General features: G+C 65.9%; 103 protein-coding genes, 3 tRNA genes, 1 other RNA gene and 1 riboswitch (2 of these 108 only partly in view). Of the genes, 56 read left to right on the top strand and 51 right to left on the bottom strand.

Annotation, left to right across the window (positions count from 1 at the left end; genetic code table 11):
* Positions 1-229, bottom strand: partial view of a YigZ family protein gene (locus ASC94_RS17665; protein WP_056397534.1) — the 5' portion only. It extends 377 nt beyond the left edge of the window; 229 of the gene's 606 nt are visible here — the first part of the coding sequence; its start codon is at positions 227-229; the stop codon falls past the left edge of the window.
* A 67-nt stretch (positions 230-296) separates the two neighbouring features.
* On the opposite strand from ASC94_RS17665, the gene ASC94_RS17660 reads away from it, so the two are divergent.
* Complete coding sequence (locus ASC94_RS17660) at positions 297-2255, top strand: helicase-related protein (protein ID WP_056397531.1); 1959 nt, start codon at positions 297-299, stop codon at positions 2253-2255.
* Between the two features lie 4 nt (positions 2256-2259).
* Here ASC94_RS17660 and ASC94_RS17655 read toward each other — a convergent pair whose 3' ends face one another.
* Entirely contained in the window at positions 2260-5691 is a 3432-nt protein-coding gene (locus tag ASC94_RS17655; RefSeq protein WP_056397528.1) for a DUF4450 domain-containing protein, read from the bottom strand.
* A gap of 279 nt (positions 5692-5970) precedes the next feature.
* Between ASC94_RS17655 and ASC94_RS17650 the strand changes: the two genes are divergently transcribed.
* Positions 5971-6408 carry a hypothetical protein gene (locus ASC94_RS17650; protein WP_056397524.1) on the top strand — a complete coding sequence of 146 codons (438 nt, stop codon included), beginning with the start codon at positions 5971-5973 and terminating at the stop codon, positions 6406-6408.
* 150 nt (positions 6409-6558) lie between these two features.
* Positions 6559-7731, top strand: a complete 1173-nt coding sequence (locus ASC94_RS17645; RefSeq protein WP_056397521.1) for a glycerophosphodiester phosphodiesterase — start codon at positions 6559-6561, stop codon at positions 7729-7731.
* Between the two features lie 16 nt (positions 7732-7747).
* Here the strand turns inward: ASC94_RS17645 and ASC94_RS17640 are convergent, their stop codons facing one another.
* A complete protein-coding gene (locus tag ASC94_RS17640) occupies positions 7748-8506 on the bottom strand; it encodes an ABC transporter substrate-binding protein (RefSeq protein ID WP_056397518.1) in 759 nt (252 codons plus the stop codon).
* Positions 8507-8643: 137 nt separating this feature from the next.
* Here ASC94_RS17640 and ASC94_RS17635 point away from each other — a divergent pair, with 137 nt between their 5' ends.
* Entirely contained in the window at positions 8644-11580 is a 2937-nt protein-coding gene (locus ASC94_RS17635; RefSeq protein ID WP_056397515.1) for a ligand-binding sensor domain-containing diguanylate cyclase, read from the top strand.
* A gap of 3 nt (positions 11581-11583) precedes the next feature.
* Here ASC94_RS17635 and ASC94_RS17630 read toward each other — a convergent pair whose 3' ends face one another.
* Positions 11584-12189, bottom strand: coding sequence for a hypothetical protein (locus ASC94_RS17630; RefSeq protein ID WP_056397511.1), 606 nt, complete (start codon positions 12187-12189; stop codon positions 11584-11586).
* Between the two features lie 128 nt (positions 12190-12317).
* Here ASC94_RS17630 and ASC94_RS17625 point away from each other — a divergent pair, with 128 nt between their 5' ends.
* The 3 genes from ASC94_RS17625 to ASC94_RS17615 all read left to right on the top strand — a co-directional run bounded on the left by ASC94_RS17625 (position 12318) and on the right by ASC94_RS17615 (position 16972).
* Complete coding sequence (locus ASC94_RS17625; RefSeq protein WP_056397508.1) at positions 12318-13853, top strand: helicase HerA-like C-terminal domain-containing protein; 1536 nt, start codon at positions 12318-12320, stop codon at positions 13851-13853.
* A gap of 162 nt (positions 13854-14015) precedes the next feature.
* Positions 14016-16172 carry a TonB-dependent siderophore receptor gene (locus ASC94_RS17620; RefSeq protein ID WP_229417310.1) on the top strand — a complete coding sequence of 719 codons (2157 nt, stop codon included), beginning with the start codon at positions 14016-14018 and terminating at the stop codon, positions 16170-16172.
* Between the two features lie 68 nt (positions 16173-16240).
* Positions 16241-16972: a pentapeptide repeat-containing protein gene (locus ASC94_RS17615; RefSeq protein WP_229417309.1), complete on the top strand. Its 732-nt coding sequence runs from the start codon at positions 16241-16243 to the stop codon at positions 16970-16972.
* Here ASC94_RS17615 and ASC94_RS17610 read toward each other — a convergent pair whose 3' ends face one another.
* On the bottom strand, positions 16973-17287 hold the full coding sequence (locus tag ASC94_RS17610) for a helix-turn-helix domain-containing protein (protein ID WP_056398147.1): 315 nt from the start codon (positions 17285-17287) through the stop codon (positions 16973-16975).
* Positions 17288-17404: 117 nt separating this feature from the next.
* On the opposite strand from ASC94_RS17610, the gene gstA reads away from it, so the two are divergent.
* Positions 17405-18034, top strand: coding sequence for a glutathione transferase GstA (gene gstA, locus ASC94_RS17605; RefSeq protein ID WP_056397499.1), 630 nt, complete (start codon positions 17405-17407; stop codon positions 18032-18034).
* A gap of 18 nt (positions 18035-18052) precedes the next feature.
* Here the strand turns inward: gstA and ASC94_RS17600 are convergent, their stop codons facing one another.
* Positions 18053-18517: a DUF6130 family protein gene (locus ASC94_RS17600; protein WP_307718842.1), complete on the bottom strand. Its 465-nt coding sequence runs from the start codon at positions 18515-18517 to the stop codon at positions 18053-18055.
* 129 nt (positions 18518-18646) lie between these two features.
* On the bottom strand, positions 18647-19543 hold the full coding sequence (locus tag ASC94_RS17595) for a LysR family transcriptional regulator (protein ID WP_056397496.1): 897 nt from the start codon (positions 19541-19543) through the stop codon (positions 18647-18649).
* Between the two features lie 97 nt (positions 19544-19640).
* On the opposite strand from ASC94_RS17595, the gene ASC94_RS17590 reads away from it, so the two are divergent.
* On the top strand, positions 19641-20507 hold the full coding sequence (locus ASC94_RS17590; protein ID WP_056397493.1) for an aldo/keto reductase family oxidoreductase: 867 nt from the start codon (positions 19641-19643) through the stop codon (positions 20505-20507).
* A gap of 30 nt (positions 20508-20537) precedes the next feature.
* On the opposite strand, the gene ASC94_RS17585 is transcribed toward ASC94_RS17590, so the two are convergent.
* Positions 20538-21866 carry a polysaccharide lyase family 1 protein gene (locus ASC94_RS17585; RefSeq protein ID WP_157201484.1) on the bottom strand — a complete coding sequence of 443 codons (1329 nt, stop codon included), beginning with the start codon at positions 21864-21866 and terminating at the stop codon, positions 20538-20540.
* A gap of 14 nt (positions 21867-21880) precedes the next feature.
* Positions 21881-23497 carry a family 43 glycosylhydrolase gene (locus tag ASC94_RS17580; protein WP_082616607.1) on the bottom strand — a complete coding sequence of 539 codons (1617 nt, stop codon included), beginning with the start codon at positions 23495-23497 and terminating at the stop codon, positions 21881-21883.
* 243 nt (positions 23498-23740) lie between these two features.
* Between ASC94_RS17580 and ASC94_RS17575 the strand changes: the two genes are divergently transcribed.
* The 3 genes from ASC94_RS17575 (at position 23741) to ASC94_RS17565 (ending at position 26505) form a co-directional block, all read left to right on the top strand.
* Entirely contained in the window at positions 23741-25048 is a 1308-nt protein-coding gene (locus ASC94_RS17575; protein WP_056397485.1) for a family 1 glycosylhydrolase, read from the top strand.
* Positions 25049-25240: 192 nt separating this feature from the next.
* Entirely contained in the window at positions 25241-25825 is a 585-nt protein-coding gene (locus tag ASC94_RS17570; RefSeq protein ID WP_056397482.1) for a TetR/AcrR family transcriptional regulator, read from the top strand.
* A gap of 80 nt (positions 25826-25905) precedes the next feature.
* On the top strand, positions 25906-26505 hold the full coding sequence (locus ASC94_RS17565; protein ID WP_056397480.1) for a hypothetical protein: 600 nt from the start codon (positions 25906-25908) through the stop codon (positions 26503-26505).
* 68 nt (positions 26506-26573) lie between these two features.
* Here ASC94_RS17565 and ASC94_RS17560 read toward each other — a convergent pair.
* The 10 genes from ASC94_RS17560 to ASC94_RS17515 all read right to left on the bottom strand — a co-directional run bounded on the left by ASC94_RS17560 (position 26574) and on the right by ASC94_RS17515 (position 32961).
* A tRNA-Lys gene (locus tag ASC94_RS17560) sits at positions 26574-26649 on the bottom strand.
* A gap of 28 nt (positions 26650-26677) precedes the next feature.
* A tRNA-Lys gene (locus ASC94_RS17555) sits at positions 26678-26753 on the bottom strand.
* Between the two features lie 109 nt (positions 26754-26862).
* Positions 26863-27630 carry a tol-pal system protein YbgF gene (gene ybgF / locus ASC94_RS17550; RefSeq protein ID WP_056397477.1) on the bottom strand — a complete coding sequence of 256 codons (768 nt, stop codon included), beginning with the start codon at positions 27628-27630 and terminating at the stop codon, positions 26863-26865.
* A gap of 86 nt (positions 27631-27716) precedes the next feature.
* On the bottom strand, positions 27717-28244 hold the full coding sequence (pal, locus tag ASC94_RS17545; RefSeq protein ID WP_056397475.1) for a peptidoglycan-associated lipoprotein Pal: 528 nt from the start codon (positions 28242-28244) through the stop codon (positions 27717-27719).
* Between the two features lie 37 nt (positions 28245-28281).
* Positions 28282-29556, bottom strand: coding sequence for a Tol-Pal system beta propeller repeat protein TolB (tolB, locus tag ASC94_RS17540; RefSeq protein ID WP_056397472.1), 1275 nt, complete (start codon positions 29554-29556; stop codon positions 28282-28284).
* 8 nt (positions 29557-29564) lie between these two features.
* Positions 29565-30530: a cell envelope integrity protein TolA gene (tolA, locus tag ASC94_RS17535; RefSeq protein ID WP_307718841.1), complete on the bottom strand. Its 966-nt coding sequence runs from the start codon at positions 30528-30530 to the stop codon at positions 29565-29567.
* Positions 30531-30534: 4 nt separating this feature from the next.
* Positions 30535-30975, bottom strand: coding sequence for an ExbD/TolR family protein (locus ASC94_RS17530; protein WP_056397465.1), 441 nt, complete (start codon positions 30973-30975; stop codon positions 30535-30537).
* A 15-nt stretch (positions 30976-30990) separates the two neighbouring features.
* Positions 30991-31680, bottom strand: a complete 690-nt coding sequence (tolQ, locus tag ASC94_RS17525; protein ID WP_056397462.1) for a protein TolQ — start codon at positions 31678-31680, stop codon at positions 30991-30993.
* Between the two features lie 4 nt (positions 31681-31684).
* A complete protein-coding gene (gene ybgC, locus ASC94_RS17520) occupies positions 31685-32140 on the bottom strand; it encodes a tol-pal system-associated acyl-CoA thioesterase (RefSeq protein WP_229417308.1) in 456 nt (151 codons plus the stop codon).
* Between the two features lie 74 nt (positions 32141-32214).
* On the bottom strand, positions 32215-32961 hold the full coding sequence (locus tag ASC94_RS17515) for an SDR family oxidoreductase (RefSeq protein WP_056397456.1): 747 nt from the start codon (positions 32959-32961) through the stop codon (positions 32215-32217).
* A gap of 84 nt (positions 32962-33045) precedes the next feature.
* Positions 33046-33166, top strand: a riboswitch (ZMP/ZTP riboswitch).
* Positions 33167-33256: 90 nt separating this feature from the next.
* On the opposite strand from ASC94_RS17515, the gene glyA reads away from it, so the two are divergent.
* Positions 33257-34501, top strand: coding sequence for a serine hydroxymethyltransferase (gene glyA, locus ASC94_RS17510; RefSeq protein ID WP_056397454.1), 1245 nt, complete (start codon positions 33257-33259; stop codon positions 34499-34501).
* Positions 34502-34592: 91 nt separating this feature from the next.
* Positions 34593-35054: a transcriptional regulator NrdR gene (gene nrdR / locus ASC94_RS17505; protein WP_056397451.1), complete on the top strand. Its 462-nt coding sequence runs from the start codon at positions 34593-34595 to the stop codon at positions 35052-35054.
* An 18-nt stretch (positions 35055-35072) separates the two neighbouring features.
* Here nrdR and ASC94_RS34050 read toward each other — a convergent pair whose 3' ends face one another.
* Positions 35073-36197 (bottom strand): DUF4351 domain-containing protein, encoded by a 1125-nt coding sequence (locus tag ASC94_RS34050; protein ID WP_267875110.1) that lies wholly within the window; start codon positions 36195-36197, stop codon positions 35073-35075.
* 223 nt (positions 36198-36420) lie between these two features.
* Here ASC94_RS34050 and pilV point away from each other — a divergent pair, with 223 nt between their 5' ends.
* From pilV to ASC94_RS17460, 8 genes are all read left to right on the top strand, one after another.
* Complete coding sequence (pilV, locus tag ASC94_RS17495; RefSeq protein WP_056397448.1) at positions 36421-36975, top strand: type IV pilus modification protein PilV; 555 nt, start codon at positions 36421-36423, stop codon at positions 36973-36975.
* A gap of 47 nt (positions 36976-37022) precedes the next feature.
* Positions 37023-37961 carry a PilW family protein gene (locus ASC94_RS17490; protein WP_056397445.1) on the top strand — a complete coding sequence of 313 codons (939 nt, stop codon included), beginning with the start codon at positions 37023-37025 and terminating at the stop codon, positions 37959-37961.
* Entirely contained in the window at positions 37961-38593 is a 633-nt protein-coding gene (locus ASC94_RS17485; protein ID WP_229417307.1) for a pilus assembly protein, read from the top strand. Before ASC94_RS17490 ends, ASC94_RS17485 begins: the two co-directional genes overlap by 1 nt.
* Positions 38594-38781: 188 nt before the next feature.
* On the top strand, positions 38782-40836 hold the full coding sequence (locus ASC94_RS17480; protein ID WP_056397438.1) for a pilus assembly protein: 2055 nt from the start codon (positions 38782-38784) through the stop codon (positions 40834-40836).
* Positions 40833-41288: a type IV pilin protein gene (locus ASC94_RS17475; protein WP_056397435.1), complete on the top strand. Its 456-nt coding sequence runs from the start codon at positions 40833-40835 to the stop codon at positions 41286-41288. Before ASC94_RS17480 ends, ASC94_RS17475 begins: the two co-directional genes overlap by 4 nt.
* Positions 41216-41836, top strand: a complete 621-nt coding sequence (locus ASC94_RS17470) for a GspH/FimT family pseudopilin (RefSeq protein ID WP_082616606.1) — start codon at positions 41216-41218, stop codon at positions 41834-41836. The genes ASC94_RS17475 and ASC94_RS17470 overlap by 73 nt, the downstream gene beginning before the upstream one ends.
* 12 nt (positions 41837-41848) lie before the next feature.
* Complete coding sequence (gene ribD, locus ASC94_RS17465; protein WP_056397432.1) at positions 41849-42946, top strand: bifunctional diaminohydroxyphosphoribosylaminopyrimidine deaminase/5-amino-6-(5-phosphoribosylamino)uracil reductase RibD; 1098 nt, start codon at positions 41849-41851, stop codon at positions 42944-42946.
* A gap of 9 nt (positions 42947-42955) precedes the next feature.
* Positions 42956-43582, top strand: a complete 627-nt coding sequence (locus ASC94_RS17460; protein ID WP_056397429.1) for a riboflavin synthase — start codon at positions 42956-42958, stop codon at positions 43580-43582.
* 9 nt (positions 43583-43591) lie between these two features.
* On the opposite strand, the gene ASC94_RS17455 is transcribed toward ASC94_RS17460, so the two are convergent.
* The 10 genes from ASC94_RS17455 to ASC94_RS17410 all read right to left on the bottom strand — a co-directional run bounded on the left by ASC94_RS17455 (position 43592) and on the right by ASC94_RS17410 (position 52538).
* Positions 43592-44014 (bottom strand): OsmC family protein, encoded by a 423-nt coding sequence (locus tag ASC94_RS17455; RefSeq protein WP_056397427.1) that lies wholly within the window; start codon positions 44012-44014, stop codon positions 43592-43594.
* A 68-nt stretch (positions 44015-44082) separates the two neighbouring features.
* Entirely contained in the window at positions 44083-44391 is a 309-nt protein-coding gene (locus tag ASC94_RS17450) for a DUF971 domain-containing protein (protein ID WP_056397424.1), read from the bottom strand.
* Entirely contained in the window at positions 44388-45419 is a 1032-nt protein-coding gene (locus ASC94_RS17445) for a HEAT repeat domain-containing protein (protein ID WP_056397421.1), read from the bottom strand. The genes ASC94_RS17450 and ASC94_RS17445 overlap by 4 nt, the downstream gene beginning before the upstream one ends.
* On the bottom strand, positions 45416-46270 hold the full coding sequence (locus tag ASC94_RS17440) for an ABC transporter ATP-binding protein (RefSeq protein ID WP_056397418.1): 855 nt from the start codon (positions 46268-46270) through the stop codon (positions 45416-45418). The genes ASC94_RS17445 and ASC94_RS17440 overlap by 4 nt, the downstream gene beginning before the upstream one ends.
* Positions 46267-47166 (bottom strand): ABC transporter permease, encoded by a 900-nt coding sequence (locus ASC94_RS17435; RefSeq protein ID WP_082616605.1) that lies wholly within the window; start codon positions 47164-47166, stop codon positions 46267-46269. Before ASC94_RS17435 ends, ASC94_RS17440 begins: the two co-directional genes overlap by 4 nt.
* 12 nt (positions 47167-47178) lie before the next feature.
* A complete protein-coding gene (locus ASC94_RS17430; RefSeq protein WP_056397415.1) occupies positions 47179-48570 on the bottom strand; it encodes an ABC transporter substrate-binding protein in 1392 nt (463 codons plus the stop codon).
* Between the two features lie 9 nt (positions 48571-48579).
* The gene (locus ASC94_RS17425) at positions 48580-48813 is read right to left on the bottom strand and encodes a ferredoxin family protein (protein WP_056397410.1); all 234 of its coding nucleotides are present in this window, start codon (positions 48811-48813) and stop codon (positions 48580-48582) included.
* A gap of 8 nt (positions 48814-48821) precedes the next feature.
* On the bottom strand, positions 48822-50564 hold the full coding sequence (locus tag ASC94_RS17420; protein ID WP_056397408.1) for a fumarate reductase/succinate dehydrogenase flavoprotein subunit: 1743 nt from the start codon (positions 50562-50564) through the stop codon (positions 48822-48824).
* Positions 50565-50584: 20 nt separating this feature from the next.
* A complete protein-coding gene (locus ASC94_RS17415) occupies positions 50585-51346 on the bottom strand; it encodes a GntR family transcriptional regulator (protein WP_056397405.1) in 762 nt (253 codons plus the stop codon).
* 298 nt (positions 51347-51644) lie between these two features.
* Positions 51645-52538 (bottom strand): SMP-30/gluconolactonase/LRE family protein, encoded by an 894-nt coding sequence (locus tag ASC94_RS17410; protein WP_056397403.1) that lies wholly within the window; start codon positions 52536-52538, stop codon positions 51645-51647.
* A gap of 175 nt (positions 52539-52713) precedes the next feature.
* Here ASC94_RS17410 and ribBA point away from each other — a divergent pair, with 175 nt between their 5' ends.
* Genes ribBA through nusB form a run of 3 tightly spaced genes read left to right on the top strand, consistent with a single transcriptional unit; the run spans position 52714 to position 54862 of the window.
* Positions 52714-53823: a bifunctional 3,4-dihydroxy-2-butanone-4-phosphate synthase/GTP cyclohydrolase II gene (gene ribBA, locus ASC94_RS17405; RefSeq protein WP_056397399.1), complete on the top strand. Its 1110-nt coding sequence runs from the start codon at positions 52714-52716 to the stop codon at positions 53821-53823.
* A 43-nt stretch (positions 53824-53866) separates the two neighbouring features.
* Positions 53867-54361 carry a 6,7-dimethyl-8-ribityllumazine synthase gene (ribH, locus tag ASC94_RS17400; RefSeq protein WP_056397396.1) on the top strand — a complete coding sequence of 165 codons (495 nt, stop codon included), beginning with the start codon at positions 53867-53869 and terminating at the stop codon, positions 54359-54361.
* A gap of 30 nt (positions 54362-54391) precedes the next feature.
* The gene (gene nusB, locus ASC94_RS17395; RefSeq protein WP_056397394.1) at positions 54392-54862 is read left to right on the top strand and encodes a transcription antitermination factor NusB; all 471 of its coding nucleotides are present in this window, start codon (positions 54392-54394) and stop codon (positions 54860-54862) included.
* Positions 54863-54928: 66 nt separating this feature from the next.
* On the opposite strand, the gene ASC94_RS17390 is transcribed toward nusB, so the two are convergent.
* Positions 54929-55846, bottom strand: a complete 918-nt coding sequence (locus ASC94_RS17390) for a transglycosylase SLT domain-containing protein (protein ID WP_082616604.1) — start codon at positions 55844-55846, stop codon at positions 54929-54931.
* A 514-nt stretch (positions 55847-56360) separates the two neighbouring features.
* On the opposite strand from ASC94_RS17390, the gene ubiD reads away from it, so the two are divergent.
* Together ubiD and ffs are read left to right on the top strand one after the other, a co-directional pair.
* Positions 56361-57845 carry a 4-hydroxy-3-polyprenylbenzoate decarboxylase gene (gene ubiD / locus ASC94_RS17385; RefSeq protein ID WP_082616603.1) on the top strand — a complete coding sequence of 495 codons (1485 nt, stop codon included), beginning with the start codon at positions 56361-56363 and terminating at the stop codon, positions 57843-57845.
* A gap of 147 nt (positions 57846-57992) precedes the next feature.
* An RNA gene (gene ffs, locus ASC94_RS31985) (signal recognition particle sRNA small type) lies at positions 57993-58091 on the top strand.
* A gap of 69 nt (positions 58092-58160) precedes the next feature.
* Here the strand turns inward: ffs and ASC94_RS17380 are convergent.
* Entirely contained in the window at positions 58161-58823 is a 663-nt protein-coding gene (locus ASC94_RS17380; protein ID WP_056397387.1) for a hypothetical protein, read from the bottom strand.
* A gap of 99 nt (positions 58824-58922) precedes the next feature.
* Here ASC94_RS17380 and dnaX point away from each other — a divergent pair, with 99 nt between their 5' ends.
* Genes dnaX through ASC94_RS17355 form a run of 5 tightly spaced genes read left to right on the top strand, consistent with a single transcriptional unit; the run spans position 58923 to position 64057 of the window.
* Entirely contained in the window at positions 58923-61592 is a 2670-nt protein-coding gene (gene dnaX / locus ASC94_RS17375; protein ID WP_056398125.1) for a DNA polymerase III subunit gamma/tau, read from the top strand.
* Positions 61593-61628: 36 nt separating this feature from the next.
* A complete protein-coding gene (locus ASC94_RS17370) occupies positions 61629-61955 on the top strand; it encodes a YbaB/EbfC family nucleoid-associated protein (RefSeq protein WP_056397384.1) in 327 nt (108 codons plus the stop codon).
* Between the two features lie 15 nt (positions 61956-61970).
* Positions 61971-62261, top strand: a complete 291-nt coding sequence (locus ASC94_RS17365; RefSeq protein WP_056397381.1) for a YciI family protein — start codon at positions 61971-61973, stop codon at positions 62259-62261.
* A 3-nt stretch (positions 62262-62264) separates the two neighbouring features.
* Positions 62265-62855 (top strand): recombination mediator RecR, encoded by a 591-nt coding sequence (recR, locus tag ASC94_RS17360; protein ID WP_056397379.1) that lies wholly within the window; start codon positions 62265-62267, stop codon positions 62853-62855.
* Positions 62852-64057, top strand: coding sequence for a CaiB/BaiF CoA-transferase family protein (locus ASC94_RS17355; RefSeq protein ID WP_056397375.1), 1206 nt, complete (start codon positions 62852-62854; stop codon positions 64055-64057). The genes recR and ASC94_RS17355 overlap by 4 nt, the downstream gene beginning before the upstream one ends.
* A gap of 7 nt (positions 64058-64064) precedes the next feature.
* On the opposite strand, the gene ASC94_RS17350 is transcribed toward ASC94_RS17355, so the two are convergent.
* From ASC94_RS17350 to ASC94_RS17320, 7 genes are all read right to left on the bottom strand, one after another.
* Positions 64065-64823 (bottom strand): hypothetical protein, encoded by a 759-nt coding sequence (locus ASC94_RS17350; RefSeq protein ID WP_157201483.1) that lies wholly within the window; start codon positions 64821-64823, stop codon positions 64065-64067.
* A gap of 126 nt (positions 64824-64949) precedes the next feature.
* Positions 64950-67142, bottom strand: a complete 2193-nt coding sequence (locus tag ASC94_RS17345) for a bifunctional diguanylate cyclase/phosphodiesterase (protein ID WP_056397369.1) — start codon at positions 67140-67142, stop codon at positions 64950-64952.
* Position 67143: 1 nt separating this feature from the next.
* The gene (locus ASC94_RS17340) at positions 67144-70380 is read right to left on the bottom strand and encodes a response regulator (protein WP_056397366.1); all 3237 of its coding nucleotides are present in this window, start codon (positions 70378-70380) and stop codon (positions 67144-67146) included.
* Positions 70381-70507: 127 nt separating this feature from the next.
* Positions 70508-71842, bottom strand: coding sequence for a sigma-54 dependent transcriptional regulator (locus tag ASC94_RS17335; RefSeq protein ID WP_056397362.1), 1335 nt, complete (start codon positions 71840-71842; stop codon positions 70508-70510).
* Entirely contained in the window at positions 71842-73716 is a 1875-nt protein-coding gene (locus ASC94_RS17330; protein WP_200955734.1) for an ATP-binding protein, read from the bottom strand. Before ASC94_RS17330 ends, ASC94_RS17335 begins: the two co-directional genes overlap by 1 nt.
* A gap of 60 nt (positions 73717-73776) precedes the next feature.
* Complete coding sequence (locus ASC94_RS17325; RefSeq protein ID WP_056397358.1) at positions 73777-74874, bottom strand: porin; 1098 nt, start codon at positions 74872-74874, stop codon at positions 73777-73779.
* A gap of 26 nt (positions 74875-74900) precedes the next feature.
* Positions 74901-76172, bottom strand: coding sequence for a dicarboxylate/amino acid:cation symporter (locus tag ASC94_RS17320; RefSeq protein ID WP_056397354.1), 1272 nt, complete (start codon positions 76170-76172; stop codon positions 74901-74903).
* A gap of 270 nt (positions 76173-76442) precedes the next feature.
* On the opposite strand from ASC94_RS17320, the gene ASC94_RS17315 reads away from it, so the two are divergent.
* Positions 76443-76805, top strand: coding sequence for a cytochrome c family protein (locus ASC94_RS17315; RefSeq protein WP_056398119.1), 363 nt, complete (start codon positions 76443-76445; stop codon positions 76803-76805).
* Between the two features lie 6 nt (positions 76806-76811).
* Here the strand turns inward: ASC94_RS17315 and ASC94_RS17310 are convergent, their stop codons facing one another.
* From ASC94_RS17310 to ASC94_RS17280, 7 genes are all read right to left on the bottom strand, one after another.
* Positions 76812-78254: a c-type cytochrome gene (locus ASC94_RS17310; protein WP_056397351.1), complete on the bottom strand. Its 1443-nt coding sequence runs from the start codon at positions 78252-78254 to the stop codon at positions 76812-76814.
* Between the two features lie 165 nt (positions 78255-78419).
* Positions 78420-80075: an Ig-like domain-containing protein gene (locus tag ASC94_RS17305; RefSeq protein ID WP_056397348.1), complete on the bottom strand. Its 1656-nt coding sequence runs from the start codon at positions 80073-80075 to the stop codon at positions 78420-78422.
* Between the two features lie 217 nt (positions 80076-80292).
* Complete coding sequence (locus tag ASC94_RS17300; protein WP_056397345.1) at positions 80293-81432, bottom strand: ABC transporter ATP-binding protein; 1140 nt, start codon at positions 81430-81432, stop codon at positions 80293-80295.
* Between the two features lie 10 nt (positions 81433-81442).
* Entirely contained in the window at positions 81443-82321 is an 879-nt protein-coding gene (locus tag ASC94_RS17295) for a carbohydrate ABC transporter permease (protein WP_056397342.1), read from the bottom strand.
* Complete coding sequence (locus tag ASC94_RS17290) at positions 82311-83300, bottom strand: carbohydrate ABC transporter permease (RefSeq protein ID WP_082616601.1); 990 nt, start codon at positions 83298-83300, stop codon at positions 82311-82313. The genes ASC94_RS17295 and ASC94_RS17290 overlap by 11 nt, the downstream gene beginning before the upstream one ends.
* A gap of 161 nt (positions 83301-83461) precedes the next feature.
* A complete protein-coding gene (locus ASC94_RS17285) occupies positions 83462-84718 on the bottom strand; it encodes an ABC transporter substrate-binding protein (protein WP_157201482.1) in 1257 nt (418 codons plus the stop codon).
* Between the two features lie 29 nt (positions 84719-84747).
* Entirely contained in the window at positions 84748-86016 is a 1269-nt protein-coding gene (locus ASC94_RS17280) for a carbohydrate porin (protein WP_307718840.1), read from the bottom strand.
* A 327-nt stretch (positions 86017-86343) separates the two neighbouring features.
* Between ASC94_RS17280 and ASC94_RS17275 the strand changes: the two genes are divergently transcribed.
* The 7 genes from ASC94_RS17275 to ASC94_RS17245 all read left to right on the top strand — a co-directional run bounded on the left by ASC94_RS17275 (position 86344) and on the right by ASC94_RS17245 (position 92978).
* Positions 86344-87618, top strand: coding sequence for an ABC transporter substrate-binding protein (locus ASC94_RS17275; protein ID WP_082616600.1), 1275 nt, complete (start codon positions 86344-86346; stop codon positions 87616-87618).
* A 4-nt stretch (positions 87619-87622) separates the two neighbouring features.
* Positions 87623-88336: a response regulator gene (locus ASC94_RS17270; protein ID WP_307718846.1), complete on the top strand. Its 714-nt coding sequence runs from the start codon at positions 87623-87625 to the stop codon at positions 88334-88336.
* The gene (locus tag ASC94_RS17265) at positions 88329-89810 is read left to right on the top strand and encodes an ATP-binding protein (RefSeq protein ID WP_056397337.1); all 1482 of its coding nucleotides are present in this window, start codon (positions 88329-88331) and stop codon (positions 89808-89810) included. Before ASC94_RS17270 ends, ASC94_RS17265 begins: the two co-directional genes overlap by 8 nt.
* 21 nt (positions 89811-89831) lie before the next feature.
* Entirely contained in the window at positions 89832-90893 is a 1062-nt protein-coding gene (locus ASC94_RS17260; RefSeq protein ID WP_056397334.1) for a serine endopeptidase, read from the top strand.
* 346 nt (positions 90894-91239) lie between these two features.
* Positions 91240-91401 (top strand): hypothetical protein, encoded by a 162-nt coding sequence (locus ASC94_RS32705; RefSeq protein WP_157201481.1) that lies wholly within the window; start codon positions 91240-91242, stop codon positions 91399-91401.
* 125 nt (positions 91402-91526) lie between these two features.
* On the top strand, positions 91527-92303 hold the full coding sequence (locus ASC94_RS17250; RefSeq protein ID WP_056397328.1) for a GIN domain-containing protein: 777 nt from the start codon (positions 91527-91529) through the stop codon (positions 92301-92303).
* Between the two features lie 57 nt (positions 92304-92360).
* The gene (locus ASC94_RS17245) at positions 92361-92978 is read left to right on the top strand and encodes a tetratricopeptide repeat protein (protein WP_056397325.1); all 618 of its coding nucleotides are present in this window, start codon (positions 92361-92363) and stop codon (positions 92976-92978) included.
* A gap of 5 nt (positions 92979-92983) precedes the next feature.
* Here ASC94_RS17245 and ASC94_RS17240 read toward each other — a convergent pair whose 3' ends face one another.
* The 5 genes from ASC94_RS17240 to ASC94_RS17220 all read right to left on the bottom strand — a co-directional run bounded on the left by ASC94_RS17240 (position 92984) and on the right by ASC94_RS17220 (position 98108).
* Positions 92984-93508: a cytochrome b/b6 domain-containing protein gene (locus ASC94_RS17240; RefSeq protein ID WP_056397322.1), complete on the bottom strand. Its 525-nt coding sequence runs from the start codon at positions 93506-93508 to the stop codon at positions 92984-92986.
* Complete coding sequence (locus ASC94_RS17235) at positions 93495-93767, bottom strand: PepSY domain-containing protein (protein ID WP_056398102.1); 273 nt, start codon at positions 93765-93767, stop codon at positions 93495-93497. The genes ASC94_RS17240 and ASC94_RS17235 overlap by 14 nt, the downstream gene beginning before the upstream one ends.
* Positions 93768-93793: 26 nt before the next feature.
* Complete coding sequence (locus ASC94_RS17230; RefSeq protein WP_056397319.1) at positions 93794-94477, bottom strand: Fe2+-dependent dioxygenase; 684 nt, start codon at positions 94475-94477, stop codon at positions 93794-93796.
* The gene (locus ASC94_RS17225) at positions 94471-95658 is read right to left on the bottom strand and encodes an alpha-hydroxy acid oxidase (RefSeq protein ID WP_056397316.1); all 1188 of its coding nucleotides are present in this window, start codon (positions 95656-95658) and stop codon (positions 94471-94473) included. The genes ASC94_RS17230 and ASC94_RS17225 overlap by 7 nt, the downstream gene beginning before the upstream one ends.
* A 62-nt stretch (positions 95659-95720) precedes the next feature.
* Positions 95721-98108, bottom strand: coding sequence for a TonB-dependent siderophore receptor (locus ASC94_RS17220; RefSeq protein WP_229417306.1), 2388 nt, complete (start codon positions 98106-98108; stop codon positions 95721-95723).
* A 197-nt stretch (positions 98109-98305) separates the two neighbouring features.
* Here ASC94_RS17220 and ASC94_RS17215 point away from each other — a divergent pair, with 197 nt between their 5' ends.
* From ASC94_RS17215 to nuoL, 16 genes are all read left to right on the top strand, one after another.
* The gene (locus tag ASC94_RS17215) at positions 98306-99283 is read left to right on the top strand and encodes an NAD(P)H-quinone oxidoreductase (RefSeq protein ID WP_056397313.1); all 978 of its coding nucleotides are present in this window, start codon (positions 98306-98308) and stop codon (positions 99281-99283) included.
* Between the two features lie 97 nt (positions 99284-99380).
* Entirely contained in the window at positions 99381-100142 is a 762-nt protein-coding gene (gene tpiA, locus ASC94_RS17210) for a triose-phosphate isomerase (protein WP_082616599.1), read from the top strand.
* Between the two features lie 49 nt (positions 100143-100191).
* On the top strand, positions 100192-100644 hold the full coding sequence (gene secG / locus ASC94_RS17205) for a preprotein translocase subunit SecG (protein ID WP_056397307.1): 453 nt from the start codon (positions 100192-100194) through the stop codon (positions 100642-100644).
* A gap of 132 nt (positions 100645-100776) precedes the next feature.
* Positions 100777-100861, top strand: a tRNA-Leu gene (locus ASC94_RS17200).
* A gap of 184 nt (positions 100862-101045) precedes the next feature.
* Positions 101046-101405, top strand: a complete 360-nt coding sequence (gene ndhC / locus ASC94_RS17195; protein ID WP_056397304.1) for an NADH-quinone oxidoreductase subunit A — start codon at positions 101046-101048, stop codon at positions 101403-101405.
* A gap of 3 nt (positions 101406-101408) precedes the next feature.
* Complete coding sequence (locus tag ASC94_RS17190) at positions 101409-101885, top strand: NADH-quinone oxidoreductase subunit B family protein (protein WP_056397301.1); 477 nt, start codon at positions 101409-101411, stop codon at positions 101883-101885.
* 18 nt (positions 101886-101903) lie between these two features.
* Positions 101904-102497, top strand: coding sequence for an NADH-quinone oxidoreductase subunit C (locus ASC94_RS17185; RefSeq protein WP_056397298.1), 594 nt, complete (start codon positions 101904-101906; stop codon positions 102495-102497).
* Positions 102497-103750: an NADH-quinone oxidoreductase subunit D gene (locus ASC94_RS17180; RefSeq protein ID WP_056397292.1), complete on the top strand. Its 1254-nt coding sequence runs from the start codon at positions 102497-102499 to the stop codon at positions 103748-103750. The genes ASC94_RS17185 and ASC94_RS17180 overlap by 1 nt, the downstream gene beginning before the upstream one ends.
* A gap of 18 nt (positions 103751-103768) precedes the next feature.
* Complete coding sequence (nuoE, locus tag ASC94_RS17175; protein WP_056397280.1) at positions 103769-104257, top strand: NADH-quinone oxidoreductase subunit NuoE; 489 nt, start codon at positions 103769-103771, stop codon at positions 104255-104257.
* A complete protein-coding gene (gene nuoF / locus ASC94_RS17170; RefSeq protein ID WP_056397278.1) occupies positions 104254-105549 on the top strand; it encodes an NADH-quinone oxidoreductase subunit NuoF in 1296 nt (431 codons plus the stop codon). The genes nuoE and nuoF overlap by 4 nt, the downstream gene beginning before the upstream one ends.
* Positions 105550-105566: 17 nt before the next feature.
* Positions 105567-107909, top strand: a complete 2343-nt coding sequence (gene nuoG, locus ASC94_RS17165) for an NADH-quinone oxidoreductase subunit NuoG (protein ID WP_056397275.1) — start codon at positions 105567-105569, stop codon at positions 107907-107909.
* Positions 107909-108991 carry an NADH-quinone oxidoreductase subunit NuoH gene (nuoH, locus tag ASC94_RS17160; protein WP_056397266.1) on the top strand — a complete coding sequence of 361 codons (1083 nt, stop codon included), beginning with the start codon at positions 107909-107911 and terminating at the stop codon, positions 108989-108991. Before nuoG ends, nuoH begins: the two co-directional genes overlap by 1 nt.
* A gap of 10 nt (positions 108992-109001) precedes the next feature.
* Positions 109002-109490, top strand: a complete 489-nt coding sequence (nuoI, locus tag ASC94_RS17155) for an NADH-quinone oxidoreductase subunit NuoI (RefSeq protein ID WP_056397264.1) — start codon at positions 109002-109004, stop codon at positions 109488-109490.
* Positions 109491-109518: 28 nt separating this feature from the next.
* The gene (locus ASC94_RS17150) at positions 109519-110157 is read left to right on the top strand and encodes an NADH-quinone oxidoreductase subunit J (RefSeq protein ID WP_056397258.1); all 639 of its coding nucleotides are present in this window, start codon (positions 109519-109521) and stop codon (positions 110155-110157) included.
* A complete protein-coding gene (gene nuoK / locus ASC94_RS17145; protein ID WP_008450334.1) occupies positions 110154-110462 on the top strand; it encodes an NADH-quinone oxidoreductase subunit NuoK in 309 nt (102 codons plus the stop codon). The genes ASC94_RS17150 and nuoK overlap by 4 nt, the downstream gene beginning before the upstream one ends.
* 48 nt (positions 110463-110510) lie before the next feature.
* Positions 110511-111233: the 5' portion of an NADH-quinone oxidoreductase subunit L gene (gene nuoL, locus ASC94_RS17140; RefSeq protein ID WP_056397256.1), read on the top strand. It continues 1383 nt past the right edge of the window; 723 of the gene's 2106 nt are visible here — the first part of the coding sequence; it begins with the start codon at positions 110511-110513; its stop codon lies off the right edge, out of view.

The following is a 111233-nucleotide window of genomic DNA, read 5'->3' as shown; positions in this document are numbered from 1 at the left end:
GCATGGGCCGGCCGGCGGTGCCGCTCGGTTCGCCGTCGTCGACGGCGGCGGATTGGCCGCCCGCCAGCAGCGACCAGCAAACGTGCGCCGCGCCCGGATGCCGGGCCCATAATTCAGCCACCACCTTCTGTGCCGAAGCGCGGTCCGCCATCGGCTGCACGCACGCGATGAAGCGGCTTTTCTTGATGATCAACTCGTGATGGACGGCGGTGGTGATGGTCTGCGGCATGGCGGGATTGTACAGCCTTGTTATACTCGCCCCCAACTCAACCCAGCGACACGACGCAGCGATAAACATGACCAGCATCACCGAAGAACACGATCCGGGCGACGACGAACTCCTGTGCCAGCAACTGGGCTTGCCCGCCAGGGGCGTGAGCCTGGTGAAGATGGAAGGGCGCGTGTTCCTGCGCATCGCCGGCGAAGTGCGCGCCGAGGGCCTGGCCGTGCCTTACCAGCTGGTGCCTGCGCAGGGCGTGCTGGCCAAGCCGTCCAAGTGGCGCAAGATGGACGACGAGGCGCGCAGCGCGCTGCTGCGCGAGCGCGCCAGCGACAAGGCCATCCACGAGCTGCATGAACACGTGACCGCCTTCGTGCACGAGATGGCCGCCGCCGCCGAGGACTACGACCTGGATGCGATGAGCTTCCTGCACACGCTGGCCGACATGCAGACGTCCCTGATGGCGGCCGAAGTGTTCGACCGAATCCGCCAGCGCCTGGACCACGCCATCGAGCGCCAGACCGAGGAGCGCTACGCGGAGCGCACCAAGCAAAGCATCAACCTGGCCGAGTATCCGGACTCCTTCGAGGTGGCGCGCCGCCTGCCGCGCCGCTTCATCGCGCTGCTGGGCCCCACCAATTCCGGCAAGACGCACCGCGCCATCGAGGCGCTGTCGAAAGCGCCCAGCGGTATCTACCTGGCGCCGCTGCGCCTGCTGGCGCTGGAGAACTACGAGCGCCTGCAGGCCTTCAAGCAGCACGGCAAGCCCTTGGCGGTGAGCCTGGTGACGGGCGAGGAACGCCGCCTGGCGGAAGGCGCCACGCACGTGGCCAGCACGGTGGAGATGCTGGACACGCGCACGCCGGTGGACGTGGCCGTGATCGACGAGATCCAGATGCTGGCCGACCGCGACCGCGGCGCTGCCTGGACCGCCGCCGTGTGCGGTGCGCCGGCGCGCACGGTGTACCTGGTGGGGGCGCCGGAAGCGCGCCGCGCCATCGAGGCATTGGCCGAGCGCCTGGAGTGTCCGCTGGAAGTGCACGTGCTGAAGCGCAAGGCGCCGCTGTCGATGGAGCACACCTCGGTGCGCAAGGTGCGCAACCTGCGCAAGGGCGACGCGGTGATCGCCTTCTCGCGCCGCGAAGTGCTGATGTGGCGCGACATGGTGACCGAGGCCGGCTTGTCCGTAGCCACCGTGTACGGCAACCTGTCGCCCGAAGTGCGGCGCGCGCAGGCGCAGCGCTTCCGCGAAGGCCAGGCCGACGTGGTGGTGGGCACCGATGCGATTGCGATGGGTTTGAACATGCCGATCTCGCGCATCGTGATGACCACCAGCGTGAAGTACAACGGCTACGAGGAGGAGGAAATCTCGGCTGCACTGGCGCGCCAGATCGCAGGCCGGGCGGGCCGCTACGGCATCCACGAGGAAGGCCTGGTGGCGGGCTTCGACGACGATACGCACCAGGTGATGCGCGCACTGCTCAAGGAGAAGCTGGCGCCGCTGAACACCAGCGGCTTCTCGGTGGCGCCCACGCTTGAGCATCTGCACCGCATCGCGTCGGTGACCAGCGAAACTTCGCTGGCCAAGCTGCTCAAGCGCTTCGTGCACAACATCGACGTGCCGGACGGTTTCTTCTATCCGCGCATTACGGAAGACCAGTCCACCCGCGCCGAATGGCTGGACACCTTGCCGCTGTCGGTGGCGGACAAGTTCACGTTGTCGCTGGTGCCCGTGTCGAGCAAGGTCATGTCGCTGCAGCGCGCCTGGGAGCACTGGGCCATGTCGCTCTCGCGCGGCAAGGCCACCCGCCTGAAGACGGACGACTACGCGTTGTCCTACCTGTCGCTGCAGGAGGTGGAAGACACCTGCCGCCTGTACTCGGCGTACGCCTGGCTGGGCTACCGGCTGCCGGAATTCTTCCCCGATATCGAGCTGGCGCAGGAACTGTCGCGCCATGCCTCCGAGCGCGTGGACTCCATCCTGCAGGAGCAGAACGCGGTCAACCGCAAGCGCAATCCGAAGCGCTTCCGCTAGCCGTTCAGGGGCGCTCCAGCGTGACGCTCATCAGGCCGATCACGCTGTCGTTGCTGAGCGTGCGCACGGTCAGGCTGCGCAGCGCCTTGCGCGGGTCGAGCGCGATGGCCAGCGCGGTTGCCGCGCCGCCCGGGACCATGCCGCCGCTGCTTTGCAGCCGCACGGCGCCGGTCTTCAGGTCCACGCGCGGCGGGGTCGGCTGCGGACGACTGAACTGGTAGTCGTCGATGAAGTAGTCCTGCTCGATGGGCCACCAGTTGACCGGATTGTGCAGGGCCAGCCGCGTGGTACTGCCGTCCGCATAGCGCACCACCACTTCGCCGTTGTCGATGCGGCTTTGCATGAAGTTGGTGGAACCGGCCATCAGCAGCCAGGCCCGGCGCGCCTTGCCCGTAAGCGCGATCTCGGCCGACCTGGGGTAGTTGTCCCATTGCGAGGTGAAGACGATGTTGGGCGACTGATGGTCGCCCGGCGTGGCGAACGTGACGCCGTTGGGCATGGCCAGCTTGCCGCCGTTGGCAGCTGCGGCTGCGCGCAGGCCGCTGTCGTCGATGTCCGCCGTGGCGTTGACGTGCCCGGCCCACGCGCCTATGCCTTGCGCGGGCAGCGACAGCGACACGTGGGGCGAACGCGGCGACTGGTACTTTCCGGGTTTGAAGATCTCCGTGACCTTGTCATTGAAGTAGGGCGCCAGGTTGACGCTTTCCAGGATGGCGCCGCGCCTGTCGCTGCCCCAGTCCGCCGCAGCGGGCGGCGTTGGCCCTGCTGCGCGTGCAGGCCCCGGGACCTTTACACTTTCTTCCGGCTGCACGGACAGCGCCGGCGCGCCCGCCCATTCAATAACGACCGCCGTTTCGCGTGCCATGGGCGCCTTGACCAGCAAGCCGCGCCGGCCGATGGCGGCGCGGTCCGTTTCAAATTGCGCCGGCACGCCATTGACCGTGACGCTGCGCACGCGCTGGTAGACAGCCGGGATGCGCAGTGCGAGTTTGCCGAAGCGTAGCTGCGCCTGCGCCGGGGATGCGGCTTGCGAAATGGTCCAGCGTTCCGTCCTGCCGCTGCGCACGAAGTCCACGCCCAGGTCGGGATGCGACAGGCGCGCGCGGTCCCACGCCGCCGGGAAGCCTGGGCGCACGGTCAGCGTGCCTGCCAGCGCGTCCGGCGCAAGCCCGAACAGTCCTTCCACGATGGCGCGCGACATGACGCCGGCGCCGTCGGCGAAGTCACGCTGCGATTCGCGCCGGTAAGCGTCCAGGTAATTCATGCTGCCCACGTTGCCGGGCGAGATACCCATGTACATGCTGGCCAGCAGGGCGCTTTTCGCCAGCAGGAAGGCGTCGGCGGCGCGGCCGGCCTGCCAAAGCGCCAGCGCCGTGTGCAGGTTCTCACCCATCACCACGTTATTGATGGACCAGGAGTAGGGCATCCAGTTGGTGGTCGGCAGCACCTGGTAGGAAGCATCGGCCGGCACGCCCGGTCCGGTGACGGGGATGGGCTTGAGGTGCGCCTTGAGCGAGGACGCCATGCGCCACGCCTCCTGCGGCGTGGGCACGCCGGAGTCAATGGTGTGATAGAAGCTCCATAGCCCGTAGCTGGGATGCAGCAGCTGCCCGCCCAGCAAATCCTTGTATTCGGCGAATGCGCCTGTCTCAGGCATCCACAGGTAGGCGCGCATGGCCTGCGCGATCAACTCCGCTTCGCGCTCGTAAGGCTGCGCGTCCTTGCCGAGCAGGCGGGCGATGCGCGCCGCGCTGCGGTTGGCGTAGACGTTGTAGGCGGAGGCGTGGCTGGCGCCGCCGCCGTTGTAGTACAGGTCGTCGCTGGCCCAGATATTGGCATAGGCTTCGTACAGCGGCAGCTTGCGTGGACCGAACTCGCGCCGGAACAGGCGCCGCTCCCACGCCAGGTGGCGCTCGATGACAGGCCAGGCGCTGCGCGCGTATTCCAGGTCGCCGGTCCACAGCAGGTGGCGGAACAGCGCGTCCATGAAGACCATGTTCATGTCGTAGTGCGAGTTGGACAGGTCGCCGTTGGAGTGCAGGCCCGCTTCGCTGCGCGCCAGGTTGGAGGCCGCGTCGGCAGGCGGCAGGGTGACGGGGATGGGCTGGGTGTTCTGGCGCGGCGTCCAGGCGTCCAGGTTGCTGCGCGCGCGGGCGTGCCAGCCCAGCGCGTCCAGCGCGTAGGGGCCGCGCCAGCCCAGCAGCTTGGTGCGCCAGGCGATGGCGCCGTGCATGATGGCCTGGTCGGCTTCGTCCCATAGCGCGTCGGCGGCCACGCCGAGCGCGCCCACGGCGGCGTTCAGGTAGGGATCGGGTGTGTCGATGCTGACGCGACGGCGCAGCGCGTCGAAGTGCTGCCGGGTTTCCGCGAACAGCGCGGGCAGCTGCTCACGCGCATACAGCGGGGCGAGGGGGACGGTCTTTTTCGGGGCGGCGGGCTTGCCGGCGGTGACGGCAGTGTACTGGTCGAGATCCTTCGCCGGCGCGCCGCCGGGAAGGCGCTGCAGGGACAGCAGCAGCGGCACGCCGTTCGGCAGCGCCACGCGGCCGACGACGATGGGCGCCGCAGCCGCAGCCGCCGCCGCAGCCGAAGCCGAAGCCGAAGCCTCCGCCGAAGCCGAAGCCGAAGCCGAAGAGCCATCTTTCGCGCCCGGTTCCGGGGCGGCGCCGGGTGGTGCCGCAGCTGTCTCCAGCAGCGCAGGCAGTGCGTTCCACTGCGCACCGTCGCCGATGCGCAGGACGCTCCCCTGCGGCACCACGCCGGCGATGGCGGCTACGCGGCTGTTCACTGTGTAGCCTTCGCCGCCGAGCACGATCCTGTTGCCAGCGGCAAGCGAGGGCTTGAACTGGAAGTATTCGCTGATGGCTACCTTTTCGGTGCCGATATCGCCATCGCGCACGCCGCGCGCGCCGTTCACGCCGCCGTATGCCCAAACCAGCTCGGCGCCCGGCGCCAGCCCCCTGGCCTCGGCCTGCACGATCAGCCCTTCGGTACGCGCGTACGCCAGCGCCGCGACGCTGACCACCGCGTCCGCGCCCAGGACCGGATCGCGGATTTCATAGCGCAACTCGCCGGGGCGGTAGCGCGCGGTGATGGCGGCCGCATCGTGCAGCCACACCACGCCCGCCGCCGTGCGCACGGCCAGGCGCAGGTTGCCGCCCCGGCCGGGCAGGTAGAGCAGGAACTCGGGCTTGTCGCCGCCGTCGGCGCGGAAGGCGGTGTTGCCGCCGTAGAGCGAACGGTTGAAGAATTCGGTGCCGTTATCGATGACGAAGTCCGGCCCGTCGGGCCGGTAACGCAAGGGCTGCTGCACGCGCCCTTCCAGGTTGGGCCGCAGTCCGGCGGTGGCGGATGGCGCGGCGCCTGCGGCAGCACCCATGGCGGCGCACTGCGCCAGCATGGCGGCAGCCAGCGCGCGGCGGGTAAGGCTGTTCATTGCATCCCCAGCAGTGGATATGCCGGAGATGATAGCGGCAGCCCGTGCGGCTGTGCCGGCCCGTCGGATCATCTTGATGATTGTTCGCGCCGAAGACGGCCCGCGCCGCCAGCCAGGCCCGGATTCGTGCAGTTCATCCCCGCGAAAATGCCGTCCGTCCCAATCCGCGTTGTGCGCTCCGCCCCGATTGCCTACAGTGCTAGCAACCGGCCACACAAGACTGATGGCTGGCCCTGGCAGTTTTCCCGAATCGAACAAACACTATGGATGGGGCTAATCATGAAAAAGATCATTTTGGCGGTAATGCTGGGCGTGGCGTCGCTGGCTGCTGTTGCACAAACCACGCCGGCCGACGAGTCGGTGCCGGTGCCGGGCCGCGTGCTCAAGATCGAGTTGCCGGCGATGCCGCTGCACCTGGACCGCGACCAGACCAGCGTGTTCCGTGGCAGCTACACCCTGTCCAACGGCCAGACGCTGCATATGCGCCAGTACGGTTCCGGTCCCGCGCTGTATGCTGAAATCGACCAGGAAGGTCCGCGCAAGCTGATCGCCGCCTCGCCGCGCAGCTTCGTGGCGAATGACCGTTCGCTGAAGATTACGCTGGACATGGCGCCGGACGGCGAGGCCACCGGTGAAGTCTTGCTGAAAGTGCCGGCGCAGCGCATGGCCGACGGTACGCTGAGCCAGGTCAAGGTGGTGTCGGCAACGCTGCGCTAGTAGTGTCAACGCTGCGCTAGTAGCGGCGGCAAGCGCTGGCGCGGTCCGCACGATCGTGCGGGACGCCGCGCACGATTGCGCATGGATTCATGCGCCTGTCATTTTACTTCCCTAGAATCCGGCCCATTGTTAATTTCTCAAGGGGCGGATATGAAGTATGGACAAGGCTTGATGGTTGTTTGCGCCGCCGGCGCGCTGAGCGCTTGCGGCAGCAGCGACTGGGTTGCGCTGCCTACGCTGGATGGCAAGCCGGCGCTGGTGGTGGCGCACCGCGGCGCGGGCGGCACGCTGCCGGAGGAAACCGTGGAGGCCTACGCGCGCGCGATCGAGCAGGGCGCCGACGCCATCGAGCCGGACGTGGTCTCCACCAAGGACGGCGTGCTGATCGCGCGCCATGATCCCAACCTGGTGTTCAGCACCGACGTGGCGCAGCATCCCGAGTTCGCCTCGCGCAAACGCAAGCTGAGCGTGGACGGCGAAATGCAGGAGGGCTGGTTCGCCAGCGACTTCACGCTGGCCGAGATCAAGACCCTGGGCGGCATTTCCACCGACGCCGAACGCCCGCAGGAATTCAATGGCAAGTACAAGATCGCGACCATCCAGGAAGTGATCGACATGATCAAGAAGAGCGGCCGCAGCATCTCGCTGTACGCCGAAACCAAGAACCCCACCTTCCACCGCCAGCAGGGCGTGCCGCTGGAAGACAAGCTGTTGGCGATGCTGACCGCGGCCGGCTGGAACGACCGCGCCGCACCGGTGTTCCTGCAGAGTTTTGAACCGGGCAGCCTGAAATACATGCGCAGCAAAGGCTCCACCGTGAAGATGGTGCAGCTGATCGACGCCGACGACGTGGACCTGAAGACTGGCGCGCTCACCTTCGCCGCGCCATACGACCGTCCGTACGACTGGGCGCAGGCGGGCGACAAGCGCCTGTTCAGCGCCATGGTCACGCCGGCCGGCCTGGCCGAGATCAAGACTTATGCGGACGGCATCGGCCCATGGAAGCGCTACATCGTCAGCGTGAAGGGCACCGTGGGCGCGGACGGCAAGGTGGCCGACGTGAACGGCGACGGCAAGGTGAACGAAGCCGACACCACCACGCAGCCGGCCACCACGCTGGTGGACGACGCGCACAAGGCCGGGCTGTTCGTTCATCCCTACACCTTCCGCAACGAGCAGCGCCGCCTGGCCGCCGACTACAAGGGCGACCCGAAGGCCGAGTTCAAGCAGTTCTACGCACTGGGCGTGGACGGCGTGTTCGCGGACTTCGCCGATACCGCACTGGCCGCACGCGCGGAATACCTGAAACAAGTGGGCTACTGAGGCTTGCTCCGCGCGCTCAGGGCGCCGGCGGCGGCAGCCCGTAGCTGCGGTAGATGCGCGCCAGCGAGCCGTCCCTGAGCATGGCGTCGTAGGCCTGGCGCCACGCCGCCTGTTCGGTTTCGCTGAAGCCGGCGCCGCCGGCCAGCCACATGTCGGCCGATTCCACCAGCATGCCGATCTGGAAGCTGGCCGGGTTGCGGCCGCTGGCGCGGATCTTTTCCATGTTGATGACGTTGCCGCCGTAGACCGCGTCGACCATGCCGCGTTCCAGCAGGCGCACCATGTCTTCCACCTTGGTGGCCTGCACGATCTGCGACTCGGAAAACTGGCGGTTCAGCAGCTGGTCCAGGTTGGGCGAGCCGCGCAGCACGGCGATGCGCAGCTTGCGCGCCTGCTCCAGCGAGGCGACCGGCGTATCGGCCTGGCGGTTGATGAAGACGAAGTGCTGGGTGTCGAGCTTCATCAGCCAGGTGAAGTGCGGCTCGCGTTCCGGCGTGCGGGTGAGTGGCAGAATGGCCGTGTGCGGCGTGTGCTTGGTGAGCGCGATGGCGCGCGCCCAGGGATAAAAGCCGACCTTGGCCGGGTGGCCGGCGCGCCGCAGCACCTGCTCGACCACTTCCACGTGCAGGCCGGGGCGCTGCGGCTGGCCTTCGATGGCGTAGGGCGGCAGGTCGCCGGTGACGATCTGCAGCGGCGCGGCTACCTGCGCGCGCGCAAGCGGCGCGCACAGCAGCATCATGGCCAGCATGGCCTGGCGGCGGGTTGGCCAGCGCATCTCGATTCCCCTTGTCGTCTCCCCGCTTGCCATTCTACCTGCAGCGCAGTGTGGCGGCCTGGCAAATGCGGCGGGCATCTTCTTTGTCCGGCAGCCTGGGTACGGTATCATGTTGCTCAGTCAACAAAGGAGTGGTTTTGCGTTTCCTGGCCTTATTTGCCCTGCTGCCATGGCTGTGGTTGCCCGCGCGCGCGCTGGCAGGCGCGCCCCTCCTGCTGCCTGCCGCCCAGGAAAAGTCGCTCAGCCAGTACCGGCTGGATGGCTGGCAGATCGAGCAGGGCTTGCCGCAGAACGCGGTGGCGGCGCTGCTGCACACCAGCGACGGCTACCTGTGGGTGGGCACGCTGGGCGGACTGGCCCGCTTCGACGGCGCCCGCTTTACCACCTTCGACGCTTCCGAATTCGCCGATATCGCATCCCAGCCTGTGCTGGGGCTGATGCAGGACGCCCAGCAGAACCTGTGGATAGGCCATAACAAGGGCGCCGCCATTTACCGCGACGGCAAGTTCCGCACCGTGTTTTCCGCCGGCCCGCTGGGCGACCAGCGCGTGTGGGCCTTCGCCCAGGCGCCGGACGGCGCGGTCTGGGCCGCCACCAACAGCGGCCTGCTGCGCTGGGACAAGGGCGCCACCCGGCACTACCGCCAGGCCGACGGCCTGCCCACGGACCGCCTGCGCGCGCTGGCCTTCGACCGCGACGGCGTGCTGTGGATCGCCAGTTCGGGCGGCGGCCTGGTGGCGTTTTCTGCCGGCCGCTTCACCGTGCTCAATCCGGACAACGGCTTCCCCCACCTGCAGGTGCGCTCGGTACTGGCCGACCCTGGCGGCGGCGTGTGGGCCGCCACGGCGGGCGGCGGCCTGGCCCGCGTGCTTGGCCTGGGCGGCAAGGTGAAGGTCTACACCACGGCGGACGGCCTGCCCACCGACCAGCTGACCGGGCTTACGCGCGGCCGCGACGGCACCTTGTGGATCGGCACCTGGGGCAACGGCGTGGTGCGCATGGTGGGCGAGCGCTTCAGCGCCATCGGCACCGGCGGCGGGCTGGCGGGCGACCATATCTGGTCCATCCATACCGACCACGAGGGCAGCGTGTGGGCCGGCACCTGGGTGAGCGGCCTGGTGCGGCTGCGCGACCGCGCCTTCGGCGTGCTGGGTGTGCCGGAGGGGCTGTCGCACGACAATGTGCGCTCGGTGCTGCATACCCGCGGCGGCGTGACCTGGGTGGCCACCGCCGGGGGCGGCCTGAACCGCATCGACGCCAATGGCATTGCCGTGCTGGGCAAGAAGGACGGCCTGCCCAGCGACGAGATTTCCAGCCTGATGGAGGACCGCGACGGCGCGCTGTGGATAGGCAGCTACACCGGCGGCGCCGCGCGCCTGCAGCACGGCAAGGTCACCGTGTTCGGCACCGCCGAGGGCTTGCCCAGCTCGGAAGTGCGGGTGCTGTACCAGGACCGCCAGGGCACGGTCTGGGCCGGCACCCAGTCCGGCATCGCGCGGCTGGATGGCCATGCTTTCACGCCGGTGCGCGCGCCGGGCGCGCCGTCCGGCGGCGTGTCCTCCATCCTGCAGGACAGGAGCGGCACGCTGTGGTTCGGCACCACCGGCGAAGGCCTGGCGCGCTACCGCGACGGCGCTTTCAAGGCCATGACGGCGGCCGATGGCTTGCTGTCGAACTGGATCATGTCGCTGTACGAGGACGCCGACGGCACGCTCTGGATCGGCAGCAATGGCGACGGCCTGAACCGCATGCGCAACCGGCGACTGAGCAGCATCCGGCCGGCCGACGGGCTGTGGGACGGCACTTGCCTGAGCCTGCAGGAAGACCGCGCCGGCTACCTGTGGGTGACCGGCAACCGCGGCTTCTACCGCGTCAAGCGCAGCGAACTGGACGCGTTTGCCGAGGGCCGCCAGGCCCGCGTGGTCTCCAGCGGCTTCGGCCCGGGCGAATCGATGCGCAGCACCACGTTCGCGGGCGGGCTGCAGCCCACCGGCGCCATGGACGGCGGCGGCAACCTGCTGCTGCCGTCGGCCAAGGGCCTGGTGCTGGTGGATCCGCGCCGCCTGCCCGATACCGACGTGCCGCCCACCGTGCGCCTGGAGCGCGTGGCGGTGAACGGCAGCATCCGGGCCGCGCCGGTGCTGGCGCCGCTGTCGCTGCCGCCGGGGCCGGTCACGCTGGCCATCCAGTACAGCGCCAAGACGCTGCTCAACGCCGAGCGCGCGCGCTTCCGCTACCAGATGGAAGGGCTGGCGCCGGGCTGGATCGATGCCGGCAGCAACCGCGAAGTGTCGTTCCCGGCGCTGGCGCACGGCAGCTACCGCTTCCGCGTGACGGCCTCGGTGGACGGCAAGCGCTGGAGCGAGGCCGGGCCGGCGCTGGACGTTACCGTGCAGCCGTTCTTCTACGAGACATACTGGTTCGCCGGGCTGATGCTCACCGGCATGGCGGCCGGCATCTATGCGCTGTTCCGGCTGCGGGTGCGCCACCTGCGCATCCGGCACGTGGAAATGGAGCGCCTGGTGGCGCAGAAGACCGAGGCGCTGAAGCAGGCCAACGAGCACTTGTCGCGGCTGTCCTTCGTGGACGCGCTGACCGGGCTGGCCAACCGCCGCCGCTTCGACGACGTGCTGCGCGAGGAGTGGAACCGCGCCTGCCGCAGCCGCGCGCCGCTGGCGCTGGTGATCGCCGACATCGACGCCTTCAAACCGTATAACGACACGCTCGGCCACCAGGAGGGCGACCGCTGCCTGGCCGCAGTGGCGCGCGTGTTCCTGCGCCACGCGCGGCGCGCGGGCGACCTGGCGGCGCGCTACGGCGGGGAGGAATTCGTGTTCGTGGTGGCCGATACGGGGCGCGAGGCGGCGCTGCAGATCGCCGAGGAGTTGCGCAGCGCCTGCGAAGCGCTGGCGATTCCCCATCCGGCCTCGCACACCGCGCCGGTGGTCACGCTCAGCCTGGGCGTGGCGGCCTGCCACCCGTGCGAAGGCGCCTCGGTGGAGGCGCTGATCCTGCAGGCCGACGAAGCCCTGTACCGCGCCAAGCGCGAGGGCCGCAACCGGGTGTGCTGCTGAGCGCTAGAAGCCGCTGCCGCCCGCGTTGCTGACCGCGTCGGTGGCGAACAGGCCGATCAGCGCCAGGATCCAGATGATGGCGCCCACCACGCACCAGGCGAGGTTGGCGCCGGTGAGCTTGTCGTTGCTGCTGCCGGCGGGGTCGCCGCAGCGGGCATTGATCTGGTTTTGCACCGGCAGGAAGCACAGGGCCAGGGGAATCAGGGTCAGCAGCGAGAGCCAGTCGGTATAGGGCGAGCCGACGGCCCGGCTCGACAGGCGGCTGAGGGTATTGCTCACCACGATCAGCCCCACCATGGCCCAGGCGCTGGCATTGTTGTTCCATTCGCCCGGGGCGTCTTCCTGCTTGTGCGCCTTCACGTGGCGGAACAGGGAGTGCAGGAAGAACACGCTGAAGATGGCGCGCGGTACCGGCCACAGGCTTTCGCCGCTGGCCTGCCGGTACAGCGCCCAGTTCTTGTACAGCCAGTACACCTGGTAGATGCTCAGCGTGGCGATGAACAGGATCAGGAATTTGCGCGGCGACACCACGTAGAACGGCACGCCGGCCATGCTGCGGGAGTCCGGGCCCAGTTCGGCCTTGGGTGGTGCGTAGACGTTGTCGTTCATGGGGCTGTCCATAAAATGGGTGATTGTGCGCCGATAGTAGCGTCTTCACAAAACGCCAATACTATTCAATTGTCACGCTGGCTGCTGAGGTATGATAGTTTGCATCCCCATTCGCCGAGAGCACCATCATGCCAACCTCCCTTTTGCTTGCGAAAAATGACCAGATGGCGCTGGAGATGCTGTCCAGCCTGGTGAACCGCCATGGCTGCATCACCGGCGCCACCGGCACTGGCAAGACGGTGACGCTGCAAAAGATCGCGCAGTCGCTGTCCGACATCGGCGTGCCGGTGTTCATGGCCGACGTGAAGGGCGACCTGTCCGGCATCGCCAAGCCAGGCGCGCTGAGCGAGAAAATGGGCAAGCGGCTGGCAGCGCTGAAGGTGGCGCCGCCGCAATGGGCCGGCTGCCCGGTGACGTTCTGGGACGTGTTCGGCCAGCAGGGCCACCCGGTGCGCGCCACCGTGTCCGACCTGGGGCCGCTGCTGCTGGCGCGCATGCTGAACCTGAACGACACGCAGGAGGGCGTGCTGCAGCTGGTGTTCCGCATCGCGGACGATAACGGCCTGCTGCTGCTCGACACCAAGGACTTGCGCGCCATGCTGCAGCACGTGGGCGACAACGCGGCCGACTACAAGACCAGCTACGGCAATATCAGCGCGGCCAGCATCGGCGCCATCCAGCGCGGGCTGATCGCCATCGAGGAGCAGGGCGGCGACCAGTTTTTCGGCGAGCCCATGCTCAATATCGACGACCTGCTGCAGACCGACGCGCGCGGCAAGGGCGTGGTCAACATCCTGTGCGCGGACAAGCTGATGAACGCGCCGCGCCTGTACGCCGTGTTCCTGCTGTGGATGCTGTCCGAACTGTTTGAAAACCTGCCCGAAGTGGGCGACCTGGACCAGCCCAAGCTGGTGTTCTTCTTCGACGAGGCGCACCTGCTGTTTGCGGAGGCGCCCAAGGCCCTGCTGCAGAAGATCGAGCAGGTGGTGCGCCTGATCCGCTCCAAGGGCGTGGGCGTGTTCTTCATCACGCAGAACCCGCTCGACATCCCGGACACGGTGCTGGGCCAGCTCGGCAACCGGGTGCAGCACGCGCTGCGCGCCTACACGCCGCGCGACCAGAAGGCCGTGAAGGCGGCGGCGGAAACCTTCCGCCCCAATCCGGCGCTGGACGTGGCGCAGGTGATCACGGAGCTGGGCGTGGGCGAGGCGCTGGTGTCCTTCCTGGACGAGAAAGGCACGCCGCAGGTGGTGCAGCGCGCGTTCATCCTGCCGCCGGCGAGCCAGCTCGGCCCCATCGACGCGGGCGAGCGCAAGGCCGCCATGGACAATTCCGTGGTGGCGGGGGTGTACGACAAAACCGTGGACCGGGAGTCCGCCTACGAAAAACTGAACAGCCGCCTGGCCGGCAGCGCGCGCGCGGCGGAACAGCGTCCGGCGCCCGGCGGCCGTGCCGCGCCGCCGCAGGAGACGCACCGCCAGCCCGAGGCCCCGGCCGAAGAGGGCTCGGTGTTCGGCGACGTGCTGGGCGGGTTGTTCGGCAAACCAGGCAAGCGCGACACCGCCGTGCAGGCCATGGTCAAATCCGCCGCCCGCAGCATCGGCTCCCAGGTGGGCCGCGAGATCATCCGGGGCGTGCTCGGCTCCATCCTCAAGAAGCGCTGACCGGGCGCGTGCTGCGCCCGTGCGCGCAGCTGCCCCGGCCAGGCTTGTAAAATTGAATGCGAATCGTTATCATTCTCGTTTCTTATAAAAGTTACGGGATTATCGATGGAAAAGCGCGCGCACGCCCCCGGGCGTCTTAAGTTGAATCGTTTGGCGGTATGTGTGGGGCTGGCCTTTCCCGTGGCCGGCCCCGCGCTGGCAGCGGATCCGGCAGCGGAGGTGGCAGTCATGCCGCAGGTCCAGGTGGTGGGCGACAAGTTCGGCGACACCACCGAAGGCACAGGTTCCTACACCACCGGCCGCGCCAGGACCGCCACGCCGCTGAGCATGTCCCTGCGCGACACGCCGCAGTCGGTGTCGGTGGTGACCCAGCAGCGCATCGAAGACCAGGGCCTGATGTCGGTGACCGACGTGGTCAACAACGTCACCGGCGTGTCCGTGAACCAGTACGAAACGCACCGCGCCGGCTTTACCGCGCGCGGCTTCGACATCACCAACCTGCAAATCGACGGCATCCCCACCACCTGGGAGCAGGCCTGGAGTTCCGGCGAAGTGCTGAGCAGCCTGGCCATCTACGACCGCGTGGAAGTGGTGCGCGGGGCCACTGGCCTGATGACCGGCGCCGGTAATCCTTCCGCAGCGATCAACCTGGTGCACAAACGCGCCACTGCCAGGGACTTCACCGGTTCGGCCGAGGTGGGCGTGGGCCGCTGGGACGAGCGCCGCGCCATGGTGGACCTGTCCACTGCGGTGAACGCGGCCGGCACGGTGCGCGCGCGCGTGGTCGGCGAGTACCGGCAGGCCGACAGCTGGGTGGACCTGATGAAGAGCAAGGACAAGACGGTCTACGCCACCATGGAGGCGGACCTGGCGCTGAAGACGCTGCTCTCCGCAGGCTTCAGCCGCCAGGAAACCGACCCGCAGGGGCCGATGTGGGGCGGCCTGCCGTACTGGTACACCGACGGCAGCAAGACCAACTGGGCCCGTTCGAAAACCTCCGCCGCCGGCTGGACGGGCTGGGGCACGGTCTACGAAAACTTCTTCGCCAACCTGGAACACGGTTTCGACAATGGCTGGAAAGTGCGTGCCAGCTTCAGCAACGGCGAGCGCAAGGGCGACTCGCACCTGCTTTACCTGTCCGGCGTGCCGGACCGCGTGAGCGGCCTGGGCATGTATTCCTTCGCCGGCTCCTACCTGACCCATAGCAGCCAGGACGACTTCGGCCTGCATGCCAGCGGCCCGTTCGCGCTGGGCGGCCGCAAGCATGAAGCCGCCTTCGGCTATATGCACTCGCGGCAGAAGTTCAACTCCGACAGCCGCGCTGCCGATTTCGGCAGTGCCAGTTCCGAGGTGGGCGATTTCAACAACTGGAACGGCGCCGCCTTCCCGGAACCGAAATGGGGCGCGCCGGCCTTCTACGAAAGCAGTGTGACCAAGCAGGAAGCCTTGTACGGCATGGCGCGCTTCTCGCTGAGCGATCCGCTCAAGCTGATCGTCGGCGCCCGCCTGACCGACTACGACAAGACCGGCCACGGCCAGTGGACGCCGGCGTATGCGCTGAAACACGACCGCGAGGTGACGCCGTATGCCGGCATCGTCTACGACATCGGCAGGGACTACTCGGCCTACGCCAGCTACACCGACATCTTCCAGCCGCAGAACTTCAAGGACATCAACGGCGGCATGCTCGATCCGGTGCTGGGCAAGAGCACCGAGGCGGGCGTGAAGGGCGAGTTCTTCGGCGGCCGGCTGAACGCATCCGCCGCCGTGTTCCGGATCAAGCAGGACAACCTGGGCCAGGAAGCCGGCCTGGTTGACCGCGACGGCGCCGGCCCGCTGGCGCCGGAAACCTACTACCGCGCCGCCAAGGGCGCCAGGAGCACGGGCTTGGAGTTCGAACTGTCCGGTGAACTGGCGAAGGGCTGGAATGCCACCGCCGGCTACACCCAGTTCAAGGCCGAAGATGCTGCCGGTGCGGACGTGAACACGGTCTATCCGCGCAAGCTGCTGCGTGTGTTCACCACCTACCACCTGCCGGGCGAGTGGAACAAGCTTACAGTGGGCGGCGGCGTGAACTGGGAAGGCCGCACCTACACGGCCGACCCGGCGGCGCCAGTGTCCACCAACGGCCTGATCGAGCAGGAAGCGCACGCGCTGGTGAACCTGATGGCGCGCTACGACATCACCCGGCAGCTGTCGGCGCAGCTGAACATCAGCAACGCGTTCGACAAGCAGCATTTCGGCATGTTCTCGGCCTATGGCGCCATCACCTACGCCGCGCCGCGCACCGCCACGCTGACGCTGAAGTACCGCTTCTAAGGCTGCGCGGCCCCGGATTTGCTCAGAAATCCGGGGTTCTGGCTAGACTGGTTATTTTTTCGGGAGGCGTGCATACTCGGCGCCTCCAAGCCGCCAGCCAGACCACATCCGCCATGCCGCACGATCCCGCCACCACCATTTCCGACGCCAGCCCCAGCCGCGAGCAGCTGGAGCAGTACCTGGCGCAAGCCGTCCGCCATTTCTCCAATTGCGATTTCAGCGGTGCCGACCTGTCGCGCCTGGACCTGCAGTCGTGCACTTTCGAGCGCTGCGTGTTCAGCGAAGCGGTGCTGTACGCCTGCAAGCTGTCCCACTCCAAGTGGCTGCGCTGCCGCGCCGGCGAAGCCGACTTCGAGGCGGCCGACTTGGTGGACGCGCAATTCCAGGGCTGCGACCTGAATAACACCAAGTGGCGGCGCGCCAAGCTGGCCTCGGCCAGCTTCCGCGGCTGCAAGCTCACCGGCGCGTCGTTTGAAGAAGTGTCGCACCTGGGCGCCGCGTTCGAGGATTGCCTGCTGGTGGGGGCCGACCTGCGCGGCTTCTCCTTCCGCAAGGCGGAGCTGAAGAACCTGGACTTCTCGGACGCCGACCTGTCCGGCTGCGATTTCCGCGATGCGGTGTTTGAAGGCGGCAGCTTGCGCGACGCCATCCTGAAGCTGGCCAAGTTCGACAACGCCGACCTGCGCAGCGCGGAGATCGGCGGCATGAAACTCAACGACACCAGGATGTTCCGTGGCGCCGTGATCTCCCACGCGCAGGCAGCCAGCGTGCTCAGGGAGATGGGGCTGGTGGTGATGTAGTCAGCGTGCCTTCAGCCACAGGCCGAATTCTTTTACCGCTGCGATCACGGGCTTCATGCGCATGCCGTCCGCCGTCAGCTCATACTCCACTTTCGGCGGCACGGTAGGATAGACGGTGCGCTTGACCAGGCCTGCTTCCTCCAGCGCGCGCAAGTCCAGCGTCAGCATGCGCTGCGAGATGCCCGGTACGTCGCGCCGCAATTCGTTGAAGCGCCTGGGACCATCGATCAGATAAGAGGCGAGCAGCAGCCGCCAGCGGCCGCCCAGCAGGTGCATCGCTTCCTCCACAGAACATCCGCTCACGTTTTTCTTCATGGCGGCCATGGTAGCACGTCGGTATACTTTTTGTACCTACACCACAAATTGGTGCCTTCTTACTTTTTTATACCGGATCTCCCATAATCGGCCCTCCAATGAACCGGGAGATCCGCCATGAAGCTGTACTACATTCCGGCCAGCTGCTCGCTGGCCCCGCACATCGTCGCCCATGAGCTGGCGCTGGACGTCACGCTGGTCAAGGTCGACCACCGCCAGCACCGCACGGAAGACGGTGGCGACTACCGCGCCGTCAATCCGCTCGGCTACGTGCCTGCGCTGGAGCTGGACGATGGCCAGGTGTTCCGCGAAGGCGCGGTCATCCTGCAATACCTGGCCGACTTGAAACCGGAAGCGGGCTTGGCGCCGCCGCACGGCAGCATCGCGCGCTACCGCTTGCAGGAATGGCTCAACTTCCTGTCGTCCGAGATACACAAGGGCTTCATACCGCTGCTGTACGCCGGCCTGGCAGGCAAGTACGTGGAAACGGCCGGGCCCAAGCTGGCGCAGCGCTACGCCTGGATCGACGCGCAGCTGGCTGGCCGCGCCTACCTCGCGGGCGAGCACTTCACGGTTGCCGATGCCTACCTGTTCGCCCTCACGGGCTGGGGGCAGGCGGCCTGGCTCACGTCCTATTACAAGGCCGGCATCCACTTCGACGGTTTGCCGCACCTGGCCGCGTGGTATGGGCGCGTCCGCGCGCGCCCGTCCGTACGGCTGGCGCTGGAGCGCGAAGGCCTGGCGTAGCTTGCCGCCGGCCGCCGTTTAATGCGCGTGTTCGCCGGCGCCTTTTTTCGGCGGCACCGTGAAGGAGACCGTCTGGCTGCCGAGGATTTTGTGGCTGGGGTCTGCGATCTCCAGCAGCACCTTGTGCGGACCGGGCGTGAGCCCGACCAGGATGAGGGGATCGGCGCTGGTATGCGCCCAGGTGCCTTTCCAGTCATCCACCGTCACGTGGATGTGGCCCAGGTGCGGCGACACGGCCACCGCTTCCTTGCCGAATACCGGCAGCACGCGCAGGTTCTCGGTGCGGTGCTGGATGATGACCACGCCCCTGGCCAGCGCGTCCGGCAGCGGGGCGTAGGCGATCAGTCTGGGCGCGGGCTCGGCTTCCAGCGGTATCACGGCGGCCGGGCGGCCGGCTTCGGGGCTTGATTGCGCGCCGGCTGCAGCGCAGAGCAGGGTGGCGGCAGCGGCAGCGGCCAGGTGTTTGATCAAGGTGGGCATCATGCTTCCTTTCGCGTGGGGACAGGAGCATTGGACGCTTCCCGTGTATCGCAATGATGTGCCACTTGCGGCGCTGTTGGGGAAGTTTGTGTCCGGCCCGGGAAAGGATACAAAGCGATACGCGCGGGAGGCTCAGGCCCCCTTGATGTAGTCGATGAAGGCCCGCAGCGGCGCCGGGACGAGGCGGCGTCCCGGGTAGTAAAGAAAGGGGCCGGAGAATGATGGCCACCACGGCTCCAGCACCGGCTCCAGCGCGCCGCTGTCCATGTGGGGCCGCAGCCAGTCCTCGAACAGCAACACCACGCCGCTGCCGGCCACCGCGGCGTTCACGATCAGGTCTGCCGCGCCGGACCGCTCCACCACCAGCGGACCGTGGACTTCGACCTTCACCGTTTCGCCGTCGCGCTCGAATTCCCAGGGCTGCACGGCGCGCCCGCCGAAACGCATGCGCAGGCAGTCGTGCTGCAGCAGCTGGCCGGGGTGTTCGGGCCGTCCGCGCCGCGCCAGGTAGGAGGGCGCTGCCGCCGCCGCGAAGCGCTGCACGCGCGGGCCGATGGGGACGGCGATCATGTCCTGCTCCAGCCGCTCGTCGTAGCGGATGCCCGCATCGCAGCCGGCGGCCAGCACGTCGACCAGGCTTTCCTCGGCAATGACTTCCAGTTCAATGTCCGGGTAGGCGGCCAGGAAGCCCGGTACGATGGACGGCAGCACCAGCCGCGTAGCGCTGACGGGAACATTCAGCTTGAGCTTGCCCGCCGGGCGGCCGCGGCAGTCATTCACCTCGTCGAGCGCGGCCGCCACCTCGCTGAGCGCAGGACTGAGCCGCTCCAGCAGCCGTTGTCCGGCCTCGGTGGGCGCGACGCTGCGCGTGGTACGGTTCAGGAGCCGCACGCCCAGTTGCGCTTCCAGCCGGCGCACCGCCTCGCTCAGGCCGGACGCGCTCACGCCGCTGCTGCGCGCGCCGTCGCGAAAGCCCTTGGCGCGCGCCACGGCGAGGAAAGCACCCAGGTCGGCCAGGTCGATTTTCATTGTGCGGAATTTTGTACAGGTTGTGCTGATTATATAGGCTTATCGAACGGCGGCGCGGTGCTTACACTGGAGGCCTCAACTACAAAGGAGGTGCAGCATGTCCCAGCCATACACTACTTTTCAGCTCGGCAGCCTGACGGTCAACCGCGTCGGCTACGGAGCGATGCAACTGGCCGGTCCCGGCGTGTTCGGCCCGCCGGCGGACCGGGCGGGTGCGCTGGCGGTGTTGCACGCTGCCGTGGAATCCGGCGTGAACCACATCGACACCAGCGACTTCTACGGTCCCCATGTGACCAACCAGCTGATCCGCGAAGCTTTGCATCCCTACCGCGACGGCCTGGTCATCACCACCAAGATCGGCGCCCGGCGCGGTGCGGACGGCGCCTGGCTGCCGGCCTCGTCGCCCGCCGAGCTGGAGCAGGCAGTGCATGACAATCTGCGTAACCTGGGGCTGGACGTGCTGGACGTGGTGAACCTGCGCGTAATGATCGATCCCATGCAGCCGGCCGAGGGGCCGATCGGCGAACAGCTGGCCGCGCTGGCGCGCTTGCAGCAACAGGGCCTGGTGCGGCACATCGGCCTGAGCAACGTAACGGCGGCACAGGTGGCCGAAGGGCGGCGTATGTGCGACATCGTCTGCGTGCAGAACCACTACAACCTGGCGCACCGTGCGGACGACGCCCTGATCGGCGAGCTGGCACGCGACGGTATTGCCTACGTGCCGTTCTTCCCGCTGGGCGGCTTCTCGCCGCTGCAGTCGGTTACCTTGTCGGGCGTCGCCGCGCGGCTTGACGCCTCGCCCAACCAGGCGGCACTGGCATGGCTGCTGCGTCGTTCGCCCAATATCCTGCTGATTCCAGGGACCAAGTCCGTTACCCACCTGCGGGAAAACCTGGCTGCAGGCGCGCTGGTTCTGCCGCCCGACGCCGCCGCTGAACTGGACCGCATGGACGCGGGGCAGTAGCGCCGGCGTGGCATCACGCGGCGACGGGCGCTATGGCCGCTTGGCGGCCAGCGACTGCCAGCCGGCCTTGGGCGACATGTCGGCCAGGTTCCAGTCGGCCGCAACGAAGGGCTTGCGCGTGGGCGCGTAGGCCGGATAGCCAGACGACTGCGCTTCGCTGTCGACGATATGGCCGCGCCCTTCGGCCACGTCCGACAGGATCTTGAAGTCGACCGCGTCGCGCTGCCAAGGCCGCATGCCGGCGCTGGCGTAGATCGCGCTCTCCAGCCCTTCGGCCGGCAGCGGCGACAGGCCGGCAGGCAGGTAGGGCTGCTCGGCTTTCAACATCCGCGCCGTGTCGGCGGTGTAGCGGCCCGTCATCGGCAGCGCTTCGCCGTTGGCGTCGATGGCGATGTTGTCCTGCATGTACAGGCTGACGTCGCCCGAGCCCCCGAGGCTGAACAGCGGCGTATTGCGCCTGGTGTCCGGCCCGCCGCGCAGCACGTTGCCGATCACCGTCACCGCGCCGGTGCGCGGCGCGCGCTCGCCCCATTCGTGCGCGATCAGGTTGTAGTGCACCGCGCGCTTGCCTGGATTGTGGATCAGGTTGTTGATGACCGCTACCTTGGCGCCGCCTTTCACAAGGGGATTGCGCTCTACGTTGGACGAGTACAGGTTGCCGTACAAAAGTATCTGTTCAGCGTTGTCGTGGATCAGCGTGCCCTTTGAATGCTCGCCCTTGCCGTGCGTGGAGTCGCGCAAGCCCTCGGCGATGATGTTGTGACTGTAGGTGATGCGGCGCGAGGTGCCGTTGGGCCAGTCGTCCGGCGTTTTGCCGTTGAAGCGGGCGCCGGATGCGGACAGGTTTTCGTCGGTGGCCCAGCTGAAGCTGCAATGGTCTACGATGAGATTGCTGGCCCCGCTGGACGACAAGCCATCGGCCTCCCAGCCGCTCTTTTTCGGCTTGCCGTTTTCGCCGGGCCGCACGGCGATGTGCTGCACGACCACGTCGTTGGTGGAGACCGACAGGCCGCCGCGTATCAGCGTGATGCCGGGGTGGGGAGCGGTCTGCCCGGCCACAGTCACGAAGGGCTTGCTGATGCGCAGGCTTGCGCCCTGCAGGTCGATCACGCCGCCTACTTCGAACACGACGATGCGCGCGCCGTCAGTGGCCAGCGCTGCGGCCAGCGAGCCCTCGCCGCTGGCGTTCAGGTTGGTGACGCGCACGATGGCGCCGCCGGCACCGCCCTTGGTCTCGGCGGCCCAGCCGCGCACGTCGATGGCGGCGCGGTCCATCACCGGCGCGGCGGCGGCGGGCAGGGCGTGCAGCAGGCAGGCGCCGGCGAAGGCGGCGAGGAGGCGGAGGCGAAGTGCTTGCATGGTTCTCCAGTGCTTCATGGCAGGGCGCGGTAGACGAGGTTGCTGAAACGGACCTTGCCTTTGCCGGACGCGTAGATGGCCGGGCGCAGGCTCATGAAGCCGTAGGCCACGTTGTGGTTGTAGCCGGACACTTCCATCTGCACGCCGTACTTGTGCCAGGTCTTGCCCTGGTCGATGCTGGTGTGGACGGTGAGGATGTGGCGGTCGTTGGTGACGCGCATGCGCAGCTTGTTGGCCATGCCGGCCGGCTTGTCGCCGCGCGGCTGGTCCATGCCGTAGCGGTGCAGGATGAGGGCGTTCTTGTTTACGCCCACGCCGGCGTACAGCTTGTCGTTGTAGAACAGCAGGGCGCCGGCCTGCGCGCCTTCATCGAAATCGATGTCCACTTCAAACTGGTAGGCCTGGTCGCCGGCCAGGAAGGTGAGCGGCGAGCTGTTGGCGGGCGAACTGCCTTTGGCTTCCAGTTCCAGCACGCCGTCGCGGTAGCGCACGCGCTGGTTCTCGTCCACGCCGCCACGGAAGAAGCTCCATTGCAGGCCGAATTTGTTGGTCGAGAAATCATCGGACAGGGCCATGCCGTGTGGGACCGCGCTGCCGCCGGCCGGTTTGGGGATGGGCTTGCCGGCGTCGTAGCCGGCGTCCTTGAACCAGCCGTCCTCGGTCCACACGATGGGCGCGAGCAGGGCCTGGCGGCCGAGGGCGTGGAAGCCGTTTTCATAGCCGTGGTACATCATGTACCAGCCCGATTTGCCCGGGCCTTCCACCAGCGTGGCATGGCCCTTGGACCACCATTTCTCCGCCGCCGATACGGTGCGGATGATGGGATTGTAGGGCGAGTTCTCCCAGGGACCATGGATCGATTTCGAGCGTGCCGACACCACCATGTGGCCGGTGGGCGGGCCGGCCGTGCCGCCCAGGGCGAGCGTCATGTAATAGTAGTCGCCGTGGCGCGTCATCTTCGGGCCTTCCTGGGCGTAGCCTTCCACGTCCCATTGTTCCGGGTATTTCCAGCCGTCGTAGACGTGCTGCATGGGGCCGGCGATTTGCAGGCCGTCGTCCGATAGCTGGACGCGGTCGCCGTGCGACAGGAACAGGTAGCGCTTGCCGTCCTCGCCGACGATGTGGCCGGGGTCGATGCGGGCATTGCCCAGCGCGACAGGCTCGGACCAGGGGCCGCGGATATTGTCGGCGTGGATCACGTAGATGTTGTTATTGCCGGGCAGCTTGGCCGGAATGTAGAGGTAGTAGCGGCCCTTATGCTTGGTGAGCTCGGGCGCCCACACGCTGCCGATGTACTTTTTCAGCGCGCTGCCGATCGGCTCCCAGTTCACCAGGTCGCGCGAGTGCCAGATGGTCAGGCCGGGATAGGCTTCGAAGGACGAGAAGGTCATGTAGTAATCGTCGCCGTCCTTGAGAATGCTGGGATCGGGATGGTCGCCGGCCATGATGGGGTTCAGGTAGCTGCCATTGCCCAGGTCGGCCTTACGCTGCTGCTCCACGCCCCTGGCCCAGTCCTGGCAATGCCGCAGGAAGGGATTGCCCAGTTCCTTGGTGCAGGGAGCGCTGCCCTGGGCGGCGGCAAGCGGTGTGGCAAAGGCCGTCAAGGCCAGGAGGACAGCTGCTGACTGCATGGGTGCGATTCCATATGGATGAAGGTAAATTGGTATGGCCAATATGCTGGTAATTAAAATTGGTCAGGCCGGAGTGATGATCGCATAAAACTGGAGCAGGGCCAACGGGATTGCGACGCCGGAAACAAAAAAGCCAGGACTTCGGGTCCGGGCCCGGCTATGTTATCCAGTGCACAGTCCGGACGGCTGGCCGTTCCTATAGTTTTGCTTGTCACGGCTAGCATTCACGGAAAGGGGCTGAGCATGGCATCCACTCCCCCGGGCTTCATCTTCGCAACCGGTATCGAAAACAGCATTCCCACCATCGCTGGCGGCAAGGTTCGTATGGACGAGATGGAAAAATGCGGACATTATCGGCACTGGCAACGCGACTTCGACCTGGTGCAGGATCTCGGCATTCGCTTCCTGCGATACGGCCCGCCGCTGCACACGACGCTCATCGGCGCGCAGCGCTACGACTGGTCCTTCGCGGACGAGACCTTGCGCGAGTTGCGCAGCCGCGGCATCGTGGCGATTCTCGACCTGTGCCATTTCGGCCTGCCGGATTTCCTCGGCAACTTCCAGAATCCGGATTTCCCCGCCCTGTTTGCAGACTACGCTGGCGCATTCGCCGAGCGCTACCCATGGCTGCAGCTGTATACCCCGGTGAACGAAATGTCGATCTGCGCACTGTTTTCCGCCCTCTATGGCTGGTGGAACGAGCAGCAGCGCAGCGACCGGGCCTTCGTCACGGCGCTCAAGCATTTGGTGAAAGCCAACCTGCTGGCCATGCGCGCAATCCTGGCCGTGCGCCGGGACGCGCTATTTATCCAGAGCGAATCGTCCGAATACTTCCATGCGCAGACACCGGCCGCGATCGGCCCGGCCGAGACCATGAACGCCCGCCGCTTCCTGTCGCTGGACCTGAACTACGGCCGCCGGGTGGACTCCACCATGTACGAATACCTGCTCGACAACGGAATGACGCGCGACGAGTACCACTTCTTCCTGAACAACAATCTCAAGCATCACTGCATCATGGGGAATGATTACTACCAGACCAACGAGCACCACGTGGCCGCCGACGGCACGACGGGGCCGTCCGGCGAAGTGTTCGGCTACGCTGTCATTACGCACCAGTACTACAACCGCTACCGCCTGCCGGTGATGCATACGGAAACCAATCTCTGCCAGGGGCCGGAAGGGGACGAAGCGGTGCGTTGGCTACGCAAGGAATGGGCCAACGTACTGCGGGTGCGCAACAACGGCGTGCCGCTGGTGGGCTTCACCTGGTATTCGCTCACGGACCAGGTGGACTGGGACACCGGCCTGCGCGAGAACAACGGCCGCGTGAACGCGCTTGGCCTGGCGGATCTCGACCGCAACCTGCGTCCCGTCGGTCATGCCTACCGCGACTTGATCCATGACTGGACCGAGGTCTTGCCGACGCAGAGTGTCTGCCTGCAAGTGCCTATGTCGCTCAGCGAGGACTATCCCTGCTTCGACGCGCCATCCCGGCGCGCGAAGCCGGAGCCGGGCGATGCGACGGGCGCTCCGAAGAACACGGATTAGTGCACAGCGCTGCGGCACGCCCGCCGTTTGCGCCAGCGATCCACCGTCCAGTCTGGTTGCGTGGACGCGGCTCATGAGGACATGGTCGGCCGTGGTGGCATGGGCAAACTGCTGATAACGTGAAGGGAGCTGGTCTTCAGCACCACCCGGCCACGCTTGACGCCAAACCTACTAGAAGGTAGGCTTGCGCACATGAACAAAATTTCGACTACCGCCGATGATATTTTGGCGTGCACGCGCATGCTGATAGTCGCGCGCGGCTATAACGGATTCAGCTATGCGGACATCGCTGACGTGGTGGGCATACGCAAGGCCAGCATCCACCACCATTTTCCGAGCAAGGTCGACTTGGTGACAACGTTGCTAAGCCGCTATCGCGAGGAGACGGCAGCCGGGGTTCTGAGCCTTGAAAACAGCATACCGCACGCGCTCGACCAGTTGCGCGCCTATATCGAATACTGGAAAACTTGCATCAGCGATGCGAGCGCGCCGTTCTGTGTGTGTGCTTTGCTGGCGAGTGAACTACCTGTCCTGCCGGATGAAGTGGCGCTGGAAATTCGTGCCCATTTTCGTTTCCTGTCGGGATGGCTGGCAGCGCTGTTTGCGCGCGGCCTGCAGCAGGGCGCCATGGCATTGAGCCACGCACCGCAGGTCGAGGCGGAAATATTGATGGCGACGGTGCATGGGGCGATGCTGTCCGCACGCGCGTACGGCGATGCCGGCATTTTTGGCGCCATTATGGATACGCAGTTGGAGCGCATTTCGGCCGTCAGCTGACAGTCCAAAGCTGTGCTCATTTTTTTAATCGTCATCCCTACCAACTAGTAGGATGGCACATCTTTTAAAGGGAATATCTCGTGGAAAATTCACATGCAGTGCCGGATCGGGCCGCTGACGAAAGCTGGCTGAGGACCTATTACTTCGCCCGGGCTGCAGCTTCCGTGGCCTGGATCCTTGCAGCCGTCGGCCTGGCGACGCATACGCCCACCATCGCCGCCGGTCTGCTGGTTATCTATCCGCTTTGGGACGCACTGGCCAATCTGGTTGACGGAGCGTTTAGCGGCGGCCTCGGCAGAAATCGGACTCAGCTCGCCAACGCCGGGGTGAGCCTCGTGGTAGCTGCCGCGGTCTGGGTGGCGTTGCCGGATATGCGTCATGTTCTTGCTGTATTCGGCGTCTGGGCCATCCTGTCCGGATTGCTGCAACTCGGCACGGCGCTGCGGCGCCGGAGACTCTACGGTGCGCAGTGGGCGATGGTGCTCAGCGGCGCCCAATCGGCGCTGGCAGGCGCTGTGTTCGTTGTCCAGGCACAAGCTCCCGCAGTGCCGTCCATCGCCACCGTCATCGGGTACGCAGGGTTCGGTGCGTTCTACTTTTTGATTTCAGCACTGTCGCTGACGTTCGCCGCCCGGCGGCGGATAACCAGTGAAGCGGCGTGGCAGCAGAAGAAGGGATGAAGACGCCTGAATAGACCGGAAACAAAAAAGCCCACGAACAGAAATTCGTGGGCTTTCTTGATGAATCTTGGTAGGCCGTGCGGGATTCGAACCTGCGACCAACGGATTAAAAGTCCGCTGCTCTACCAGCTGAGCTAACGACCCAAAGGTACAAACCTTGGCTTCTTTCGAGTGGTAGGCCGTGCGGGATTCGAACCTGCGACCAACGGATTAAAAGTCCGCTGCTCTACCAGCTGAGCTAACGACCCCCGAAAGAAGCAAGATTATAGGGGTGTCCCGCCGTCCTGTCAAATGCTCATGAGCATCATGCGACCATCAAACGACCATCAAACGGCCATCAGACAGCCCGGCTACGGCTTACTTGCCCTTCAGGCGCTCGCGCGCGGTGCCGGCCGCCTCGCTGTCCGGGTATTTGCTGACCAGCTCGGTCAGCGTCTTCTTGGCGTTGGCGGCCGCTTTCAGCTCGGTCTGGCAGCCGGCGATGATCAGCATGGCTTCCGGTGCGCGCGGGCTGTCCGGATAGGCTTTCACCACCACTTGCTCGGCCAGGATGGCTGCCTTGCAGTCCTTCTGCGCGTAGTGGGTGGTGCCCAGGTAGTACTGGGCGTTGGCGGCATAGCCGGATTCAGGGTACTGGCGCACAAACTCGGCCAGCGCCACGGCGGCGGTCTTGAAGTCGCCCGACTTGAACAGCAGCATGGCCGCGTCGTAGGCTTTTTGCTCGGCCGGGTCCACGGCCGCGGTCTTGCCGTCGATGGTTACCTGGCGCGGCTCCAGCTTGCGCAGGCGGGCGTCGAGGTCGACGTAGAAGTCTTTTTGGCGTTTTTGCGTGTTGGCCAGTTCGTTGGCCAGCACTTCCAGCGAGCCGCGCAGCTTGGCGATTTCGCTCATGGTCTGCTCGTGCTGGTTGTTCATGTCCAGCGCGACGGACTTGTCCGCCTTGGTCTCGATGCGGCCGTTCAGCTCCGCGCGCATGGCTTCCACCTTGGCGCGCAGGTCGAGGATGGCCTTGCGGGCTTCGTCGTCGTCGAACAGGGCGGCGCCGGCGTGCAGCGGCAGGAGGGCGGTGGCGGCCAGCAGGGCGGCCGCAGCGGAACGCAGGCGGGATTTGGTCAGTGTCATCATGTGCTATGCGCTTTCAAATAGAAACGGGGCAGGGCGCAGTATAAACTGCGCGCCGCCCCGTGTGTTGCCATACTGCGACTGCGAAATTACTTGTAGACGATGTCGGCACGGCGGTTTTGCGCCCATGCTTCTTCGTTGTGGCCTTCGGCCTTTGGCTTTTCCTTGCCCAGCGATACGGCTTCGACTTGGCTCTCTGGCACGCCCAGGGCGGTCATGGCCTTGCGAACGGCTTCAGCGCGCTTCTGGCCCAGGGCCAGGTTGTATTCTGCGCCGCCGCGTTCGTCGGTGTTACCTTGGATCAGAATCGAACGCTTAGGGTTTTTGGTCAGGTAGCCGGAGTGGTTCTGCACCACTGGCTTGCCGTCTTCGCGCACGACGTAGCTGTCGAAGTCGAAGTACACGGAGCGGTTGGCCAGCACGCCTTTTGGATCGTCCAGCGGATCGATCGCGGCGGTTTGTACTGGTGCCACTGGGCGGGTTGGCTCAGGGGCTGGCTGGGCAGCTACTGGCTTCTCTACCACTGGTGCTGGTTCTGCCACTTTTACTGGGGTCGAGCAAGCCGACAGCAGCGCTGCGGTGCTGAGGACGAAGGCTACGCTTTTAACGTTACGCATTTTTAGTTCTCCTGGTCGTTGATGAAAGGACTGCTTTTTACTTCATGAAAGGACCCCAGGTGGGCTCCTTGATATTACCCGCTTGAATCGTCAAGCGTTGCTTTACGCGGCCGTCGACCGACACCACTGCCAGCGATTTGCGGCCGCCCGACACGGTCGCGTACAGCAAGTACTTGCCGTTCGGAGCGAAGCTGGGCGACTCGTCGCTGGTGGTGTCGGACAGGCGTTGTTCCTGGCCGGAGGCGAGATCCAGTACATAGAGCTGGAAGTTGCCGCCGTCGCGCCGGGAGATGTAGGCCAGCGTATTTCCGTCGGAGGAAATGCGCGGGCTGATGTTGTAGCTGCCGCTGAAGGTGACGCGCTTGGCTTCGCCGCCGTTGACGCTCATGCGGTAGATCTGCGGGCCGCCGCTGCGGTCGCTGGTGAAGTAGATGTACTGGCCGTCGGCCGAGAATTGCGGCTCGGTGTCGATGCCGGAGCTGTTGGTCAGGCGGCGGATACCGCTACCGTCGGCGTTCGCAATGTAGACCTGGGTATTGCCGCTCTTGGACAGGGCCACGGCCACCTTGCTGCCGTCCGGCGACCAGGACGGCGCCGAGTTGCTGCCTTTTTCGTTGGCGATGACGGTGCGCGCGCGCGTCACCAGGTTCTGCACGTACACCACCGGCTTCTTCTGCTCGAACGATACATAGGCCACCTTGTTGCCGTCCGGCGACCAGGATGGCGAAATGATGGGCTCGTTCGAGATCAGCGCCGGCTGTTCGTTCTCGCCGTCCGAGTCAGCCACCACCAGGCGGTACTGGCGGCCTTGCTGGGTGACGTAGGCCACGCGCGTGGCGAAGGCGCCGCGCACGCCGGTCAGCTTTTCAAACACGTCGTCGGCGATCTTGTGGGCCGCCAGGCGCGTTTCGTTGGGGTGCGCGGACTGGTCCAGCTGCGACAGCTTGGCGGCCTTGATGGTGTCGAACAGCTTGTAGCGCACGTCGAAGGCACCGTTGGCCAGCTTGCTCACGCTGCCGACCACGATGGCGTTGGCGCCGCGCGATTTCCACTGGCTGTAGTCGACGTCGTTGACGTTGCTGACCGTGCCGGCGTCGATGATCTTGAACATGCCGCTGCGTTCCAGGTCGGCCTTGATGATGGCCGAGGCCTGGCTCGGGGCCAGGTTTTCGTCGGCGAAGGCGGCTACCGCAACCGGGATCTGGTTGCTGCCGACGCCGGAGATTTCCACGCGCAGTTGCGCGTAGGCGTTCAGGCTGGCCAGCAGGCTGGCGGCGACAAGTGCATGGGTCACGCTAGTCAGTTTTTTCATATTGGTTCTCAAGGCAAATCTTTCATGTTGAATCCTGCGGTAATCTCGCGTTCCACCGAGCCGTCCTTCTTCTTCGGCAAAGGCGACGACTTGGCGATGGCTGCTTCGACCGCCATGTCGTAGGCGGGAATACCGCTACTCTTGATCTTCCGGACCGAAATAATTTCCCCAGTTGGCAGTTGCTCGATCTTGAACTCGGCGCGCGGATTGCCGGCGGCGTCGCCGCCGCCATACGCGATGTTGCTCTTGATCTTGGCGGTAATGGCGGCCACGTAGCCGCTGTCGAGGCGCGGCGCGGTCGCTTTCGCGGCCGTGCCGGTGGTGCCTGCGCCAGCTGTGCCCATGATGCGCGCCAAATCGGCCGCGCGCCGCTGATCCGCCTTCTTCTGTTCTGCTTCCGCTTTGGCCTTGGCCGCTTTTTCCGCGGCCTTTTTCTCTTCCTTGGCCTTGTCTTCCTTGGCTTTTTCTTCAGCCTCTTTCTTTTCTTCGAGCTTCTTCTCTTCAAGTTTTTTCTTCTCGTCGAGCTTCCTCTGGTCTTCGAGCTTTTTCTGCTCAAGGACTTTTTTCGCCTTCTCTTCTTCGATGCGTTCCTTCTCGGCCTTTTCCTTGGCCTTGCGCTTTTGCAGCGCAATGTCCGGATCGATGGCCGGCGGCGGCGCTTCCACCGGCGGCGGCGTCACCGCTTTCGGCGGCGGCGCCGGCTTGGGTTCCGGCTCAGGCTCCGGCTTGGGTTCCGGCTTGGGTTCCGGCTTCACCTCCGGCGGCGTCGGCGCGGGCGGGGCGGCGGTCTGGGTGGTCAAGTCCCACACTTCCGCTTCCACCGCCACCGGCTCGTTGTTCTGCCATGCCACGCCCACCCACAGGAAGAACAGCAGGCCCGCGTGCATGGCTGCTGCCAGGCCGATCGAGCTCCAGCGGTCGTCGCGTTTCGGCACCCGGTACGGGCCGCCTGCGGTTGCGGGTTTCATCGTCATGCTGTTACTTCGTGGCCAGGCCAACCCGGCTGATACCCATTTTCTTCGATTCGGAGATCAGCTGGATCACGTCGTCGTACTTGCTTTCCTTGTCGCCGGCAATCATCACCGGGTACGTGGGGTGCGCCTCATGCAGCTTGCGCAGCTTGCGCACCAGCGCGTCGCGGTTGGGCTCGGTCTCCGGGGCATCCGCGTTCTTGCCCTGCACGCCGATCGACAGCGCGCCGTTCGGCTTGATGATGATCTGGATGTAGTCGTCCGGCGGGCGGGTGGAGCGCTCGGCTTGCGGCAGGTCCACCTGCGACGGGTTGTTGGCCGACGGCATCACCATGAAAATAATGAGCAGCACCAGCATCACGTCGATGTAAGGCACGACGTTGATCTCGGACTTCAGCTTGCGGCCGCCTCGGCTGCCGCGCATGCCGCTGGAGAAGGAAGATGCCATGGTTGTTCTCCCCGTTTAGCGCGACTGGCGCTGCAGGATGTTGGAGAATTCTTCCACAAAGCTCTCGAAACGGATAGCCAGGCGGTCGATATCGTGCGAGAAGCGGTTGTAGGCGACCACGGCCGGGATCGCTGCGAACAGGCCGATGGCGGTGGCGATCAGCGCTTCGGCAATGCCGGGCGCCACGGCGGCCAGCGTGGCTTGCTGCACGTTGGCCAAGCCGCGGAAGGCGTTCATGATGCCCCACACGGTGCCGAGCAGGCCGATGTAGGGCGAGACCGAACCGACCGAGGCCAGGAAGGCCAGGTGCGATTCGAGCGCGTCCATTTCGCGCTGGAAGGCGGCGCGCATGGCGCGGCGGGCGCCGTCCAGGATGGCGCCGGGGTCCATTTCGCGGCTGCCGGCGTGCGCGGCCTTGCCCTTGATGAATTCGCCCATGCCCGCTTCGAAGATGCGCGCCAGCGCGCCGCTTTGTTCGCGGTTGCTGCCCGCGCTTTGGTGCAGGGCGTGCAGGTTGCCGCCGGCCCAGAAGGTTTTTTCAAAGTCGATGGTCTGGCGGCGCGCGGCGCGCACGGCAAACATCTTGCGGAAAATATAAGTCCAGCTGGTGAGCGAGATACCGAGCAGCAGCGCCATGATCAGCTGAACGATCAGGTGCGCGTTGGAGATGAGGGCGATGAAGGAGAGGTCTTGGGTGACGTTCATTGTTTCAGTCTGAGTTTGGGGATGACTCGGCGCCGCGCATGCGTGCCGCTACCACATCGGGAACCGCGCGCGGACGCAGCGCGGAATCGACGCAACCAACTTTTACGCGCGCCGTGTTGAGCAGTTGATCGCCGTTCCAGGCCTGCTGCACGAACTGCAGGGAGGCGCGGCCCAGTTTTTCGATACTTAAGGTTAATTTTAGTACATCGTCCAGTTTGGCTGGCGCATGATACTCGGCGGCGACGTTCTTCACGACAAACATGGCGTCGTGCTCTTGCAGCAGGGCGTGCTGGTCAACGCCGATGGCGCGCAGCCATTCGGTCCGCGCGCGTTCGAAGAATTTGAGATAATTTGCGTAATAGACAATACCACCGGCATCGGTGTCTTCGTAATAGACACGGACATTCCAGGTAAAGGCTGAAGGCATGTTGTTCTGACTACTAATGAGATTGGGCAACATTCTACGCGATTTCACAAGCGAGTTTGGCCCTCTTGTAACACTCGCTTACGTTTTTTCCGGCGAAAACGCTAATTTTAGCTCCGTTTGATGGTGAAAGGGGAGAAACCCTGACAAGTCGGCATCAGTTCGATCTGATTCACGTTCATGTGCGGCGGCAGGGTGGCGATCCAGTAGGCGGTATTGGCGATGTCCTGCGGCGAGAGCGGCACCGTGCCTTCGTAGACCTTGGCGGCGGCCGCGTCGTCGCCCTTCAGGCGCACGTTGGAGAATTCGGTGCCGCCGCACAGGCCGGGCGCCAGGTTGGTGGCGCGCACACCGGTGCCCACCAGGTCGGCGCGCAGGTTGAGCGTGAACTGTTCCACGAAGGCCTTGGTGGCGCCATACACATTGCCGCCCGGGTAAGGGTAGGCGCCGGCGGTGGAGCCGATGTTGATGATGGTGCCGCTGCCGCGCGCCACCATGGCGGGTAGGATGGCGTGGGTCATGGTCACCAGGCCTTTGCAGTTGGTGTCGATCATGGTGTCCCAGTCGTCCAGCGAGGCTTCGTGGGCCGGCTTGACGCCCAGTGCCAGGCCGGCATTGTTGACCAGCACGTCGATGTTGCGCCACTCCGGGGGCAGGCTGTCCAGTGCGGCGCGGATGGCGGCCTTGTCGGTCACGTCCAGTTCCAGCGGCAGGACCTTGTCGCCCAGCTCGGCGGCCAGGGCCTGCAGGCGCTCGGTGCGGCGCGCGGCGATGACGGCTTTGTGGCCATGGGCGGTGAACACGCGGGCCATGGCGGCGCCGAAGCCGGCGCTGGCGCCGGTGATGAAGACGATCATATTGGTTCCTTGCAAGATGGCATTGTGGAAATTAGGGCAAGTGTAGCGTAATTGCTTAACTTGATAGTACAATCTGGCTTCCATTACGTCTCACGTGACTGGCGAAAAGCCGGGTCGGCGCATAGCGCGGCCTATCGGCGAAAGGTGGGCATCCACCGGGGAACGTGAGATTTCAAATCAATAGCCGTTCGCCTGGGCAGCCACCGATGGAAAGCACGAAGAGGCTGCTCCTCGCTTATTGGCGTTCCTCATTCGATCCACCTGCCAGATTTACTCTCTCACTTGGAGTTTTTTCATGTTTGCAAAAGATCACACCCTGTCTTCCATCGATCCTGAACTGTTCGCCGCGATCGGCAAGGAAAACACCCGCCAGCACGACCATATCGAGCTGATCGCGTCGGAGAACTACACCTCGCCAGCCGTGATGGAAGCCCAGGGCTCCCAGCTGACCAACAAGTACGCCGAAGGCTATCCAGGCAAGCGCTATTACGGCGGCTGCGAATACGTGGACGTGGTGGAGCAGCTGGCCATCGACCGTGTGAAAAAACTGTTCGGCGCGGAAGCGGCCAACGTGCAGCCGAACTCGGGCTCGCAAGCCAACCAGGGCGTGTTCTTCGCCGTGCTGAAGCCGGGCGACACCATCATGGGCATGTCGCTGGCCGAAGGCGGCCACCTGACCCACGGCATGGCGCTGAACATGTCGGGCAAATGGTTCAACGTGGTGTCCTATGGCCTGACCGCCGAAGAGGATATCGACTACGACGCGATGGAAGCGCTGGCCAAGGAACACAAGCCGAAGCTGATCATCGCTGGCGCGTCGGCCTTCTCCAAGAAGATCGATTTCGAGCGTTTCGCCGCCGTGGCCAAGGCCGTGGGCGCCTACTTCATGGTGGACATGGCCCACTACGCCGGCCTGATCGCCGCGGGCCTGTACCCCAACCCTGTGCCGCACGCCGACTTCGTCACCTCGACCACGCACAAATCGCTGCGCGGCCCGCGCGGCGGCATCATCCTGATGAAGGCGGAGCACGAGAAGATCATCAACTCGGCCATCTTCCCAGGCATCCAGGGCGGCCCGCTGATGCACGTCATCGCCGGCAAGGCCGTGGCCTTCCAGGAAGCGCTGCAGCCGGCGTTCAAGGAATACCAGCAGCAAGTGGTGAAGAACGCCGACGTGTTGGCCAAGACGCTGATCAAGCGCGGCCTGCGCATCGTGTCGGGCGGCACCGAGTCGCACGTGTTCCTGGTGGACCTGCGCGCCAAGAACCTGACCGGCAAGGAAGCCGAAGCCATCCTGGGCCAGGCACACATCACCTGCAACAAGAACGGCATCCCGAACGACCCGCAAAAGCCGTTCGTGACCTCGGGCATCCGCCTGGGCTCGCCAGCCATGACCACCCGCGGTTTCAAGGAAGCCGAGGCGGAACAGGTGGGCAACCTGATCGCCGACGTGCTGGACAATCCGCACGACGAAGCCACCATCGAGCGCGTGAAAGCGGCGGTAAAGGTGCTGGCTGACGCGCATCCGGTTTACGCGTAAGGTTTACGCTTAATACTTGTCTTGGTAACATCAGGGGCGCCGTGACCGTGTTGGTCCGGCGCTCTTTTAACATTCGAAAGCGCAGCGCCAGATGAAATGTCCGTTCTGTCAGCATGAAGAAATCCACGTCCTCGACACCCGCGTGTCGGAGGAGGGGGACGCAATCCGCCGCCGCCGCCGCTGCGGCAAGTGCGACAAGCGCTTTACGACCTACGAGCGGATCGAACTTGTCATGCCCTTCGTGGTCAAAAAGAACGGTAGCCGCACGGAATACGCCGCAGCCAAGTTGCGCGGCTCGCTGACGCTGGCCTTGCGCAAGCGCCCCGTCGCAGCAGCCTCGGTGGATCTGGCGGTGCAGGCGATTGAGGAGAAACTGCTCACCAGCGGCAAGCGCGAGGTCGATTCGCATTACATCGGCGAACTGGTGATGCAGGAGTTGAAGCGCCTGGACAAGGTCGCCTATATCCGCTTTGCCTCTGTCTACAAAAATTTCGAGGATCTGGCCGAGTTCCAGGACGCGATCGAAGAGGTGGGGCAGGCGCCGAAGGCTTGATGCCCGAGCGGTGGCGGCTCAGTGGCGGCGGAAGATCTCGTCCAGACTGCGGGCATCTATCACGGCCGTGGCCCAGCGCTGCAATTGGTCCGGGCTCGCCGCAGCGATGCAGGCAGCGACGTCGTCTGGCAGGGTGCCGAATCGTCGAGTCAGCTGCAGCGTGAGCAGCATGGCCTGGCCGTGCTGCACGCCATCCTGCATGCCTTGCTGGATTCCTTCCTCCCGGCCTTCCTGCCGGCCTTCCTGCCGGCCTTCCTGTCGGCCTTCCTGCCAGCCTTTTTGCCGGCCTTCCTGCCAGCCTTTTTGCCGGCCCTCCTGCAGCCCCGCTTGCCAGCCGTCCCGCATTGCCTTCTCTTTCGCTTCGGCCAACTCGCGCCGCATTTCGATCCTGGCGCCGCGCGGAATGTAGTTTTCCATGGTTGGCCTCCCCTGATGTTCAATGATGTCCTGCCACAGCCGGTCTTCCAGTTCCTCCGGCAGGCGCATGATCCAGTCTATGACATGAAATAAGTTTACGATACGTTGACGTTCCCAGTCACGCGCGAAGAGCAATCGTGCCAGCTTGCGCTTGGCAGCCAGGCGGCGTTTGGGGAGCAGATGGGTGCGTTGGGTTAGCAAGTGAGCCGCGGTGAATAGCGCGAACGGGTTCTCGTCTTCAAGCAAGGCGCCAATCCGCTCCGCGTGGTCCAGGAGCTTGGACGTTCTGAACTGCAGCGTCAGCTCGCAGCCGAATATGCTATAGCCAAAGCACGCGGGGCGCCAGTGGCGGCTGTCATCGGCCAGCACCACCAGGCTGGCGACGGGACGCCGGTGGAGCTCATAGATGCGATAGTGATAGGTGAAGATCCGCTCGGGCAGATGCGGATCTTGCCAAGCCTGCATTTCAATGTGCACCAGCACCCACTGTTCGGCGCCCTCCAGCGTGTGCACTCTAACCAGCTGATCCGCCAGCCGCGTGCCGAGCGCGCCGTCCTGCGCCAGCTGCTGCAATTCCTTATCGAGGAAGTCCGGCGCGTGGTTCCAATCGATGGCGTAGTGGACGTCGGGGAAATAGAACGCCATGAAATCCCTAAAATACAGGGCTATTGCAGCCTTCCAGGGCGCGTCGTAGTGCTCATTCGATGGCGGAAAGTCAGCTGTCATGACGCTAGTCTAGGCACGGCGCGCCGCTGCCATGTCGATCTGGCGCAAGGTATCAGCACCTTTCCTGTTCACAGTTCATTCTTCTTCGCAATGACGTCTGGCAAGAGAGGGCGGCAATTTATGGCTGAGTTGACTCGGCTTTGATGTACGTCAAACCCATGGCCGCATACGCTGCTAACTTGCATACAGGTTGTCCCTCAGTGAGCTTGTGCGGAGGTGGCGAATGGCGTTCCAACGGCGGGCGCGCGGCTTCGCGCTGATTGAAGTGCTGGTGGCGGTGGTGGTGCTGGCCATTGGCGTGCTGGGCGCCGGCGCGATGCAGCTGGTGGCCATGCGCGTGCGCCATGAATCGCAACTGATGAGCAACGCGGCGCAGATGGCGACCGCCATGGCAGACCGGATGCGCGCCAATCCGGGCCAGATCGGCGCAGCCTACCTGTCACTCGACTATGACGCACACGCCGAGCCCTCGCCTGCGGCGCCTGCGCGCCAGTGCTGGGCCGCTGCCTGTGACAGCGCAGCCCTGGCCGACGCCGACATCTACGACCTGAAGCGGCAAGTGGCCACGCAGCTGCCCGCCGGGCGGGTACGCATCTGCCGCGACGCCGGCATGTGGGCTACCGGTCAATTGCGCTGGTCCTGCGCGGGCGGGGCGGGCGCGCCGGTGGTCATCAAGATAGGCTGGCGCGGCAAAAATCCCGACGGTACGGTTGCCACGGACGCCGAAGGCGGCTACGCGCCCGGCGTGGCCCTGGCGATGGCCGGGGTACTGCCATGAACGGCGCCATGCGCGCGGTGGGTGCCCGGAGGGGCGGACGGCGTCGCATGTCGGGGCTCGGCCTGGCGGAAATGTTCGTGGCGCTGGCGGTCGGCATGCTGGTTACCCTTGCGGCCAGCGCCCTGGTGGTCAATGCCAGCGCCAATTTCGTCCACCATACCGAAAGCGCCCGCCTGAACGATAGCGGACGCTATGCGCTGGCGATCATCGGTCAGTCCGTGCGCCAGGCCGCGTTCGTAAACTGGGACGCCGCCGGCGTGCCGCCCGCCACGCTGCCGGAAACGCCTGCCAGCGTCAGCGGACTCGATGCGGCTACCATTACCCGCACGGCCAACGGCATCGACGATCCGCTCGGCCATGCGGTCAACGGCAGCGACGTGCTGGCGCTGCGCTTTACTGGTTCCGGTAGCCCGGACGCCGACGGCTCGGTGCTGAACTGCGCCGGCTTCGGGATCGCTGCCGCAGGCTCCGAAGCGCAGCGCGGCTGGAGCATTTTCTACGTGGCGGTGGGCGGCGACGGCGTGGCGGAGCTGCGCTGCAAATACAAGAGCGCCAACGGCTGGGGCGCCGACGCCATCGTGCGCGGCGTGGATTCTTTCCAGGTTCTCTACGGGCTGGATACGGACTCGCCGCCAGACGGGATTCCCAACCGCTACCTGAACGCCAGCGCCATGCGCGCCCTGGATGCGGACATCTTGCTGGAGGGCGCCACTCCCGCAGCCAGGGCGCAGGACTTGAACCGCAAGACATGGTGGAAGCGTGTCGCGGGGATCAAGGTGGGGCTGCTGCTCCATGGCGAGCCGTACTCGCGTCCCGGCGAGTTGCCGGCGCAATATGATCTGCTGGGCGGCGCCTATGCCGACAGCGCGGCGGAGGCGGACCCTGGCGTGCGCTTCCAGGAAAGCGTGCTGCCGGAAGGCCAGCGGCAGCGGGTGCGGCGGGTGTTCGAAACATCCATCGCGCTGCGCAATGCGGGAGCGCCGTGATGGCTATCCTTCGGCACATGAGCGGCGGCGGCCTGCCTTCCGAGCAGGGCATTGCCTTGCTGGTGACGCTGCTGATGCTGATTGCCGTGCTGCTGCTTGGCGCGTCCGCAGCCCGCATGGCCATGCTGGGGGAGAAGGCCGCGCGCGCGGAGCGGGACCGTTACGTGGCCATGCAGGCTGCGGAAGACGCGCTGGCCGACGCCGAGAAGGAAATCAACGGCAGCGCCGCCAGCGCGCCGGCCCGCGCCGCGCTGCTGGCTGCTGGCAACGGCCTGGGCTTTCTGCCGGGCTGCGGCGTGGGTGCTGACAATCCCGCGCTCGGTCTGTGCGCGCACGCCGGCGGCGATGCGGCCGCATGGGAAACGGTGGACATCGGGGACGATGGCGCGGCGTCGCGCTCGGTGCCGTTCGGGCGGTTTACAGGCGCTGCGATGGAAACCGGGCAGGGCTTCCTGCCGTTCCGGCGCCCGCGCTACATCATTGAACGCATGCCTTACCATCCGCCCGGCGAGGACGCCGGCGGCGCGCACTACCTTTACCGCGTGACCGCTATCGGCTTTGGGGCAAGGGAGTCCACGGAAGTCGTCTTGCAAGCGAGTTTCCGCCAGGCCGACGCGGGAGGCACGCCATGACGCCGGCATGCGCAGCTGGCCTGTGCGGCCGGCACTGGGCGGCGTGGGCGATGTCCCTGGCCACGTCCTTGCCGATGCCCTTTGCAACGGCGTTGGCAACGTCGCTGGCGGCCGGCGTGATGTCCCCGGGAGCCGCTGCTGCGCCGCCGCTTGTGGAGCTGGCAACCGAGCCGCTAGGTGCCGCATGTATGCCGTACCCGGACGCGCTGCGGGCCGCAGCGGCTGTGGTCTCCACGCCGTCGGGCCGGGCGGTGTTCCAGGCCGGCGCGCGGCCTGCCAGCTGGAGTGGCAGCTTCACCCGCTCGGCACTCAGCCTGGACGCGTCAGGCACGCCGCAGATTTCGGCGCCGCAGTGGGATGCCGCCGCTTTGCTGGATGCCTTGCCGGACGCCGCCGCATTGCGCCGCATCTATACGTCCCGGCTGGAGTTGGGCGTCCGCGTGACTGTCCCTCTGGCATGGGACGCACTCGGGGCTGCGCAGCGTGCCGCACTGAACCGGCCGCCGCCGCCGGCGCGGCCCGTGTCCGACGGCAAAGGCGAACAGCGCCTGGCCTGGCTGCGTGGCGACCGCGGCCAGGAAGAGCGCCAGTTCCGCCGCCGCGCCAGCATACTCGGGGACGCCGTGAACAGCGTTCCGGTATACGCCGGCGCGCCGCCCGCCGGTGGCGCTGCCGGCAACGGCGGCGCAGGCAGCGACAGTTACCGGGCTTACTACGACAGCAACCAGTCGCGCCGGCCGGTCGTCTACCTCGGCGCCAACGACGGCATGCTGCACGCCTTCGATGCGGCCAGCGGGGCTGAAATCTTCGCCTATGTGCCGGAAGCGCTGTTCCCTATGCTGAACCGCCTGCCGGACCGCGCCTATGTGCACCGTGCCTATGTCGATGGTCCCGCCGCCGTCGCGGACGCCCTGCTGGCGGGCACCTGGAAAACCGTGCTGGTGTCGGCCATGGGAGCGGGCGCGCAAGGCGTGTTCGCGCTGGACGTGACCAGCCCAGAGACTTTTCCGCTGGGCGGCGGCGCACTGTGGGAATTCACGGACCGGGACGACGACGCGATAGGCAATGTCGTGTCAGCGCCGCAGATCGCCCGGTTGCGCTTGCGCCCCGGGGCGGAGGACTACCGCCATTTCGCCCTGATGTCCGGCGGCTTGAACAACCACGCTCCCGACGGCAATGCAGACGCGGCCAACACAAGTGCGTTGTTCCTGCTGGCGCTCGACAAGCCGGCCGGCGAACCGTGGCGCCTGAACCGCAACTACTACCGCCTCCCTGTGCCGGCCGGCGAGCCGGGGCGGGTGAACGCGCTGAGCGCACCGGCTCTGGTGGTGGACGGCAGCGGCGCGCTGCGCTTCGCTTACGCCGGCGATTTGCAGGGCAAGCTGTGGCGGTTCGATTTCAGCGGCGGCGCGCCGTGGCGCGGCGCGGCCGAGGGGCCGGTGTTCGTGGCGCGCGACGCGCAAGGCGTGCGCCAGGCGATCACAGGCCAGCCGCGTGCCGTCATTGCGCCGGATGGGGGCTATCTCATTTTGTTCGGCACCGGCCAGCTTTTTGGCGCCGGCGACCGCGATCCTGCCCGCTACGCCCAGCAATCGTTCTACGCGGTGCTGGACGGCAACCCTGGCTCCGGCACCGGCGGCGCGGGCGGCAGGAGCGAGCTGGCCGAACGCTCGCTGGAGGGCCTGCCAGGCGCGCCCTTGCTCGAACTGCGCGGACGCACGTTCAGTTACGGCAGCGGCGGCAAGCAGGGCTGGTACGTTGATTTTGCGGGCACGGCCAGCGGGGAGCGCAGCATCAGCGGCGCTGCGCTGACGCAGGGGCAGGTGTTCTTCAATACAGTGCTTACCGGCGCCAGCTATTGCGCGCCGGTTGCCAGCCGCAGCTACGCGATGGACGCGCTCACGGGTCTGGCGCCGGGAAGCGAAGGCCTGCCCCTGTCCGGCGAGTCGACCGGCGAGCTTGTCGCCGACCATATCCCGGGCGCCCCCGCAACCGTGGTGTCCGGCGCGGCGCCGGCCGGGGGCCAGGCAGGCGGCAGGACTGCCGTCAGCAAACGCATCGCGGCAGTCAATGTGGGCGCGCGGATTCCCGGGGCGCTGCCTTCGGCGCGCACGCGCGCTGTCGTCGCCGCCGGCCGTGCCGGCTGGCGCGAAGTGGCGAACTGGCGCGAGCTGCACCAGGCCGCGCGCGCCCGCGCGGCGCCGCCGGGCCAGAGGGAGACACCGCGGGAGGCGCAGCGATGACGCTACGCCACAGCCACGGCTGGACCATGCTGGAAGTGCTCATCGTGCTGGTGATCGCCATGGTGCTGGCCGCGCTATCCTATCCCTCGTACAGCCAGTTCGTCATCCGCAGCAAACGGGTGGAAGGGCAGGCGGCGTTGCAGCTGTTGATGCAGCAGCAGGAACGCTACTTCAGCGCCAACAACCGCTATATCGCGTTCTCGTCCGCCTCGGCCGGCGAGGCCGAGCGCCGGTTCAAATGGTGGTCCGGCGCCAGTGCTGCCCGCAGCGCCTACGAGATCGAGGCGCAAGCCTGCGACGGCGAGAGCATCGAGAGCTGCGTGCAATTGATCGCCACGCCCGGCACCGCGCGGGTGGACCGCCACTACGAGGATGACGAATGCGGAAGACTGATACTCACCAGCACCGGGCTGCGCCTGGCCACAGGGCGGGGCGCGCGCTGCTGGCACTGAACCGCAGCGCTGCGTCCGCGCACACGCTGATCGAACTGCTGGCGGTGCTGGCGGTGGCCGCCATCCTGGCCGGCGCCGCCGTCCCCAGCCTGCAATCCACGCTGCAAAAGCAGCACCTGCGCGCCGCCCTGAACGACCTGCTTGGCGCCATCGACCTGACCCGCTCCCTGGCCATTGCGCGCGGCGGCGTGGTGTTGATGGCGCCCGCGGACCCTGCAGGCACCGCCTGGGAGCAGGGCTGGACCATTTTCGCCGACCGCAACGCCAACCGCCGCCCCGACCCCGGCGAGGAACGCCTCGCCGTCCAGCAAGCGCTGGCGCCAGGCCTGCGCCTGGGCTCCCGCTTCACATCCGGCGCAGGCAGCCAGTATGTTGCATATAATGCTGGGGGGCGCAGCTGCCAGGCAGGCAACAGCCAGGCGGCGCGCTGGGGCACGCTGACGCTGGAAGCCGGCGCGCATCAACGCCTCATCAAGATCAACATGCTGGGCCGGGTAAGGGTGTGCGATCCCGTCGCGCAGCCCGATACCTGCACCAGCGCAGACTAAGCAAGCGGACCAGTGGACATCAACAACGACACCGAAGGCATGAAGCTGGCCCTGGAATGGGCCGCCAAGGGGCTGTACACCACCTCCCCCAATCCCCGTATCGGCTGCGTCATCGTGCGCGGCGGCCGTGTCATCGGCGCCGGCGTCACCCAGCCGGCCGGGCAGGACCACGCCGAAATCCAGGCACTGAAGGACGCCCAGGCGCGCGGCCACGACGTGCGCGGCGCCACCGCCTACGTGACGCTGGAGCCGTGCAACCACCATGGCCGCACGCCGCCGTGCTCGGACGCGCTGGTGCGCGCGGGCCTGGGCCGCGTGGTGGCGGCGATGGAAGACCCGAATCCGCTGGTGGCAGGCCAGGGGCTGGCCAAGCTGTCGGCGGCCGGCATCGAGGTCGCCAGCGGCCTGCTGGCGCACGAGGCCCATGAGCTCAACATCGGCTTCTTCTCCCGCATGACGCGCGGCCTGCCGTGGGTGCGCATGAAGACAGCCGCCAGCCTGGATGGCATGACGGCGCTGCACAATGGCCAAAGCCAGTGGATCACCGGTCCCGAGGCGCGCGCGGACGGCCACGCCTGGCGCGCTCGGGCCTGCGCCATCCTCACCGGCATCGGCACCGTCGTGGCGGACGACCCGCAGCTCAACGTGCGCGCGGTGGACACCCCGCGCCAGCCGCGCCGCATCGTGGTGGACAGCCGCCTGGAGATCAGCCCGTCCGCGCGCGTGCTGGAGGGCGGCGGCACCTGGGTGGTGGCCGCCGTCAGCCACCCCGAAAAGGAAGCCGCGCTGCGCGCAGCGGGCGCCGAGATCATCACGCTGCCCAACCCGCACGGCAAGGTGGATCTGCCGGAGCTGATGCGCGAACTGGGCCGCCGCCAGATCAACGAGCTGCACGTGGAAGCCGGCGGCAAGCTGAATGGCTCGCTGATACGCGAAGGCTGCGTGGACGAGCTGCTGGTCTACCTGGCGCCCATGCTGCTGGGCGACGCCCAGGGCATGTTCGCCTTGCCCGCGCTGACGGAACTGAGCGGGCGCAAGAGCCTGAAATTCCACGAGGTTCAGCAGATCGGCGCAGATTTGCGTATCCTTGCCAGATTCACTTCACAATGAGATAGCACCATGTTTACTGGAATTGTTGCCGCTGTCGGCAAAATCACCTCGGTCCAGCCGCTGGAAGGCGGCCATGACGCGGGCGTGCGGCTGGAAATCGATGCCGGCGGCCTGCCGCTGGCCGACGTCGCCCTGGGCGACTCCATCGCCCTGAACGGCGCCTGCATGACGGTCATCGAAAAGACCGCCACCACCTTCAAGGTGGACGTCTCGCGCGAGAGCCTCAATTGCACCGTGGGCCTGGACGGCACCTCGGAAGTGAACCTGGAAAAGGCGCTGACCTTGTCCGAGCGTCTCGGCGGCCACCTGGTTTCCGGCCACGTGGACGGCCTGGGCGTGGTGCGCAAGTTCGAGCCGGTGGGCGAATCGTGGGAACTGGTGATCGAAGCGCCGCGCGACCTGGCCAAGTTCCTGGCCTTCAAGGGCTCGGTGGTGGTGAATGGCGTGTCGCTGACGGTGAACCGCGTAAACGATATCGGCAGCGGTGACGCGCTGGTGTGCCAGTTCTCCATCAACCTGATCCCGCACACCATTTCGGTCACTACGCTCAAGCACCTGACCGTGGGCGGCAAGGTCAATCTGGAGATTGACCTGATCGCCCGCTACGTCGAACGCATGCTGTCGGCCGGCAAATAGGCCGCCCGCTCAGAGCAAGGTCGCGTCCAGCGTGATGTTGGCGTTCAGCAGTTTCGATACCGGGCAGCCCGCCTTGGCCTTGGCGGTCAATTCGTCGAAGGTGGCCTTGTCGGCGCCCGGGATCTTCGCCTGCAGGGTCAGGTGCACGGCGGTGATGGCGTAGCCGTCCGCCACCTTGTCGAGCGTAACCTCCGCCTTGGTGTCCATTTTTTCCGCCGTCAGCCCGGCTTCGCCCAGGATCAGCGAAAGCGCCATGGTGAAGCAGCCGGCGTGCGCGGCGCCGATCAATTCCTCCGGATTGGTGCCCGGCTTGCCCTCGAAGCGGCTGGCAAAACCGTAGGGATAGTCCTTCATGGCGCCGCTTTGCGTGCTGATGGCGCCTTTGCCGTCCTTGATGCCGCCCGACCAGACGGCTGATCCGCTTGTCTTCATAGTGCCTCCTCAGTGGTGTTGTACGGGAGCCACCATCCTATGCCGAACCGGGAATCCGCGCCGCTCACTTATGGGAGAGGCGGGCCGGATGCCGCGCGATCCGATAGTTGCTCCAGGTAAATCCAGGGATAGATGCCCCGGTCATGCCGGTCGCTGAAGACCAGCTGCACGCCATATGCCCCCACCGGTTCGACGGCAAGCAGGCGGATGGCGCCGTCGGCCTGCAAGGGCGTGCCGGCGCGGCGCAGCGCGGTGCAGTCGGCGCAGCGGCAGCCTTCCCGCAGGGTGGCATGCGTGAGCGTGCGGCTGGCGCCGCTGTCCAGCACGATCTCCAGCATGCCGCGCGCCGGATGGTTGCTGATGGACTGGATGCTCATGGCGCGCCCCCCTGCCGTATCTGCGCGGCCGCCAGGCGGGCGGCCTTGCGCACCTCGGGGTCCGGGTCCTGGTCGATGGCGGCCAGGGCGGGCAGGGCAGCCGGATCGCCGATCTCGCCCAGCGCCAGCGCCGCCTCCTTGCGCAGATTGCCGATGGCGTGCGCCAGCACGGCGGCCAGGGCGGGCACCGCGGCGGTGTGGCGCAATCGCCCCAGGCTGCGCGCCGCGCGCAGGCGCACCTGCCAATAAGGGTCGTCCAGCGCCTCGGTCAGCGGCGCGGCGGCAGCAGGCAGGCGCAGCTTGCCCAGCGTGCCGGCCGCCTCTTCGCGCACCTGCCAGGAAGGGTCTGCGAGACCGCCCAGCAGGGCGGCCAGCACGGCGCCTGGGGCCGCATTGCCAGCGTGCCCCTGCGCTGCGCCGGACGCGCCTGGCGCAGCCCCAGCCTGTAAGCCGGCCCCGGCCGCGTAGCCCAGGGCGCCGATGGCGGCGCGGCGCACGTCGGCGGCAGCGTCGCCGGTGGCGGCAGCGGTCAGCGCGCCGACGGCGCCCGGATGCTTCAGATAGCCCAGCACGGAAACCGCTTCGCGCCGCACCGTGGCGTCGCCGTCGTCCAGCGCGGCGAGGGCCGGCTGCAGGCCGGCGGCCACGCGCAGTTCGCGCACGCCGCGCAGCACCGCGGCGCGCACCGATGGCAGCGCGTGCGCGGCGTGCGGCAGCAGGGCGGCCGCGGACGATGGATCCTTCAGCTCGGACAGCGTCTGTGCGGCGGCGGCGCGCACTTCCCCATCCTCGTCGGCCAGCGCGATGGCCAGTGCGGCCACGCCTTCCGGGCTCTCCCACGTTTCCAGCGCCCGCGCCGCTTCCGCCCGCACCTCGGCGGCGGGGTCGCGCAGGGCCGCGATGAACAGCGGAAGGTGTTCTTCGCCGGCGATGTCGGCCAGGTCGAGCAGCGCTATGCGGCGGATGCCGCTGTCGCCGGCCTGCAGGCGCTGCAGCAGCGCGGGATCGTCGTTCAGTAGTGTGATCATGCGGTTTTTCTCAACAGGCTGTGATGGGGGGGAGCGGCCAAGCCGCCCAGGGGGCTGAGGCGCTCCAGCGGCAGCGCATGCACCGAGGGATGCAGCAACGCCAGGCAGTGGCGCTTGAGGCGCGTGAACTCGGGCGAGGTCACCAGTTCCGGGCCGCGCGGGCGCTCGAAGTCCAGGCGCAGCTCCTCGATGATGCGGCCCGGGCGCGGGCTCATGACCAGGATGCGGTCGGCCAGGAACAGCGCCTCGTCGATGTCATGCGTGATGAAGACGATGGTTGTCCTGATGCGCGCCCAGACGCCGAGCAGCAGCTCCTGCATCATCAGCCGCGTTTGCGCGTCCAGCGCGCCGAACGGTTCGTCCATCAGCATCACGCGCGGATGGTTGATCAGCACGCGCGCGATTTCCACGCGCTGGCGCATGCCGCCGGACAGCTGCGACGGATAGTGGTGCTCGAAGCCGGACAGGCCCACCAGTTCAATCAGTTCCAGCGCCCGCGCATGGCGCTCGGCGCGCGGCACGCCCTTCATCTTCAGGCCGAAGGCCACGTTCTGCAGCACTTTCTTCCACGGGAACAGGGTGTGCTGCTGGAACACCAGGCCGCGCTCGGGGTGCGGGCCCCGCACCGGCTGGCCGTCCACGGTGATGCTGCCCTGGCTGGGCTGCAGGTGGCCGGCCAATGCGCCCAGCAGCGTGGACTTGCCGCAGCCGGAAGGGCCCAGCAGGCACACGAATTCTCCGGGCGCCACGTCCAGGGTAATGTCCTGCACGGTCTCGAAGGCTTGCGCGCCCTGGCCGAACTGGATGTGCAGCCGCTCCATGCGGATGCGGCCGTATTCTGCGGTTGTCATGATTGCTCCTTTTCGCGGCGCTGCCAGGGCATGCAGGCGTGGCCGAGGCGCTTGATCAGCGCGCTGCTGCCCATGCCGAACAGGCCGATGACCAGCATCCCGACCACGATGTCGGCGTAGTTCTGGATGGTGTACGAGGCCCAGGTGTAATAGCCGATGCCGAACTGGCCCGAGATCATTTCTGCGGTCACCAGGCAGAACCAGGCCGTGCCCATGCCGATGGCCAGGCCGGTGACGATGCTGGGCGCGGCGCCCGGCAGGATCACTTCCGCGAACACGGACAGCTTGCCGCTGCCCAGGCTGCGCGCGGACGCCACCAGCCGCGCATCGACATGCTCCACGCCATGCACGGTGTTGAGCAGGATGGGGAACAGGGCGCCGGTGAAGGTGATGAAGATCATCGACATCTCCGACGAAGGGAACATCAGGATGGCGAGCGGTATCCAGGCCACGGCGGGGATGGGGCGCAGCATTTCGAGCGGCGGCAGCAGCACGTCTTCTGCCCAGCGCGAGCGGCCGATCAGCAGGCCTAGCGCCACGCCGGCCAGCGCCGCCGCCGCAAAGCCGCAGAACACGCGCGCCAGGCTTGCGCCCAGGTGCTTGAGCAGCAGCGGCGACTGCAGCAGGTCCCATCCCGCGCGCAGCACTTCCACCGGCGCCGGCACGTTCTGGAAAGTGACCAGGCCGAGATTCAAATGGCTGGTCGAAGCCCACTGCCAGGCCAGCAAGCAGGCCAGCAGCGATGCAAGGCGTAGCGCCAGCCGGGCGGACACGCGTGACGCCGGGGCTGGCAGGGCGCCGGCGCCTGGGTGATGCCTGGCCTGCGTGCGGCCCGCTTCCGGCGGCACCGGGCCGGCGGCGGAGGCGCCGCGTGGGGAGCTTGCTGCGATAGTCATGTCCGCCCTCCGTCAGATCGCATTTTTGGCGGCGCTATAGTCCAGCACCTTGCCGCCGTTCTGCCTGGCCCAGGCTTCGGCCGCGTCCTTGAGCAGGAAGCTGCTGATCTCCTTCTTCGCGCTGACGTACCACGCGTCCTCGGCCAGCAGTTTCAGGCCGCTGTTGCGGTCATGCGCATACATCACGCGTACTTTCCTGCCGGCCTTCTCCAGCTTGGCCAGCTCGCTGAACGCCGTTTCGGTGCTGGCGTAGCTGCGCACCAGCGGCTCGCCCTGCACCCACAGCTGCGCGGCGCGCTTGAAGTCCGTGATGGCCTTGCCGCTGGCGGCGTCCTTGGCGGCGAGGGGCTGGCGGGCATAGTTCTTCAGGCGCGCCTCGTAGTCGATCCCCGCCTGCTGGAAGGCGGTGCGCAGGTACTGGTCGTTGATGAAGCTGTTCACGTTCAGGTCGGCGTCGGTGCGTTTCATCAGGCGCAGGGTGTCGATGGACGTTTGCACCGCCTGGCGGTACTCCGGCTTCCAGGTGAAGTCGCGGGTCTGCAGGCCGAGCGGGCCGTGGAACAGGTAATTCACTTCCGCCTCGATGCCGGTCACCTTGGCAATCAGTTCGCTGTACTTTTCCGGCTCGGCCGCGATCAGGCGCTCCGCCTCGATGGCCGCGCGCAGATAGGCCACCACGATCTCGGGATATCTTTTCGCGAAGTCCGTGTCCACCAGGCTGCCGTGCAGCGTCGGCGCGCCCGCCTGCGAACCGTCGTAGATCTTGCGCGCAAAGCCGCGGTGTGGGAACAGTTCGGCGAACGGCACGAAGTCGGCGTGCGCTTCGATCTTGTTAGCCTGCAGGGCGGAACCGGCCACTTCCGGCGCCTGCGTCACGATGGTGACGTCGCGCTCCGGGTCCCAGCCCTGCGCCTTCACGGCGCGCAGCAACATGCCGTGCGCTGTAGAGGCGAAGGGCACCGAGATGGTCTTGCCCTTCAGCTCGGCCAGCGACTGCACGCCGGACGCCTTGGGCACCACGATGCCGTTGCCGCTGCCCTGCGTGCTGCCGGACAGTACGGTGATGAACTGGCTTTGCTTGCCCGCCTTCTGGAACGCCGCGCCGTTGAAGGAGCCGGGGAAGTCGGCCATCGAGCCCAGGTCCAGTTTGCCCGCCACCATTTCATTGGTCAGCGGCGCGCCGGAGGTGAAATTCTTCCACTGGATGTCGTATTGCGCGTCCTTGTACTTGCCGTCGCGCGGCAGGAATTTTTCCAGCAGCTTCAGCTCGCGGATCAGCAGGCCGCCGGTGGCGCAGTTGATGGTGGTGTCCTGCGTGCCGATGGCCACGCGGATGGTTTCTGCGTTGGCGGCGCCGCCGGCAGTGGCCAGCGCGAGCAGCAGGGCGGTCAGTTTGCGTTGCATGGTGTTCTCCTAACGAAGCAGGTAAGGGATATCGACAGTGACCGCGCCGGTGGGGCAGTCTTTTTCACATGGCATGCAGTACCAGCACTCATCGAACTTCATGTAGGCCTTGCCTTTCACGATGTCGATGGCAAGCACGTCGAGCGGGCAGACGTCGACGCACACGGTGCAGCCCTTGTGGGCGATGCACAGTTCGTCGTCCACGCGCACCGGGACGCTGGATGGGGTAAAAGCGATGGTCATAGGGTTCCTCAGGCGGCAATCGGTTCGGCGTCGGGCGCTTCGGTACGCACGCGCAGGCGCTGGTAGGCGGACTTCTCCTGTTCGTCCAGCGGCACGATGTAGGGCGCGATGGGGCGCTTGAAGCACGTCATCTCGCCATCCACTTTTTTGACCTGCACGTGCACATGCCAGTCGGCGTCGTTGCGCTCCGGGTAGTCCACGCGGTTGTGGTACAGGCCCCAGCGGCTTTCGGTTCGGTACAGCGAGGCGCGCGCTGCCAGCTCGGCGCAGTCGCGGATGAAGTGCACCTCCATGGCGCGCATCAGCTCATGCGGGCCGGCGGCGGTGATGCGGTCCAGGTCTGCGCGGATGGCTTCGAAGCGCTGCAAGCCCAGTTCCATCTTGCGCGTCACCTTGGGTGGCTGCAGGTAGTCGTTCACCATGCGGCGCAGCTTGTATTCCACCTGCGACGGCGGCAGGCCGTCCTTGCGGTGCAGCGGCGCCCACACGCGCTCGCGTTCCGCCGCCACCTGCTCGTCGTCCAGCTCCGCCAGTCCGTGCGCGGCGCAGTAGCGCGCAGCGCTCTCGCCGGCCAGCTTGCCGTACACGAAGGCGCCCAGCATGTAGTTGTGCGGCACGCAGGCCAGGTCGCCCGCCGCGTACAGGCCAGCCACCGTGGTCTCCGCGTGCTCGTTCACCCACACCCCGGAAGCGGAGTGCCCGCTGCACAAGCCGATCTCGGAGATGTGCATTTCCACCATCTGCTGGCGGTAGTCGGTGCCGCGTCCCTCGTGGAAGCGCCCGCGGCTCGGCCGCTCGTTGGTGTGCAGGATTTCTTCGATGGTGCTGATGGTTTCCTCCGCCAGGTGGTCCAGCTTCAGGAACACCGGGCCGTTACCGCCTTGCAGCTCGTTGTAGAACTCCTGCATCATCTGGCCGCTCCAGTAGTCGCACTCGATGAAGCGTTCGCCCTTGGCGTTGGTGGTGTAGCCGCCGAAGGGGCCGGTCACGTAGGCACAGGCAGGGCCGTTGTAATCCTTGATCAAGGGGTTGATCTGGAAGCACTCGATCCCGCTGAGTTCCGCGCCTGCGTGGTAGGCCATGCTGTAGCCGTCGCCGGCGTTGGTCGGGTTTTCGTAGGTGCCGAACAGGTAGCCGGAGGCGGGCAGGCCGAGGCGGCCGGCCGCACCGGTGGACAGCACCACCGTCTTGGCGCGGATCACGTGGAAGTCGCCGGTGCGGCAGTCGAAGGCCATGGCGCCGGCGATGCTGCCGTCCTGCGCCGTCAGCAGCCGCGTGGCCACCAGGCGGTTTGTGATCTCCACCCGGGTGCGCTTCAGGCGCCGGTACAGCACCTTCTTTATGTCGTGCCCCTCGGGCATCGGCAGCACGTAGGTGCCCATGTGGTGCACCTTGCGCATGGCGTAGTCGCCGTTCTCGTCCTTCTCGAACTTCACGCCCCAGCGGTCCAGCTCCTCGATCATCGGGTAGCTGTTCTGCGCGTAGGCCATGACGGTGGCCTGGTTGACGATGCCGTCGTTGGCGGTGGTGATTTCCTTCACGTACTGCTCGGGCGTGGCGAAGCCGGGGACAACGGCGTTGTTCAAGCCGTCCATGCCCATCGAGATGGCGCCGCTGCGCTTGACGTTGGCCTTCTCCAGCAGCAGCACGCGCAAGGCGGGGTTGGCTTCCTTGGCCTTGACGGCGGCCATCGGTCCGGCCGTGCCGCCGCCGATCACCAGCACGTCGACTGTTTGAGTATGGGTTTCCATGTGTGCTCCCTGAATGTGTTTTAGGTGCGGCGGGCAATTTGCATCCGGTACTGGAATGCGTCGCCGCGGAAGTACAGGTACTCGAAATCCAGCGGGGTTTGCGTGCCGCCGGCGCCGGCCGCGTGCGTCAGGCGCTCCATGCGCAGCACGGCACTGCCTTCGGTCACACGCAGCGCGTGCGCCAGCGCGGCGTCGGCCAGCGTGGCTTCGATCTGCAGGTCGGCACGGCCGAGCGCGATGCCGTAGTCGTTCTCCAGGATCAGGAAAATGTCGCGCCCGGCCAGGTCTTCCTTGCGCAGGCGCTCGCCGATTTGCTCGGGCAGGTAGGTCACTTCGAGCGACAGCGGTTCGCGGTTCAGGTGCCGGATGCGCTTGATCTCGCACACCGGCTGGCCGTTGGCCAGGCCGAGCTTTTGGGCGGCCCTGGCGGGGGCGGGCAGCGTCTTGTGGCTGATCACTTGGTTGTAGATTTCGTAGCCCATGCGCGACATGGCTTCGGCGAAGCCTTCCAGCTGCGTGAGTTCCTGGAAGGCTTTGGGCTTGGAGACGAAGGTGCCTTTGCCGGGCACCTTGAAGATCATGCCTTCCTTCTGCAGGTCGCCCAGCGCCTGGCGCACGGTGATGCGGCTGACGCCGAAGATGCCGCCCAATTCGCTCTCGGCGGGCAGCTGCGCGTGGGCAGGGTAGCTGCCGTCAAGGATGCGCTCGCGCAGGCGTTCGCGGACCTGGGTGTGGAGCGGAACGGGCGATACTTCTACAGGATGAAAGCTGTTGCTCGGCATGGTGGCTGACCTGTCATGACAGGTTATGAGTACCTGGAATGAGCGAGTCTAGCCACGCGTTCCTTGTTGTGGAACGAATAAGATTGCGTTAGTTTATGCGGGGGAGGGGAGTAAGCTTATGCGGTGGGCGTGCTTGGCGGGTTACGGCGCGTTGCGCCTAACCCGCCCTACGGTGCCGCAGGACGAAACYGCGTAGGGCGGGTTAGGCGGAACGCCGTAACCCGCCAGATCCGCCGGGGACGAAACTGCGTAGGGCGGGTTAGGCGGAACGCCGTAACCCGCCAATCCGCCGGAGGGACTATTTGCCGTAGCGTGCCGGCGGCGCGCCGCCCACGTCCAGCTGCACGGCAAACAGCGAACCGGCCAGCGGTTCGGCGGCGCGCTGCGCCTCGCTCAGGCCTTCCCAGGCGGTGGTGATGTACAGCGTCTTCAAGTCCGGGCCGCCAAACACGCAGGAGGCGGGCTGGGACACCGGCATCGCGATGGTGGCCAGCAGTTCGCCGTCCGCGCTGTAGCGGCATACGCGGCTGCCGCCCCACTGCGCGATCCAGACGCAGCCTTCGGTATCGACCGTCATGCCGTCCGGCGAGCCTTCGCCGTCGCCGAACTGGCGCCACAAGCGGGCCGGCCCCAGGCCGCCGTCGGCCGCGACGTCGTAGGCGTAGGTGCGGTTCAGCAGGCTGTCGCTGTGGTACATCACGCTGCCGTCCAGGCTGAAGGCCGGCCCGTTGCAGATGTGGACGCCGTCCTGCGCCACCGTCAGTTCGCCGTCGGCGGCCAGGCGGAACAGCTGGCCGTCCGGGCTGTGCACGTCGGCCGCGTTCATGCTGCCGAACCACAGGCGGCCTTGCAGGTCGGCCTTGGCGTCGTTCAGGCGCACGCCGGCCTTGCCCTCGGTGGGGCGGGCCACATACTCAAAGCGCAGCTCGGGCTCCAGCCACAGGCGCACCACGCCGTCGCGCAGGCCGGCCATGAAGCCGTCGCCGTCCTGGCGCGGCACGATCCAGCAGATGAAGGTCGGCAGGGTCCAGGCATGCTGGCTGCCGTCCGCGTCCAGCGCGTGCAGCGTGCTGCCCTTCAGGTTGACGAAATACAGGCGCTGCTGTTCGGGCAGCCACAGCGGGCCTTCGCCCAGTTCGGCGCCCAATTGCCAGGTCAGGCGGGGCGCGAGGTCGGTCGTTTGTGCAGTCACGGTCGCTAAATGGTGAGTGGTGGACGCATTACCTTACCCGAAAAGCGGGATCCTGTGTAACGCTACCATACGTATTAATTCGGCGCTGACAGGCCCAATCGAGGTGGAGTTCCAGATTAGTTTCTCCAAATCCTTTAAAATAGAGGGTTAAAGAAACCTGAACGAAGGATTTGAAATGTCTATCTCCAGCACCGAAGAAATCGTCGCCGAGTTGCGCGCTGGCCGCATGGTGATCCTGGTCGACGAGGAAGACCGGGAAAACGAGGGCGACCTGGTGCTCGCGGCGGACTTCGTCACGCCGGAAGCGATCAATTTCATGATCAAGCACGCGCGCGGCCTGGTCTGCCTGACCCTGACCGAAGAGCGTTGCAAGCAGCTCGACCTGTCCATGATGACGGCCCGCAACGGCACCTCGTTCGGCACCAACTTCACGGTGTCGATCGAAGCGGCCGAAGGCGTGACCACCGGTATCTCCGCTGCCGACCGCGCCAGGACCATCCAGGTGGCCGTGGCCAAGAACGCCGTGCCGATGGACATCGTGCAGCCGGGCCATATCTTCCCGCTAAAAGCGCAGAAGGGCGGCGTACTGATGCGCGCCGGCCATACCGAAGCGGGCTGCGACCTGACCGCCATGGCGGGCCTGACCCCGGCTTCCGTGATCTGCGAAATCGTCAAGGACGACGGCACCATGGCGCGTCTGCCGGACCTGCTGGAGTTCGCCAAGGAGCACAACCTCAAGATCGGCACCATCGCCGACCTGATCCACTACCGCAGCCAGAACGAATGCATCGTGCAGCGCGTGGCTGAGCGTCCTTTGAAGACCGCCTATGGCGACTTCCGCATGATTGCCTTCCGCGACACGCCGACCGGCTCGGCCCACCTGGCGCTGGTGCACGGCGACATGGCCGCCGGCAAGGAATCGCTGGTGCGCGTGCACCAGCCGGTGTCCATCCTGGACTTGCTGGAATCGGAAGCGACCACCCACTCGTGGAACATCTCGTCCTCGATGCAGGCGGTGCAGGCGGCCGAGCAGGGCGTGATCGTGCTGCTGAACTGCGAAGAGACGGCCGAACAGCTGTTCAGCCAGTTCGACGCGCTGGGCAAGGACGCCAAGCCGCAAGGCCGCGCCGCCAGCATGGGTTTGCGCGATTACGGCATCGGCGCGCAAATCCTGCGCGCGGTTGGCGTGCGGCAGATGAAGCTGCTGGCCAGCCCGCGTAAAATGCCTTCCATGGCAGGTTTCGACCTCGAAGTCACGGGCTACGTCGCCAAGCCGGCCGCGTAACCCGTTCACCCACATTTATATACATACAGAAAAGAGGCGCACCATGACCGTAGGAAGCTACGAAACCAATCTGTCCGGCGAAGGCTTGCGCGTCGGTATCGTTCAAGCGCGTTTCAATGAAGACGTGTGCCACGGCCTGCTGTCGGCCTGCCTGGCCGAACTGAAGCACCTCGGCGTGGCCGATGAAGACGTGCTGCACGTGACCGTGCCGGGCGCGCTGGAGATCCCCCTGGTGCTGCAGAAGCTGGCCGAATCGCAGCAGTTCGACGCGCTGATCGCGCTGGGCGCCGTCATCCGCGGCGAAACCTACCACTTCGAGCTGGTCTCGAACGAGTCGGGCGCCGGCATCACCCGCATCGGCCTGGACTTCGGCATCCCGATTGCCAATGCCGTGCTGACCACCGAGAACGACGAGCAGGCTGAAGTGCGCATGGCGGTCAAAGGTGCGGACGCCGCCCGCGTGGCCGTGGAAATGGCCAACCTGTCGATCGCGCTGGAAGAACTCCAGCAAGACGGCGGCTACGACGAAGAAGAATAATCAGTACTTAATAAGAATAGGCAGGAAATCATGACCGACAACTCTACGCATGCCAACCCGAGCAAGAACCGCACGCCGCGCCACCGCGCGCGCGAGTTCGCGCTGCAGGGCCTGTACCAGTGGCTGCTGAACAATGAAGACGCGAAAACCGTCGTCAACCACATCCGCGCCGCGCACGGCTTCGACAAGGCCGACGCCGAGCACTTTACCAACCTGCTGTACGGCGCCATCAAGGAATCGGAAGCGCTGCGCGCCACGTTCGCGCCGCTGGTGGACCGCGGCGTGGCCGAACTGTCGCCGGTGGAGCACGCCGTGCTGCTGATCGGCGCCTACGAGCTGAAGAACAACCTGGAAATCCCTTACCGCGTCGTCATCAACGAAGCGGTGGAGCTGACCAAGTCCTTCGGCGGCATTGACGGCCACAAGTATGTCAACGGCGTACTCGACAAGCTGGCCGGCAAGATGCGTCCGGAAGAAGTCGAGAACGACAAGAAGCGTTAATCGCTTCAAACGTATGGACGTAAAAAAAGCCGCGCAAGCGGCTTTTTTTTTATGGGGGGAGCAGAATTACAGGCCGGCCAGCTGGGCGTCCGGCAGCTTGGCTGCGGCAGTCACCGGGGCGGTGTTTGCCGCCACGGCCGTTTCAACCTGCTTGGCAGGCGATGGGGCGGCTGCCATCACCGGGGTGGTGGTCGGCACCTTCTTGCCGGCGGAAACCTGCTTCAGGCGCTTGTATTCGGCCAGCACGCGCGAACCGTAGCCGTCATCGGTCTCGAAGGCGGCGGCGCCCACGTAAGTCTTCAGGCCGGCCTCCACGGAACCGCCTCGGGTCACATAGTCCTTCAGGATCAGCGAGCCGACGCGGATGTTGGCCACCGGGTTCAGGGCCGCCTGCACGCCGCCCATGTCCTGGAACTTCTCATGGTGGATCTTGGACATCACCTGCATCAGGCCCTGGGCGCCCATGGGGCTCTCGGCGAACGGGTTCAGGCCGGACTCGATGGCCATCACGGCCAGGATCAGCAGCGGGTCCAGCTTGATCTCGCGGGCCGTCAGGTAGGCGGTGGACACCAGCATATTGGTGGCGTCGCCCGCCACGCGGTAGCGCTTGGACAGCCAGGAAGTGACCCATTCCTGCTGCTTGCGGGTGCCCATGATGGCTTTTTCCTCCGCCGTCAGCGGGGTTGCGTCGGCAGCGGCAGCGGTGCCGCCGGCGGGCGCTTCCATCAGTTCGTGCAGCGGCGGCGCGCTGACCGTGGCGACGGCTTCAGGTTGCGGCAGCAAGCTCTTGCTCAGGGCTTGCGCCAGGTCGGGACGGGCGAACAGGACGGCGATCATGACCAGGGCGCTCACGCCGAAAACGGTCAAAGTGTGTTGTGCGGTGGTCAGTACGCTGCGTGCGGTGACGCGCGAGCCGGCCAGGCCAGTAGCGGCACGCGCCAGCTGGCGGGTAGCATTTGCTACCGAGGTGAAACGATTAGTCATTCAGAACTCCCCTGAAATGTCCGTAACGAGCGCATCCCTGCCGCGTGCAAAGTGTGCATACGCGGTCGTATCGATGTGCCAATGCCGTGCATCAGAAATATCATTCGTTCGAAGCCGCCGTGGGCGCGCGCCGAACGCCATCATTGCTTGCCTGAGCTGTTACTGCCTGGAGCGTATGCTGGAGGCCTATCTGTAAACAGTCGCAATACAACTTTTTTCGGGGGTAAGGCAGACGCCTTTTGAAAACACTCCTTAAAATGTCATGTGGAGCCCCGACTCCGTGAATGAATGAGCAACTGGTCCTAGCGGTGATAAAGTTGGCTAAGTGACCATGTCCTCTTCAAGTAGGCAAATTGTAGAAGCCGTTTTATATCACGTCAATACTAACACGCGCGTTCTTTATAACTTATGAATCTAGCTTTTTACCTTGCAAAGCAGCAAAAACCAATAAAATCAACCACTTGACCGAAAAACCTCGTCCAGCCCGTCCGAAGCGAAAAAAAAGTAAAAAAGTATGAAATATTCCGATTTGCGAGATTTTATTGCCCAGTTGCAAAAAATGGGCGAGCTTAAGCCTGTTTTGGCAGCAGTTTCCCCCCATTTAGAGATGACCGAGGTCTGCGACCGCGTTTTGCGGGCTGGCGGACCGGCCCTGCTGTTCCAGAATCCCACCGGCCACAGCATGCCGGTGCTGGGCAATCTGTTCGGCACGCAGCGCCGCGTGGCGCTCGGCATGGGCGCCCAGGACACCAGCGAACTGCGCAAGATCGGCCACGTGCTGGCGCGCCTGAAAGAGCCGGAGCCGCCCAAGGGCTTCAAGGACTTGATGGACATGGGCTCGCTGGTCAAGGCGGTGTGGGATATGTCGCCCAAAGAGATGAAGGGCGCGCCCTGCCAGGAGATCGTCTGGGAAGGCAAGGACGTCGACCTGGCGCGCCTGCCGATCCAGCACTGCTGGCCGGGCGACGTGGCGCCGCTGATCACTTGGGGGCTGGTGATTACCAAGGGGCCCAACAAGAAGCGCCAGAACCTGGGCATCTACCGCCAGCAGGTGCTGGGGCCGAACAAGGTCATCATGCGCTGGCTGGCGCACCGGGGCGGCGCGCTGGACTTCCGCGAGCACGCCATCCAGAGCAAGGGCAAGCCCTACCCGATCGCAGTGGCGCTGGGCGCCGACCCGGCCACCATCCTGGGCGCGGTCACGCCGGTGCCGGACACCCTGTCCGAATACCAGTTCGCCGGCCTGCTGCGCGGCAGCCGCACGGAACTGGTGAAAGCCATCGGCAGCGAGCTGCGCGTGCCGGCCTCGGCCGAGATCGTGCTGGAAGGGCACATCTACCCGGACGAAAACCACCCGAGCGGCTACGAGCACGCGCTGGAAGGGCCGTACGGCGACCACACCGGCTACTATAATGAGCAGGATTCCTTCCCGGTGTTCACCATCGACCGCATCACCATGCGGCGCGACCCGATCTACCACTCGACCTACACCGGCAAGCCGCCGGACGAGCCGGCCATGCTGGGCCTGGCGCTGAACGAAGTGTTCGTCCCGCTGCTGCAAAAGCAGTTCAGCGAGATCACCGATTTCCATCTGCCGGCCGAGGGCTGCAGCTACCGCATGGCGGTGGTGCAGATCCGCAAGCAGTATGCCGGCCACGCCAAGCGCGTGATGATGGGGGTGTGGAGCTTCCTGCGCCAGTTCATGTATACCAAGTTCATCGTGGTGGTGGACGAGGATGTCAATATCCGCGACTGGAACGAAGTCATCTGGGCCATCACCACCCGCGTCGACCCGACCCGCGACACCACCCTGGTGGACCATACGCCGATCGACTACCTGGACTTCGCCTCGCCGGTGAGCGGCCTGGGCAGCAAGATGGGCATCGACGCCACCAATAAATGGCCGGGCGAAACCATGCGCGAATGGGGCACCACCATCGTCATGGCGCCGGAGGTAAAGAGCCGCGTCGACCAGATCTGGCAAGAACTCGGCTTGTAATCCTAACGCCTCAGACAATTCCCATAAGCAGCCTGAGCCGCATTTTCCCCCACTTCGGGGTCAGACCCCGAAGTGGGGGAAAATGCGGCTCAGCTCGGTTTGGGGTGGGATTAGGCAGATTCGCCGGGAGCGGGTATAATGACGCTCGGCGGGCCCCTGCGCATTGCGGCATGGCCAACCTGGTCAGGTCGGGAACGAAGCAGCCACAGCTATTCACCGCAAGTGCCGCAGATCAGGCTCGCCTCTTTAGATCTGAGAAGTAAAAAGCTGCCGAAGCAGCTTTTTTTTCGCCTGCTGCTTTTACGTTGCAGTCATTTATTCGCCGTCCACTTCTGCTTCGTACGGCTGCTCGCTCACCGTCACCAGCGGGTTTTCCGCCAGCAGCGCCTTGTCCAGCTTGAGCTTGATCTGCTGCTTGGCGTCCGTCGCGTAGCGCTTCTCGCCGCCCTTGGCCTGCACCACCAGCTGGGCCGGCTTGCGGAACTTGAAGATCACTACTTTCATGGTGGGCGCAAACAAGCTCAGCGCGCCGGCCACCTTGTCGATGGCGGCGTTGGACTGCGGCACGCTGCCCATCACCGTGGCGTAGTTCCATTGCAGCGCTTCCGGCACCACGGCCACCAGGTCGAAGCCGATGCTGGCCTTTTCGCCCTTGGGCTGGTTGGTCCAGATCTTTGCGTCCTCGGCGATCCATTTCTCGTTCGGCACGATCACCGTGCGGCCCAGTTCGTCCAGCACCAGCGGCGATTTGCCCTCCGCATGCACCACGGTGAGTTTCAGGCTGCCGGGCGCGATGGCTTTGTTGACCGGCGTGAAGCGGGCATACACTTTCAACTTGTCGCGCTCGGCGGCGGGCAGGCTGTAGAATTTGTCCAGCTTTACCGTTTCGATGATTTTTTTATACGGCGCCCATTCGCGCTCTTCGGCATGGACCAGCAGCGGCAGGGCGCACAGCAGGGCTAAAGCGAGTTTTTTCATTTTTCTCAATTGTTAAAAGGAAAGCAAGAGTGTAAGCGAAGTCATGTCCAACGTCTAATGTTGACCGCAGCACCTGCTATCTACGGTAAAATCCCAGCCATGTCCTATCAAGTCCTCGCCCGCAAATACCGTCCCCGGAACTTTGAAACGCTCGTCGGCCAAGAGCACGTCGTGCGCGCACTCACGCATGCGCTGCACAGCGGCCGGCTGCACCACGCCTATTTATTTACCGGCACGCGGGGCGTCGGCAAGACCACGCTGTCGCGCATCCTGGCCAAATCGCTCAATTGCGTGGGGCCGGACGGCAGCGGCGGCATCACCGCCACGCCGTGCGGGGTGTGCGAAGCCTGTACCGCCATCGACGGCGGCCGCTTCGTCGACTATATAGAAATGGATGCGGCGTCCAACCGCGGCGTGGACGAAATGGCGCAGTTGCTGGAGCAGGCGGTGTACGCGCCGTCGAATGCGCGCTTCAAGGTCTATATGATCGACGAGGTGCACATGCTCACCAATCACGCCTTCAACTCGATGCTGAAGACGCTGGAAGAGCCGCCGGAGCACGTGAAGTTCATCCTGGCGACCACCGATCCGCAAAAGATTCCTGTGACCGTGCTGTCGCGCTGCCTGCAGTTCAACCTGAAGCAGATGCCGCCGGGCCACATCATCAGCCACCTGGACAATATCCTGGGACAGGAGGGCATCACTTTCGAGCAGCCGGCGCTGCGCTTGCTGGCGCAGGGCGCGCATGGTTCCATGCGCGACGCGCTGTCGCTGACCGACCAGGCCATCGCCTATGCTGCAGGCGAAGTGACGCTGGACGCGGTGCAGGGCATGCTGGGTGCGCTGGACCAGTCTTACCTGATCCGCCTGCTCGACGCGCTGGCGGCGCAGGACGGTGCCGACCTGCTGGCTGTGGCCGATGAGATGGCCACGCGCAGCCTGTCGTACAACGGCGCCTTGCAGGACCTGGGCACCTTGCTGCACCGGATCGCGCTGGCGCAGACGGTGCCGTCCGCGCTGCCGTCCGACTTGCCGGAGTACGCGGACATCGTGCGCCTGGCTGCCGCGTTCGATGCGGAAGAGGTGCAGCTGTATTATCAGATTGCCGTGCATGGCCGCAACGAACTGGGCCTGGCGCCGGACGAGTATGCGGGGTTCTCGATGACCCTGCTGCGCATGCTGGCCTTTCGCCCCGGCGTCGGTGGCGCCGAAGGTGTTCCGTCAGCCGCGCCGGCCGTAGCGCGCGGTCCGGGCGCTGCCCGCGCTGCCGCCGCTGCGGCGGGATTGAATGTGGGCGGCGCGGCCGCCGGCGGGGCAGCTGCGCGTGCCGCGTCGGTGTCGGCAGCGAGCCATTTATCCGTGCCGCCGCCGTCGGTGGTGGCAGGCGCCGCCGCCATGGCCCGCGCCGACGCAGCCGCTCCGGCCGCGCGTACTGCCGCGCCAGCGTTTGGCGCAACCCCACCCGCACCCGCAGCCACACCTGCTCAAGCATCCGCTCCGGTTCAAGCATCGGCACCTGCTCAAGCATCCGCATCGGCTCACGTAGCCGCTTCGGTTCAAGCATCGGCGCCTGCTCAGGCATCCGCGCCTGCTCAATTGGCCGCGCGCCCTCCAGCATCGGCGCCTGCACAAGCCTCTGCGCCTGCTAACGCATCGGCCCCCGCTGACACATTCGCATCCGCTCCGGCCGCGGCAGGGGCTGTGGCCGCAGCCCCTGCCTCCGGCGCGCCGCTCAGCCCGGCACGGGCAGCGATCCAGGCTGCGCTTGAGGCTGCGCGCGCCGCGTCCGGGCAGAAACCCGTCAGCAGCCGGCCAACGTTGACGCCGCCGGCTCCTGCCGCGTCCGAAGCCGCGCCCGCAGCGCCAGCGCCGGCGTACAGCGCTGCTCCGCCCGCCCCAGCGCCGGCGCGCCCGCCTGCGCCTTGGGAAGATGCGCCGGCGGCGCCTGCTGCGCAAGCCGCACCGCCGCGCCAGGCAGCGAGCGCCCCGGCCTCCGCGCCTTGGGACGATGCGCCATCCCCGGCCGCGCCGCGTACGCAAGGGGCGGCGCCGTGGGATGACGGCCGTCCTTCGATGGGCACGGCAGTCCTGGAGGCGCCCGTCCAGCAGGCGCGGCAACCGGCCGCACAGCCTGCGCCGCAGCCCGCTCCGGCCGCTGCTGACGATGACCTGCCGCCCTGGGTAACCGAATTTTCCGACGACAGTGCCATGCCCGCCCACGGCCAGGCCGACGCCGCACCGCAGGACTACACGCAGCAAGGCCAGCAAGCTCAGCAAGGCCAGCAGCCGACGTTCGCACCGCGCCCCGCCCCGGCCCCGGCCAAGGCGCCGCATGCCTACGTCATCACCCCGATCCCTGAGCTGGACTGGGACGGCAACTGGCCCGCGCTGTCGGCCCGCCTGCCGCTGCGCGGCGTGGCCCAGCAGCTTGCCACGCAGGCCGAACTGATCACCTGCGTGCCGGACGGCACCCACAGCGCGGTGTTCAATATCCGCGTGCCGATTGAAACCTGGCGCACCCCGCCAAATGTCGAGAAACTGGCCCTGGCGCTGACGGAACGCTTCGGCCGCCCGATCCGCGTGGAAACCGAACTCGGCCCGACCTGGTACACCGCCAGCGCCGAAGCGCAGGCGCACCGTGCCGCCGTGCAGCGCGCCGCCGAGGAAACCGTGGCCAACGACCCGTTTATCCAAAGCATGATCCGCGAATTCGGCGCCTTCGTGGTGCCGGGCTCGATCGTGCCGCCGCCGGCCCCGCCCGCGCACTAATTTATACTTATCGAATCTGACACGGAGAACATCACCATGATGAAAAACCAACTGGCTGGCCTGATGAAGCAGGCGCAAGCAATGCAGGACAACATGAAAAAAGCCCAGGAAGCCCTGGGTTCGATCGAAGTGGAAGGCCAGTCGGGCGCTGGCCTGGTGAAGGTTGTCATGACCTGCAAGAACGACGTCAAGCGCGTCTCGATCGACCCGTCGCTGCTGGCCGACGACAAGGACATGCTGGAAGACCTGGTGGCCGCCGCCTTCAACGACGCGGTGCGCAAGGCCGAGGCAACCTCCGCCGAGAAAATGGCCGGCCTGACTTCCGGCATGAACCTGCCCGCCGGCTTCAAGATGCCTTTCTAAGCCGGCGCACACGGTATGTTTATTATCTCGCTCACGTATTTGAAACCGGCCGAGGAGATCGACGCGCTCCTGGCCGCTCACCGCGAGTACCTGCGCGAGCAGTATGACAACGGCATGTTCCTCATGTCGGGCCGCATGGTGCCGCGCACCGGCGGCATCATCATTGCCACGGCCGACAGCCGCGCCGACATCGAAGCGGTGATCGAACTCGATCCCTTCAACGAGGCCGGCGCGGCCAGCTATACCATCACCGAATTCGTGCCGACCATGACGGCCGATATCCTGAGCGCCTTCAAGCAAGGCTGATGTATGGCGACATCGCTGGAATTCCTCACGGAGGCCTTGCGCCGCCTGCCTGGCGTGGGGCCGAAGTCGGCGCAGCGCATGGCCTACCATTTGCTGCAGCACGACCGCGAGGGCGCGGCCATGCTGTCGCGCGCGCTGTTCCAGGCGGTGGAAGCGGTGCACCACTGCGCGCTGTGCAATACCTTCACCGAAGACGAGATCTGCGGCACCTGCCGCGATGAAGACCGCGACAAGCGCATGCTGTGCGTGGTTGAAACCCCGGCCGACCAGATGATGATAGAACAGACCCTGACCTACAAGGGCCTGTACTTCGTGCTGATGGGCAGGCTGTCTCCGCTGGACGGCATCGGACCCAAGGATATCCATCTGGAAAAGCTGGTCGAGCGCGCCAACGACGGCGTGGTCGGCGAGGTGGTGCTGGCCACCAATTTCACCAACGAAGGCGAAGCCACCGCGCACTACATCAGCGAGCTGCTGAAGGCGCGCGGACTGAAGGTGAGCCGGCTGGCGCGCGGCGTGCCGGTCGGCGGCGAGCTGGAATACGTGGACGCGGGCACCATCGCGCGGGCCATGCTCGACAGGCGGACAACATGACTCCAGGGGCCCTCAATGGCATCAAGGTTCTCGAACTCGGCACCCTGATCGCGGGCCCGTTCTGCGCCCGCATGCTGGGCGAGTTCGGCGCGGAAGTGATCAAGGTGGAGGCGCCGGGCGACGGCGACCCGATCCGCAAGTGGCGCGTGCTCAAGGACGGCACCTCGCTGTGGTGGTCGGTCCAGTCGCGCAACAAGAAAAGCATCACCCTCAACATGAAGGACGCGCGCGGCCGCGCCATCGCCAGGGAGCTGGCGCTGGAGGCGGACATCATCGTCGAGAATTACCGGCCCGGCGTGCTGGAGAAGTGGGAACTGGGCTACGAGCAGCTGAAGGCCGTCAAGCCGTCCATCATCATGGTACGCCTGTCCGGCTTCGGCCAGACCGGGCCGATGAAGGACTTGCCCGGTTTTGGCGCCATCGGCGAATCGATGGGCGGGCTGCGCTACGTGTCCGGCCACGCGGACCGGCCGCCGGTGCGCGTGGGCGTGTCCATCGGCGATTCGGTGGCCGCGCTGCACGGCGTGATCGGCGCCATGATGGCGCTGCGCCACCGCGACGCCACCGGCGGCCGCGACGCTGGCCAGGGCCAGATGGTGGACGTGGCGCTGTACGAGTCGGTGTTCAACCTGATGGAATCGCTGGTGCCGGAGTTCGACCACGCGGGCGTGGTGCGCGAGCGCACCGGCGGTGCGCTGCCCGGCATCGTGCCGTCCAATACCTACACCACCAAGGATGGCGAGAACATCGTCATCGCCGGCAACGGCGATGCGATCTTCAAGCGCCTGATGCTGGCCATAGGCCGCATCGACATGGCGGGCGATCCGCAGCTGGAGCGCAATGACGGCCGGGTGCAGCGCACGGAGGATATCGACGGCGCCATCCAGGCCTGGTGCGACACCCTGGCCATAGACGAGGCGCTGGCCGTGCTGAAGGCGGCCGATGTCCCGGCCGGGAAGATTTATTCGGTGCGCGACATGATGAGCGATCCGCAATTCCTGGCGCGCGGCATGTTCGAGCAGCACCACTTTGCCGACGGCACGCCGGTCAAATTGCCGGCCATTTCGCCCAAGCTGTCCGCAACGCCGGGCCACACCAACTGGCTCGGCCCTGCGCTGGGCCAGCACAACGACGAAGTGCTGCGCGCGCTGGGCTACAGCGATGCCGACATCGCCGCGCTGCGCGGCGACGGCGTGCTGTAGCCGCCACTCACATGCCGTAACGGTAGGGCACCACGGCGTAGTCCAGCACGGCGGCTCCCGCGCGGCCAGCCGTGCGGTCCCACACTGCCAGGGTGCTGAGCGTGGCTTCCGAGCGGGTGTGCGGACTCATCAATTGAAAGCCGCTGAGCGAGCGCCCGGGGCCGATCCGGCCCGCCGCGCCCTGTTCCTGCGGCAGCAGCGACCAGCGCACAAAGCTCACGGCATCCGTCTCCATGGTCCAGCCCAGCGGGATGCCGGTCACCGTGACCGGCGCGGCCAGGCTGAGCGTAAAGCCGACGATGTCCAGCCCGCTGCCGGTTTCCTGCTCGTTCACCAGTTCGTAGTTCCAGAAGTCGGTGCAGACCGCACTGGCCACCCGCGCGTGCAGCAGGCGCGGCTCGGCGGCGGCGGACGGCGGCGGCACCTGCACGTAGCGCGTCAGCGCCATCGGAAAACTGATATCCTCGACGATGTAGCTGCCGCGTACCGTCAGCAGGTATTGCGCCTCCGGCAGCATGCCGATGCCGGAAAACACGGCCGTCACGCGCGCCACGCCGCTGCGCTCGACGTCGCCCAGCACCACCGGGTAGCCGTGCGGCGGGCCCAGGCGTCGGGCGCAGCCCAGTGTGATGTCGTGGCACATCAGGCGGTGGATGGCGGCGCCGCCCGCGTTGATGATTTCAGGGGTAACGATCAGCTTGCCGCCGACGTTCTGAATTGCAGGCAGCCCCAGCACCACCTGCATTGCGCTTGGCCAGTTTGCCATGATTTCCTCCTGAGTATGCTCCATACGCAGCATATTCGGTGCCAGCCCGGCGCAATTCCAGCGGAAACAAGCACTTGCGGCGGGTCCGGCTTTCACGGCCGCGCCAGTGTCAAAAAAGGCGACGCATCAGCGCGCGGCCGGGGTGACAGGGGGAGCGGGGGCGGCAGGCGTTGCCGTGGAGGTCGGCGCGCGCTGGACCTTGAGCATCTGGGTGATGGATTCCTGCGGCGACGGGCGCCCCAGGTAAAAGCCCTGTGCCATGTCGCAGCCGTATTTTTCCAGCAGTGCGAGCTGCTCGTCGGTTTCCACGCCTTCCGCCACCACAATCATTTTCAGGCCATGCGCCATGGCGATGATGGCGCGCGTGATGGCGGCGTTTTCCGTGTCCTCCGGCAGGCCGATAATGAAGCTCTTGTCGATTTTCAGCGCCCGCACGTCGAAGCGTTTCAGGTAGCTCATCGACGAGTAGCCGGTGCCGAAATCGTCGATCGACAGCAGCACGCCGATGCGGCGCAGCTGATCCAGCATGGCCATGGTGGCGCGGGCGTCGTCCATCAGCGTGCCTTCGGTCAGCTCCAGTTCCAGCAGGCGCGGCTCCAGGCCGGTGTCGCCCAGGGCGGAGAGCACGATCTGGGTCAGGTTCTCGTCCTTGAACTGGCGCGCCGACAGATTCACCGCCATGCGGATGGCGCGGCGGCAGGTCTGCTGCCAAGCCTTGGCCTGGCTGCACGCGGTGCGCAGCACCCATTCGCCGATCGGCACGATCAGCCCGGTCTCCTCGGCCAGCGGAATGAAGTCGTTGGGCGGGATGATGCCGTGCTCGGGATGGCGCCAGCGCACCAGCGCCTCCACGCCCACGATCTGCGAACTGGGCACGTCGATCTGGGGCTGGTACAGCAAGTACAGCTCGTTGTTCTGCAGCGCCTTGCGCAAGCCCACTTCCAGCTTCACGTGGCTCATGATCTGCATGGTCAGCGAGGAACTGTAAAGTTTGGCGTTATTCTTGCCGCAGTTCTTGGCGTGGTACATGGCGGTGTCGGCGTACTTGAGCAGCGATTCGCTGTCTTCGCCGTCTTCCGGATACAGCGAGATGCCGATGCTGGCGGTGACGAAGATCTCGTTGCCGTCCAGCTGGAAGGGGCGGCGCATGGCGTCCTTTACCCGCTGCGCCACGGCCAGCGCGTCTTCCACCCGGTCCAGGTCCGGTATCAGTATCGTGAACTCGTCGCCGCCCAGGCGTGCCAGGTGGTTGCCGCTGGCCATGTGGCTGACCACGTCGCTGGGACGGATGGTTTCACGCAGCCGCTCGGACACGGTCTGCAGCAGCAGGTCGCCGACGTTGTGGCCCAGGGTATCGTTGATGCGCTTGAAGGAGTCCAGGTCCATGAACAGCACGGCGAATTTCTTGCAGGCCTGGCGCGAATGGTCCAGCTCGCGCTCCAGCAGTTCCAGGAAGGCTTGCCGGTTGGGGATGCCGGTCAGGCTGTCGCAATAGGCCAGGCGGCGGATCTGCTCCTCGGTGCGCTTGCGTTCGCTGATGTCGCGCACCAGGCCCAGCACGTCGCCGGCGCCGGTGCTCACCAGGCGTGCCTCGAAATGGCGTGGCTGCTCGCCCAGCTGGAGCTCGTAGTCGAAGGAGCGGATCTGTTGCGACGACAGCACGGCCCGGGCCTGCTCCAGCAGATGGCCGGCGATGTGCTGCGGCAGCACCTCGCTCACGTGGCGGCCCACGCAATGGTCGAGCGGGAAGGTGCTGCCGGCTTCGTGGCCTTGTTCGTAGTCGAGGTAGACGCCGTCGCGGTCCAGGCGGAAGAAGGTGTCGGGGATGGCGGCCAGCACGGCGCGGTTGTGCGCGTCCGCCACGCGCAGGCGGGCGATGGCGTCGCTGGCGCGCAGCACGTACAGCACGCGGTGGCCGAGTATGGGCCAGTTGATGGGCTTGGAGACGAAGTCGGTCGCACCCGCTTCGTAGGCCTGGGTGACGGCTTCCAGGTCGTCGCCGCCGGTCACCATGATGATGGGCACGGTGGCGGCTGCTGGCGTGGCGGCTGGCGCGCCGTCGCCGCCCTGCGCGCCGGGCGCGCCCAGTGCACGTATCGCACGGCATACGGCGAAGCCGTCCATGTTGGGCATGTCCACGTCCAGCAGCACCAGGTCCGGCGGCCGGCGCTGGAAGCTGGCGATGGCGGCCGGACCATCTTCGGCCTCCACGGCGTCCAGGCCAACCTGGGCCAGCATTTCCAGCATCAGCAGCCGCATGACGGGATCGTCGTCGGCTACCAGCACGGTGCCGCGTTTGGGGTGGGAGTGCGCTGCCATGTCAGGGTTCCTTCTCTAGGATGGCGCCGAGCGATTGCCGCACTGCGTCGAATTCCCGCTCCATGCTGGAGAGCAGGGCGAGGGCGCCATCTGAGAGGCCGGCGCCGGCCAGTAGTTCCAGTTCCTTGCACAGCGCGGCCAGGGCGTCGGCCCCGACGTTGGCGCTGCTGGATTTGAGGCTGTGGGCAGTGCGGCGCAGCGTCTCGGTGCCGCCGCCGGCCGACGTCAGCGCCGCGCGTGCGGCGCCCAGGTGGCGCGGCGTATCGGCCAGGAAGGCTTGCAGCACGCGCTTGAGCAGCGCGCCGCCCTGGCCGGGCCGCAGCGCGCGGATGTTGTCCAGGGCTTGGCCGTTGATGGCTGCCGGCGGCGGCGGTGCCGGTATAGGCGCAGGTGCAGGCGCAGGTGCAGGTACAGGCGCTAGTGTCGGCGCGATTGCAGGCGCGATTGCAGACGCCATTGCCGGCGCGGGCAGCGCGGGCTCGTCCGCTAGCAGATCGGTGCCGAGGTCGGCGTCGTCGTCGGCGTCGGCGTCGGGGTAGCTGGCGGCGCCGCGTGCCAGGGTGGCGGCCAGGGGCAGGGAGATCCAATGCGCCAGCGTGTCGCCCAGGCCTTGTTGCGTGAAGGGCTTGCTCAGGTAGTCGTCCATGCCGGCCGCCAGGCAGGTTTCGCGGTCGCCGGGCATGGCGTTGGCGGTGATGGCCACCACGGGCAGGTGCTGCTTGGCACCGCGCTGCTGTTCGTGGCGGCGGATCTCGGCAGTGGCCGCCATGCCGTCCATCACGGGCATCTGGCAGTCCATCAGCACAAGATCGAAGTGCTGTTCGCGCACCGCTTCCAGCGCCTCCGCACCGTTGCAAGCCAGGCTGACGTCCAGCCCCAGCCCTTGCAGCATGGCCGACGCCACTTCCACGTTGACGGGATTGTCCTCGGCCAGCAGCACCTTGTTACGCGCCCGCGCGCGCGGCCTGTCGCCAGGAGCAGGCGCGCGCCGCGCCGAGGCTGCCGGGGCTGCGAACACGGGCGCCGACGGGAGCAGCGGCACCGAGGGGGGCATGGGCCGGCCTGCCAGGGGCGCCGCGGCGGACCCGGCCGAAGGGCGCAACGCGGCCGACGGGGCGGATGCGGCAGATGCGGTAGATGCGGTAGGTGCGGTAGGTGCGGCGGTAGACGCGGAAGATGCGAGCGATGCGGTAGATGCGGTGAATGCTGCAGCCGGTGCAGCCGGTGCAGCTGCTGCCGCCTGTGCAGCCGGGGCCTGCTGGCGTGCCGCCTGGCGGCTGCCGTCGCTGCCGCGCAGTGGCGTGGCGATGCAGTCGTACAGGTCGCAGGCGCGCGGCGGCTTGATCAGCTGGAAGGCCACGCCTGCCTCGCGCCGCTGGCGCGTGTCGGCCGCGTTGCGCTCGTCGCTCAGCAGCAGCAGGCGCACCCCGGCAATGGCCGGATCGGCCTTGATCTCGGCCGCCAGCATCAGGCCGCTGCCCAGGTGCTGCTCCATCTCCAGCAGCGCCACGTCATAAGGATGGCCGCGCGCCGCGCCCTCGTGCAGCATGCGCAGCGCCACCTCCGCGCTGGCGGCGCTGTCGCTGTGCAGCTGCCAGCGCGCCAGCTGGCGCTGCAGCAGCACGCGGCTGTCGCTGTGAGGGTCGACTATCAAGGCACGCATTCCCAAGGTGATGGTCTGGTCGAACGACGCGTCCTCTGTCTCCACGCGGCGCTTGTCGAACTGTACGGCGAACCAAAAGATCGAACCTTGCGTTAAAGCATGATCGACACCGATAGTGCCGCCCATCAATTCGACCAGCTGCTTGGAGATCGCCAGGCCCAGGCCGGTGCCGCCGTGCTTGCGGGTGGTCGAGCCGTCCGCCTGCGAGAACGAATCGAAGATGCGCGCGCGCGCCTCGCGCGACACGCCGATGCCGGTGTCCTGCACCTCGAAGCGCAGGCCGACCGACTGCGCATCCTCGCTGGTGGCGCGCACCTTGACGGTGATCTTGCCGGTCTCGGTGAACTTGATGGCATTGCCCAGCAGGTTGAACAGCACCTGGCGCAGCCGGTTCGGGTCGCCGCAGATGGCTACCGGGATGTCGTTGGCGATGGCGAATTCCAGCTGGATGCGCTTGGCCTGCGCCTGCGGCGAAAACACGTTGTCGATATCGTCCAGCAGCTCGCGGAAATTGAAGTGGATGTATTCCACCGTCAGCTTGCCGGCCTCGATCTTCGAGAAGTCCAGGATGTCGTTGATGATGAACAGCAAATGCTCGCCCGAGCGCTTGACCATGCTGGTGTAGTGGCGCTGCTGCGGCGTGAGGGGCGAGGCCAGCAGCAGCTCGGTCATGCCCAGCACGCCGTTCATGGGCGTGCGGATCTCGTGGCTCATGGTTGCCAGGAAATTGCTTTTCGCCTGGCTGGCGGCCTCGGCTGCATTCTTGGCCTTCTCCAGCTGCTCGGTGCGCACGCCCACCTGGCGCTCCAGCTGGTCGCGGTACTGCGCCAGCTTGGCGTCGCGGCTGGCGATCTGCACCAGCATGTCGTTGAAGCTGTCGATCAGCGCCCCCAGCTCGTCGCTGCGCGCGTGCAGCAGCGGCGCGCCTGGCTGGCCGTCGGCGGTCTGCCGCGCGGCGGCGATCAGGCTGCCGATCGGTTCGGCGATGTTGTCGCGGAAGCGGCGCGCCATGAACAGCGCCGCCACGCAGGACAGCAGCGCCGCCGCCGCGCCCCCCAGCAGGTTTTGCAGCACGTCCAGCCACATGCGCGGCAGGCCCGCTTCCACCATCACGGCCCCCACCTGGTCCTGCTGGAAATGCACGCCGCGGAACTGGCGCAGGCCGGGCGCCCACGGCGGGCCGCTCAGTTCGTATGCCCCGGCCTTGCCCAGCTCGGCCAGCGCGCGCGGCGTCAAGTCCTTGGGCGGCGCGCTGCCCGGCCGGTGGCTGACGCGCGCCAGCAGCTTGCCGTCGCGGTCGAACAGCACCGCCTGGCGGATATCGTCGCGGCCGTCGAAGCCGGCCAGGGCCAGCACCTGGTCGCCTTGCGCCGGATCGACGTAGAGCAGCGCAATCTCGCTGCTGGCGGCCAGGCTGCCGGCCAGGGCAAACAGCTGACGCCGCTCCTGCTCCAGCTGGCTCATCACATGCGTGGTGGCAAACACGGCGAACGCCAGCAACAGCGCGCCGCCGGTGGACAAGGCGCTGATCAAGGTGAGTTTCCGGCCCAGGCCGGAGCGTTCGAAGCTGAACATATGCCGATCCTGGCAATTTCCGTTAGGAAAAATATAACTGCCAGGAAATCCGACACCTTGATCTGTATCTAAAGTTGCGCAGCTAGTGCCCTGCTAGCGGCGCTGCAGGGGCACTGCTGCACCCGGTCTAGCGGTAATCTTCCGCCGCCAGGCCGTATTTCTGCAGCTTGTGGTACAAGGTCTGCTTGGGCAGGCTCAGGGCACTGCACGCCTCGGCCACGTTGCCGCCCGCCGTGCGCAGCGCCTGCTCGATCAGCATGCGCTCGAACGCGCTCACCTGGTCGGCCAGCGGCGCCGGCGGCGCCGGCTCCGCGCTGGCGGACAGGCCCAGCACGAAGCGGTCTGCCGCGTTGCGCAGCTCGCGCACGTTGCCGGGCCAGTCCTGCGCCATCAGCTGCTGCATTTGCGCGGGCGGCACCACGGGGCAGGGCCGCTTGTAGCGCGCCGCCGCGTCCAGCATGAAGTGCTCGAACAGCAGCGGAATGTCTTCCCGGCGCTCGCGCAGCGGCGGAATGTGCAGCACGATCAGGTTCAGGCGGTAGTACAGGTCGCTGCGGAACTTGCCCTGGTCCGAGTAATCCTTCAAGTCTTCCTTGGACGCGGCAATCACGCGCACGTCCAGCGGCACCGGGGTATTCGAGCCCAGGCGCTGGATGTAGCGCTCCTGCAGCACGCGCAGCAGTTTCACCTGCATGGCCAGCGGCAGGCTCTCGATCTCGTCCAGGAACAGCGTGCCCTGCGAGGCATGCTCGATCTTGCCGATCTGGCGCTTGGCCGCGCCGGTGAAGGCGCCCGGCTCGTGCCCGAACAGCTCGCTCTCGAAAATGGTTTCCGGGATCGCGCCGCAGTTGATCGGCACGTACTGGTGCTTGCCGCGTTCGCTGAACTGGTGCAGGCAGCGCGCCACCAGCTCCTTGCCGGTGCCGGTTTCGCCGTAGATCAGCACGTCCGCCGGCTGGCCGGCCACGTCCAGGATCACTTGCCGCAGCGCCTGCATGGCGGGTGCGTTGCCCAGCAGGTAGGCGTCGATGCCTTCGCTGTGCGCCAGGCGCTGGCGCAGCGTGCGCACTTCCAGCTGCAGGCGGCGCTTGTCGGCCGCGCGCCGCACCACCTCGGCCAGCTGCTCGGACGAGTAGGGCTTTTCGATGAAGTCGTAGGCGCCGTCGTGCATGGCTTGCACCGCCATGGCGATGTCGCCGTGGCCGGTCACCAGGATCACGGGCAGGTCGGCGTCCATGGCGCGCACCGCCTCCAGCAGGTCCAGCCCGCTCATGCCGGGCAGGCGCACGTCGCTCACCAGCACTGCCGCGCAGTGCGGCTGCACCAGCTTGAGCGCCGGCTCGGCGCTCTCGAAGCTCTGCACGATGAAGCCGGCCAGGTCCAGCGCCTGCTCGCTGCCGGCACGCACGGTCGGGTCGTCTTCCACCAGGATTACCTGGATATCGTTTGTAATCGGGTCCATCATGTCTCCTGTGCCGCTTTGAGTTCGATGACGAAACAGGCGCCGGCACCGGCCTGTTCCGTTTGCTTTTCTGCGCGCAGGCTGCCGCCGAAGTCGCGGATGATTTGTTCCGAGATGGCCAGGCCCAGGCCCAGCCCTTCGCCTTGCGGTTTGGAGGTGTAAAACGGTTCGAACAGGCGCGCGCGCGCCTCGTCGCTCAGGCCGGGGCCGCTGTCCGACACGCGGATGAACACGCGCTCCGGCGTGCTGTTCACGTCCAGGCGCAACTGGCGCACCGGGCTGCCGGCCATCGAGTCGAGCGCGTTGGTCATCAGGTTCAGCAGCACCTGCTCCAGGCGGTTGCTGTCGCAGAGCGCGTAGATGTCGGCCTGGTCGATGGTCAGCTGGAAGCTGACCTTGTCCAGCTGCAGGCGTCGCTCCACCAGCACCAGCGCATTGGAAATCGAGGTGTGGATGGACACTGCCGCCAGCTCGGCGTTGGACTTGCGGGCGAAACTCTTCAGCTTGCCGGTGATGGTGCCCATGCGCGCCACCACCTGCGAAATGGTTTTCAGGTTGTTGCGCACGTCGTCCAGGCGGCCGCGCTCGAACAGCAGCACGGCGTTGTCGGACATGGTGCGCAGCGCCGTCAGCGGCTGGTTCAGCTCGTGCGTGATGCTGGCCGACATCTGCCCCAGCACCGCCATCTTGCCGGCCTGGAACAGCTCGTTCTGGGTGATGTGCAGCTGCTGCTCGGCCTGGCGCCGCACGTCCACTTCCTTGCTCAGGTCCTGGGTCATGCGCGCCAGGCTGGCGGTGCGCTCGTCCACCATGCGTTCCAGGTTGTCGTAGGCGTGCTGCATGTCTTCCTTGGACTGCACGCGCTGGCGCCAGTACAGGAACAGCAGCACCAAAAAGCCGTAGGCCAGCAGCGCGAACAGGAAGGCCACGCGCGCGTTGCCGCGCGCCGTGCTCAGGTCGGACAGATAGATGAAGGTCCAGTCGCGCGGCGCCAGCGAACGGGTTTGCGCCAGCATGCGCGGCGGGGCATTGGACAGGCCGCCGTTGCCGTCGCGGATGGCCAGCAGGCGGGTGCCGTTCGACAGCGGCTCGTCGTGCGCCAGCGTGAGCGAGGGCAGCGCTTGCTCGTGGTACTGGCGCGTCTGCGCCAGCTCGGCGCGCACGCTGGCCGGCAGCGGCCGCAGGGTCTTGAATTTCCAGGCCGAAGCGGAGGTGAGGAACACCACGCCGTTGGGGTCCACCAGCGCCACCTTGTCGGCGCCCTGCGCCCAGCTCAGCTGCTGGCTCTCGATGCTGACCTTGATGGCGGCCACGCCCAGCATGCGGCCGTTCTTGTAGATGCCGTGCGCGTAAAAGTAGCCGGGCTCCAGGCTGGTGGTGCCCACGCCGTAGAAGCCGCCGGGATGGCCGCGCAGGGCGTTGCGGATGTAGGGGCGGAAGTTGACGTCGTCGCCGACGAAGCTGTCCTTGCTGCGCCAGTTGCTGGCCGCCTGGGTGCGGCCCTGCAGGTTGACGATGTAGATGTTGCTGGAGCCGGCCTTCTGGTTCAGGCCCTCCAGGTATTCGTTGACGCTGTTGCGCAAGTCCTCGTCGCCGGGCTTTTCCAGCAGGCCGACCACGTCCCTTTCCAGCTCCAGCATGCGCGGCACCAGGTCGTACTTGTCAAGCAGGTTTTCCAGGCTGGTGGCATACACCTCCAGCCGCTGCGCGCCGGCTGCGCGCAGGCGCTCGGTGGTCACCAGGTTCACCCACCAGTAGGCCAGGTAAGGCAGGGCCAGCCCGGCCAGCAGCACCAGGCCCCACACGGTACGGACGTGATGCGGCCGGCGCGCATGCGCCTGCTGGCTAACCGGGTTGTCGGACTGGACTGGCATCAGGGGGCAACTATAGCAAACCTGCGCGCGCACAGCGGCGCGCGCGGGCTTGCCCGGGCCTTACAGCAGGTGACGCAGGCCGATATTGATGGCGCTGTGGCCCTTGCCGTCCTCGCTGGCGTTGCCCACCGTGAAGGCGGCGCCGTTGGTGTTGCGGATGCGGGCGTAGGCGGTGTACACGTCGGTGCGCTTGGACAGCGCGTACAGGTAGGCCACGCCGTACTGGCGCGCATCCTTGTCGGCGGCGCTGCGGTCGGCGTGCTGCACCACCGAACCGGCAAAGCTGTGCGGACCGAAGGTGGCGCACAGGCCCACCAGCAGGTCGCGGCTGGCAGCGCCCGGCGCGCCGACCGGGCCGGCCGCCACCGCGCCCGAGCCGGCCAGCGTCACGCCGCCCACCGTGCTGAGGATGCTGCCGCCCACCGTGCCCATGCCACGGTTGGCGGCGTAGGCCGCGTGCAGCTGGTAGGCGCCCAAGGTGTAGCGCGCGGCCAGCATGCTGTTGCGCGCGTGGGTGGCGGCCAGCGCGTCCTCGCGGCGGTGGTGCGCCAGCGACACGGCCACCGGGCCGGCGCTATAGCTGACGGCGCCGCTCAGGGAGCGCTTGCGGGTGCTGTCGGCGGCTACTTCGCCGGCGCTGTAGGCCACGTTGGCGGACCAGCCGGCCAGCGTGGGCGTGGCGTAGACTACCGCGTTGTCCATGCGGGCGTTGGGCACCATCAGGTTGGCGGCCTGGCCGGCCAGGCCGTCGCCGAAGGGATCGGCCACGTCGCGCAGCACTTTGTAGTAGGGCGAATACTGGCGGCCGGCGCTGACGGTGCCGAGCGTGCTGCTGCTCAGCGACACGTAGGACTGGCGGCCGAAGGTCAGGCCGCCCTGGCCGGAGGCGCCGGTGTCGATGTAGACGCCGCTTTCCAGCACGAAGCCGGCCGACAGGCCGTTGCCGAGGTCTTCCGTGCCCTTGAAGCCGAGGCGCGAGCCGGACGCCACGCCGCTGCTGACTTTGGTGGTGCTGGCGCCGTTGCCGCGTTCGGCCACCAGGCCGGCGTCGGCCACGCCGTAGATCTGGATGGCGGACGCCGAGGTTTGCGCCTGGGCCTGGGAATGTGCGGTGCAGCAGGCCAGGGCCAGCAGGGAGGTGGTAACGGTGTGTTTCATAGGGTCTCCTGTGAGGGTGGTTATCGTTATGCGGCGCGCACGTAAGCGTGCTCGTCCGATTTTTCTTCTTCGCCCAGCGCGCCTTCCCACTTCGCCACCACGGCGGTGGCGACGGCGTTGCCGACTGCGTTGGTGGCCGAACGGCCCATGTCGAGGAACTGGTCCACGCCCATCAGCAGCAGCAGGCCGGCTTCCGGGATGTTGAATTGGGTCAGGGTCGCGGCGATCACCACCAGCGAGGCGCGCGGTACGCCGGCCATGCCCTTGGAGGTCAGCATCAGCAGCAGCAGCATGGTGATCTGGGTGCCCAGCGACAGGTCGATGCCGTAGGCCTGGGCGATGAACAGCACGGCGAAGGTGCAGTACATCATCGAGCCGTCCAGGTTGAAGGAATAGCCCATCGGCAGCACGAAGCTGGAGATGCGGCGCTGCACGCCGAACTTGTCCAGCGCCACCAGCAGCTTCGGGTAGGCCGCTTCGGAGCTGGCGGTGGAGAAGGCCAGCAGGAAGGGTTCGCGGATCAGGCCCACCAGGCGGAACACGCGCGGGCCCAGCACCACGAAGCCGGCGCCGATCAGCAGCGTCCACAGGCAGAACAGGCCCAGGTAGAAGCCGCCCATGAACTTGGCGAAGGTGGCCAGGATGCCCAGGCCGTTGGTGGTGACCACGGAAGCCATGGCGGCGAACACGGCCAGCGGGGCCAGGTTCATGATGGCGCCGGTGATGCGCAGCATGACCTGGGCCAGTTCGTCGATCACGGCCAGCAGGCGCTTGCCGGAGTCGCCCAGGGCGCCCAGCGCGGAGCCGAAGAAGATGGAGAACACCAGCACTTGCAGGATCTCGTTGTTGGCCATGGCCTCGATTGGCGACTTGGGCACCACGTGGCTGATGAAGTCCTTCAGCGTGAAGGCCGACGTTTTCAGGCCGGTGGTGGCGTGCACGTCGGGCAGCGGCAGGCCGAGGTTTGTGCCCAGCTGCATCAGGTTCGACAGCACCATGCCCAGCGCGAGCGAGCACAGCGAGGCGACGATGAACCAGGCGAAGGCCTTGGCGCCGATGCGGCCGGCAGCCTTGCCGTCGCTCAGGTTGGCGATGCCTACGGTGAGGGTCGAGAACACCAGCAGCGCGATGATCATCTTGATCAGGCGCAGGAAGATGTCGGTCACCAGCGAGATGTGGGCGGAAATGTCGGCGGTGAGTTTCTTGTCAGGGAATACCGTGTTACAGGCATAGCCGACCGCGATGCCGAGCAGCATCGCGATCAGGATGTAGAGGGTGAGGGGGCGCTTCTTTTGCATACCGGTCTCCGTTTGTAGTCAAGTCCCCGCGCGATTGGCGGAGTCCAGCCTCTTTAGCAAACGGTGTGCCTGCCGGTTTTTTAGCCAGAATTGCTCGTAAGTGTTTGATTTGTAAGGTGACTAACGGTGCAATGATGCCGCTGCGCAAGCTTCCGGTCCCGATGTTTGGACGGTCGAAATGGCTTGCGTATGAAGTTTTGGACGCGGTGCTAGACTGCGGTCATCAATTGACGCGGAAGAGTTGCGATGTGGCGAGTGTTTTTATTGCTGATGCTGCCTGCGTTAGCGGCGGCGCAGGGGCGTGTGGCGGACGCGGGAGGCGTTGCGGGCGATCCGGTGGCGGGCAAGCGGGCGTTTGCGCGCTGCGCCTCGTGTCACCAGGTGGGTCCGTCGGCGCGCGGGGCGTTCGGGCCGCAGCTGAACGGCATCATTGGGCGCGAGGCGGGGGCGACGGCGGATTTCAAGTATTCGCCGGCCATGAAGCAGTCCGGCATCGTGTGGACTGAGGCCAGGCTGGCGGCATTCCTGAAGTCGCCCAGGAAGGTCGTCCCCGATAACCAGATGCGTTTCTGGGGGATCGGGGACGAGCAGCAGATCGCCAACCTGCTGGCGTATCTGCGCACGCTGCCGTAATGGCGGCTATTTGCCGGTGTAGGTGATGCGGTAGACGCGGCCGCCGTGGTCATCGGATACCAGCATGGAGCCATCGGCCAGCACGGCGATGTCGACCGGGCGGCCGACCACCTCGTCGCCGTCGCGCAGGAAGCCGTCGATGAAGGTGGTAGTGCTCACCACTTTGCTGTTGTATAGCGTGACCAGGCTGACCTTGTAGCCGATCTTGTTCTCGCGGTTCCAGGAGCCGTGTTCGGCGATGAACAGGTTGTTGCGGTACTGTTGCGGGAACTGGGTGCCGGTGTAGAAGGCCAAGCCCAGCGGCGCCACGTGCGGCCCCAGCTTGGCCACCGGCGCCACGTACTGCTCGCACGACTGCGCCTTGCCGAACTCGGGATCGGGCAGCACGCCGCCGTGGCAGTAGGGGAAGCCGAAGTGCAGGCCGGCTTTGGGCGCCACGTTCAGCTCGCACGACGGGGTATTGTCGCCCATCATGTCCGGGCCGTTATCGGTGAACCACATGTCCCTGGTCTGCGGATGCCAGGCGAAGCCGACCGTGTTGCGGATGCCGCGCGCATATTCCTCGAAGTTGCTGCCGTCCGCGTTCATGCGCCAGATCTTGGAATGGGGCTGGTCTTCCTTGTTGCAGGTGTTGCAGGGCGCGCCCACCGGCACATAGATCTTGCCGTCCGGGCCGGCCTTGATGAATTTCTCGCCGTGCCAGGTTTCTTTGGGCAGGTCGGCCTTCACTACTTTATAGGCAGGCTTGGCGGCGTAGCTGGCGTCGATGTTGTCGAAGCGGATGATGCGCGAGATTTCGGCCACGTACAGTGCGCCGTTCAGCAGCGTCACGCCGATCGGGTTTTGCAGGCCTTCGGCTATGGTCACCACTTTCTCGGCCACGCCATCCTTGTCCGCATCCACCAGCGCGTAGACCTTGCCGGCCTTGCGCGAGCCGACGTAGACCACGCCGCTGTCGGACACGGCCATCGAGCGCGCGGTCTCCACCTTGTCTGCGTAGACGGCGATGCGGAAGCCTTTCGGCAGCTTCATGCCGCTCAGGATGGCGGCGGACTTGTCGGCCGGTGCGGTTTTGGCGGCAGCGGATGCAGGGGCAGCCGAAGCGGCAGTGGGAGCGGCGGCGGACGCTGCCGTCCGCGGCTGCGCCACAAAGTCGGCCAGTTGCGCGATCTGCGCGGCGCTCAGGGTGGGCGACCATGCCGGCATGCCCTTGTCGGCCACGCCCTTGCTGATGACGGTGATCAGGTTGGCCTTGGTGGGGGCGCCGTGCAGCCACACCTGGTCGATCAGGCTGGGGCCGGTGGCGCCTTCCAGCTTCACGCCGTGGCAGGCGGCGCAATGCGCCTGGTACAGCTTTTCGCCGGCGTGGACGGCGGCATGGGCGGCAAAGGGGGCCAGCACGGACAGGCACAGCAGCCCGGCCAGGCGCAAACGTAAGGACTTGTTCATGGCAAGTAGGAATGTTGTTGAGGTTGATATAGATGCACGCGCATCATACCGCCATCCGGCGTGGCCGGCAGGGAACTTATTGGGGAGTTGTAGTGCCGCAGCGCTGTCCCTGGACGCCAGACGGCGCCCAGGCGCAGGGCGGGTGAGAGCGTAACCCGCCGCCGGTCAGGCGAAATGCGCGTGCTCGCCAGCGTGCACGTGTTGGCCGATGAGCTGAATCTCGTGCCCGTGCCCATGCTCGTGCGGCATTGCATGATCCACATCCAGCGAGGAGCCGGTGAATTCCGCGTTGGAGCTGGAGGACTGCACGATGATGCCGCTGTTATCCAGCGTGATCGTCACGTCGGCGAACTGGATGCGCTCGTCGCGCACCAGCAGGTCGCTGCCGCCGCCGGTGCCCGCCACGTCGGTCACCTTGTAGCCGTAGGCCGTCTTGCCCACCGTGTAGTTGGCGCGCACGCCGCTGTAGACCACGGTGTCGAAGCCGTCGCCGCCATCAATGTAGTTGTTGGCGACCAGTGCCTTAAGGCTGTCGTTGCCCGTGGTGCCGGTGACGTTGCGCGCACTCAGCACGGTGAAGTCCTTCGCCGCAGAGGCTGCCGACACGTTGCCTGCCGCGTCGGTCGCCTTGGCGGTGACGTGATAGCTGCCGTTGCCCACCGCCACCGGCGTGATGCTCCAGGTGCCGCTGGCCGTCGCGGTGCCCACGCCCATGCTGGTGGAACCGTTGAAAATCTCCACCTTGGCGCCGGCTTCCGCCACGCCGCTGAAGGTGGGATGGTTGCCGCTGGCGGCTGCGGTGCCGTCCTTGGTGAACACCAGCGTCGGCTGCGCAGGCGCGGCGGTGTCCTGCAGCGGCGCGGTGGCCAGGCTGACGGCAACGGTGGCGTCGCTGAAGCGTAGCTGTTCGATATTGCTCAGGGTGTCGCTGCCCTGCGCCCCCGTCACGTTCCAGGCGGTTGCGCTGAGCTGCTTGACGGTGTACGCGCTGCGCACGCCGTTGTAGACGGCGGTGTCGGTGCCCGCACCGCCGTTCAGCACGTCGTTGCCGAGGCCGCCTTCCAGCACATCGTTGGCGGCGGTGCCGGTCAGCGTGTCGGCCTGGCTGGTGCCGGTATAGTAGCGTCCGCCGCCGGTGGAATTGACGCCCAGCGCGCCGCCCAGGCCGTCGCCGCCGTACAGCCATTTCAGCGCGGCCACGTCGTATTCGCTGAAGGTGGAATGGATGCCGCCGCTGTGGGTGTAGGACATCAGCGTGTAGGCCGTGTTGTCGGTGGCGGCCGGCAAGCGGATGGTGCCGTCGAACGAGTGCTTCAGGCCCATGGCGTGGCCCAGTTCGTGCAGCAGCGTTTCGTAGCCCTGGGTGCCCGGCGTCAGGTTGGCGTTCATGCCTGCCCATTCGGCGTTGTCCAGGTAGACCCAGGTGGAGGCTGCGAATTTGGTAACGGTGTTGCTGCCGTCGTAGGAATAGCTGTAGCGCGAGCTGTCCTGGCCGGTGGTGCCGGAGCCGCTGATGTTGGCATTGGCGAAGTGCATCTGCGCGACATTGCCGTCGCCCGTTTCGGTGAACTTGATGCCGGTCAGCTGCGAAATATAGCTCAGCGCGCTGCGCGTTGCCGATTGCTGGGCGGCACTGAAGGTTTGCGGCGCGCTCAGGATGGAGCCGTTGCCGGATTCGAGACCGGCTGCCGTCGAGAAGGAATAGTAAAGATTATTGCCGCCGGAGGTAAGGTAATTCCAGTTCGGGAGATTGTTCAGAAGCGCGTCGATGTGGTTCAGGCCGGAAAGCGTGGTGCTCTTGACTTCAGTAACGGTTGCCATGTTGCGATGCCTTGGAGTAATCGGGCTGGTCAGTATTCCGATGCAAGCGACTCAGGTCAACAGGGGATTCAATCGTGCGCGGGGTGAGTGTGCACTCATTTTCTGATTGGCAATTTCATGCCGGGCAACAAGTCATTCAACTTTGAAAACGCCCGGCGGCGCGCAAAAAAAAGACCGGCGGATGCCGGTCAAAAGAGGGAGCAGCGGTAAGACAGAACTACTTGCCCAGGCGTTCCTCGGAGGCCGGGTCGAACAGGATGGCTTTCGACAGATCGAACGCCAGCGCGATGCGCGCGCCTGCTTCGGCGCCGGCGCGCGGGTGGGTGCGGCAGGTGGCGCGCACGCCGTTGAACCAGGCGAAGGCCAGCGTGTCCGGGCCTGTGGGCTCGGTCATCTCGATGGTGCACGCCACTTCCATGGGGTGGTAGCCTTCCGGCGTTTCCGCGCGGCGCGCGCTCAACGCGTCGGTCACGTGCTCGGGGCGGATGCCGAGGATGAGTTCGCGGTCCAGCCAGGCGCCGAAGTGGCCGGCGGCGGCATGGTTGGCCGGCAGCGGCAGCAGCGTGGTCGCGCCGTTGTGTTCCAGTGCAAAGGCCACCCCGGCGCCGTGCCGCGCCAGCTTCCCGCGCAGGAAGTTCATCGACGGCGAGCCGATGAAACCGGCCACGTACAGGTTGTCCGGCTGGTCGTAGATCTCCTGTGGGCTGCCGAACTGCTGCACCACGCCGTCGCGCATCACCGCGATGCGGTCGCCCAGGGTCATGGCTTCGATCTGGTCGTGCGTCACGTAGACGATGGTGGCGCCCAGGCGCTGGTGCAGCAGCTTGATTTCGGCGCGCATTTCCACGCGCAGCTTGGCGTCCAGGTTGGACAGCGGTTCGTCGAACAGGAACAGCGAGGGATCGCGCGCAATGGCGCGCCCCATGGCCACGCGCTGGCGCTGGCCGCCGGACAGCATGGCCGGCTTGCGGTCCAGCAAGTGGGTCATCTGCAGCGTTTCGGCCACGCGGTTGACGATCACCTCCTGCTCGGCCTTCGGCACCTTGCGGATGCCCAGGCCGAAGGAGATGTTTTCGCGCACCGTCATGGTGGGGTACAGCGCATAGGACTGGAACACCATCGCGATGTCGCGCTCCTTGGGCGGGACTTTGTTCACCACGCGTTCGCCGATGCGGATCTCGCCCTGCGAGATGTTCTCCAGCCCGGCGATCATGTTGAGCAGGGTGGACTTGCCGCAGCCCGAGCCGCCCACCAGGATCAGGAACTGGCCGTCCTCGATCTCCAGGTCGATGCCCTTGAGGATTTCGGCGCCGTTCGGATACACCTTGCGCACATTGCGGATAGATAAGCTTGCCATGAGAGTCTCCTTAACCTTTGACGGCGCCGGCGGTGAGGCCGCGCACGAAGTATTTGCCTGCGACCAGGTAGATCAGCAGTGTCGGCAGCGCGGCAATGATGGCCGCCGCCATGTTCACGTTGTATTCGGTCACGCCGGTGGAGGTGTTGACCAGGTTGTTCAGCGCCACTGTCACCGGCTGCGCGTCCGAGCCGCCGAACACCACGCCGAACAGGAAGTCGTTCCAGATCTGCGTGAACTGCCAGATGAAGCACACCATGAAGATCGGCAGCGACAGCGGGAAGATGATGCGGCGGTAGATCATGAAGAAGCCGGCGCCGTCGATGCGGGCGGCGTTCACCAGTTCATCCGGCACCGTCACGTAGTAGTTGCGGAAGAACAGCGTGGTGAAGGCGATGCCGTAGATGATGTGCACCACGACCAAGCCGCTGGTGGTGTTGGCCAGTTCGGCCATGCCCAGCAGGCGCGCCATCGGCAGGATCACTACCTGGAAGGGAATGAAGCAGCCCACCATCAGCGCGGTGAACACCACGTTGTGGCCCGGGAAGCGCCAGTGCGCCAGCACGTAGCCGTTCAGCGATCCGATCAGGCTGGAGACCAGCACGGCCGGTATCGCCATCCGCACCGAGTTCCAGAAGTAGGGCGCCAGGCCTTCGCAGCGTACGCCGGTGCAGGCCTGCGACCAGGCCTTGGCCCAGGCGGCGGTGGTGGGGGCCGTGGGGAAGTCGAGCAGGTTGCCGGCGCGGATCTGGTCCAGCGTCTTCACAGACGTGGTCAGCATCACGTACAGCGGGGCCAGGTAGTACAGCGCCACCAGCACCAGCAAGGCGTACAGCATCACGCGGCCGGCCGTGATGCGGCCGCCGTCTTGGTTCAAATCAGCGGCCATGGCGCGCTCCTTTCGTTTCCAGGTACATCAGCGGCACCAGCACGGCCAGCACGGTGGCCAGCATCATCATGGCCGAGGCGGCGCCCAGTCCCAGCTGGCCGCGCGTAAACGAGAACTGGTACATGAAAATGGCCGGCACGTCGGACGAGGTGCCCGGGCCGCCGGCGGTCAATGCCATCACCAGGTCGAAGCTCTTGATGGCGATGTGGGCCAGCACCAGCAGCACGCTGAAGAAGACCGGGCGCAGCGAGGGGATCACGATGCGGCGGTAGATGGTCGGCAGGCTGGCGCCGTCCACCTGCGCGGCCTTGATGATGCTGTCGTCCACGCTGCGCAGGCCGGCCAGGAACAGCGCCATGACGAAGCCGGAGGACTGCCACACGCCGGCGATGACGACGGTGTAGATGGCCATGTCGGAGTTCACCAGCCAGTCGAAGGTGAAGTTGGTGTAGCCCCAGTCGTGCATCATCTTTTCCAGGCCCAGGCCGGGGTTGAGGATCCACTTCCAGGCCGCGCCGGTGACGATGAAGGACAGCGCCATCGGGTACAGGTAGATGGCGCGCAGCGCGCCTTCGTGACGGATGCGCTGGTCCAGCAGGATGGCCATGGTCAGGCCGATGGCGAGGCAGAACAGGATGAACAGGCCGCCGAAGATGCCGAGGTTGCTGGCCGAAACCCACCAGCGTTCGATCTCGAACAGGCGCTCGTACTGGCCGAAGCCGGCGTACTCGAAATTGGGCATCATGCGCGACTCGGTCAGCGACAGCCAGGCGGTCAGGCCGATGAAGCCGTAGACAAAGACCAGCGAGGCGATGATGGTGGGGGACAGGACCAGGCGCGGCAGCCAGGCGTCGGCCAGGGCGCCGAAGCGGCTGGCGGCGCGGGGAGGTTTGGCGTTGCTGTCGTTGGCGGCGGCGGGCTTGGTGGCGGCCTTGGGCGCCGGCGGAGGCGGAACGGAATAAAGCGGTGTGGCGGACATGGTGCAGGGTTCTCCAATGCTTGAGGCGGAAACCGTAGGGCGCGCCGGGCGGGGCGTGTAACCCGCCGAGGCATGCGTTGCGGCGGCGCTTGGCGGGTTACGGCTGGCGCCTAACCCGCCCTACGGTGTCACCGAGGGGTACGGTGCCTCGGTACTGCGTGTTACATGGTCTTGGCTGCCTTGGCCAGCGCTTGCGCGGCGGCTTGCGGCGTCATGGCGGAGTTCATGAACTTGGCGATCACGTCCTGGATGGCGCCGGCCTTGGCGCTGTCGACGGCCATGCCGTGCGCCAGCGACGGCACCAGCGCGTTGCTCTTGCTGGTGGCGGCCAGCTCGTCCATCGACTTGGTGGCGCAGCTGTCGAACTTGGCGCGCGAGACGCCTGCGCGGACCGGGATCGAACCCTTGTTCAGGTTGAACACTTCCTGGAACTCGGGGCTCATCACGGCGTTGGCCAGGGTCAGCTGGGCCTTCTGGTCGTCCGCGCTTTTCACCTTGAACATGGCCAGCGAATCGATATTGAAGGTGAAGGCCTTGTCCGTGCCCGGCGCCGCCAGGCACAGGAAGTCCTTGCCGGGCACCTTGCCGGCGGCGGTGAATTCGCCCTTGGCCCAGTCGCCCATGAACTGCATGCCGGCCTTGCCGTTGATGACCATGGCGGTGGCCAGGTTCCAGTCGCGGCCCGCCGCGTCCTTGTCGATATAGGTCTTGATGCGGGCCAGCGTTTCAAAGGCCTTGATCATGGTGGGGCTGGTCAGGCTGGCCTGGTCCAGCTGCACCAGGGCCTTCTTGTAGAAGTCCGCGCCGCCCACGCCCAGCACCACGGACTCGAACACGGTGGCGTCCTGCCACGGCTGGCCGCCGTGGGCCACGGCCACCAGGCCGGCTTTCTTGATCTTGTCTGCCGCGTCGAAGAACTCGTCGAAGTTGCTGGGCGCCTTGGCGCCGGCCTTGGCCAGCACGGCCGGGTTCACGTACAGCCAGTTCACGCGGTGCACGTTGACCGGCACCGCCACGAAGTGGCCCTTGTACTTCATCACGTTGGTCACCACGGGCGGCAGCAGGGTTTCCCACTTGCCTTCGGCGGCGGCCGCGTCGATGTTGGCCAGCGTGCCTTCCTGGCCCCATTCCTGGATCGACGGGCCCTTGATCTGGGCGGCGGTGGGGGCGCTGCCAGCGATCACGCGCGCCTTCAGTGCGGTCATGGCGTTCTCGCCGCCGCCGCCGGCCACGGCGAAGTCTTTCCACGCCACGCCTTTCGATTCCATGATCTTTTTCAGTTCGGCGGCGGATTTCGCTTCGCCGCCGGAAGTCCAGTAATGCAGCACTTCCACTTGCGGCGCGGCGTTGGCGGAAGCGGCAGCGGTGGCGGCCAGTGCGAGCGCGGCGATGGCCAGCGGTTTCAGGTTCAGTTTCATAGTGTCTCCTTTAATTTGTCGAAAAGTGCTTACCACCAGGCTTCCATGTGGATGCCGTAGGAAACGCCGCTGGTATCGCTGCCGTACACCGCGCCGGAATTGTTGAATGCGTTGACCGCCTTGCCGGCCGCCTCGTTCCATTTGCCGTAGCTGACGAAGAAGCGCAGCTCGGGACGCGCCCAGTAGTCGCGCGCCAGGCTGATGGTGGGCGCGATGGTCAGCTTGGTCAGGCGCTGGGTGCCCGGCGTCTTGTCGGACTTCAGCTGGGTCACGCCCAGTTCGGCCTGCAGCTTGAAGTTCTCGGCGAAGGCGTACACGGGGCGGGTGCCCACGGTGGTCCAGGTGGTGGCGCCATCCTTGCCGTTCTTGTCGCGCTGGTACAGGGCCACGAACTCCATGCTGAAGTCGCGCGTCGGCTGGATCACGATGTCGTCGAACACGCGCAACCGGGTGTAGTCGGAGCCGAGCAGGGTGCTGCCCGACGGGCCGATGCGCGCGCAGCACGGACCGTTGATGCCGGTGCCCGGGCCCACGCCGTACTGCACGCCGAAGGTGTTGCCGCCGCCGAGGACCTTGGCCTGGCGGTGGAACACCGACATCTGCCAGCCGTCGTGGGTGGTCTTGTCCTGGCCCTGCGCCGAGATGAAGGAGGCGGCAAAGTCCAGCGTGCCGTTGCTGTTGACCGGCAGGCCTTCGTAGACGATGTTCTGGCGCAGCGCGGACGGCGAGTCGATCACCCTGCCGGTGGCCGGGTCGGTGGTGTTGAAGTCGTTGTCTTTGAAGACGGCGTAGCTGATCTTGCCCGCGCCCAGGGGATAGCCGTCGATGCCACCGCCGGTGCCGTTCATGTTGATGTACTGCATATCCAGCATGTGGATGTCGGGACGGTAGTAGTGGCGCTTGCCGACCCAGACGATGCCGCCGTTCATGAAGGGCAGGTTTTTCGCTTCGATGTAAGCCTTGGACACGCCCAGCTTGGCGTCGCCGAAGTCGGAGCTGTTTTTGTAGGCGTCGGCCCAGAAGGTGCCGACAAACGTGGCCCCGTTGGCGGCCTTGGCCAGTTGCTGGGTGTAGCCCAGCTCCGTGAAGCTGTCGCACTCGTTGCCGAGGCGGTAGGCCATGGTAATGCCGCCCAGGCCGTAGCAGCTCTGGGTGCCGCCGTGGTTGCTGGTGCCGCCGCCGGCGCGCACATAGCCGTGGAAGCCTTCGGGTTCATGGTCGCCCGCCATGGCGGCGCCGCAGGACAGGGCCAGGGCAATGGCGGCGGGCAGGGAACGGCGGATGAATCGGTTCATCATAGGGGTGGTCTCCGGTATAAAATTGTTATGTGTTTTGCTACCGGAACGGACAGTAGCATCGGCCGGAATGTGATTCCAGCAAGCGGGGATGGGAGCTGATGTGGAGACTTAAGTGGCTGATTTTTAAGGAAAACAGCCCCGCCGAGCCGTGGCGGGCGCTAACATAACTTTACAAAGCCCCAGCATGCTGCGCCGCAGCAGCTGCAACATTTCGCAATAAATCCATACGCTTTCTTGCAAAATGCTTTGCATCCTTACCATCGTTTCAAGAATGCTTTGGGTTATAGTCTGTGCACACAAAATGCCATCCCAGAATGGCTGGACAAGATGACGGAGACGACTCGCCACACACTGCGTTTTGCCGCGTGCCTGCTATTGAGCGTGGCAGGCTACGCCGCGTCCGGCGCGGCGCGCGGGGAGGCCTTGCAGGTGCTGCACTGGTGGAAGTCCGCCAGCGAGCGCAAGGCGGTGGACCTGATCGCCGCGCGCCTGGCCAGCGAGGCCGACATCGGCTGGCGCGACAGCATGGTGCCCAGCGGCTCGGGCGCCGGCGCCGGCATCGTGCTGCGCAGCCGCATGCTGGCCAAGGACGCACCGGAAGTGGCGCAGGTGAACGGCATCGTGATCCGCGACTGGGCCCGTCTCGACCTGCTGCTGGACCTGGACGCGGTGGCCGCCGCCGGCAAGTGGGACAAGCAGCTGCTGCCCACCGTGGCCGAGGCCATCAAGTCGGACGGCCATGTGTACGCGGCGCCGGTCGGCATCCACCGCATGAATACCCTGTTCTACAACCGCAAGCTGCTGGCGCGCCTGAACCTGGCGGTGCCGGACAACTGGACCCAGTTCGAGCAGGCCGCCGTGAAGCTGCACCAGGCCGGCATCGTGCCGCTGGCGCAGAGCAGCGAACCGTGGCAGGTGACCACGCTGTTTGAAGCGCTGGTGCTGTCCGAGGGCGCGGAATTCCACCGCGAGCTGTTCCAGCGCCGCCACGCCGCCGCCTACACCGACCCGCGCCTGGCCAGCGCCTTGCAGCGCCTGCGCAGCCTGAAAAAGTGGATGGGCAGCCCGATCGCGGAACGCAGCTGGGACGAGGGCGTGCGCGAGCTGGCCGAAGGGCGCGCCGCCTTCATGGTGATGGGCGACTGGGCCAAGGGCGAGCTGGTGTCGCGCGGGCTGACGGTGGAGGAGGGTTTCGGCTGCGCAGCCGTGCCGGGCACCGCCAACTACCACCTGTACAACATCGACACCATGGGCATGCTGGCCACGCGCGAATCGCACCGCCCCGCGCAGGAAAAGCTGGCGGCGCTTATCATGTCGCCCGCGCTGCAGAACGACTACAACCAGATCAAGGGCTCGATCCCGGTGCTGCGCAATCCCGTGCTGGCCAAGATGGACGTGTGCGCGCGCGCCTCGTGGAAGCTGTTTACCAGCGGGCCGGAGGCGCTGGTGCCCAGCCTGGTGCACCGCATGGCCACCGAGGAGATCGTGCGCGACGCCATCGTGGCCGAGGTGCACCGCTACTTCCTGGACGATAATGTGAGTGTGGCCGACACCCAGCGCAGGCTGGGCACCATCGCCCGCACGTTTACCAAAACAAGATGAATCTATCATGCGCAAGATCCTGATCGTCGACGACGACCAAAAAACGCGGACCCTGCTGAAGACCTACCTGGAGAAGAACCAGTACGACGTCGGCCTGGCCCACGACGGCCAGACCTTCCTGGCCGAATTCAACCGCTACGCCGACGAGCTGTCGCTGGTGATCCTGGACGTGATGCTGCCGGACACGGACGGCTTCGCGCTGTGCAAGGCCGTGCGCAGCCGCTCCAATGTGCCCATCATCATGCTCACCGCCAGCTCGGACGAGACCGACCGCGTGGTGGGCCTGGAGCTGGGCGCGGACGACTACGTGTCCAAGCCCTACAGCCCGCGCGAGCTGCTGGCGCGCATCAAGGCCATCCACCGCCGCACCGGCATGGGCAACGAATCGGCGCCGCGCTACTACCGCTTCGTGGGCTTCACGCTGGACACCGTGGCGCGCACCGTCACCAACGCGGCCGGCGAGATCGTGCCGCTGACGGGGCTGGACTTCCAGCTGCTGAAATATTTCGTCGAGCACGCAGGCGACATCCTGGACCGCAGCGCGCTGTGCGAGGGCACGCGCGGGCGCGACTCCGGTCCGCTGGACCGTTTCCTGGACGTGCAGATCAGCCGCCTGCGCCTGCGCCTGAACGACGGCGGGCGCAATCCGCTGCTGATCAAGACCGTGCGCGGCGCCGGCTACGTGTTCTCGGCCGACGTCACCGCGTCCAATGCGTAGTAGCGGCAGCAGCACCGGCGCGGGCTGGCTGCAGCGGGTGCTTCCGCAGTCCCTGCTGGGCCGCCTGACGCTGGTGATGATGATAGGCGTGCTGCTCACCCAGCTGGTGGGCAACATCATCTGGGCCGCGCAGCGGCGCGCCGAAGCGCTCAGCGAAACCGGCACGGCCGCGCAGCACCTGGCCCACAGCGCGGCCAGCGCGGTGCGCTTTTTCCTCAGCCTGCCGCCGAATTACCGGCCCCTCATCATCCAGCAGTTCCGCGAAATGGGCGGCACCCGCTTCCTGGTCAACATCAACCAGGCGCCGGTGCAGGTGCGGGCCATCGCCGGCCAGGAACTGGCGGATGCCGCGCTCAAGCAGGTGCGCGCCACGCTCAAGGAGGACTTGCCGAACATGGCGGACGTGCGGCTGGCCTTCGCCTGGCCCGAGAAGCTGCCGGTGGGCGACGACGGCGCCACCATCGCGGACCTGCCGGACACCTGGGTGCAGCACATCCTGCTGACCAAGCCGGCGCCGGTGCTGCTGATCCAGGTGGAGATGGACCCCGGCCACTGGCTCTACCTGGCCACGCTGATGCCCAACCCCTACTTCCTAGAAACCGGCAACCCGCTCACACGCGACCGCCTGCTGCTGCAGGCGCTGTCGCTGGCGGCGGTGCTGCTGCTGTCCATCATGGTGGTGCGCTGGATCACCCGGCCGCTGGCGGCGCTGTCGGAGGCGGCCACCGCCTTCGGCAAGGGTGGCAACGCGCCCGCGCTGCCGGAAACGGGCAGCCGCGAGTTCGTCAACACCGCGCGCGCCTTCGAGGCCATGCGCCAGCGCATCCAGCGCTACATCGAGGACCGCGAGCGCCTGTTCGTGTCCATCTCGCACGACCTGCGCACGCCCATCATGCGGCTCAAGCTGCGCACCGAACTGCTGGACGACGAGGACATGCAGAGCGAATTCCACGACGACCTCGATGAGCTGGACATGATGGTCAAGGGCGCGCTGCAAACCGTGAAGGACAGCGACATCCACGAGAACCCCACCGAGGTGCGGCTCGATGCGCTGCTGGGCCGCATGGTGCGCGACGCGCAGCTGGCCGGGCACGCGGTGTCCTTCAGCGCCTCCGGCCTGAGCGTGGCGGCCAAGCCGCTGGCGCTCAAGCGCGCCATCGGCAATTTGCTCAACAACGCGCTGCACTACGGGCGCCAGGTGGAGCTGGCGGTGCGCGAGCAGGCCGGCAATATCGAAATCGAGGTGCGCGACCACGGCCCGGGCGTGCCGGAGGAGGCGCTGCCCGGCCTGTTCGAGCCCTATGTGCGGCTGGAGCATGGCCGCAACCAGAACAACAGCGGCATGGGGCTGGGCCTGGGCATTGCGCGTGGTATCGTGCAGGCGCACGGCGGCGAACTGCTGCTGGCCAATGCCCCCGGTGGCGGCTTCCGCGCCACCATCGTGCTGCCGGGCGGCGCTTTCGTGCCGCTTTGACCCGTTGAAAGGAAGGCTGACATGAGCAAGTCCCTGCGGTTGTCCGAGAAATGGTTCCAGCGCGGCCTGTGGCTGGTGGCGCTGGCCTTCGCGGGATTTCTGATTGGCCTGGGCGGCCAGGTGGTCGACAATCTCGGCACCGTGGAGCGGCCGCTGGCGCTGGAGCAGTTCATGGACCCGCAGCGCAGCGCACAGCTGAAGGGTGCGCTGGCGCAGCAGGAACAGCGTCAGACCGAGGCCGGCGCCGCGCTGCAGCAGGCGCGCCAGAAGCACCAGGTGGCGGTCGCCAACAGCCACTCGGCGCGCGAGACCTTTGACAACTGGCTGGCCACCCGCAGCGTGACGGCGCGCTCCGAGCAGGACCCCGAAGTCATCAAGCGCACCCGCGAGCTGGACGCGCTGGCGGCTGCCGAGCGCCAGGCGCTGGCGCTAGTGGAGGCCCAGGAACAGGCGCACCTGGACGCCAGCCAGGCCACCGAGCAGGCGCAGCGCCAGTGGGCCGGCCTGGAACTGGCCGCGCGCGGCCCGTACGAGGCGGCAGTGCGTGCGCAGGAGCTGCGCGTGTTCGGCTACCGCCTGCTGCTCACGCTGCCGCTGCTGGTGCTGGCGGGCTGGCTGTTCAAGACCCGCCGCAAGGGCAAGTACTGGCCCTTCGTGTGGGGCTTCATCATTTTCGCCGGCTTCGCCTTCTTCGTCGAGCTGGTGCCCTACCTGCCCAGCTACGGCGGCTACGTGCGCTACATCGTCGGCATCGCGCTCACGGTGCTGGTCGGGCGCCAGGCCATCGTCTCGCTGCAGCGTTACCTGGACAAGCAAAAGGCCGCCGAGGCGCTGTCGGACCGGCAGCGCCGTGAAACGCTGCAATACGACGTGGCGCTGGCGCGGCTGGCCAAGGGCGTGTGCCCCGGCTGCGAGCGCAAGGTGGACCTGAAAGACCCGGCCATCGACTTCTGCCCGCACTGCGGCATCGGCCTGTACGACCACTGCGGCCAATGCAGCACCCGCAAAAACGCCTTCAGCCGCTTCTGCCACGCCTGCGGCACCCCCGCCCAAGCCGCGCAGGAAGTTGAGTTGGATCAGTAGATACCCGCCGCTCTGCCGCTATGCTTGCGGAGGGAGGGCATATGGCTGGAAAGCGGAGAGCGAGACTAAAGCGGGCCGCAGGCAAGCGAACTGAGCACGACAAGGCCGCAGGCCTGAAGATAGGGGAATTCTCGTCGCACGTCATCGGTGGCGCTGCAATGTGCTCTGTCTTGTTGCTGGTCAGCGCAGGGGTATCCGTTCTGGTTCGGCTGCTCGCACTGCTCACAGCGGAGAAGGAGCTTCTGCAGTTCGCGCATGCCATGCACCTGTTTCTGCTTTGGAGCGATGGATCCCTGTTCGTCTGGTGGGTGCTATAGTCAATCGTGAGACGAGTGAGGGAGTGGCGATGATCCACGACTGGCGAGCATTTTGGGATGGTTTTAAGGAAGGCTTCGTCAAAGGCATGAAAGAGACGCCGCGCGGCTACTTCCTGCCTGTCATTTTGCTGTGGCAGTTCCTTCGCAGTCAATTCTCCGCGCTCTGGCGCAAATTCCCCCTCAAAATGTAATCCAGTCCACGTTTTTTGCAGTTCGTCGCAATTCCCGCCGGGGCGGGTAGGGCTTGGGTATAGTGTTGGAATACCGATAATGTGCGGCCAGTCGAGATACGGCCGCCGCCCCGAGGATTCCCGACATGACCATTTCCGCCCGTTTCCTGTACCACTTCGGCCTGCTGCTGGCCGCCATCGGCCTGATACTGCCCGCCGCTCATGGCGCCGACGAGATCGTGACCGAAACCCGCGCCATCGATGCGCGCGTGGTGCGGGTCAAGCTGGACGGGGTGATCGACCTCAAGCTGCGACGAGGGGACACGCCTTCGCTCACCGTCACTGCGGACAAGCGCTACATCAGCAAGATCACCACTGCCCAGTCGGGCGACACGCTGCACCTGGACTCGGACATGCACGGCTTCAAGCTCAAGCGCTCAACACTGCGCGCCGAGTTGGTGCTGCCCAATCTGCGCCAGGTGGTGTCGGACGGGGTGGGCGCCACCGAGGTGACCGGCTTCAGCGGCGACGACATCGAGCTGACCCTGGAGGGCGCCGGCAGCATGAAGGTGGTGTGTGACTACCGCACCATGCGGGTCAGCCTGGGCGGCGTGGGCAGCATGCACGTGTGGGCCAGCGAGAACGATAGCGTGGAGCTGGACCTGCAGGGCGCCGGCTACGTCACCATCGGCGGGCGCAGCAAGCTGCTGAAGGCCACGCTGGGCGGCCTGGGCGGCCTGAACGCGCAGCAGTTCCAGGCCGATAGCGTCAACCTCGAATTGAGCGGCCTGGGCAACGCCACCGTGACCGCGCGCGACAGCGCGACCTTGAATCTCAGCGGCCTGGGGTCGGTCACAGTCTTCGGCAAGCCGGCCAACCGCAACGTGAGCGTGGACGGGCTCGGCAAGGTCAGCTGGAAATAAATGGTGCCGCGCGGGAGCGCGGTAATAAGAGACACAAGTACCCATTTCTTGAGCAACATGAAAAAACTACTACAAGTGATAATCGCGATCGGCTTCGCGCTTGGCGTCCAAAACGCTGCGTGGGCAGGCTTCGCGGAAGGGGCCACGGCCTACAACAACCGCAACTACACCCTGGCGTACAAGGAGATCGAGCCGCTGGCGCGCGCCGGCAACAAGGACGCCGAGCATTTGCTGGGCCTGATGTATTACATGGGCCGCGGCGTGCCGCAGGACTACAAGCAGGCGCTGAACTGGCACCGCAAGGCGGCCATGAAGGGCAAGGCCGACGCGCAGTACGTGGTGGGCGCCATGTACTACACCGGCAATGCCGTGATCCAGGACCACAAGCAGGCCGTGGTCTGGTTCCGCAAGGCGGCCGAGCAGGGCCACCCGGACGCGCAGCAAACCCTGGGGCTGATGTACCGTTATCACATCGGCGGCATGCCGCAGGATAATGTGCTGGCTTACATGCTGTGGAACCTGGCGGCAGCGGGCGGCTCGGCCAATGCCGCCGAGCAGCGCGCGGCCGTGGTCAAGAAGATGACGCCGGAACAGATCGAGGAAGGGCAGGCGCTGTCGGCCGGCTGGAAGGTCGGCACGCCATTGCCGAAGCAGTCGCGCACCGGCGGCGGCTAAGTGGCTTAGTCGGGCGCCTTGTCGCCGCTTAGCATGGCGGCGACCAGGTTTTCGCGGTGCTTCCAGCTGGTGAACGCCACGCCGGCCAGGTGGGCCGCGATCAGCGCCACCAGCAGCCACGCCAGGCTTTCATGGATCAGCACCGGCCAGGCGTAGCCCCACAGCAGGTCGGTGGTGGTGAGCCAGCCGCTGAAGGCCACCAGCGCCACGCAGGACAGCAGCGCCACCACCATCCATCCGCCCAGCGGATTGTGGCCCAGGTAGCGCGGCGCGGTGCCGGCCAGGACCTGGCGCAGGTAAGCCAGCGTGGGCTGCACGCCCAGCACGAACTCGGCAAAGCGCGCATGCCGGCTGCCGGCAAAGTTCCACAGCAGGCGCGCAGTCACGGCCGCCGCCGCGGCGTAGCCAATGTATTCATGCAGCGGCCCGGTCTGGCCGCTGGTATACCACGCTGCCGCGATGCTGGCCACCAGCAGCCAGTGCAGCAAACGGACCGGCAGGTCCCAGATCCTGACCTTATTCTTCAACACGGGCGAACGTCACCGGATCGAAGAAGGCTTCCACGCGCTTGCCTTTCGGGTCCTTGGCGTAGACTTCGTAGCAGGAATTGGTGGCTTCCATGCGGCGGATCTGCCAGCCTTCCTTGGTCAGCTTCTGCGCCAGTTCCTCGTGCGGCTTCCATTCGGACTTGGGCTTGGTGGTGCATTTCACGTCGCCGTGGGCCGAGGCGGCGCCGGCGGACAGGGCCAGCAGCAGGGGCAGGGCGATGCGGAAGAGTTGCTTGTTCATGGCGTTTTCCTTGAGTAGGGTTGGAATCAGGTGATGGCCCAGCGGCGCAGCAGATTGTGGTAAATCCCGGTCAACTTTACCAGTTCGCGCTGGTGTTCCGCCAGCGCGGGCGTGAGGCGCTGGATGGCCTGGTCCAGGTCGAACAGCATGCTGCGCTCGCCGTCGTCGCCCACCAGGCTTTCGATCCAGAAGAAGGAGGCCAGGCGCGCGCCCGACGTCACCGGCGTCACGCGGTGCAGGCTGGACGAGGGGTACAGCACCAGGCTGCCCGCCTCCAGCTTGACTTCCTGCACGCCGAATTCGGTCTCGATTTCGAGCTCGCCGCCTTCGTATTCGTCCGGCTCGGCCAGGAACAGCGTGGCCGACAGGTCGCTGCGCAGGCTCTGGCCGCTGCCGGGCAGCTGCATCACGGCGCTGTCCACGTGGGCGCCGTAGTTGCCGCCGCCTTCGTAGCGGTTGAACTTGGGCGGGTAGATCTTGCGCGGCAGCGCGGCCGACACGAACAGCGGGTTGGCGGCCAGGCTGCGCAGGATGTGCTGGCCGAGGCTGACGGCCGGCTCGGCGCTGTCGTCCAGTTGCAGGTTGTGCTTGACGCGGCGCGCCTGGCTGCCGCCGGTGGCGGCGCCGTCCTGCCATTCCGCGCGGTCCAGCCAGGCGCGGAACTGCGCTACTTCGTCCTTGCTCAGGACATCGTCTATCGTAATCAGCATAATGGTCTCGCGGGGGTGAGGGCGGCCGGGGTGATCTGCGCCAGCGTGGCGCAGCCGGCCAGGGCCATGCACACTTCCAGTTCTTCGCGCAGCAGCTTGAGCATGTGAGCCACGCCCAGCGCACCGGCCACGCTTAGTGCGTACAGCTGCAGGCGGCCGATGGCCACCGCGTTCGCGCCCAGCGCCAGGGCTTTGAACACGTCGGCGCCGCAGCGGATGCCGCCGTCGAACAGCAGCGGAAAGCGGGTGTCCGGCGCGGAGGACGGCTCGGCGCCCGGTGCGCCGCCGGCTGCGGCGTCCAGCGCGGCGCGGATGGCGGGCAGCGCGTCCAGGCTGGCCGGTGCGCCGTCCAGGCTGCGCCCGCCGTGGTTGGACACCACGATGCCGGCCACGCCTGCCGCGCGCAGGGCCAGCGCGTCGTCCGGATGCAGCACGCCCTTCACCCACACCGGCAGCGCCGATTGCGCCAGCAGCCAGGCCAGGTCGTCCCAGACCGGGGCGTGGCGCATGACGCCCTGGAAGATGCGGCTGCCGTCATCGCCTGGCGCGGCGGCCGGCGCGCCGGGGTAGGCCAGCAGATTGGCCGGCACGCACTCGGGCGGCATCTGGAACTGCAGGTCCAGCGCGCCCATGCTGGCCACCTGGATCGGCGCGTCCAGCGTGACCACGATGGCGCCGTAGCCTGCGGCCTCGGCGCGGCGCAGCAAGTCCAGCGTGGCGCCGCGTTCGGGCTGGAAGTAGAGCTGGAACCAGCGCTGCGGACCGGCCGCGCTGGCCATCTCTTCCAGCGTGCAGGAGGCCAGCGTGCTGGCGATCAGGCAGGTGTCGGTGGCGTGCGCGGCGCGCGCGGTGTCCATCTCTCCGCCGGCGTGCACCAGCTTGTGGAAGGCCACCGGCGCCAGCATCAGCGGATGGGCAAAGGTTTCCCCGCGCAGCGTGGCGCGGGTGTGGCCGGCGCGCACGTCGCGCAGCAGGCGCGGCGTGATGGACCAGCGCTCGAAGGCGGCGCGGTTGGCCGCCGTGGTCAGGCCGTGCCCGCTGCCGCCGGCTACGTAGGCGAAGCTGGGCGCGGCGATGGCGCGCTGTGCCAGCGCTTCGTAGTCGTGCGCGCAGCGGATGCCCGGCGGGATGCGGGGCGGGGGCGCAGCGGCGGCAGCGGCGGCAGTGGCGGAGGTTGTCATGGAATGAAAAATGCCGGGTTGGACCCGGCATTGTACCTAATGCTCCGTGGCTCCGGGCGTGGTTACAGTTCGTAGTTCATGGTCAGGCGCACGGCGCGCGCGTCACCCTTGTACAGGAAGGAACCGGAACGGTAGACGGCAGTGTAGTAGTCCTTGTTGCTGGCGTTCAGCACGTTCAGGCGCAGGTCGAAGCGGCGGCTGAAGCGGTAGCTGGCGAACACGTCGTACACGGTGAACGATGGCACAGGCTGCGAGCACACGCCGTTGGCGATGCCGGCGCCGGTGTCCGGCAGGCCGCCGCAGCGGTCGCCCTCGTGGCGCGCGGTGCCGCCGAAGGAGAAGGCGTCGGTGGCCTGGTACTTCAGCTGGGCCGAATAGGTCTGCTTGGCGAAGTTGCTCAGCGGGTTGCCCAGGTTGGCCACGTTGGACGATGCCAGGACTTTCGAGGTCATCAGGGCGCCGCCGACCTGGCCGGACAGCTTCTCGGTGAAGTTGCCCACCAGGCCGAACTCGATGCCGCGCACGCGGTTTTCACCGGTGTTGAAAGTGCCCACGGTGTCGTAGTTGGCGCCTTCCATCACGTCCTTCTTGGTGGTCTGGAACAGCGCGGCGGTAGCCAGCAGCTTGTGGTCGAACAGGTCCCACTTGGTGCCCAGTTCCAGGTTGATCGAGGTTTCCGGCTTGGCGCCGGCGATGTTGCCGTTGTACAGGACTGCGCCGCCGTAGCCGCTGGCGGTGCCCGAGTCGGCTTCGCCGCCGTTGATGTCCTGCGCCGATGCGGCGCTGGCGTAGACGATGGCGTCCTTGGCTACCTTGTAGCTCAGGCCGAAGTGGCCGTTGACCAGGGTGTCGTTGAAGCTGTAGTCGCCGGTCTGGGTGGCCGTGGTGGCGGTCACGTTGCGGCGCACCAGGCCCAGGTCGAAGTGGTCGGCGCGCACGCCGCCGAAGGCGGTGAACTTGTCGGTCAGGTCCACCGTGTCCATGGCGCTCAGGGCGGTGGTTTTCACTTGCCAGTCCTGGTTCCAGTTCAGGCGTTGGATGTTGCGGGTGGCCAGGCGCGACAGGTCGGCCACCGGCGTGCCGTTGGGGTTGGTGAAGCAGAACGCGTTGTTGGCGCCGATGGCCGGGGTGGGCGGCGTGGCGGCCAGATTCGCGCTGCGGCAGTTGAAGCCGCTGTTGTTCAGCGCGAAGGCGCCCGATTCCACTTTGTGGTCGGTGTATTCCAGGCCGAAGATGAACTCATGCTTCATGCCGCCGATCTGCTTGTCCCAGCGCAGGTTGCTCTGGTGGGCGAAGTAGTCCACTTCCTGCCAGCCGGTGTGGCCGTTGTCCAGCGTGGAGGTGGTGTAGGGCGCGCCGGTGACGCCGTTGTAGCGCGTGCCGGACGAGGCGCCGGTGGTGATGTAGGCGTTGCTGGCGGTGCCGTAGCGGGTCAGGCTGGTGAGTTTCAGCGCGGGCGCCAGCTTCCAGTTCACGCGTGCGGTGAAGGTGTCGATCTGCGACTTGAGGAAGTCGTCGGCCTGGGCGTACACGGGCACATTGGGCGCCGGGGTGCGGTTCGGCGCGGTGCCGACCAGGTAGCCGCCCAGGTCGGGCATCTTGTCGCGGGTGTGCAGGCCGTAGTAGTCCAGCGTGACCGACAGGTCCTTGCTCGCTTCGTACAGGCCGGACAGGGCCACGCCCTGGCGGCGGCGGCTCGACGGCGCGCGGTCCGGCACGTCTTCCTTGGAGTCCAGCAGGTTGGCGCGCAGCGCGAAGTTCTCGCCGAAGCCCTTGTTGATGTCGGCCGAGGCGCGGTGGTGCGCGTCGCTGCCGACGGCGCCCGAGACGCGGGTGAAATCGTGGTCCAGCGTGGCTTGCTTGGTGATGGCGTTGATGGCGCCGCCGGCGGTGCCGCGGCCTGCGAACGAGGAGTTCGGGCCCTTGGAGATTTCCAGCTGCTCGATGGCGAAGCTTTCGCGGGTGCTCATGCCGGGATCGCGCAGGCCGTCGACAAACACGTCGCTGCGGGCTTCCTGGCCACGGATGATGTAGCGGTCGCCGAAGGCGTTGCCGTTTTCGCCGGTGCCCAGGGTGATGCCGGGCTGCGCGCCCAGGATCTGTTTCAGGTCGGTCAGGCCGGAGTCGTCGATAGCGGCCTTGGTCACCACCGAGATGGTTTGCGGCGTTTCCGCGATAGGGCGGGTGTGGCGGCTGTCGGCCGAGGTCTTGGCCTTGTAGGCGGCGCCTTGCTCGGCGTTCGGGTTCGGGTCCAGGCGCTTGCCCAGCACCACCACGTCCGGCAGCTGCTGCTCGGGCTTGGCGGCGGTGGCGGCGTCGGCGGCACCAGCCGCCAGCGGCAGCAGCATGGCGGTCGAGATGCCCATGGCCAGGCTGGTCTTTTTCATGGCGCCGAAGGCGCTGTCTTGATCGAGGCGGATGCTCTTAGGCTTGCGGATAGGCTGGCTCAAAATGTTTCCTTGGGAATGTGTGAATTTGTTTAGTGCAAAACGAGGTTGCTAAAAGTATAGTTACCATTGGGAATAAAGTAAATAAGAATCGATCTCATTATTACTTCGACTATCATCCCGCCCGGCAGCCCTTGCCGGGCCACTGCGGCGCTGTCGCGTCTGGCGTACAATCGCCGTTTTACCGAGAGAGGGCAGTCATGCGTGCGATAGAAATCTCCCAGCCCGGCCCGGCCGACGTGCTGCGCCTGTGCGAGCGTCCGGTTCCCGGATTCAAGGCGGGCGAGGTGCTGATCAAGGTGCATGCGGCCGGCATCAACCGCCCGGACGTGTTCCAGCGCCTCGGCAGCTACGCGCCGCCGCCGGGTGCCTCCGACCTGCCGGGCCTGGAAGTGGCCGGCGAGATCGTCGACGGCGACCTGGCCGGCAGCCGCTTCAGCAAGGGCGACATGGTGTGCGCGCTGGCGCAGGGCGGCGGTTACGCGGAATACTGCACCGCGCCGGTGGAGCAATGCCTGCCCGTGCCCAAGGGCCTGTCCATGCTGGAGGCGGCCTCGCTGCCGGAAACCTTCTTTACCGTGTGGAGCAATGTGTTCGACCGCGCCCACCTGATGCAGGGCGAAACCCTGCTGGTGCAGGGTGGCACGTCAGGCATCGGCGTGACGGCCATCCAGCTGGCGGCCGCCATGGGCCACCGCGTATTCGCCACTGCCGGCAGCGACGAGAAGGCGCGCATCTGCGAACAGCTGGGCGCCGCGCGCGGCATCAACTACAAGACCGAGGATTTCGCCGGCCTGGTCAAGGAGCTGACGGACGGGAAGGGCGTGGACGTGATCCTGGACATGGTGGGCGGCGACTACCTGCCGCGCGAAATCAGCTGCCTGGCCGACGACGGCCGCATCGCTGTCATCGCGCTGCTGGGCGGCGCCAAGGCCACGCTGGACCTGGGCCAGGTGCTGCGCCGCCGCCTCACCGTCACCGGCTCCACCTTGCGCCCGCGCCCGGTGGCGTTCAAGGCGCGGATCGCGGCCCAGCTGCGCGCGCGCGTCTGGCCGCTGCTGGAGTCGGGCGCCATCAAGCCGGTGATCCACCAGGTGTTTCCGCTGGAGCAGGCCGCCGCCGCGCATGCGCTCATGGAAAGCAGCACGCACGTGGGCAAAATCATGCTGCAAGTGTGAGCGGTTCAACAATGTTCCCGCCACACTGTGGCGGCGCTGGTTTGACCCCGGTTTGCGGCTCGCGTTAAAATAGCGGGTTATTGAACTTTAGGCTACTATGCGACGCAAACTCGTCATCGGAAATTGGAAAATGAACGGCAGCCGCGACAGCAACGCTGCGCTGCTGTCCGGTATTACGGCTGGCGTTGCGGCTGCGTCCGCGGCCGGGCAGGCTGAATGCGCCGTGTGCGCGCCGGCGCCTTACCTGGCACAATGCCAGGCCGCGCTGGCCGGCACGCCGGTCGCGTGGGGCGGGCAGGATGTATCGGCCTATGCCGCAGGCGCCTATACCGGCGAGGTGGCGGCGTCCATGCTGGCCGACTTCGGCTGCCGCTACGTGATCGTGGGCCACTCGGAGCGCCGCGCTTATCACCACGAAAGCAATGAGCTGGTGGCGCAGAAGGCCCTGGCCGCGCTGACCGCCGGCCTGACCCCGGTGGTGTGCGTGGGCGAGACCCTGGCTGAACGCGAAGCAGGGCGCACCACGGTCGTGGTGTGCGCGCAGCTGCAGGCCGTGCTGGACGTGCTGGACACGGCGGCCGTGGGCAAGATCGTGCTGGCTTACGAGCCGGTGTGGGCGATCGGCACCGGCAAGACCGCCACGCCCGCCATGGCGCAGGAAGTGCACGCGCAGTTGCGCAAGCAGGTCGCCACGCGCGACGCGGGTGTCGCGGCTGGCGTGCAGATCCTGTACGGCGGCAGCATGAAGCCCGAGAATGCGAAAGAATTGCTGGCGCAGCCGGATATCGACGGCGGCCTGATCGGCGGCGCGGCACTGAAGGCGGCGGATTTCCTAGCCATCGTGCGCGCGGCAGAATAACCGGCAATGCGGATTTAACTGAAATACCACCAACTGGAAATGGAATAGCATGAACACTTTGCACAACCTCATCGTCGTCGTCCAGGTGCTGTCGGCGCTGGCCATCATCGCCCTGGTGCTGCTGCAGCACGGCAAGGGCGCCGACATGGGCGCCGCCTTCGGTTCGGGCGCTTCGGGCAGCCTGTTCGGCGCCAGCGGCTCGTCGAACTTCATGTCGAAGTCGACCGCCGTAGCGGCAGCCGTCTTCTTCGGCGCCACGCTGGCGCTGGCCTCGATGGCCAGCAACCGCGGCGTCAGCAGCAGCGGCGGCGGCGTGATGGACAAGATCACCGCCCCGGCACCGACCAAGGGCACGGCAGCGATTCCTGCTGCAGTGCCATCGGCCCCGGCCGCACCAAGCGCCGCTGAAGCCGCGGCAGCCGCAGGCGTGCCTGCTGCTGCGCCTGCTCCGGCGGCTCCTGCAGCATCGGCGCCGGCGCCTGCGCCTGCTCCGCAAAAGTAATACCTGATATTCCCGGGGGCGAGGATGTCCCCGATACTCTAGGGATTCAGTCAAGCTTTACCGTTTTCTTCTTGTTTCTCCGCAATACGCATTAACAAAGCAGCGAAATCACTGTAGAATAACGGGCTTAACGCCGACGTGGTGAAATTGGTAGACACGCTATCTTGAGGGGGTAGTGGCGAAAGCTGTACGAGTTCGAGTCTCGTCGTCGGCACCAAAGAAATACAGAAAGCCAGCAGGTGCGTCTGGGCAGGGTTATCCCTCCACCCGGGCCTAAGCTGGTTTTTTTACGAGGATGTGTCGTTTGATCCTGGTCTCAATGTTGATTGGGGTCGAGCGTTAAATGCACCGCAGGGTAGCGCGGTGCCTTCCTAACCGATCGTTCAACATTAAGCTCATCAATGAACCTCGAAAATTACTTCCCCGTTCTCTTATTCCTGCTCGTCGGCGTCGGTGTCGGCGTAGTTCCCCAGGTGCTCGGCCGTCTGCTCGGCCCACACAAGCCTGACGCGGCCAAATTGTCCCCTTACGAGTGCGGTTTCGAAGCCTTCGAAGACGCGCGCATGAAATTCGACGTACGATACTACCTCGTCGCAATTCTCTTTATTTTGTTCGATCTGGAAACGGCATTCTTCTTCCCATGGGGCGTCTCCATGCGCGAACTGGGCTGGCAGGGTTTCATTACGATGATGGTGTTCATCGCCGAATTCGTGGTCGGTTTTTGGTATATCTGGAAGAAAGGTGCCCTTGATTGGGAATAAGCCATGGCTATTGAAGGCGTATTAAACGAAGGTTTCATCACCACCACAGCCGACAAGCTGATCAACTGGGCGCGCACCGGGTCGATGTTCCCGATGACGTTCGGCCTGGCCTGCTGCGCGGTTGAAATGATGCACGTGGGCGCAGCCCGTTACGATCTGGACCGCTTCGGCATCGTGTTCCGTCCATCGCCGCGCCAGTCCGACGTGATGATTGTGGCCGGCACGCTGTGCAACAAGATGGCGCCGGCGCTGCGCAAGGTCTACGACCAGATGTCCGAACCGCGCTGGGTGATCTCGATGGGCTCCTGCGCCAACGGCGGCGGCTACTATCACTATTCCTACTCCGTGGTGCGCGGTTGCGACCGCATCGTACCGGTGGACGTGTACGTGCCGGGCTGTCCGCCTACGGCCGAAGCGCTGCTGTACGGCATCCTGCAGTTGCAGAACAAGATCAAGCGTACCAACACGATCGCACGCTAAACGGGGCGCTTCAGAACTATGAGTACACAATTGGAAGTCTTGCAAAACGCCCTGGCTACGGCTTTGGGCGATCGCGTTACTACGGTAGTAGCGCTGGGTGAAGTCACCCTGACCGTGAAAGCGGCCGATTACTACGCCGTCATGCAGACCCTGCGCGACGACGCCACCCTGCATTTCGAGCAGCTGATCGACCTGTGCGGCGTGGACTATTCGACCTACGGCGAAGGCACGTGGGACGGCTTGCGTTTCGCGGTCGTGTCGCACCTGCTGTCGGTCAAGCACAACTGGCGCGTGCGCGTGCGCGTGTTCGCGCCCGACGACGACATGCCGGTGGTCGCCTCGGTGATGCCGATCTGGCGGGCCGTCAACTGGTACGAGCGCGAAGCGTTCGACCTGCTGGGCATCCTGTTCGAAGGCCACAACGACCTGCGCCGCATCCTGACCGACTACGGTTTCGTGGGCCATCCGTTCCGCAAGGATTTCCCGGTCTCCGGCTATGTGGAAATGCGCTACGACGAAGCACAGAAGCGCGTGATCTACCAGCCTGTGACGATCGAGCCGCGCGAGCTGATACCGCGTGTGATCCGCGAAGAAAAATACGGGATGAAATAATGGCTGAGATTAAGAATTACACCCTGAACTTTGGTCCGCAGCACCCGGCGGCGCACGGCGTGCTGCGCCTGGTGCTGGAGCTGGACGGCGAAGTGATCCAGCGCGCCGACCCGCACATCGGCCTGCTGCACCGCGGCACCGAGAAGCTGGCCGAGCAGAAGACCTATCTGCAGTCCGTGCCGTATATGGACCGCCTCGACTACGTGTCGATGATGTGCAACGAGCACGCCTACGTGATGGCGATCGAGAAGCTGCTGGGCATCGAAGTGCCGCTGCGCGCGCAGTACATCCGCGTGATGTTCGACGAGATGACCCGCCTGCTGAACCACCTGATGTGGCTGGGCGCGCACGCGCTGGACGTGGGCGCCATGGGGCCCTTCCTGTATGCCTTCCGCGACCGCGAAGACCTGTTCGACTGCTACGAGGCGGTGTCGGGCGCGCGCATGCACGCGGCCTACTACCGTCCGGGCGGCGTGTACCGCGACCTGCCGGACGCCATGCCGCAGCACAAGGCTTCGCCGATCAAGTCGGCCAAGACCATCAAGGAACTGAACGAGAACCGCCAGGGTTCGCTGCTCGACTTCATCGAAGACTTCAGCAACCGCTTCCCGACCTATGTCGACGAATACGAAACCCTGCTGACCGATAACCGTATCTGGAAGCAGCGTACCGTCGGCATCGGCGTGGTGACCCCGGAAGACGCGCTGGCCATGGGCTTCACCGGCGCCATGCTGCGCGGTTCGGGCATCGAATGGGATCTGCGCAAGAACCAGCCGTACGAAGTGTACGACCTGATGGACTTCGACATCCCGGTCGGCACCAACGGCGACTGCTACGACCGCTACCTGGTGCGCATCGAAGAAATGCGCCAGTCCAACCGCATCATCAAGCAGTGCGTGGAATGGCTGCGCAACAATCCGGGTCCGGTCATGACCAGCAACCGCAAGGTGGCGCCGCCGTCGCGCGTGGACATGAAGACCAATATGGAATCGCTGATCCACCACTTCAAGCTGTTTACCGAAGGCTTCCACGTGCCGCCGGGCGAAGCATACGCTGCCGTGGAGCACCCGAAAGGCGAGTTCGGCATCTACCTGCTATCGGATGGCGCCAATAAACCATACCGCATGAAGCTGCGCGCGCCCGACTACGCCCACCTGCAGGCGCTGGATGAAATGGCGCGCGGCCACATGATTGCCGATGCCGTGACCATCATTGGTACGCAGGACATCGTGTTCGGCAGTATTGACCGCTAAGTTCGAGAGGCGAAAAGAATGTTGTTATCAGAGCAGTGCTACAAAAAGATCGACCGCGAACTGGCCAAGTATCCGGACGACCAGCGCCAGTCCGCCGTGATGGCCGCGCTGGCCCACGCCCAGGTTGAACTGGGCTGGGTCTCCACCGAAGTGATGCAGGAACTGGCCGATTACATCCGCATGCCGGCCATCGCCGTGCAGGAAGTGGCCACTTTCTACAATATGTACAACACCAAGCCGGTCGGCAAGCACAAGATCACCGTGTGCACCAACCTGCCGTGCGCGCTGTCGGGCGGGGAGCGCGCCGCGCACCACCTGAAGCAGAAGCTGGGCATCGACTACCGCGACACCACCGAAGACGGCGAATTCACGCTGATGGAAGGCGAGTGCATGGGCGCCTGCGGCGACGCGCCGGTGCTGCTGGTAAACAACCACCGCATGTGCTCCTTCATGTCGAACGACAAGATCGACGCGCTCGTGGTTGAACTGAAGGAATCGAACAAATGACCAGCCTGCACGACCGTCACATCAAGCCGCTGATCCTGAAAGATCTGAACGGCGACAACTGGCACCTGGCCGACTACGTCAAGCGTGGCGGCTACTCGGCGCTGCGCCGCATCCTGGAAGAGAAGATCGCCCCGGAAACCATCATCGCCGACCTGAAGACCTCGGGCCTGCGCGGCCGCGGCGGCGCCGGTTTCCCGACCGGCCTGAAGTGGAGCTTCATGCCGCGCCAGTTCCCTGGCCAGAAGTACCTCGTCTGCAATACCGACGAGGGCGAGCCGGGCACGTTCAAGGACCGCGACATCATCCGCTACAACCCGCACGCGCTGATCGAAGGCATGGCCATCGGCGCCTACGCGATGGGCATCACCGTGGGCTACAACTACATCCATGGCGAGATCTTCCAGGAATACCTGCGCTTTGAAGAGGCGCTGGAAGAGGCGCGCGCCGCCGGCTTCCTGGGCGACAAGATCATGGGCAGCGAGTTCAGCTTCCAGCTGCACGCGCACCACGGCTACGGCGCCTACATCTGCGGCGAGGAAACCGCGCTGCTGGAATCGCTGGAAGGCAAGAAAGGCCAGCCGCGCTTCAAGCCGCCGTTCCCGGCCTCGTTCGGCCTGTACGGCAAGCCGACCACCATCAACAACACGGAAACCTTCGCTGCCGTGCCGTTCATCCTGAACATCGGCGCGGAGAACTACCTGGCGCTGGGCAAGCCGAACAACGGCGGCACCAAGATCTTCTCGATCTCGGGCGACATCGAGCGTCCGGGCAACTACGAAGTCCCGCTGGGCACCTCGTTCGCCGAGTTCCTGGAACTGGCGGGCGGCATGCGCGGCGGCAAGAAGATCAAGGCCGTGATTCCCGGCGGGTCGTCGGCACCGGTGGTGCGCGGCGACATCATGATGCAAACCGATCTGGACTATGACTCGATCGCCAAGGCCGGCTCCATGCTGGGCTCGGGCGCCATCATCGTCATGGACGAGACGCGCTGCATGGTGAAGGCGCTGGAACGCCTGTCCTACTTCTACTTCGAAGAATCGTGCGGCCAGTGCACCCCATGCCGCGAAGGCACGGGCTGGATGTACCGCGTGGTCCACCGCATCGAGCACGGCCAGGGCCGTCCGGAAGATCTGGATCTGCTGAATTCGGTCGCCGACAACATCCAGGGCCGCACCATCTGCGCCCTGGGCGATGCCGCCGCGATGCCGGTACGCGCCTTCGTCAAGCAATTCCGCGAAGAATTTGAATATCACGTCGAGCACAAGCATTGCTTGGTGCCCGCTTACCTCTAAGCTGCGTAACGATCACCATGGTTGAAATCGAAATAGACGGCAAGAAAGTCGAAGTCCCTGCTGGTAGCATGGTGATGGACGCTGCCAACAAATTGGGAACCTACATCCCGCACTTCTGCTATCACAAGAAATTGTCGATCGCAGCGAACTGCCGCATGTGCCTGGTCGAAGTGGAAAAGGCCCCCAAGCCTTTGCCCGCTTGCGCCACGCCCGTGTCCGCGGGCATGATCGTGCGCTCGGCCAGCGACAAGGCTGTGCAGGCGCAGAAGTCCGTGATGGAATTCCTGCTGATTAACCACCCGCTGGACTGCCCGATCTGCGACCAGGGCGGCGAATGCCAGCTGCAGGACTTGGCGGTAGGCTACGGCAAGGGCGAATCGCGCTACGCGGAAGACAAGCGCGTGGTGGTGCCCAAGCAGGCCGGCCCGCTGGTGTCCATGCAGGAAATGGCGCGCTGCATCCAGTGCACCCGCTGCGTGCGTTTCGGCCAGGAAGTGGCCGGCGTGATGGAGCTGGGCATGATCGGCCGCGGCGAACACTCGGAAATCACCAGCTTCGTCGGCGAAGCGGTCAGCTCCGAAATGTCGGGCAATATGATCGACCTGTGCCCGGTGGGCGCGCTGACCTCCAAGCCGTTCCGCTACAGCGCCCGCACCTGGGAACTGTCGCGCCGCAAATCCGTGTCCCCGCACGACTCGCTGGGCGCCAACCTGATCGTCCAGGTCAAGGGCGGCAAGGTCATGCGCGTGCTGCCGCTGGAAAACGACGCGGTCAACGAGTGCTGGATTTCCGACAAGGACCGCTTCTCCTACGAGGCACTGGACAGCGCCGAGCGCCTGACCCAGCCGATGCTGAAGCAGGGCGGCGAATGGAAGGAAGTGGACTGGCAGACCGCGCTGGAGTACGTGGCGCACGGCCTGAAGAACATCAAGCATGAACACGGCGCCGATGCGATCGCTTCCTATGCGACCCCGCACTCGACCACCGAAGAACTGCACCTGCTGCAAAAGCTGACCCGCTCGCTCGGTTCCGAGCACGTGGACTTCCGCCTGCGCCAGAGCGATTTCGCGCTGGACGGCGAAGTGACCCCATGGCTGGGCATGCCGGTTGCCGACGTGACCGGCCTGCAGCGCGTGTTCGTGATCGGTTCCTTCCTGCGCAAGGACCACCCGCTGCTGGCGACCCGCCTCCGCGCCGCCGTCAAGTCGGGCGCCAAGCTGTCCGTGCTGAACGCCACCGCCGACGACAGCCTGATCACCGTGGCGAACCAGATCGTTGCCGCGCCGTCCGACTGGCTGGCTGCGCTGTCGCAAGTCGTGGTGGCCGTGGCTGCCGCGAAAGAAGTTGCCGCGCCTGCCGGGTTTGAAGGCGTTGAAGCCTCCGACGCCGCCAAGGGCATCGCCGCTTCGCTGCTGTCGGGTGAGCAGAACGTGAAAAATAAGGCTATCTTCCTGGGCAACGCCGCCGCCGCGCATCCGCAAGCGTCCGCGCTGCACGCCGCTGCGCAGTGGATCGCCGAACAGACCGGCGCCAAGCTGGGCTACCTGGTGGACGCCGCCAATACCGTGGGCGGCTACCTGGTGAACGCCACCGCGAAGAACGCCGCGCCGGCTTTCAGCGCGCCGAAGAAAGCCTACCTGCTGCTGAACGCGGAACCGGAACTGGATGCGGCCAACCCGCAAGCCGCCGCCGCCGCGCTCAAGCAAGCCGAGATGGTGGTCGTGATGTCCGCCTTCAAGCACGGCATGGACTACGCCGACGTGCTGCTGCCGATCGCGCCGTTCAGCGAAACCTCGGGCACCTTCGTCAACGCCGAAGGCCGCGCACAAAGCTTCAACGGCACCGTCAAGCCGCTGGCTGAAGCGCGTCCGGCCTGGAAAGTGCTGCGCGTGCTGGGCAACATCCTGGGCCTGTCCGGTTTCGACTACGACACCTCGGAAGCCATCCGCGACGAACTGTTCGGCAAGGGCGTGACCGACCTGTCGGCCAGGCTGAACAACCTGTCGAAAAAAGCCGCCACCCCGGCGGCCTTCGGCAGCGCCGGTGCGCTGGAGCGCCTGGCCGACGTGCCTATCCACTTCGCCGACGCGCTGGCGCGCCGTTCCGGCCCGCTGCTGGCCACCATCGACGGCGCCGCTCCCGTGGCGCGCATCTCGGTGGCGACCGCCGCCGCGCTGGGTATCAAGTCCGGCGATAAAGTCAGTGTGACCCAGGGCAGCGGTTCGGCCGTGCTGGACGCCGTGGTCGACGCTGGCCTGGCGGCCAACGTGGTCCGCGTGCCTGCCGCGCACGCATCGACCGCCAAGCTGGGCGCCATGTTCGGTGCCATCACCGTAGCCAAAGCAGGGGAGGCCAAGTAATGGCGCTGGAATTCGTCAACACCATCACCACCAACGGCTCGGCCCTGCTGGGCCCGCAACTGTGGTTCCTCGTCTGGACCATGATCAAGCTGCTGTGCGTCCTGCTGCCGCTGATGGGCCTGGTCGCCTACGCCACCCTGTGGGAGCGCAAGCTGATCGGCTGGATCCAGATCCGTATCGGCCCCAACCGCGTGGGCCCGGGCGGCCTGCTGCAGCCGATCGCCGACGCGCTGAAACTGCTGCTCAAAGAGATCGTGATCCCGACCAAGGCCGCCAAGGGCCTGTTCGTGATCGGTCCCGTGATGACCATCATGCCGGCGCTGGCCGCCTGGTCGGTCATCCCGTTCGGCCCGGAGGCGGTGCTGGCCAACGTGAACGCCGGCCTGCTGCTGCTGATGGCCGTGACCTCGATGGAAGTGTACGGCGTGATCATCGCCGGCTGGGCATCGAACTCGAAGTTCTCCTTCCTGGGCGCGATGCGCGCCTCGGCGCAGATGATCTCCTACGAAATCCCGATGGGCTTCGTGCTGGTGGTGATCCTGATGGTGTCCGGTTCGCTGAACTTCATCGACATCGTCGGCATGCAGGGCAAGGGCCAGATGGTCGACGCCGGCCTGAACTTCCTGTCCTGGAACTGGCTGCCGCTGCTGCCGCTGTTCGTGATCTACCTGACCTCCGGCCTGGCCGAGACCAACCGCCACCCGTTCGACGTGGTGGAAGGCGAGTCGGAAATCGTGGCCGGCCACATGGTGGAATACTCGGGCATGTCGTACGCCATGTTCATGCTGGCCGAATACGCCAACATGATCCTGGTGGGCGTGCTGGCATCGATCATGTTCCTGGGCGGCTGGGCTGCACCGTTCAAATTCCTGGAATTCGGCGGCGGTTTCGGCGGCTTCTTCTGGCTGTTCGCGAAGACCTTCGCCATCGTGTCGATCTTCATCTGGGTGCGCGGTACTTTCCCACGCTACCGCTATGACCAGATCATGCGTCTGGGCTGGAAAGTGTTCATCCCCCTGACCCTGGTCTGGCTGGTGCTGGTGGCCGGCGTGATGCAGACGTCGTGGAATATTTGGAAGTAAGGAAGCAGACATGGAAAAAGTTAAAGACTTCTTCGGCAGCCTGATGCTGTCGGAACTGATCAAAGGCATGGCCCTGACGGGCAAGTACATGTTCGCCCGCAAGATCACGGTGCAGTACCCGGAAGAGAAGACGCCGATGTCGCCGCGCTTCCGCGGCCTGCACGCGCTGCGCCGCTACCCGAACGGGGAAGAGCGCTGCATCGCCTGCAAACTGTGCGAAGCGGTGTGCCCGGCGATGGCCATCACGATCGAGTCGGAACAGCGCGACGACGGCTCGCGCCGCACCACGCGCTACGACATCGACCTGACCAAGTGCATCTTCTGCGGCTTCTGCGAAGAATCCTGCCCGGTGGACTCGATCGTGGAAACCCACGTGCTGGAATACCACGGCGAGAAGCGCGGCGATCTGTACTACACCAAAGAGATGCTGCTGGCAGTGGGCGACCGCTACGAAGCGGACATCGCCGCCAACCGCGAAGCGGATGCAGCGTACCGCTGATCGCCGCCGAACCTGATTTGGACTATAAATGGACTTTAACTTCACAACCGTTTTGTTCTACGTGTTCTCCGCCATCCTGGTGCTGGCGTCGATCCGCGTAATTACGGCCCCGAACCCGGTGCAGGCCGCGCTGTTCCTGGTGCTGGCCTTCTTCCAGGCCGCCGGCATCTGGATGCTGCTGAAAGCCGAGTTCCTCTCCATCGTGCTGGTGCTGGTGTACGTCGGCGCCGTGATGGTGCTGTTCCTGTTCGTGGTGATGATGCTCGACATCCACGTGGCCAAGATGCGCGAAGGCTTCTGGGGCTACCTGCCCATCGCCGGCGTGATCGGCGGCATCATCGTGCTGGAGATGGCGTCGGTGATCTGGCGCTCGTTCGGCATCAACGGCGCAGCCGCGCCGGAAGCTGCCGGCACCATCGGCTCGACCAAGGCGCTGGGCATGCTGATCTACACCGAGTACATCTACGCTTTCGAGATCGCCGCAGCCGTGCTGCTGGTGGCCATCATCGCCGCCGTGGCGCTGACCCTGCGCAAGCGCAAGGACATCAAGTACTTCGATCCTGCTGACGCCGTGCGCGTCAAGCGCAACGACCGCCTGCGCATCGTCAAGATGAAGGCGACCGCCCGCGACGCGGCAACGACTGAAGCACCGAAGGAGGCGCAATGACTTTATCCCTGGCTCACTACCTGGTCCTGGGCGCGATCCTGTTCGCGATCTCGATCGTCGGTATTTTCCTGAACCGCAAGAACATCATCGTCCTGCTGATGGCCATCGAACTGATGCTGCTGGCAGTGAACATGAATTTCATCGCCTTCTCGCACTATCTCGGCGACGCTGCCGGCCAGATCTTCGTCTTCTTCATCCTGACCGTGGCGGCTGCCGAATCGGCAATCGGCCTGGCCATTCTGGTGGTGATGTTCCGTAACCTGGACACCATCAACGTGGAAGACCTGGACAGCCTCAAAGGCTGACGGATTAAGTTGCGACAATCACCTCGAAAATAATAGACAAGGTTCATCATGACGGGGCTTAACCCTAACCTCCTTTTGGCTGTACCGCTGGCTCCGCTGGCGGGCTCAGCGATTGCGGGCCTGCTTGGCACCAAATTCTTTGGCAACGTGGTCGGCCGCAAGGTCTCCACCACCGCGACCATCCTGGGCGTGCTGGTTGCCTTTATCATTTCCTTCCAGACCCTGCTCGCAGTGCTGGACGGCGCATCCTATAACGGCGATGTGTACCGCTGGATGACCGTGGCCGGCGTGAAGCTGGCGGTCGGTTTCCAGATCGACGCCCTGACGGCGATGATGATGAACGTGGTGACCTTCGTGTCGCTGATGGTGCACATCTACACCATCGGCTACATGAAGGACGACGAAGGCTATAACCGCTTCTTCTCCTACATCTCGCTGTTCACGTTCTCGATGCTGATGCTGGTCATGTCCAACAACTTCCTGCAGCTGTTCTTCGGCTGGGAAGCGGTGGGCCTGGTGTCCTACCTGCTGATCGGTTTCTGGTACACCCGTCCGACCGCCATCTTCGCCAACATGAAGGCCTTCCTGGTCAACCGCGTGGGCGACTTCGGCTTCATCCTGGGCATCGGCCTGCTGCTGGCCTACGCCGGCACCATGGACTACCAGGAAGTGTTCGCCAAGAAGGACGCGCTGGCACTGCTGCACCTGCCGGGCACCGACTGGATGCTGCTGACCGTGGCCTGCATCTGCCTGTTCATCGGCGCCATGGGC

It is taken from the genome of Massilia sp. Root418 (assembly GCF_001425265.1).
Classification (GTDB): domain Bacteria; phylum Pseudomonadota; class Gammaproteobacteria; order Burkholderiales; family Burkholderiaceae_D; genus Rugamonas.
The sequence above is the reverse complement of the archived record's forward strand: the minus strand, read 5'-3'. Positions and strand labels throughout refer to the sequence as shown.

Excerpts from the sequence above, each read along its gene's own strand:
- ASC94_RS17660 (WP_056397531.1), top strand. The coding sequence starts at position 297 with ATGACCAGCATCACCGAAGAACACGATCCGGGCGACGACGAACTCCTG.
- ASC94_RS17655 (WP_056397528.1), bottom strand. The coding sequence starts at position 5,691 with ATGAACAGCCTTACCCGCCGCGCGCTGGCTGCCGCCATGCTGGCGCAG.
- ASC94_RS17650 (WP_056397524.1), top strand. The coding sequence starts at position 5,971 with ATGAAAAAGATCATTTTGGCGGTAATGCTGGGCGTGGCGTCGCTGGCT.
- ASC94_RS17645 (WP_056397521.1), top strand. The coding sequence starts at position 6,559 with ATGAAGTATGGACAAGGCTTGATGGTTGTTTGCGCCGCCGGCGCGCTG.
- ASC94_RS17640 (WP_056397518.1), bottom strand. The coding sequence starts at position 8,506 with ATGCGCTGGCCAACCCGCCGCCAGGCCATGCTGGCCATGATGCTGCTG.
- ASC94_RS17630 (WP_056397511.1), bottom strand. The coding sequence starts at position 12,189 with ATGAACGACAACGTCTACGCACCACCCAAGGCCGAACTGGGCCCGGAC.
- ASC94_RS17625 (WP_056397508.1), top strand. The coding sequence starts at position 12,318 with ATGCCAACCTCCCTTTTGCTTGCGAAAAATGACCAGATGGCGCTGGAG.
- ASC94_RS17610 (WP_056398147.1), bottom strand. The coding sequence starts at position 17,287 with ATGAAGAAAAACGTGAGCGGATGTTCTGTGGAGGAAGCGATGCACCTG.
- gstA (WP_056397499.1), top strand. The coding sequence starts at position 17,405 with ATGAAGCTGTACTACATTCCGGCCAGCTGCTCGCTGGCCCCGCACATC.
- ASC94_RS17600 (WP_307718842.1), bottom strand. The coding sequence starts at position 18,517 with ATGATGCCCACCTTGATCAAACACCTGGCCGCTGCCGCTGCCGCCACC.
- ASC94_RS17595 (WP_056397496.1), bottom strand. The coding sequence starts at position 19,543 with ATGAAAATCGACCTGGCCGACCTGGGTGCTTTCCTCGCCGTGGCGCGC.
- ASC94_RS17590 (WP_056397493.1), top strand. The coding sequence starts at position 19,641 with ATGTCCCAGCCATACACTACTTTTCAGCTCGGCAGCCTGACGGTCAAC.
- ASC94_RS17585 (WP_157201484.1), bottom strand. The coding sequence starts at position 21,866 with ATGCAAGCACTTCGCCTCCGCCTCCTCGCCGCCTTCGCCGGCGCCTGC.
- ASC94_RS17580 (WP_082616607.1), bottom strand. The coding sequence starts at position 23,497 with ATGCAGTCAGCAGCTGTCCTCCTGGCCTTGACGGCCTTTGCCACACCG.
- ASC94_RS17575 (WP_056397485.1), top strand. The coding sequence starts at position 23,741 with ATGGCATCCACTCCCCCGGGCTTCATCTTCGCAACCGGTATCGAAAAC.
- ASC94_RS17570 (WP_056397482.1), top strand. The coding sequence starts at position 25,241 with ATGAACAAAATTTCGACTACCGCCGATGATATTTTGGCGTGCACGCGC.
- ybgF (WP_056397477.1), bottom strand. The coding sequence starts at position 27,630 with ATGATGACACTGACCAAATCCCGCCTGCGTTCCGCTGCGGCCGCCCTG.
- pal (WP_056397475.1), bottom strand. The coding sequence starts at position 28,244 with ATGCGTAACGTTAAAAGCGTAGCCTTCGTCCTCAGCACCGCAGCGCTG.
- tolB (WP_056397472.1), bottom strand. The coding sequence starts at position 29,556 with ATGAAAAAACTGACTAGCGTGACCCATGCACTTGTCGCCGCCAGCCTG.
- tolA (WP_307718841.1), bottom strand. The coding sequence starts at position 30,530 with ATGACGATGAAACCCGCAACCGCAGGCGGCCCGTACCGGGTGCCGAAA.
- ASC94_RS17530 (WP_056397465.1), bottom strand. The coding sequence starts at position 30,975 with ATGGCATCTTCCTTCTCCAGCGGCATGCGCGGCAGCCGAGGCGGCCGC.
- tolQ (WP_056397462.1), bottom strand. The coding sequence starts at position 31,680 with ATGAACGTCACCCAAGACCTCTCCTTCATCGCCCTCATCTCCAACGCG.
- ybgC (WP_229417308.1), bottom strand. The coding sequence starts at position 32,140 with ATGTTGCCCAATCTCATTAGTAGTCAGAACAACATGCCTTCAGCCTTT.
- ASC94_RS17515 (WP_056397456.1), bottom strand. The coding sequence starts at position 32,961 with ATGATCGTCTTCATCACCGGCGCCAGCGCCGGCTTCGGCGCCGCCATG.
- glyA (WP_056397454.1), top strand. The coding sequence starts at position 33,257 with ATGTTTGCAAAAGATCACACCCTGTCTTCCATCGATCCTGAACTGTTC.
- nrdR (WP_056397451.1), top strand. The coding sequence starts at position 34,593 with ATGAAATGTCCGTTCTGTCAGCATGAAGAAATCCACGTCCTCGACACC.
- ASC94_RS34050 (WP_267875110.1), bottom strand. The coding sequence starts at position 36,197 with ATGACAGCTGACTTTCCGCCATCGAATGAGCACTACGACGCGCCCTGG.
- pilV (WP_056397448.1), top strand. The coding sequence starts at position 36,421 with ATGGCGTTCCAACGGCGGGCGCGCGGCTTCGCGCTGATTGAAGTGCTG.
- ASC94_RS17490 (WP_056397445.1), top strand. The coding sequence starts at position 37,023 with ATGTCGGGGCTCGGCCTGGCGGAAATGTTCGTGGCGCTGGCGGTCGGC.
- ASC94_RS17485 (WP_229417307.1), top strand. The coding sequence starts at position 37,961 with ATGGCTATCCTTCGGCACATGAGCGGCGGCGGCCTGCCTTCCGAGCAG.
- ASC94_RS17480 (WP_056397438.1), top strand. The coding sequence starts at position 38,782 with ATGCCGTACCCGGACGCGCTGCGGGCCGCAGCGGCTGTGGTCTCCACG.
- ASC94_RS17475 (WP_056397435.1), top strand. The coding sequence starts at position 40,833 with ATGACGCTACGCCACAGCCACGGCTGGACCATGCTGGAAGTGCTCATC.
- ASC94_RS17470 (WP_082616606.1), top strand. The coding sequence starts at position 41,216 with ATGCGGAAGACTGATACTCACCAGCACCGGGCTGCGCCTGGCCACAGG.
- ASC94_RS17460 (WP_056397429.1), top strand. The coding sequence starts at position 42,956 with ATGTTTACTGGAATTGTTGCCGCTGTCGGCAAAATCACCTCGGTCCAG.
- ASC94_RS17455 (WP_056397427.1), bottom strand. The coding sequence starts at position 44,014 with ATGAAGACAAGCGGATCAGCCGTCTGGTCGGGCGGCATCAAGGACGGC.
- ASC94_RS17450 (WP_056397424.1), bottom strand. The coding sequence starts at position 44,391 with ATGAGCATCCAGTCCATCAGCAACCATCCGGCGCGCGGCATGCTGGAG.
- ASC94_RS17445 (WP_056397421.1), bottom strand. The coding sequence starts at position 45,419 with ATGATCACACTACTGAACGACGATCCCGCGCTGCTGCAGCGCCTGCAG.
- ASC94_RS17440 (WP_056397418.1), bottom strand. The coding sequence starts at position 46,270 with ATGACAACCGCAGAATACGGCCGCATCCGCATGGAGCGGCTGCACATC.
- ASC94_RS17435 (WP_082616605.1), bottom strand. The coding sequence starts at position 47,166 with ATGACTATCGCAGCAAGCTCCCCACGCGGCGCCTCCGCCGCCGGCCCG.
- ASC94_RS17430 (WP_056397415.1), bottom strand. The coding sequence starts at position 48,570 with ATGCAACGCAAACTGACCGCCCTGCTGCTCGCGCTGGCCACTGCCGGC.
- ASC94_RS17425 (WP_056397410.1), bottom strand. The coding sequence starts at position 48,813 with ATGACCATCGCTTTTACCCCATCCAGCGTCCCGGTGCGCGTGGACGAC.
- ASC94_RS17420 (WP_056397408.1), bottom strand. The coding sequence starts at position 50,564 with ATGGAAACCCATACTCAAACAGTCGACGTGCTGGTGATCGGCGGCGGC.
- ASC94_RS17415 (WP_056397405.1), bottom strand. The coding sequence starts at position 51,346 with ATGCCGAGCAACAGCTTTCATCCTGTAGAAGTATCGCCCGTTCCGCTC.
- ribBA (WP_056397399.1), top strand. The coding sequence starts at position 52,714 with ATGTCTATCTCCAGCACCGAAGAAATCGTCGCCGAGTTGCGCGCTGGC.
- ribH (WP_056397396.1), top strand. The coding sequence starts at position 53,867 with ATGACCGTAGGAAGCTACGAAACCAATCTGTCCGGCGAAGGCTTGCGC.
- nusB (WP_056397394.1), top strand. The coding sequence starts at position 54,392 with ATGACCGACAACTCTACGCATGCCAACCCGAGCAAGAACCGCACGCCG.
- ASC94_RS17390 (WP_082616604.1), bottom strand. The coding sequence starts at position 55,846 with ATGACTAATCGTTTCACCTCGGTAGCAAATGCTACCCGCCAGCTGGCG.
- ubiD (WP_082616603.1), top strand. The coding sequence starts at position 56,361 with ATGAAATATTCCGATTTGCGAGATTTTATTGCCCAGTTGCAAAAAATG.
- ASC94_RS17380 (WP_056397387.1), bottom strand. The coding sequence starts at position 58,823 with ATGAAAAAACTCGCTTTAGCCCTGCTGTGCGCCCTGCCGCTGCTGGTC.
- dnaX (WP_056398125.1), top strand. The coding sequence starts at position 58,923 with ATGTCCTATCAAGTCCTCGCCCGCAAATACCGTCCCCGGAACTTTGAA.
- ASC94_RS17370 (WP_056397384.1), top strand. The coding sequence starts at position 61,629 with ATGATGAAAAACCAACTGGCTGGCCTGATGAAGCAGGCGCAAGCAATG.
- ASC94_RS17365 (WP_056397381.1), top strand. The coding sequence starts at position 61,971 with ATGTTTATTATCTCGCTCACGTATTTGAAACCGGCCGAGGAGATCGAC.
- recR (WP_056397379.1), top strand. The coding sequence starts at position 62,265 with ATGGCGACATCGCTGGAATTCCTCACGGAGGCCTTGCGCCGCCTGCCT.
- ASC94_RS17355 (WP_056397375.1), top strand. The coding sequence starts at position 62,852 with ATGACTCCAGGGGCCCTCAATGGCATCAAGGTTCTCGAACTCGGCACC.
- ASC94_RS17350 (WP_157201483.1), bottom strand. The coding sequence starts at position 64,823 with ATGGCAAACTGGCCAAGCGCAATGCAGGTGGTGCTGGGGCTGCCTGCA.
- ASC94_RS17345 (WP_056397369.1), bottom strand. The coding sequence starts at position 67,142 with ATGGCAGCGCACTCCCACCCCAAACGCGGCACCGTGCTGGTAGCCGAC.
- ASC94_RS17340 (WP_056397366.1), bottom strand. The coding sequence starts at position 70,380 with ATGTTCAGCTTCGAACGCTCCGGCCTGGGCCGGAAACTCACCTTGATC.
- ASC94_RS17335 (WP_056397362.1), bottom strand. The coding sequence starts at position 71,842 with ATGGACCCGATTACAAACGATATCCAGGTAATCCTGGTGGAAGACGAC.
- ASC94_RS17330 (WP_200955734.1), bottom strand. The coding sequence starts at position 73,716 with ATGCCAGTCCAGTCCGACAACCCGGTTAGCCAGCAGGCGCATGCGCGC.
- ASC94_RS17325 (WP_056397358.1), bottom strand. The coding sequence starts at position 74,874 with ATGAAACACACCGTTACCACCTCCCTGCTGGCCCTGGCCTGCTGCACC.
- ASC94_RS17320 (WP_056397354.1), bottom strand. The coding sequence starts at position 76,172 with ATGCAAAAGAAGCGCCCCCTCACCCTCTACATCCTGATCGCGATGCTG.
- ASC94_RS17315 (WP_056398119.1), top strand. The coding sequence starts at position 76,443 with ATGCTGCCTGCGTTAGCGGCGGCGCAGGGGCGTGTGGCGGACGCGGGA.
- ASC94_RS17310 (WP_056397351.1), bottom strand. The coding sequence starts at position 78,254 with ATGAACAAGTCCTTACGTTTGCGCCTGGCCGGGCTGCTGTGCCTGTCC.
- ASC94_RS17305 (WP_056397348.1), bottom strand. The coding sequence starts at position 80,075 with ATGGCAACCGTTACTGAAGTCAAGAGCACCACGCTTTCCGGCCTGAAC.
- ASC94_RS17300 (WP_056397345.1), bottom strand. The coding sequence starts at position 81,432 with ATGGCAAGCTTATCTATCCGCAATGTGCGCAAGGTGTATCCGAACGGC.
- ASC94_RS17295 (WP_056397342.1), bottom strand. The coding sequence starts at position 82,321 with ATGGCCGCTGATTTGAACCAAGACGGCGGCCGCATCACGGCCGGCCGC.
- ASC94_RS17290 (WP_082616601.1), bottom strand. The coding sequence starts at position 83,300 with ATGTCCGCCACACCGCTTTATTCCGTTCCGCCTCCGCCGGCGCCCAAG.
- ASC94_RS17285 (WP_157201482.1), bottom strand. The coding sequence starts at position 84,718 with ATGAAACTGAACCTGAAACCGCTGGCCATCGCCGCGCTCGCACTGGCC.
- ASC94_RS17280 (WP_307718840.1), bottom strand. The coding sequence starts at position 86,016 with ATGATGAACCGATTCATCCGCCGTTCCCTGCCCGCCGCCATTGCCCTG.
- ASC94_RS17275 (WP_082616600.1), top strand. The coding sequence starts at position 86,344 with ATGACGGAGACGACTCGCCACACACTGCGTTTTGCCGCGTGCCTGCTA.
- ASC94_RS17265 (WP_056397337.1), top strand. The coding sequence starts at position 88,329 with ATGCGTAGTAGCGGCAGCAGCACCGGCGCGGGCTGGCTGCAGCGGGTG.
- ASC94_RS17260 (WP_056397334.1), top strand. The coding sequence starts at position 89,832 with ATGAGCAAGTCCCTGCGGTTGTCCGAGAAATGGTTCCAGCGCGGCCTG.
- ASC94_RS32705 (WP_157201481.1), top strand. The coding sequence starts at position 91,240 with ATGATCCACGACTGGCGAGCATTTTGGGATGGTTTTAAGGAAGGCTTC.
- ASC94_RS17250 (WP_056397328.1), top strand. The coding sequence starts at position 91,527 with ATGACCATTTCCGCCCGTTTCCTGTACCACTTCGGCCTGCTGCTGGCC.
- ASC94_RS17245 (WP_056397325.1), top strand. The coding sequence starts at position 92,361 with ATGAAAAAACTACTACAAGTGATAATCGCGATCGGCTTCGCGCTTGGC.
- ASC94_RS17235 (WP_056398102.1), bottom strand. The coding sequence starts at position 93,767 with ATGAACAAGCAACTCTTCCGCATCGCCCTGCCCCTGCTGCTGGCCCTG.
- ASC94_RS17230 (WP_056397319.1), bottom strand. The coding sequence starts at position 94,477 with ATGCTGATTACGATAGACGATGTCCTGAGCAAGGACGAAGTAGCGCAG.
- ASC94_RS17225 (WP_056397316.1), bottom strand. The coding sequence starts at position 95,658 with ATGACAACCTCCGCCACTGCCGCCGCTGCCGCCGCTGCGCCCCCGCCC.
- ASC94_RS17215 (WP_056397313.1), top strand. The coding sequence starts at position 98,306 with ATGCGTGCGATAGAAATCTCCCAGCCCGGCCCGGCCGACGTGCTGCGC.
- tpiA (WP_082616599.1), top strand. The coding sequence starts at position 99,381 with ATGCGACGCAAACTCGTCATCGGAAATTGGAAAATGAACGGCAGCCGC.
- secG (WP_056397307.1), top strand. The coding sequence starts at position 100,192 with ATGAACACTTTGCACAACCTCATCGTCGTCGTCCAGGTGCTGTCGGCG.
- ndhC (WP_056397304.1), top strand. The coding sequence starts at position 101,046 with ATGAACCTCGAAAATTACTTCCCCGTTCTCTTATTCCTGCTCGTCGGC.
- ASC94_RS17190 (WP_056397301.1), top strand. The coding sequence starts at position 101,409 with ATGGCTATTGAAGGCGTATTAAACGAAGGTTTCATCACCACCACAGCC.
- ASC94_RS17185 (WP_056397298.1), top strand. The coding sequence starts at position 101,904 with ATGAGTACACAATTGGAAGTCTTGCAAAACGCCCTGGCTACGGCTTTG.
- ASC94_RS17180 (WP_056397292.1), top strand. The coding sequence starts at position 102,497 with ATGGCTGAGATTAAGAATTACACCCTGAACTTTGGTCCGCAGCACCCG.
- nuoE (WP_056397280.1), top strand. The coding sequence starts at position 103,769 with ATGTTGTTATCAGAGCAGTGCTACAAAAAGATCGACCGCGAACTGGCC.
- nuoF (WP_056397278.1), top strand. The coding sequence starts at position 104,254 with ATGACCAGCCTGCACGACCGTCACATCAAGCCGCTGATCCTGAAAGAT.
- nuoG (WP_056397275.1), top strand. The coding sequence starts at position 105,567 with ATGGTTGAAATCGAAATAGACGGCAAGAAAGTCGAAGTCCCTGCTGGT.
- nuoH (WP_056397266.1), top strand. The coding sequence starts at position 107,909 with ATGGCGCTGGAATTCGTCAACACCATCACCACCAACGGCTCGGCCCTG.
- nuoI (WP_056397264.1), top strand. The coding sequence starts at position 109,002 with ATGGAAAAAGTTAAAGACTTCTTCGGCAGCCTGATGCTGTCGGAACTG.
- ASC94_RS17150 (WP_056397258.1), top strand. The coding sequence starts at position 109,519 with ATGGACTTTAACTTCACAACCGTTTTGTTCTACGTGTTCTCCGCCATC.
- nuoK (WP_008450334.1), top strand. The coding sequence starts at position 110,154 with ATGACTTTATCCCTGGCTCACTACCTGGTCCTGGGCGCGATCCTGTTC.